The sequence below is a fragment of the Neoasaia chiangmaiensis genome (assembly GCF_002005465.1).
Lineage (GTDB): Bacteria > Pseudomonadota > Alphaproteobacteria > Acetobacterales > Acetobacteraceae > Neoasaia > Neoasaia chiangmaiensis.
Map to the genome: position 1 here is coordinate 57,672 of NZ_CP014691.1, position 113,684 is coordinate 171,355.

Annotated in this window: 102 protein-coding genes and 11 pseudogenes (2 of these 113 cut by a window edge); 59 read left to right on the forward strand and 54 right to left on the reverse strand. The window is 59.0% G+C overall.

Annotated features, from left to right (window positions below; translation table 11 throughout):
- Together A0U93_RS00275 and A0U93_RS00280 are read right to left on the reverse strand one after the other, a co-directional pair.
- Positions 1-281, reverse strand: partial view of a hypothetical protein gene (locus A0U93_RS00275; RefSeq protein ID WP_077805602.1) — the 5' portion only. Its footprint begins 196 nt before the window's first position; the window shows 281 of its 477 coding nt (coding positions 1-281); it begins with the start codon at positions 279-281; its stop codon lies off the left edge, out of view.
- Positions 282-505: 224 nt separating this feature from the next.
- Positions 506-1,408, reverse strand: a complete 903-nt coding sequence (locus A0U93_RS00280; protein WP_077805603.1) for an SDR family oxidoreductase — start codon at positions 1,406-1,408, stop codon at positions 506-508.
- Between the two features lie 76 nt (positions 1,409-1,484).
- On the opposite strand from A0U93_RS00280, the gene A0U93_RS00285 reads away from it, so the two are divergent.
- Positions 1,485-1,910 (forward strand): winged helix-turn-helix transcriptional regulator, encoded by a 426-nt coding sequence (locus tag A0U93_RS00285; protein ID WP_245824977.1) that lies wholly within the window; start codon positions 1,485-1,487, stop codon positions 1,908-1,910.
- Between the two features lie 80 nt (positions 1,911-1,990).
- On the opposite strand, the gene A0U93_RS00290 is transcribed toward A0U93_RS00285, so the two are convergent.
- A complete protein-coding gene (locus tag A0U93_RS00290; protein ID WP_077805605.1) occupies positions 1,991-2,911 on the reverse strand; it encodes a LysR family transcriptional regulator in 921 nt (306 codons plus the stop codon).
- Between the two features lie 96 nt (positions 2,912-3,007).
- Here A0U93_RS00290 and A0U93_RS00295 point away from each other — a divergent pair, with 96 nt between their 5' ends.
- Positions 3,008-3,865 carry an NmrA family NAD(P)-binding protein gene (locus tag A0U93_RS00295; RefSeq protein ID WP_077805606.1) on the forward strand — a complete coding sequence of 286 codons (858 nt, stop codon included), beginning with the start codon at positions 3,008-3,010 and terminating at the stop codon, positions 3,863-3,865.
- A 107-nt stretch (positions 3,866-3,972) separates the two neighbouring features.
- Positions 3,973-4,737, forward strand: a complete 765-nt coding sequence (locus A0U93_RS00300; protein ID WP_211274030.1) for an SDR family NAD(P)-dependent oxidoreductase — start codon at positions 3,973-3,975, stop codon at positions 4,735-4,737.
- Positions 4,738-4,836: 99 nt separating this feature from the next.
- On the opposite strand, the gene A0U93_RS00305 is transcribed toward A0U93_RS00300, so the two are convergent.
- Together A0U93_RS00305 and A0U93_RS00310 are read right to left on the reverse strand one after the other, a co-directional pair.
- Positions 4,837-5,787 (reverse strand): alpha/beta hydrolase, encoded by a 951-nt coding sequence (locus A0U93_RS00305; protein ID WP_077805607.1) that lies wholly within the window; start codon positions 5,785-5,787, stop codon positions 4,837-4,839.
- The gene (locus A0U93_RS00310) at positions 5,784-6,728 is read right to left on the reverse strand and encodes an MBL fold metallo-hydrolase (RefSeq protein ID WP_147151255.1); all 945 of its coding nucleotides are present in this window, start codon (positions 6,726-6,728) and stop codon (positions 5,784-5,786) included. The genes A0U93_RS00305 and A0U93_RS00310 overlap by 4 nt, the downstream gene beginning before the upstream one ends.
- Before the next feature lie 78 nt (positions 6,729-6,806).
- Here A0U93_RS00310 and A0U93_RS00315 point away from each other — a divergent pair, with 78 nt between their 5' ends.
- A complete protein-coding gene (locus A0U93_RS00315) occupies positions 6,807-7,757 on the forward strand; it encodes a LysR substrate-binding domain-containing protein (protein ID WP_077805608.1) in 951 nt (316 codons plus the stop codon).
- Between the two features lie 77 nt (positions 7,758-7,834).
- On the opposite strand, the gene A0U93_RS00320 is transcribed toward A0U93_RS00315, so the two are convergent.
- Together A0U93_RS00320 and A0U93_RS00325 are read right to left on the reverse strand one after the other, a co-directional pair.
- Positions 7,835-8,374 (reverse strand): cupin domain-containing protein, encoded by a 540-nt coding sequence (locus A0U93_RS00320; RefSeq protein WP_169852654.1) that lies wholly within the window; start codon positions 8,372-8,374, stop codon positions 7,835-7,837.
- A gap of 200 nt (positions 8,375-8,574) precedes the next feature.
- Positions 8,575-9,498 (reverse strand): LysR family transcriptional regulator, encoded by a 924-nt coding sequence (locus A0U93_RS00325; RefSeq protein ID WP_077805610.1) that lies wholly within the window; start codon positions 9,496-9,498, stop codon positions 8,575-8,577.
- 163 nt (positions 9,499-9,661) lie between these two features.
- Between A0U93_RS00325 and A0U93_RS00330 the strand changes: the two genes are divergently transcribed.
- Entirely contained in the window at positions 9,662-10,651 is a 990-nt protein-coding gene (locus A0U93_RS00330) for an amidohydrolase family protein (protein WP_077805611.1), read from the forward strand.
- Positions 10,652-10,686: 35 nt separating this feature from the next.
- Here A0U93_RS00330 and A0U93_RS00335 read toward each other — a convergent pair whose 3' ends face one another.
- Complete coding sequence (locus A0U93_RS00335) at positions 10,687-11,436, reverse strand: SDR family oxidoreductase (protein ID WP_147151259.1); 750 nt, start codon at positions 11,434-11,436, stop codon at positions 10,687-10,689.
- An 80-nt stretch (positions 11,437-11,516) separates the two neighbouring features.
- Here A0U93_RS00335 and A0U93_RS00340 point away from each other — a divergent pair, with 80 nt between their 5' ends.
- Complete coding sequence (locus A0U93_RS00340) at positions 11,517-12,119, forward strand: TetR/AcrR family transcriptional regulator (protein ID WP_245824979.1); 603 nt, start codon at positions 11,517-11,519, stop codon at positions 12,117-12,119.
- Positions 12,120-12,139: 20 nt separating this feature from the next.
- Here A0U93_RS00340 and A0U93_RS00345 read toward each other — a convergent pair whose 3' ends face one another.
- Complete coding sequence (locus tag A0U93_RS00345) at positions 12,140-12,895, reverse strand: SDR family oxidoreductase (RefSeq protein ID WP_077805614.1); 756 nt, start codon at positions 12,893-12,895, stop codon at positions 12,140-12,142.
- A gap of 99 nt (positions 12,896-12,994) precedes the next feature.
- Between A0U93_RS00345 and A0U93_RS00350 the strand changes: the two genes are divergently transcribed.
- On the forward strand, positions 12,995-13,900 hold the full coding sequence (locus tag A0U93_RS00350) for an AraC family transcriptional regulator (protein ID WP_077805615.1): 906 nt from the start codon (positions 12,995-12,997) through the stop codon (positions 13,898-13,900).
- Positions 13,901-14,067: 167 nt separating this feature from the next.
- Here the strand turns inward: A0U93_RS00350 and A0U93_RS00355 are convergent, their stop codons facing one another.
- Complete coding sequence (locus A0U93_RS00355) at positions 14,068-15,183, reverse strand: FAD-dependent oxidoreductase (protein WP_077805616.1); 1,116 nt, start codon at positions 15,181-15,183, stop codon at positions 14,068-14,070.
- A 56-nt stretch (positions 15,184-15,239) separates the two neighbouring features.
- On the opposite strand from A0U93_RS00355, the gene A0U93_RS00360 reads away from it, so the two are divergent.
- On the forward strand, positions 15,240-15,686 hold the full coding sequence (locus A0U93_RS00360) for a MarR family winged helix-turn-helix transcriptional regulator (protein ID WP_077805617.1): 447 nt from the start codon (positions 15,240-15,242) through the stop codon (positions 15,684-15,686).
- 66 nt (positions 15,687-15,752) lie between these two features.
- On the opposite strand, the gene A0U93_RS00365 is transcribed toward A0U93_RS00360, so the two are convergent.
- Both A0U93_RS00365 and A0U93_RS00370 read right to left on the reverse strand, forming a co-directional pair.
- A complete protein-coding gene (locus A0U93_RS00365; protein ID WP_077805618.1) occupies positions 15,753-16,331 on the reverse strand; it encodes a hypothetical protein in 579 nt (192 codons plus the stop codon).
- A gap of 2 nt (positions 16,332-16,333) precedes the next feature.
- Complete coding sequence (locus tag A0U93_RS00370) at positions 16,334-16,984, reverse strand: DUF1826 domain-containing protein (RefSeq protein WP_147151269.1); 651 nt, start codon at positions 16,982-16,984, stop codon at positions 16,334-16,336.
- 61 nt (positions 16,985-17,045) lie between these two features.
- On the opposite strand from A0U93_RS00370, the pseudogene A0U93_RS00375 reads away from it, so the two are divergent.
- Positions 17,046-17,701: pseudogene (locus A0U93_RS00375) on the forward strand (GTP-binding protein); the annotation flags it as partial.
- Here the strand turns inward: A0U93_RS00375 and A0U93_RS17005 are convergent.
- Positions 17,624-18,451, reverse strand: a complete 828-nt coding sequence (locus A0U93_RS17005) for an alkaline phosphatase family protein (protein ID WP_342743076.1) — start codon at positions 18,449-18,451, stop codon at positions 17,624-17,626. The pseudogene A0U93_RS00375 and the gene A0U93_RS17005 overlap by 78 nt on opposite strands.
- Here A0U93_RS17005 and A0U93_RS00385 point away from each other — a divergent pair.
- A pseudogene (locus A0U93_RS00385) lies at positions 18,338-19,027 on the forward strand (type II restriction endonuclease); the annotation flags it as partial. The gene A0U93_RS17005 and the pseudogene A0U93_RS00385 sit on opposite strands and share 114 nt — an antisense overlap.
- A gap of 116 nt (positions 19,028-19,143) precedes the next feature.
- On the opposite strand, the gene A0U93_RS00390 reads toward A0U93_RS00385, so the two are convergent.
- Complete coding sequence (locus tag A0U93_RS00390; RefSeq protein WP_077805620.1) at positions 19,144-20,160, reverse strand: LacI family DNA-binding transcriptional regulator; 1,017 nt, start codon at positions 20,158-20,160, stop codon at positions 19,144-19,146.
- 204 nt (positions 20,161-20,364) lie between these two features.
- Here A0U93_RS00390 and A0U93_RS00395 point away from each other — a divergent pair, with 204 nt between their 5' ends.
- Genes A0U93_RS00395 through A0U93_RS00410 form a run of 4 tightly spaced genes read left to right on the forward strand, consistent with a single transcriptional unit; the run spans position 20,365 to position 24,815 of the window.
- Positions 20,365-21,915, forward strand: coding sequence for an MFS transporter (locus A0U93_RS00395; protein WP_169852656.1), 1,551 nt, complete (start codon positions 20,365-20,367; stop codon positions 21,913-21,915).
- Between the two features lie 4 nt (positions 21,916-21,919).
- Positions 21,920-22,990, forward strand: coding sequence for an HlyD family secretion protein (locus A0U93_RS00400; protein WP_077805622.1), 1,071 nt, complete (start codon positions 21,920-21,922; stop codon positions 22,988-22,990).
- On the forward strand, positions 22,987-24,456 hold the full coding sequence (locus A0U93_RS00405; protein ID WP_077805623.1) for an efflux transporter outer membrane subunit: 1,470 nt from the start codon (positions 22,987-22,989) through the stop codon (positions 24,454-24,456). Before A0U93_RS00400 ends, A0U93_RS00405 begins: the two co-directional genes overlap by 4 nt.
- Entirely contained in the window at positions 24,456-24,815 is a 360-nt protein-coding gene (locus A0U93_RS00410; protein ID WP_077805624.1) for a DoxX family protein, read from the forward strand. Before A0U93_RS00405 ends, A0U93_RS00410 begins: the two co-directional genes overlap by 1 nt.
- A 209-nt stretch (positions 24,816-25,024) precedes the next feature.
- On the opposite strand, the gene A0U93_RS00415 is transcribed toward A0U93_RS00410, so the two are convergent.
- Both A0U93_RS00415 and A0U93_RS00420 read right to left on the reverse strand, forming a co-directional pair.
- Complete coding sequence (locus A0U93_RS00415; protein WP_077805625.1) at positions 25,025-26,773, reverse strand: recombinase family protein; 1,749 nt, start codon at positions 26,771-26,773, stop codon at positions 25,025-25,027.
- A 94-nt stretch (positions 26,774-26,867) separates the two neighbouring features.
- Positions 26,868-27,059 (reverse strand): hypothetical protein, encoded by a 192-nt coding sequence (locus A0U93_RS00420; protein WP_077805626.1) that lies wholly within the window; start codon positions 27,057-27,059, stop codon positions 26,868-26,870.
- Positions 27,060-27,723: 664 nt separating this feature from the next.
- Here A0U93_RS00420 and A0U93_RS00425 point away from each other — a divergent pair.
- The 6 genes from A0U93_RS00425 to A0U93_RS00450 all read left to right on the forward strand — a co-directional run bounded on the left by A0U93_RS00425 (position 27,724) and on the right by A0U93_RS00450 (position 31,308).
- The gene (locus A0U93_RS00425) at positions 27,724-28,389 is read left to right on the forward strand and encodes a DNA methyltransferase (protein WP_077808216.1); all 666 of its coding nucleotides are present in this window, start codon (positions 27,724-27,726) and stop codon (positions 28,387-28,389) included.
- A 138-nt stretch (positions 28,390-28,527) separates the two neighbouring features.
- Positions 28,528-28,824, forward strand: coding sequence for a hypothetical protein (locus A0U93_RS00430; protein WP_245824982.1), 297 nt, complete (start codon positions 28,528-28,530; stop codon positions 28,822-28,824).
- 340 nt (positions 28,825-29,164) lie between these two features.
- A complete protein-coding gene (locus A0U93_RS00435) occupies positions 29,165-29,497 on the forward strand; it encodes an SDR family NAD(P)-dependent oxidoreductase (protein ID WP_170233462.1) in 333 nt (110 codons plus the stop codon).
- 14 nt (positions 29,498-29,511) lie between these two features.
- On the forward strand, positions 29,512-29,838 hold the full coding sequence (locus tag A0U93_RS00440; RefSeq protein WP_077805628.1) for a carboxymuconolactone decarboxylase family protein: 327 nt from the start codon (positions 29,512-29,514) through the stop codon (positions 29,836-29,838).
- 4 nt (positions 29,839-29,842) lie between these two features.
- On the forward strand, positions 29,843-30,583 hold the full coding sequence (locus A0U93_RS00445) for an SDR family oxidoreductase (RefSeq protein ID WP_077805629.1): 741 nt from the start codon (positions 29,843-29,845) through the stop codon (positions 30,581-30,583).
- Positions 30,584-30,585: 2 nt separating this feature from the next.
- Entirely contained in the window at positions 30,586-31,308 is a 723-nt protein-coding gene (locus tag A0U93_RS00450) for a dihydrofolate reductase family protein (RefSeq protein WP_147151241.1), read from the forward strand.
- A 6-nt stretch (positions 31,309-31,314) separates the two neighbouring features.
- Here the strand turns inward: A0U93_RS00450 and A0U93_RS00455 are convergent, their stop codons facing one another.
- Entirely contained in the window at positions 31,315-32,208 is an 894-nt protein-coding gene (locus A0U93_RS00455; protein WP_077805631.1) for a LysR family transcriptional regulator, read from the reverse strand.
- A gap of 129 nt (positions 32,209-32,337) precedes the next feature.
- Here A0U93_RS00455 and A0U93_RS00460 point away from each other — a divergent pair, with 129 nt between their 5' ends.
- The 6 genes from A0U93_RS00460 to A0U93_RS17160 all read left to right on the forward strand — a co-directional run bounded on the left by A0U93_RS00460 (position 32,338) and on the right by A0U93_RS17160 (position 38,058).
- Positions 32,338-32,727: a (R)-mandelonitrile lyase gene (locus A0U93_RS00460; protein ID WP_077805632.1), complete on the forward strand. Its 390-nt coding sequence runs from the start codon at positions 32,338-32,340 to the stop codon at positions 32,725-32,727.
- A 109-nt stretch (positions 32,728-32,836) separates the two neighbouring features.
- Complete coding sequence (locus A0U93_RS00465) at positions 32,837-34,069, forward strand: multidrug effflux MFS transporter (protein ID WP_077805633.1); 1,233 nt, start codon at positions 32,837-32,839, stop codon at positions 34,067-34,069.
- A 306-nt stretch (positions 34,070-34,375) separates the two neighbouring features.
- The gene (locus tag A0U93_RS00470) at positions 34,376-35,242 is read left to right on the forward strand and encodes an adenine nucleotide alpha hydrolase family protein (RefSeq protein WP_077805634.1); all 867 of its coding nucleotides are present in this window, start codon (positions 34,376-34,378) and stop codon (positions 35,240-35,242) included.
- Positions 35,243-35,336: 94 nt separating this feature from the next.
- Positions 35,337-37,370 carry a ParB/RepB/Spo0J family partition protein gene (locus tag A0U93_RS00475; RefSeq protein ID WP_077808217.1) on the forward strand — a complete coding sequence of 678 codons (2,034 nt, stop codon included), beginning with the start codon at positions 35,337-35,339 and terminating at the stop codon, positions 37,368-37,370.
- Positions 37,371-37,459: 89 nt separating this feature from the next.
- Positions 37,460-37,903 (forward strand): hypothetical protein, encoded by a 444-nt coding sequence (locus A0U93_RS00480; protein ID WP_077805635.1) that lies wholly within the window; start codon positions 37,460-37,462, stop codon positions 37,901-37,903.
- The gene (locus A0U93_RS17160; protein WP_211274031.1) at positions 37,861-38,058 is read left to right on the forward strand and encodes an SDR family oxidoreductase; all 198 of its coding nucleotides are present in this window, start codon (positions 37,861-37,863) and stop codon (positions 38,056-38,058) included. Before A0U93_RS00480 ends, A0U93_RS17160 begins: the two co-directional genes overlap by 43 nt.
- 99 nt (positions 38,059-38,157) lie before the next feature.
- Here the strand turns inward: A0U93_RS17160 and A0U93_RS16320 are convergent, their stop codons facing one another.
- The 6 genes and pseudogenes from A0U93_RS16320 to A0U93_RS00515 all read right to left on the reverse strand — a co-directional run bounded on the left by A0U93_RS16320 (position 38,158) and on the right by A0U93_RS00515 (position 43,384).
- Complete coding sequence (locus A0U93_RS16320) at positions 38,158-38,652, reverse strand: alpha/beta fold hydrolase (protein ID WP_169852645.1); 495 nt, start codon at positions 38,650-38,652, stop codon at positions 38,158-38,160.
- Positions 38,591-38,719, reverse strand: a pseudogene (locus A0U93_RS16070) (IS3 family transposase); the annotation flags it as partial. The pseudogene A0U93_RS16070 and the gene A0U93_RS16320, both read right to left, overlap by 62 nt.
- Before the next feature lie 49 nt (positions 38,720-38,768).
- Positions 38,769-39,158, reverse strand: a pseudogene (locus A0U93_RS00500) (IS6 family transposase); the annotation flags it as partial.
- A 77-nt stretch (positions 39,159-39,235) separates the two neighbouring features.
- Positions 39,236-39,651, reverse strand: a pseudogene (locus A0U93_RS00505) (transposase); the annotation flags it as partial.
- A 123-nt stretch (positions 39,652-39,774) separates the two neighbouring features.
- Positions 39,775-42,072, reverse strand: a complete 2,298-nt coding sequence (locus A0U93_RS00510; RefSeq protein WP_077805638.1) for a molybdopterin-dependent oxidoreductase — start codon at positions 42,070-42,072, stop codon at positions 39,775-39,777.
- Entirely contained in the window at positions 42,053-43,384 is a 1,332-nt protein-coding gene (locus A0U93_RS00515; protein WP_169852657.1) for an MFS transporter, read from the reverse strand. Before A0U93_RS00515 ends, A0U93_RS00510 begins: the two co-directional genes overlap by 20 nt.
- A gap of 141 nt (positions 43,385-43,525) precedes the next feature.
- Between A0U93_RS00515 and A0U93_RS00520 the strand changes: the two genes are divergently transcribed.
- Together A0U93_RS00520 and A0U93_RS00525 are read left to right on the forward strand one after the other, a co-directional pair.
- Positions 43,526-44,530: a 1-aminocyclopropane-1-carboxylate deaminase/D-cysteine desulfhydrase gene (locus tag A0U93_RS00520; protein ID WP_211274032.1), complete on the forward strand. Its 1,005-nt coding sequence runs from the start codon at positions 43,526-43,528 to the stop codon at positions 44,528-44,530.
- 4 nt (positions 44,531-44,534) lie between these two features.
- On the forward strand, positions 44,535-45,380 hold the full coding sequence (locus tag A0U93_RS00525; RefSeq protein WP_077805641.1) for a sulfurtransferase: 846 nt from the start codon (positions 44,535-44,537) through the stop codon (positions 45,378-45,380).
- Between the two features lie 40 nt (positions 45,381-45,420).
- Here A0U93_RS00525 and A0U93_RS00530 read toward each other — a convergent pair whose 3' ends face one another.
- Together A0U93_RS00530 and A0U93_RS00535 are read right to left on the reverse strand one after the other, a co-directional pair.
- On the reverse strand, positions 45,421-46,380 hold the full coding sequence (locus A0U93_RS00530; protein ID WP_077805642.1) for a hypothetical protein: 960 nt from the start codon (positions 46,378-46,380) through the stop codon (positions 45,421-45,423).
- Positions 46,377-47,735: a M20/M25/M40 family metallo-hydrolase gene (locus A0U93_RS00535; RefSeq protein ID WP_077805643.1), complete on the reverse strand. Its 1,359-nt coding sequence runs from the start codon at positions 47,733-47,735 to the stop codon at positions 46,377-46,379. Before A0U93_RS00535 ends, A0U93_RS00530 begins: the two co-directional genes overlap by 4 nt.
- A 128-nt stretch (positions 47,736-47,863) precedes the next feature.
- On the opposite strand from A0U93_RS00535, the gene A0U93_RS00540 reads away from it, so the two are divergent.
- From A0U93_RS00540 to A0U93_RS00565, 6 genes are all read left to right on the forward strand, one after another.
- On the forward strand, positions 47,864-49,921 hold the full coding sequence (locus A0U93_RS00540) for a hydantoinase/oxoprolinase family protein (protein ID WP_077805644.1): 2,058 nt from the start codon (positions 47,864-47,866) through the stop codon (positions 49,919-49,921).
- Entirely contained in the window at positions 49,918-51,561 is a 1,644-nt protein-coding gene (locus tag A0U93_RS00545; protein ID WP_077805645.1) for a hydantoinase B/oxoprolinase family protein, read from the forward strand. The genes A0U93_RS00540 and A0U93_RS00545 overlap by 4 nt, the downstream gene beginning before the upstream one ends.
- On the forward strand, positions 51,558-52,880 hold the full coding sequence (locus A0U93_RS00550; RefSeq protein WP_169852658.1) for an NAD(P)/FAD-dependent oxidoreductase: 1,323 nt from the start codon (positions 51,558-51,560) through the stop codon (positions 52,878-52,880). The genes A0U93_RS00545 and A0U93_RS00550 overlap by 4 nt, the downstream gene beginning before the upstream one ends.
- Positions 52,881-52,924: 44 nt before the next feature.
- The gene (locus tag A0U93_RS00555) at positions 52,925-53,629 is read left to right on the forward strand and encodes an FCD domain-containing protein (RefSeq protein WP_077805647.1); all 705 of its coding nucleotides are present in this window, start codon (positions 52,925-52,927) and stop codon (positions 53,627-53,629) included.
- Between the two features lie 54 nt (positions 53,630-53,683).
- Entirely contained in the window at positions 53,684-54,364 is a 681-nt protein-coding gene (locus A0U93_RS00560; RefSeq protein ID WP_245825221.1) for an SDR family NAD(P)-dependent oxidoreductase, read from the forward strand.
- 483 nt (positions 54,365-54,847) lie between these two features.
- Complete coding sequence (locus A0U93_RS00565) at positions 54,848-56,911, forward strand: TonB-dependent receptor (RefSeq protein WP_211274033.1); 2,064 nt, start codon at positions 54,848-54,850, stop codon at positions 56,909-56,911.
- Between the two features lie 590 nt (positions 56,912-57,501).
- Here A0U93_RS00565 and A0U93_RS00575 read toward each other — a convergent pair.
- The 8 genes and pseudogenes from A0U93_RS00575 to A0U93_RS17055 form a co-directional block, all read right to left on the reverse strand.
- Positions 57,502-58,259 (reverse strand): annotated as a pseudogene (locus A0U93_RS00575) (IS5 family transposase).
- Between the two features lie 214 nt (positions 58,260-58,473).
- A pseudogene (locus A0U93_RS17045) lies at positions 58,474-58,798 on the reverse strand (IS3-like element ISMtsp5 family transposase); the annotation flags it as partial.
- 159 nt (positions 58,799-58,957) lie between these two features.
- Positions 58,958-59,431, reverse strand: a complete 474-nt coding sequence (locus tag A0U93_RS00585; protein ID WP_077805652.1) for a MarR family winged helix-turn-helix transcriptional regulator — start codon at positions 59,429-59,431, stop codon at positions 58,958-58,960.
- Positions 59,428-60,993 (reverse strand): TolC family protein, encoded by a 1,566-nt coding sequence (locus tag A0U93_RS00590; RefSeq protein WP_077805653.1) that lies wholly within the window; start codon positions 60,991-60,993, stop codon positions 59,428-59,430. The genes A0U93_RS00585 and A0U93_RS00590 overlap by 4 nt, the downstream gene beginning before the upstream one ends.
- Before the next feature lie 5 nt (positions 60,994-60,998).
- Positions 60,999-63,209: an FUSC family protein gene (locus A0U93_RS00595; RefSeq protein ID WP_077805654.1), complete on the reverse strand. Its 2,211-nt coding sequence runs from the start codon at positions 63,207-63,209 to the stop codon at positions 60,999-61,001.
- Positions 63,206-64,237, reverse strand: coding sequence for an HlyD family efflux transporter periplasmic adaptor subunit (locus tag A0U93_RS00600; protein WP_077805655.1), 1,032 nt, complete (start codon positions 64,235-64,237; stop codon positions 63,206-63,208). The genes A0U93_RS00595 and A0U93_RS00600 overlap by 4 nt, the downstream gene beginning before the upstream one ends.
- A 3-nt stretch (positions 64,238-64,240) precedes the next feature.
- Positions 64,241-64,534: a YtcA family lipoprotein gene (locus tag A0U93_RS17050; protein ID WP_077805656.1), complete on the reverse strand. Its 294-nt coding sequence runs from the start codon at positions 64,532-64,534 to the stop codon at positions 64,241-64,243.
- A 116-nt stretch (positions 64,535-64,650) separates the two neighbouring features.
- Positions 64,651-64,902 carry a transposase gene (locus A0U93_RS17055; protein WP_077805657.1) on the reverse strand — a complete coding sequence of 84 codons (252 nt, stop codon included), beginning with the start codon at positions 64,900-64,902 and terminating at the stop codon, positions 64,651-64,653.
- A gap of 177 nt (positions 64,903-65,079) precedes the next feature.
- Between A0U93_RS17055 and A0U93_RS00615 the strand changes: the two are divergent.
- Positions 65,080-65,280: pseudogene (locus tag A0U93_RS00615) on the forward strand (IS701 family transposase); the annotation flags it as partial.
- Between the two features lie 419 nt (positions 65,281-65,699).
- Here the strand turns inward: A0U93_RS00615 and A0U93_RS17010 are convergent.
- Positions 65,700-65,903 carry a hypothetical protein gene (locus A0U93_RS17010; RefSeq protein WP_211274034.1) on the reverse strand — a complete coding sequence of 68 codons (204 nt, stop codon included), beginning with the start codon at positions 65,901-65,903 and terminating at the stop codon, positions 65,700-65,702.
- A 127-nt stretch (positions 65,904-66,030) separates the two neighbouring features.
- Between A0U93_RS17010 and A0U93_RS00625 the strand changes: the two genes are divergently transcribed.
- Positions 66,031-66,615: a DNA-3-methyladenine glycosylase I gene (locus tag A0U93_RS00625; RefSeq protein WP_077805659.1), complete on the forward strand. Its 585-nt coding sequence runs from the start codon at positions 66,031-66,033 to the stop codon at positions 66,613-66,615.
- A complete protein-coding gene (gene recD2 / locus A0U93_RS00630) occupies positions 66,612-68,798 on the forward strand; it encodes an SF1B family DNA helicase RecD2 (protein WP_077805660.1) in 2,187 nt (728 codons plus the stop codon). Before A0U93_RS00625 ends, recD2 begins: the two co-directional genes overlap by 4 nt.
- Positions 68,799-69,046: 248 nt before the next feature.
- On the opposite strand, the gene A0U93_RS00635 is transcribed toward recD2, so the two are convergent.
- The 4 genes from A0U93_RS00635 to A0U93_RS00650 all read right to left on the reverse strand — a co-directional run bounded on the left by A0U93_RS00635 (position 69,047) and on the right by A0U93_RS00650 (position 73,832).
- Positions 69,047-71,539: a glycoside hydrolase family 31 protein gene (locus A0U93_RS00635; RefSeq protein ID WP_211274035.1), complete on the reverse strand. Its 2,493-nt coding sequence runs from the start codon at positions 71,537-71,539 to the stop codon at positions 69,047-69,049.
- A gap of 417 nt (positions 71,540-71,956) precedes the next feature.
- The gene (locus tag A0U93_RS00640; protein WP_077805662.1) at positions 71,957-72,259 is read right to left on the reverse strand and encodes a DUF3861 family protein; all 303 of its coding nucleotides are present in this window, start codon (positions 72,257-72,259) and stop codon (positions 71,957-71,959) included.
- A gap of 27 nt (positions 72,260-72,286) precedes the next feature.
- Entirely contained in the window at positions 72,287-73,261 is a 975-nt protein-coding gene (locus A0U93_RS00645; protein ID WP_077808218.1) for a ferritin family protein, read from the reverse strand.
- 211 nt (positions 73,262-73,472) lie between these two features.
- Positions 73,473-73,832 (reverse strand): MarR family winged helix-turn-helix transcriptional regulator, encoded by a 360-nt coding sequence (locus A0U93_RS00650; protein ID WP_169852660.1) that lies wholly within the window; start codon positions 73,830-73,832, stop codon positions 73,473-73,475.
- A gap of 268 nt (positions 73,833-74,100) precedes the next feature.
- On the opposite strand from A0U93_RS00650, the gene A0U93_RS16330 reads away from it, so the two are divergent.
- The 3 genes from A0U93_RS16330 to A0U93_RS00660 are packed head-to-tail and all read left to right on the forward strand — an operon-like array spanning position 74,101 to position 76,238.
- A complete protein-coding gene (locus A0U93_RS16330; RefSeq protein WP_169852661.1) occupies positions 74,101-74,238 on the forward strand; it encodes a hypothetical protein in 138 nt (45 codons plus the stop codon).
- A 36-nt stretch (positions 74,239-74,274) separates the two neighbouring features.
- Entirely contained in the window at positions 74,275-74,715 is a 441-nt protein-coding gene (locus A0U93_RS17060) for an HlyD family secretion protein (protein ID WP_077805663.1), read from the forward strand.
- On the forward strand, positions 74,712-76,238 hold the full coding sequence (locus A0U93_RS00660; RefSeq protein ID WP_077805664.1) for an efflux transporter outer membrane subunit: 1,527 nt from the start codon (positions 74,712-74,714) through the stop codon (positions 76,236-76,238). The genes A0U93_RS17060 and A0U93_RS00660 overlap by 4 nt, the downstream gene beginning before the upstream one ends.
- Before the next feature lie 448 nt (positions 76,239-76,686).
- On the opposite strand, the gene A0U93_RS00665 is transcribed toward A0U93_RS00660, so the two are convergent.
- Positions 76,687-77,763 (reverse strand): DUF4396 domain-containing protein, encoded by a 1,077-nt coding sequence (locus A0U93_RS00665; protein ID WP_147151201.1) that lies wholly within the window; start codon positions 77,761-77,763, stop codon positions 76,687-76,689.
- A gap of 101 nt (positions 77,764-77,864) precedes the next feature.
- On the opposite strand from A0U93_RS00665, the gene A0U93_RS00670 reads away from it, so the two are divergent.
- A complete protein-coding gene (locus tag A0U93_RS00670; RefSeq protein WP_211274065.1) occupies positions 77,865-78,974 on the forward strand; it encodes a Fic family protein in 1,110 nt (369 codons plus the stop codon).
- 608 nt (positions 78,975-79,582) lie between these two features.
- Here A0U93_RS00670 and A0U93_RS00675 read toward each other — a convergent pair.
- From A0U93_RS00675 to A0U93_RS00685, 3 genes are read right to left on the reverse strand one after another with little or no spacing between them, the layout of a single operon-like run.
- The gene (locus tag A0U93_RS00675) at positions 79,583-80,521 is read right to left on the reverse strand and encodes a plasmid partitioning protein RepB C-terminal domain-containing protein (protein ID WP_077805667.1); all 939 of its coding nucleotides are present in this window, start codon (positions 80,519-80,521) and stop codon (positions 79,583-79,585) included.
- Positions 80,514-81,413 carry a plasmid partitioning protein RepB C-terminal domain-containing protein gene (locus tag A0U93_RS00680; RefSeq protein WP_077805668.1) on the reverse strand — a complete coding sequence of 300 codons (900 nt, stop codon included), beginning with the start codon at positions 81,411-81,413 and terminating at the stop codon, positions 80,514-80,516. Before A0U93_RS00680 ends, A0U93_RS00675 begins: the two co-directional genes overlap by 8 nt.
- On the reverse strand, positions 81,413-82,984 hold the full coding sequence (locus tag A0U93_RS00685) for a recombinase family protein (RefSeq protein ID WP_077805669.1): 1,572 nt from the start codon (positions 82,982-82,984) through the stop codon (positions 81,413-81,415). Before A0U93_RS00685 ends, A0U93_RS00680 begins: the two co-directional genes overlap by 1 nt.
- Before the next feature lie 114 nt (positions 82,985-83,098).
- Here A0U93_RS00685 and A0U93_RS00690 point away from each other — a divergent pair, with 114 nt between their 5' ends.
- The 3 genes from A0U93_RS00690 to A0U93_RS00700 all read left to right on the forward strand — a co-directional run bounded on the left by A0U93_RS00690 (position 83,099) and on the right by A0U93_RS00700 (position 84,462).
- Positions 83,099-83,734 carry a hypothetical protein gene (locus A0U93_RS00690; protein WP_169852662.1) on the forward strand — a complete coding sequence of 212 codons (636 nt, stop codon included), beginning with the start codon at positions 83,099-83,101 and terminating at the stop codon, positions 83,732-83,734.
- A gap of 111 nt (positions 83,735-83,845) precedes the next feature.
- Positions 83,846-84,079 (forward strand): type II toxin-antitoxin system Phd/YefM family antitoxin, encoded by a 234-nt coding sequence (locus tag A0U93_RS00695; RefSeq protein WP_077805670.1) that lies wholly within the window; start codon positions 83,846-83,848, stop codon positions 84,077-84,079.
- Positions 84,076-84,462, forward strand: coding sequence for a type II toxin-antitoxin system VapC family toxin (locus A0U93_RS00700; RefSeq protein ID WP_035729077.1), 387 nt, complete (start codon positions 84,076-84,078; stop codon positions 84,460-84,462). Before A0U93_RS00695 ends, A0U93_RS00700 begins: the two co-directional genes overlap by 4 nt.
- A 143-nt stretch (positions 84,463-84,605) precedes the next feature.
- Here the strand turns inward: A0U93_RS00700 and A0U93_RS00705 are convergent, their stop codons facing one another.
- Positions 84,606-86,354 (reverse strand): recombinase family protein, encoded by a 1,749-nt coding sequence (locus A0U93_RS00705; RefSeq protein WP_077805671.1) that lies wholly within the window; start codon positions 86,352-86,354, stop codon positions 84,606-84,608.
- Between the two features lie 485 nt (positions 86,355-86,839).
- Here A0U93_RS00705 and A0U93_RS00715 point away from each other — a divergent pair.
- Positions 86,840-87,454, forward strand: a pseudogene (locus A0U93_RS00715) (IS3 family transposase); the annotation flags it as partial.
- Positions 87,455-88,142: 688 nt separating this feature from the next.
- Here the strand turns inward: A0U93_RS00715 and A0U93_RS00720 are convergent.
- Together A0U93_RS00720 and A0U93_RS16335 are read right to left on the reverse strand one after the other, a co-directional pair.
- On the reverse strand, positions 88,143-89,270 hold the full coding sequence (locus A0U93_RS00720) for an acyltransferase family protein (protein WP_169852663.1): 1,128 nt from the start codon (positions 89,268-89,270) through the stop codon (positions 88,143-88,145).
- 118 nt (positions 89,271-89,388) lie between these two features.
- On the reverse strand, positions 89,389-90,540 hold the full coding sequence (locus tag A0U93_RS16335; protein WP_169852664.1) for a hypothetical protein: 1,152 nt from the start codon (positions 90,538-90,540) through the stop codon (positions 89,389-89,391).
- A gap of 651 nt (positions 90,541-91,191) precedes the next feature.
- Between A0U93_RS16335 and A0U93_RS00725 the strand changes: the two genes are divergently transcribed.
- Positions 91,192-92,295, forward strand: coding sequence for a glycosyltransferase WbsX family protein (locus A0U93_RS00725; RefSeq protein WP_077805674.1), 1,104 nt, complete (start codon positions 91,192-91,194; stop codon positions 92,293-92,295).
- 9 nt (positions 92,296-92,304) lie between these two features.
- A complete protein-coding gene (locus tag A0U93_RS00730; RefSeq protein WP_077805675.1) occupies positions 92,305-93,840 on the forward strand; it encodes a lipopolysaccharide biosynthesis protein in 1,536 nt (511 codons plus the stop codon).
- Between the two features lie 92 nt (positions 93,841-93,932).
- Here the strand turns inward: A0U93_RS00730 and A0U93_RS00735 are convergent, their stop codons facing one another.
- Genes A0U93_RS00735 through A0U93_RS00750 form a run of 4 tightly spaced genes read right to left on the reverse strand, consistent with a single transcriptional unit; the run spans position 93,933 to position 98,228 of the window.
- Positions 93,933-95,024 (reverse strand): SEL1-like repeat protein, encoded by a 1,092-nt coding sequence (locus A0U93_RS00735; protein WP_169852665.1) that lies wholly within the window; start codon positions 95,022-95,024, stop codon positions 93,933-93,935.
- Between the two features lies 1 nt (position 95,025).
- On the reverse strand, positions 95,026-95,682 hold the full coding sequence (locus A0U93_RS00740; protein ID WP_077805677.1) for a phosphatase PAP2 family protein: 657 nt from the start codon (positions 95,680-95,682) through the stop codon (positions 95,026-95,028).
- Positions 95,675-97,078: an O-antigen ligase family protein gene (locus A0U93_RS00745; protein ID WP_077805678.1), complete on the reverse strand. Its 1,404-nt coding sequence runs from the start codon at positions 97,076-97,078 to the stop codon at positions 95,675-95,677. Before A0U93_RS00745 ends, A0U93_RS00740 begins: the two co-directional genes overlap by 8 nt.
- 1 nt (position 97,079) lies before the next feature.
- Positions 97,080-98,228: a glycosyltransferase gene (locus A0U93_RS00750; protein ID WP_077805679.1), complete on the reverse strand. Its 1,149-nt coding sequence runs from the start codon at positions 98,226-98,228 to the stop codon at positions 97,080-97,082.
- Here A0U93_RS00750 and A0U93_RS16095 point away from each other — a divergent pair.
- Positions 98,227-98,406 (forward strand): hypothetical protein, encoded by a 180-nt coding sequence (locus A0U93_RS16095; protein WP_147151196.1) that lies wholly within the window; start codon positions 98,227-98,229, stop codon positions 98,404-98,406. The genes A0U93_RS00750 and A0U93_RS16095 overlap by 2 nt on opposite strands.
- 51 nt (positions 98,407-98,457) lie before the next feature.
- Here the strand turns inward: A0U93_RS16095 and A0U93_RS00755 are convergent, their stop codons facing one another.
- Both A0U93_RS00755 and A0U93_RS00760 read right to left on the reverse strand, forming a co-directional pair.
- Positions 98,458-99,048 carry a polysaccharide biosynthesis/export family protein gene (locus A0U93_RS00755; protein ID WP_342743053.1) on the reverse strand — a complete coding sequence of 197 codons (591 nt, stop codon included), beginning with the start codon at positions 99,046-99,048 and terminating at the stop codon, positions 98,458-98,460.
- A gap of 13 nt (positions 99,049-99,061) precedes the next feature.
- Entirely contained in the window at positions 99,062-100,402 is a 1,341-nt protein-coding gene (locus A0U93_RS00760) for an outer membrane beta-barrel protein (protein ID WP_077805680.1), read from the reverse strand.
- A gap of 243 nt (positions 100,403-100,645) precedes the next feature.
- Here A0U93_RS00760 and A0U93_RS00765 point away from each other — a divergent pair, with 243 nt between their 5' ends.
- From A0U93_RS00765 to A0U93_RS17065, 9 genes and pseudogenes are all read left to right on the forward strand, one after another.
- Positions 100,646-102,130 (forward strand): exopolysaccharide biosynthesis polyprenyl glycosylphosphotransferase, encoded by a 1,485-nt coding sequence (locus tag A0U93_RS00765; RefSeq protein ID WP_077805681.1) that lies wholly within the window; start codon positions 100,646-100,648, stop codon positions 102,128-102,130.
- Positions 102,131-102,146: 16 nt separating this feature from the next.
- Positions 102,147-104,324 carry a GumC family protein gene (locus A0U93_RS00770; protein ID WP_077805682.1) on the forward strand — a complete coding sequence of 726 codons (2,178 nt, stop codon included), beginning with the start codon at positions 102,147-102,149 and terminating at the stop codon, positions 104,322-104,324.
- Positions 104,324-105,424, forward strand: coding sequence for a glycosyltransferase family 4 protein (locus A0U93_RS00775; RefSeq protein WP_245824984.1), 1,101 nt, complete (start codon positions 104,324-104,326; stop codon positions 105,422-105,424). Before A0U93_RS00770 ends, A0U93_RS00775 begins: the two co-directional genes overlap by 1 nt.
- Positions 105,418-105,816: a hypothetical protein gene (locus A0U93_RS00780; RefSeq protein WP_077805683.1), complete on the forward strand. Its 399-nt coding sequence runs from the start codon at positions 105,418-105,420 to the stop codon at positions 105,814-105,816. The genes A0U93_RS00775 and A0U93_RS00780 overlap by 7 nt, the downstream gene beginning before the upstream one ends.
- Before the next feature lie 3 nt (positions 105,817-105,819).
- Positions 105,820-106,836, forward strand: a complete 1,017-nt coding sequence (locus A0U93_RS00785; RefSeq protein ID WP_245824986.1) for a glycosyltransferase family 2 protein — start codon at positions 105,820-105,822, stop codon at positions 106,834-106,836.
- Between the two features lies 1 nt (position 106,837).
- Positions 106,838-107,713, forward strand: a complete 876-nt coding sequence (locus A0U93_RS00790; RefSeq protein ID WP_077805684.1) for a glycosyltransferase family 2 protein — start codon at positions 106,838-106,840, stop codon at positions 107,711-107,713.
- A 39-nt stretch (positions 107,714-107,752) separates the two neighbouring features.
- Complete coding sequence (locus A0U93_RS00795; RefSeq protein ID WP_077805685.1) at positions 107,753-108,718, forward strand: hypothetical protein; 966 nt, start codon at positions 107,753-107,755, stop codon at positions 108,716-108,718.
- A gap of 187 nt (positions 108,719-108,905) precedes the next feature.
- A complete protein-coding gene (locus A0U93_RS16340; protein ID WP_169852666.1) occupies positions 108,906-109,430 on the forward strand; it encodes a hypothetical protein in 525 nt (174 codons plus the stop codon).
- Positions 109,423-109,543: pseudogene (locus tag A0U93_RS17065) on the forward strand (IS3 family transposase); the annotation flags it as partial. The gene A0U93_RS16340 and the pseudogene A0U93_RS17065, both read left to right, overlap by 8 nt.
- 227 nt (positions 109,544-109,770) lie before the next feature.
- On the opposite strand, the gene A0U93_RS00805 reads toward A0U93_RS17065, so the two are convergent.
- Entirely contained in the window at positions 109,771-110,670 is a 900-nt protein-coding gene (locus tag A0U93_RS00805; RefSeq protein ID WP_077805686.1) for a LysR family transcriptional regulator, read from the reverse strand.
- A 112-nt stretch (positions 110,671-110,782) separates the two neighbouring features.
- Here A0U93_RS00805 and A0U93_RS16700 point away from each other — a divergent pair.
- Positions 110,783-110,956 (forward strand): annotated as a pseudogene (locus tag A0U93_RS16700) (hypothetical protein); the annotation flags it as partial.
- 22 nt (positions 110,957-110,978) lie between these two features.
- A complete protein-coding gene (locus A0U93_RS00810) occupies positions 110,979-111,359 on the forward strand; it encodes a hypothetical protein (RefSeq protein ID WP_245824988.1) in 381 nt (126 codons plus the stop codon).
- A gap of 87 nt (positions 111,360-111,446) precedes the next feature.
- On the opposite strand, the gene tssG is transcribed toward A0U93_RS00810, so the two are convergent.
- Together tssG and tssF are read right to left on the reverse strand one after the other, a co-directional pair.
- A complete protein-coding gene (gene tssG, locus A0U93_RS00815) occupies positions 111,447-112,469 on the reverse strand; it encodes a type VI secretion system baseplate subunit TssG (protein WP_077805687.1) in 1,023 nt (340 codons plus the stop codon).
- A 5-nt stretch (positions 112,470-112,474) separates the two neighbouring features.
- A protein-coding gene (gene tssF / locus A0U93_RS00820; RefSeq protein WP_077805688.1) for a type VI secretion system baseplate subunit TssF crosses the window boundary here: on the reverse strand, positions 112,475-113,684 show its 3' portion. Its footprint extends 605 nt past the window's final position; 1,210 of the gene's 1,815 nt are visible here — the last part of the coding sequence; the start codon falls outside the window, past its right edge; it ends in the stop codon at positions 112,475-112,477.

Sequence of the window (113,684 nt, forward strand, 5' to 3'; positions counted from 1 at the left end):
ACTGTGAAGGCATGAGCATCGAGCCCCAGCGTGGCTGCGATGTCGACGAGCGATTCGGGCTCGCTCACGCGCCTCCCGTCAACATAGTGCGCCTTTTGGATAGCCGCGAGCATGGAAGGACCGGCTTCGGTCTCGATCCGTTCGGTCGCCAACACAGTCGCAATGGGCGGCAGCGACCAGTATGACGTCGTCGGATCGTCGAGCAGTGTGTTGACATAATCAGTCCCGAACTGTTGGCCCGTCAACTCGGCGATCCGCGTGTCGGCCGAGCGCACATACACGGTCTTGTTCGGCCCGATGCATATGGGCTCGGGGACCAGACCCCACCATGCAGCCTGACGGCTACACCGGTGCGAATGCCAGCCTCCACCAATGGCGAGGTGCCGTAGCACCATCCGCACAGCGGGTCATAGATGTAATGGAGCGTAGGCACGATCATATGCATCCTCTCGAGGAAGAGGAAGCGACCGCTTCGCAGTATGGTGGCTGGGCGGCCGAGATCCGATCAATCGTGGTGCGGTGGTGCTTCGGGTGTCCTGTTCTGAAGAAACGTCGTGATCGTGGTGTCGAACGGCATCGTGGGGCGGCCGATCAGACGGGATAAGGTGTGGCTGTCGTCATACAATGCGCCTTTGGCCACGCCCGCATCCGTGTCGGACACGACCTTTGCAACCATTTCCGGCAGGCCTGCCGCCAGCATTGCCGACCGGAACGATTCCGGGATCATATCCCGATAGGGCATCTCTTTGCCGATGTTTTGCGTAACCACCGCGGCCAGATCGCTCAGCGTAAAGGAGGCGTCGCCGCCCAGTTCATAGACCTCGCCGGCGTGGTCACCGCCCGCCAGCACGACAGCCGCGGCCGCGGCATAGTCGGCCCGCGCGGCGGAAGAGATACGTCCGTTTCCTGCCGCGCCAAGCAGCGCGCCGGCCTTCAGCGCGCCAGGAAGCCGCCACGTGTAGACTTCGGAATACCAGCCGTTGCGCAGCAGCACATAGGGGACGCCCGATTCTGCCAGGGCGGCCTCCGTGTCGCGGTGCTCCTCCGCGAGGAACAGCGGCGAGGTATCGGCATGGAGGATGCTGGTATAGGCGATCAGACTGACGCCGGCGCTCTTGGCGGCATCGATGACGTTGCGGTGCTGGAGCTTTCGCTTACCATTCTCGCTGCTGGAGATCAGCAGCAGGCGGTCGACCCCGGCGAAGGCTGCCGCAAGCATCTCGAGCCGGGTGTAATCGGCGGCCCGGACCTCGATGCCTCTCTCCCGTAACGCCGTGGCGGCCTCGGCAGTTGTGTCCCGGACACCCGCGACAATCTCATTGGCCGGCACGTTCTCGAGCAACCTGTCGATGACTAGCCTGCCAAGCTGGCCCGTAGCCCCGGTGACGAAGAGTTTTCGGGATCCCATTGTCGTTCTCCTTGAGGTTCGTATTGAACGCAAGGTAAATAAAAGAGACCACTGGAGCCGGGAAGGAGGCAGGATTTTGGGACAGGGTGAGCCGAATGTAACCGCCTCGATCGTCACTAATGCCCCCAGCCGACGAGCCCCCGGGCTTCAGGACTGGTCCTTTGACCCGCACTGTCCCGTCCGGGATGTTCTCGACCGGATCGGCGACAAGTGGTCGACGCTGATTCTGATGACGCTCGCGGACGGCCCACAGCGGTTCAGTGCGGTAAGACGCGCGGTGCCGGACATTTCCAAGCGGATGCTGACGCAGACGTTTCGTGACCTTGAGCGCGACGGTCTGATCACGCGAACGGTGTTCCCGACCAAGCCGCCCAGTGTCGAATACGGTCTGACCTCCGTTGGGCAGACGATCCTGGAGCCGCTGGACGCGCTTGTCCGGTGGGCGGACCGTTACGGGAGTGCGATCAGGGGCGCGCGTGCGGCCTTTGATGAAGCGACCTGACGATGTCTGGTATCGGAGATGCCATCATTTCGATGATGTGACAGACGCCCGCAAGGTCAAGGCAATCCCCGTCCAGTTCGTCAAAGAGTTACTGTTCCGGATTTTACGATTTCGCGAGCTTGTTTAAATTCTCCGACGATATGATTCACGAAATGCCGTAGCTTTGGCGGCGGTGCCGCGTCCGCGGCCATGACGAGCTGCATCGGGCGCTTCCGGGGCTTTGCCTCGGGCAGCACTGCCACCAGGCGTCCTGCAGCGAGATCGTCACGCACGAGAAATTCCGGCTGCATGATGATACCGCGGCCCTCCAGTGCGGCCAGACGCAGCGCATGTCCGCTGTTCGAACGCAGGCGGCCGGTGACCCTGACGTCCGTCGTCTTCTTCGCATCACCGAACTGCCAGCGCCCGGGCGTCGATGACGCGGCAAAGTCCAGGCACGCATGCGCCTGCAGATCCTCCAGACGAGCCGGGATCCCGTGTCGCCTGAGATAGTCAGGCGCGGCGCAGATCACCAGCGTCAACGGCACCAGGCGACGCATGCGCAGCCGGGAATCCGGCAGCGCTCCGCCACGGATGGCGACGTCGAACCCTTCCGCGATCAGATCCACGCGGTGATCGTTGAGCCGCAGATCGACCGTCATGTCAGGAAAACGATCGAGATAACGACCGATCATGGCAGGCAGCATGGTCGTGCCAATCGAATGCGGTGCGCTGATCCGCAACAGCCCCCGCGGCACGATTCCGTTGTCGCCGGACAGCGCCTCAGCCTCCTCCAGATCAGCGAGAATGGCGCGACAGCGGGCATAATAGGAACGTCCAAGATCCGTCAGCGATTGCGTCCGTGTCGTGCGGACCAGCAGACTGCCGCCAAGACGGGCCTCCAGAAAGCGGACGTGATTGCCGACCATCGGCGCGGACAGCCCCAGACTGCGCGCGGCCGTCACGAAGCTCCCGCTTTCAACCGCACGCACGAAGCTGGTCATGGCGTCCAGGCGGTCCATTCGTAAACCCGACTTATGTTTGACGTTACGAAATGAGCTCTAATCGGAATTGCTTCCCGATGCCACGTTTTTCGGCAGACATGCAGGAGAACAAACATGCCTGAGAAACGCAAAGTGTTGGCCATAGGGGCCGCAGGCCATTTCGCAGGGCTCGTGCTGCCAGAGCTCGCCAAGCGTGGCGCCTATGTGCGCGGTTTTATCCAGAAGGACGCGGACCGAGAGGCGGTGCTGCAGCACGGTGCGCGGGAGACAGCGGTGGGCGACCTGCGCGATCCGGCTTCGGTCGAAGCCGCATTGCAGGGCATGGACGCTCTCTTCTATATCGCGCCGGCCTTCATCGCGGATGAAGGCGCCGTCGGCAGACAGGTGGTGGACGCGGCCGTCAGAGCGGGCGTCCGGCGCATCGTCTTTTCATCGGTCATTCATCCGACGCTGGGCACCCTCGTCAATCACCGCGAAAAGGGGCCAGTCGAGGAAGCGATTTTCAAGTCCAATGTGGAATATACCATTCTGCAACCGGCGATGTTCTTTCAGAACTTCGCCCAGGGATGGGCCGAGGTGGTCAAGTCCGGGACCTACGGCGAGCCGTGGTCGGCGGAGACGCGGTTTTCGCGGGTAGACTATCGCGATGTTGCCGAAGTCGCAGCGATGGCACTGACCGAAGACCGGCTTCTGTATGGCACGTTCGAGCTGTGCTCGGAGGGCAATTTGAATCGCCATGATGTCGCAGCCCTCATGGGCAAGGTTCTGGGACGCAACATTCGGGCTGGCACCGTCGATCTCGACAAGACGGGCGGTGGGAAGGACGCGCCGCCGCCGCCCATTCGGACCATGATGGATTGGTATAACCATCACGGCCTGCTTGGCAGCGCGCTCACACTGCGCGCGATCCTCGGACGCGAGCCGCGAACGCTGGAGGCGTATTTCGAAGAACTCAAGGCCACAGACGCCTGATCGCTTTTGGCCGTTCGCCTGTCATGGAGGCTGGCAACGGCCTCCGCCGCCAAAGCGCACAGAATTTCTGAAACCGTATTCTGCCAACAGATGACCGAGAGGGCCCCATGAGGCTGAAAGACAAAGTTGCCATCGTTACTGGCGCAAGTCGCGGTATCGGTAAAGCCGTAGCACTTCGGCTTGCATCCGAAGGGGCCACGGTTGCCGTCAACTATCGTGCGGACGATGCACCCGCAAATGCGCTGGTTACGGAAATCCAGGGGCGTGGAGGCAAGGCACAGGCGTTTCGTGCCGATGTGAGCAACCCTGATGAATGCCACGCTCTGGTCAGGAACGCGGTTGCGGCTTTTGGAAAAGTCGACATGCTCGTCAGCAACGCCGGTGTGGAGTTTTTTGGTCAGCTGGAAGACCTCACCCCGCAGGACTTCGAGCGCGTCTTTGCGATCAACGTCGGCGGCCAGCTTTTCATGACACAGGCCGCGGCGGCCGTCTTGCCGACCGGCGGACGGATTGTGCTCACCTCGTCGGTGAGCGCGCGGCTATCAGTGTTTCATCATACGCTCTACGCAGCGAGCAAGGCCGCCGTCTCGGCCATGGCGGCAAATCTCGCACCCGAACTGGGAGAGCGTGGCATCACGATCAATGCGATCGCCCCAGGGGGCACCGCGACAGCCATGGCCCGCGAGAACGGTCGCCTCTATACCCATCCGGCTCTGAGGGATGTGCCGGGAGACGCGACGCTGAAAAGCAAGACCGCCCTGCAGCGCCTGGCCCAGCCGGAGGAGATCGCCGCCGCTGTTGCATTCCTTGTGTCCGAGGATGCCTCGTACATCACAGGCAGCACGCTCGCCGTGGATGGAGGCAGGCTGTAGGAAACGGAAACGCACGACGCGAAGTAAGAACGCAGTGAAATTTCCACGATCCCTCTGCCGGGTTGGGCGATATCGATGAACAGGAGATGCAAGCTAATATCAGAGTGCAGACAGGAAAGCCTTGATGCTTTCGAGGATCTGCCAGCGGTTCTGCTCCATGACCACCATGTGCGTTCCTTCCCCGATCTCGGTCCAGCGCCGATAGGGGGCGTTCTGAAAGCGCGGAAACAGGTTCGCCATCTGGGTGATGGTCACATCGCGGTCCCATTCCGCATGCAGCAGAAGGACCGGGACGGTTATGCCTTCGGGGTCATAGAAGGCTTTTCCGGCGGACCAGTATTCGCGGACATCCTGGATCACGCCTGCGGGCGCACGGATGATGCCATCGTGTTCCGCAGGGTCACTGGCGAGAATGATCGTAGCCCATTGCTCGAACCATCCCGCGGGAAGTAACCAGTCGCGTTTGTGTTCGGGCACGCCCTCAAGCCAGCGTTGGCGGAATGCCTGGACATTGAAGCGCCGATATGCGTGGACAGGGCCGCCGGGATCGAGCCGGGAAACTCCGTCATTGATCCATTGCGGTGCGATCAGCGTCAGCTTTTCGACCTTGTCGTTATGGGCCGCCGTATAGGCTCCCGTCACCGTGCCACCCCAGGACATGCCGATCAGGCACAGGCGGGGGAGGGTGTGTTTCGTCAGGATGTAATCGACAGCGGTTCCCAGATCGCGCACGGCCGTCTCGGTTCTGACCTGCGGCGGGGCATCTTCCGGTGCGCCCTCCATTCCGGCTGGGCGCGTCGACCCACCGAAACCACGAACGTTGAGCGCGTAGACGTCGAAACCGTTTTGGGCGAGGATGTCCATGAATGACCCGTCGCCAACGGGAACGTCGAAAAGACTTTCTGACGGCAATGTCGCGCCATGCATCAGCAGGATGGTGCGTTGCGGACCGAATGTCTGGATATCTGTGCGGCGCTTATGACGCAGATGGAGCGCAATGTCCGCGGTATCGCTCGGGATATGCAGGTTTTCCGTCAGCAGGTTCGTCACTTGATATCTCCGTCGTCTGATTGTGCAAATTCCCAGGAAAATCCGGCTTCACGACGTCTGACGTAGCCAGCACCCGTTTCCGCGAAATGGCTGGTGAAACACAGGCTTCCGCTTTCGGCAGCCTGTTCGAGAAACCATCGGCGCGAGCGTTCGGCAGGTTGAATGAACTCGCAGTAAACGGAGCGCAGATCGGGGCGGTAGACCTGAAGAGGATGATGCATGACATCTCCCGTGAACCAGGCTTCCGCACCCTGTGAGCGCAGACGGATCGAGGCATGGTCGATGCTGTGTCCCGGGGTGGGATGAAAAGAGAAGCCTGCGAGGACCTCCCGACCGTCGATCCGGATGGCCTGGCCAAGCCCAGCATTGATGACGGGAAGCATGCTGTCCGTGTAGACACGGGGCAGGGGGCGATGATCGGGCGGCCCCAGCACATCAGGTGGCAAATCAGGCGCGGGATCGATACCGTCATTGGCCGCGCCGTAGCGGGCTTCGATCGCCGAATAGATATGACGCGCCTTCGGAAAGGTGGGCACCCATTTTCCATCGCGCAGGCGGGTGTTCCATCCGACATGATCGGCGTGGATATGCGTGTGCAGCACAGCATCGATTTGTCCGGGCCGAACGCCTGCTGCGGCAAGGTGTTCGAGGAATGGCGTATGCAGATGATCCAGGGCCGGCGCGTCCGGCAGGGGTTTGTCGTTACCGGTGGCGGTATCGATCAGAAGAGTGATGTCCGGGAATTGGATGAGCCATGCATGGGTTCCCTGAGCAAGCCTGCCGGTCGCGGCATCAAAGGATCCCGGTGTCAAAGACGGACCGAACGTCGTCAGTGCCTCAGTATCGATATCCGGATACAGTCTTCTGGGATCGGCATTGTCCCACTGAAGCTCGGGAATGCGCGTGATGCGGGCGTCGCCCGCCTGAAAAACCGCTGTCATGATTGGCCTTGATGCGATTGTTTTATGTCACATCAGAAGCTAGGGTGCGGCAGGTCATCATACAAATCGATCTGAATCATGAAGCCTATCGATCATTTCAATCTTCGTTCCTTCGACCTTAATCTCCTGATTGCTTTCGATGCGCTCGTATCGGAACGCAGCGTCACCAAGGCGGCGCATCGTTTGCGCATCCAGCAACCGGCGATGAGCCATACGCTGGCAACACTCAGGGTGTTATTGGCGGACGAAGTGCTGGTAAGGACGGGTGCGGTGATGCAGCCGACCGCCAAAGCGGCTGCCATGGCGCCGCATGTGGGTAGTCTGCTGAGGCAGGCTCAGGGCATCCTGACAGCCGAGGATCGGTTTGATCCCAGGACGGAACAGCGGATTTTCCGTTTCGGCTTTTCATCCGAACTCGAAGTCTTCTTGATGCCGACACTGGCAGCTTATCTGCAGCGTCATGCGCCGGGGATACGGCTGCTGTCACGAGGTTCGCCGCGAGGCGAGGTGCATACGTTGCTGGACACCGGCGCGCTGGACATCGCGGTCGGGTGTTTCGATTTTGGCCTGGAGCGCCATTGTGGAATGCCGTTGTATGAACAGTCGCTCGCGTGCTGCTTCAACCCCGATCTGATCGACGCCGGCGCGCCGCTTACGGTCGAGCGCTATCTTGCGCTGCCCCATGTTCTCATGACTCTGAAAGACGATATTCAGGGATGTCTGTCAGAGGCGTTGATGCAGATTGGCGAGGAACTCAACGTTGTCCTTGCCGCATCGGATTTCCTGACCGCCCTTGCCGCGGCGGCCGCGGCGCCGGTTCTGGCGACGCTCCCCAGCCAGATCGCACACCAGCATGCGGCCCATTTCGGTCTGACGCTACGGCCGGTGCCGCTGAATTTGCGCATTCCGGCAGTGTCGATGGTCTGGTCGGCTCGCAGCAACCGCGATCCGGCTGCCGTATGGCTGCGTGATGTCGTTGCTACGATATTAAAGACTGACGTCGGGGCGAGGCCGTGGGACGGGGCTTGACGCTTTTCAGTCGGAACTGGATTTGGCACCGTCACTTTTCATGATCATCTTGAGCGAATAAACCACGCCATCCGGGTTCAGATTTTACCCGCATGGCACGATAGAAGCGGCGTGGGTTCTGGTTGACCCTCGTAATAGGGGGCCTCGCGCAGAAAGCCTCGGCGGTTGAGGCCATCGATCACGAGCGAGCCGCTATCGGGATAGGTGCAGACCTCCGCAGGTGGCTCGGCGCCGATTGCGAGATAGACCAGATCTCCCATGCCATCCTGGGTCACGGGGTTCGCGATCTGATGAGCGACCCCCGTATCGGCTGGACAGGAAATGCAGTCTCCCGGGCCGATGTCATACACGCGGTCGCCGTAGCGGAAGAGACCCTGCCCTTCGAGCACGACGAAGATCTCGTCGGCCTGGAGGTGCGTATGTGCCGGACACGCACTGTGGCCCGGAGGCACCCGCACGGCCCCCATGCCGAGACGGCCCATACCGAAACGCCCCGGTCCGGCGTTTCTCATCATAGGCGTCAGGTCGCGCCGGAAATGCGCCCAGGCGGCAGGCACGTCGGCCGCGACTTCCGGCGTCGCGTGCATGTTGACGATCATAGATGCCTTCTCGGTCATGTCGTTCTCCCGTATCCGCGCTGGCCAAACAGGGGCCGTTTTTTCCGGCATGCTCGTCGCGAGCATCACTCTTGACGTCGGCAGTCCGAAATGTAAGGCGCCGCATGCGCGATGTCGAGAATGAGGCGTGAGCTGCAGGTCACTTCTCACTGCATCCTGGATGTTCGAAACTGTGGCGTTTTTTTCAAAAGCGGGCGTCGTCAGCAGACGAGAACTTCCCGGCAAACCGCCTGCACTGTGTCGCGAAGCCAGCGGTGGGCAGGATCGGCGTCTAGCCTGGGATGCCACATGGCGGAAATGGCGATTTCAGGCGTCTTCACGGGAAGGGGGAACGATTTCAGACGCGATATCCCTGCGCGATCATCGGGCGGGTGGCTGAGACACGATCGCGGGACATGCGTCACCAGATCCGATTGCCGCACGATCTCGAGCGCATCCGGAAAGCCAGGCACGACGACCGACACGGTGCGCTGGTATCCCAGCTGCTCCAGCGCATCATCAACCGGCCCTCTGAACGTCCCGCGTCGCGAGGTCGTGACATGGCGGCATGCGGCATAGCGCGCCACGCTGATCTCTCCGTCCAGGAAAAGGGAATGGCCGATGCGCGCCACCCCGACGAACGCGTCCCGGAACAGGAGCCGACTTCGGATCTCGGGCGCCGACACGCCCCGCACGCCGATCTCCAGATCAATCCGTCCCTCTCGCAGCGGCAGCACATCCTTGTCCGGCTTGGGCGCAAACCGCAGACGAACACAAGGTGCTTCTTTCAGGGCGGCAGTTACCAGAGGCGCCGCGGCAACATTGAGAAATCCCTCATTGGCGCGAAGGACAAATGTCCGATCCAGCGTTTCCAGAGCCAATTCCCGATGCTGCGGACGCAGGACAGCCTGCGCGTCACGGGTCAGGGCATGAACGTGCTCACGAATGTTCATCGCATACGGCGTCGGTACAAGATGCCGACCCGCCCGCACCAGCAACGGATCGCCGGTGGCCGTGCGAAGCCGCGTCAGCGTGCGGCTCATGGCGGATGGGCTAAGCCCAAGCCGACGGGCCGCGCCGGTCACGCTGACCTCATCAAGCAGCACATCCAGCGCGATCAGAAGATTAAGATCCACATTCTCCATGCGCTGAACTTATCAACGGTGACCGGCAACAGATAGCGTCGTATGCAATAATACATTGATCCCGCTGCGTCTGGCGCCTACTTCGGGTCCGCCCCTATCTTCGGTTGAAGCGAAAACAGGCATGTTCCGTCGTGACGGAGAGCCTGCGGAAAGGAGCCATCCCATGAAGCTGATCGGCATCGAAGAGCATTTTCTGACGCCCGAAGTGAAAGACGCCTGGTCCACCATCGGTCTTGACGCCGCTGACCCGAGCGTCGCGTTCCACGGCGGCCCGCTTGCGAAGAGGCTGGCCGATCTCGCCGAAGAGCGGCTGGCGCTCATGGACGAAACCGGGCTGGACGTGCAGGTGCTGTCGCTCACCACACCGTCATTGCACGACCTTGGACCCGAGAGTGTTGAGCTGACGCGCCGCGCGAACGATGCCGTGGCGGAAGCAATCGCCCGCCATCCGGACCGCTTTCAGGCGCTGGCGACCCTGCCTGTGGCAATGCCTGACGAAGCGGCCCTGGAACTCGAGCGCTGCGTCAGGACGCTCGGCTTCAAAGGAACGATGCTGTGCGGGCGCGTGGGCCATCGTAACCTAGACCACGCTGATCTGTTGCCGATCTTCAAGAGTGCTGCGGCACTAAAGGCGCCAATCCTGCTTCACCCCAGAGCGCCGGAAAAGGCCGTCCGGGATGCCTATTATTCCGGGTTCAGCCCGCAGGTGGATGCCGCGTTTTCCTGTTTCGGTCTCGGCTGGCATTATGACGCCGGCATCCAGTTTTTGCGTCTCGTGCTGGCGGGCCATTTCGATCGTTTCCCGGATTTACAGGTTATTCTGGGCCACTGGGGCGAGTTGGTCCTGTTCTACGCCGAGCGTATCGCCAACATGGATCGCGTTTCCGGACTCGCCCATCCCATGGCGACGTATTTCCGGCGCAACCTGTCTGTCACGGCGAGCGGCATCTACCTGCCGCATTATCTGGAACAGGCGGCACGCATTGTCGGCCATGACCGGCTGCTGTTCTCCACCGACTATCCGTATCAATACCGCCCCGGCCGCGACGCACGACGCTTCCTCGAAAACTGCGGTCTGGACAAGGCCGCGACGCAGGGTTTCGCACACGGAAACTGGGAGCGGCTGATCGCAGGATTGCCTCAGCCAGCGTAGGCGGCCGAGACGCCGAACGTCGTGGGACGGCGCCCCTATGACGCCATCAGCGCCCGGAGCTGCGCATGCACCCAAGGGTATAATTCCTCGCCCTTCGTGTTGAGCTTCGACTTCAGGTCGCGCGTCGTGTCGTCAGCCAGAATTTCGAGAGCTCCAGCGGCGATGCCGTCATAGGCCTGTGTCACGATGCTCGCCGCGCTGCTCTTCGGAATATTCCAGTTCTTCGTCATCGGCGTGTCGATCATGCCGACCAGCAGCCCGATGACCTGCGTGTTCTGTCCCTCCAACGCCATACGCAAGCCATTGGTCGCCGACCACAGCGCCGCCTTCGAGGCCGCATAGGCCGTCGGTATGCTGATCCATGCTGCAACGGACAAAATATTGAGCATCGTCCCGCCGCCATTGGCGCCAAGAACCGGCGCAAAGGCGTTGGCGACGTTCAACGTGCCAAAGAAATTCGTGTCAAAGATGCGCCGTGTCTCCTCTTCGGGCTGGAGCAGGACATCCGCTTCCGGTGCGATGGCCGCGTTGTTGATAAGCAGGTCACAGTCAGGCGCGCTGGCGACAGCGCGTGCGATGTCATCGGCTTTCGTGATGTCGAGCGTCAGCGGCACGATGCGAGCATCATCCCAGGCCCTAAGCTGCCGGGCTGCGGCATAGACGCGGCGTGCGCCCCGCTGCACGGCCTGCCGGACGAATTCTTCCCCGAGACCGCCATTGGCGCCGGTTACGAGCACGACCCGATCCTCCAGCGTGCGGCAAGTCTTGTCGGTTGGCTGCGTCATCCTGTAGTTCTCCATCAAGTGGGGATTGTCCCCGAAACACTATCCGGGGACAATCCCCACTTGGTCAAGAGAGGACATTCGTGACCGCCGACCAGGACATAAGCTCAGCCGTGCCGCGTCCCATGCGCGCCGATGCGCGGCGCAACCGGGACGCGATCCTTGCAGCTGCCCACGCGACATTCGAGGAAGAGGGTGTTCTTGCCTCCTTTGACGGCATCGCCCTGCGTGCAGGCGTGGGAAATGCGACGCTTTATCGGAACTTTCCGACACGGGACGATCTGCTCGCCGCCGTGGCGTCGGTCAGCATCGAAGCTGCGCTGTCCGAAGCTGATGCGCTGTCCGGATCGCTCGCCCCGAAGGAAGCACTGGTGGAATGGCTGATCCGGCTCGCTTGGAGACTGCGCATCTGGCACGACCTGCCGACCTGTGTCGCCTCCGCTCAGGGAGACCCGCAGTCGGCCATGGCGACGGCGTGCGCCGCGCTGATCGACAGAACAGGGGTCTTTCTGCGCCAGACAACTCTCTCTGGAGATGCCGTGGGTACCGTGATGGCGACGGACGTGTTCGAACTCGTTGTGGCGTTGTCCTGGGCGGTCGACCGGTTCGGGGACGATGAACCGGCCGCACGCCGGCGTGTCTCGATGGGAATTGCCGGTATCTTTCAGGGCACTCACCACCAATGACACGCGGATGTGGCCGTTGATTATGGCTGACCGGCTTCGGCCATCCATTGCATCGCGTCTTCACCGGCAGCGATCTTGAGCGGCGTGCCCGGATCGTTGGCCGCCCGCCAGATCGCGTCCGCCACATCCGCAGCATGAGTAACTGGACCGTTGGCTTCGCGGAAGCTGGCGATCATGCCCTCGATCATCGGCTTGTAGTCAGCGTTGTCCAGACCCCGTAGATGCGGCATGGCATTGGTACCGAAGCTTGTCTCAGGCGAACGCCCGGGAAGGATCGTGTGCACACGGATGCCGAATGGCTTTGTTTCAATTGCGAGACTCTCTGTGAGCGCATTCACGGCCGCCTTGCTAGCCCGGTAGACGCCAACCAGCGGCAACGGCTTGAGCGTCACTGACGACGTGACGTTAATAATAATGCCGCTGCGGCGCTCGCGCATTTTAGGAAGAACCGCCTGTATCATCGCCAGTGTGCCAAGCGTGTTGGTTTCGAACAACTGTCGTGCCGTCTCCGGTGCGATCAGTTCGATCGGCACGGCTGCACCAAATCCCGCATTGTTGACCAGCACGTCGATATCGCCGACCTGCTTGACCACTTTCCGGATGCTGTCCGGATCGGTGACGTCGAGTCGCAAGACGGTGAGATTATCTGAAGTGGGCAGAATATCAGTCTTGGGCTGTCGCATTGTCGCGACGACGTTCCAGCCTTTTTCGAGGAACAGTTTCGCGGTCTCGAGGCCGAAGCCCGAGGAACATCCGGTGATAAGAACGGTCGGCATGAGCGTGCTCCAAGAGTGTTTGTGATCCTCCGAATATGGCTCTGGAGCCAGAGACCATCTATACTTCTAGGTCTTGAATCCATTGGCGATAGTCCTGTTATGACCATTGATCCGCTTGCCGAGATCGTGACCCTGCTCCAGCCCTCGGCCAGTTACTCCAAGCTCGTCGAATATGCCGGACGATGGCGCATCCACCGCAACATCGAAGGCAAGCCGGTTTTTTTCGCGGTCCTGGAGGGGGAATGCCGGGTCGTATCGTCCGGCCGCCCGCCGATCATCGTGAGAAAAGGCGATTTCGTGCTGTCCCCTTCGACCAACGATCATGTCGTCGAAAGCATCGACGCACCGCCTTACGGGATCGCCATGATGCCGACGGAGATTGGCGAGGGGCGTTTTCGGGTTGGACAGCCCGACGAACCGGTTAATCTCAGGATGCAGGTCGGACTTTGCAGCTTCGCCTCCCCCGACGCTGCGTTGCTCGTCTCGCTGTTGCCGGCGATGATCGTCGCCAGCGGTGAGCCGCGGCTGGCCCTTCTGCTGCAGCTGGTAGCCGACGAGACGCGCCATTCCCGGCCGGGCCGGGAGGTGGTCCTGGAGCGCCTGCTCGAGGTGCTGCTCATCGAGGCGCTTCGGTGCGGGGCCGACGTGACCTCGATACCGAGCCTTTCTCGAGGGCTGACAGACGATCGACTGGTCTCAGCCTTGCGGGCGATGCATGGGCTTCCAGCGCACTCTTGGACTGTTGCTGCTCTTGCCCGCGAGGCCGGAATGTCGCGCTCGGCATTCTTCGCGCGGTTCAGCCGCGTCGTCGGGCATCCGCCGATGGAATATCTGCTGGCATGGCGCATGGCGCTTGCGAAACGCCTGCTGCGCACGCGCGAGCTGGGGATCGAGCATATCGCCGCGCAAGTCGGCTATGGCTCGGGGAGCACATTCAGCACCGCCTTCGCCCGTCACGTTGGAATGTCACCAGTACGATATGTTCGGTTGGAAGGGCATACCTAGCAAGGGGCCTTGGTTTCCCCGTTTCAATTGTCTGTGAACTTGGCGTCATGAGGCGGGCGGGCAGAAGGCGCCCGCATGTCGGTCGTGCTGTGCGACAGCTAAAAAGCCGGGTAGTGGACATTGCCGTCGATGCTCTGCCCTGCATGATGCGAAATTCGCTTGGTGTCTCATGCACCGCTGACGCGCGCGCGATAGTGTTCCAGAACCGGCGCAACGCCCTCTGGCGAGAAGACGCTGTTCAGCCCTCGGGCCGCTCCTTCGGCTGACGCGGCAGCACGCATGGACATTGCCTCTTCATACCGGGTGACGGACATCCAGCCGCCATCTGAGGTCAGCGCTTCAGCCAGATCGACCGCGTCGGCGAGTGCCAGGTTCACGCCTTCGCCCGAAAAGGGGGACATCAGATGCGCGGCATCGCCCAGCAGCGTAACACCTGTCCGGCTTTGCCATCGATGCGCGACCGGCATCGCATAAAGCGGCCGGACACCAATCACGTCCCCAGTCTCGATCACTTCTCTCAACATGGGGGCCCATCCCGCAAAGTCCTCTCGCAGGGCCTGTCGCAACTGGTCGGGGGATGATGCCTGCCATTCTCGTGCCGTGGCTTCAGCCAAACGAAGGCCAGCATAGCCTCGAATATGTCCAAATCCGTTTCTTTGCGTGATCAGGGCACGGTTATCGCCCACCGCGAACATCTTCCCGGTGCCAGTCAACATGCTGATCGTGGGATGTCGGGCGACATCGAAGCCCAGCTCGACCAGCGTGACGCCCTCATAGGCCGGCTCGGCGTTGCTGAGCAGCGGCCGGACGCGCGACCAGGCACCATCGGCCCCGACCACGACGTCGAACCGTTCGGTCCAGCCGTCTCCAGCCAGCACGAAGCCATCAGCACCGGGAGCGATCCCTGCGACACGACATCCCCAGCGGACCGTGTCGGGCAGGAGTGAGTCCAGGAGGATCCCGCGTAACGCCGTTCGATCGATTTCAGGCCGGTCATCCGTGGGATCGTCACGATCGAACAACAGGGCACCATCGGAATCATAGAGCCGGTCACCCTGATCCTCTGGACGTGCGGCCGCGATAAACGCGCTTTCCAGACCCGCCTGCCGCATCGCGTACTGGCCGGTTCGACTGTGCAAATCGAGAGAGCCGCCCTGCGGGCGCTCCTCAGCATGGGTGTCCCGTTCGAACACCACGGGCGATCGGCCGCGACGTTGCAACAGCCGGGCAAGTAGCAAGCCACCCGGCCCACCTCCGACGATCGCGATCCGATTCATTGCCATGTCAGCACCTCTCATCTACATAGTGACCTATATATAGTAACATAGGCACCTATGCAATGAGCGACGACGAATGGGACCCCTTGCGCCATCCCGGCCACTATTTCAGCCGGATTGCCCGAGGTCTGAGCCGCGTCGGTGATGCGCGGCTACGCGGCCTTGGGTTGGCCACGGCGCAACTGCCGATCCTGACCGCGCTCAAGGACGGCGCGCAACTCTCGCAAAAACAGCTGGCGCATTGGGCGAAGGTCGAGCAGCCGACCATGGCGCAGATGCTGTCGCGCATGGAACGCGACGGCTTGATCCGGCGCACGCCAGATCCGAATGACAGGCGCTCGAGCCTGATCTCGCTGACGAAGACGGCGCTCGAGCGACTGCCTGCCGGCCGCGCGGTGTTGCGTCAAGGTAATGCCGATATGACGCAGGGTTTGACCTCGGAGGAGGTCAATACGCTTGTGGAGCTGCTCAGGCGGGTGCTGGCCAATATCGAGGTCATGGAACCATGAGGCTTATCTGCTGTCGCCTCTTTTCGGACATTCGACAGACTGACACATTATCCCGAAAGCGGTTATTCAGACGTCCCGGTGAGCAAAGACTGTCAGACCGAAGGCATTTTCGACCACGGAGGCGAAACGCAGTGTTGCTTCGCCGTCCGAAAAGGATGGTATAAAAACCAGAGCACAAACAGATGTCGTGGTGCTCTCTGCGTCTTTCGGCAAACCGGAATCCCAGCTTACAGCGCCGCCATAACAGCAATAGACTTCTAGCGCTGCCGTATTCCTCAAGACGGGCGCGCCCGGCGGCGCCAATGGCTCAAGGGAGACAACAAGTCTGTTCGAAAATGCCAGCGCGGCGGCAAGCGCGACCGTGTGCTCGACATCGTCCATGAGAAACACCGGGAACTGGCGCCGGCGCTTTGCGTCCCGCAATGCCGCTGTGATCTGATCGAGCGTGCCTTCCAGCGTAAACCCTTCATATGGCGCTGTGTTGACGGAAAGTTCCTCCTGCCAGGCAGGCGGGACATTCCGTCCCCAGACCACCACGTCGATCGCGGTCATGGTCAGATCAAGCAGAATGGTCGGGTCACTCGCGGCGCGCACGCGCGGCGCCAAAGCCACAGCCGGATCCGGCCAGCTTTCAATAACAAGCATGCTCAGGCCGCGATGACGAGAGGCTCGTCCGCGGAGGCTCCACAGGCATCCGCGGCGTCGACCGTCAGCAGAAGCCGCATCCTGTCACCTTCGGGCAGAACCGAGAGCGGCGGCGAACGGTGGCGGAGGGTGTCGTCCTCCCGCCAGTTCGGTGCGCAACGCCCCTTGAGAAACACGACCGCCCCCGGCTCGGCCTCGGCAATTGTGCGCCCTTCGTCGCGCGTCCATTGAACACCCGGGCCGCAGTACGTGCAAAGCAGGCGCAGATCCACGCAATCGACATGGAATTTCCGGCAACTGTCGCTAACGACGCGTTCCAGCCGCACCCGAAGCGCATCATGTCCGGAAATCGACTGAAAAGTCTGCGCCAGTATCCGCATATCCTCGAGAAGCATCTGCGTCTCGGCCGTGAATGCCTGACGGACCGCCGTGTCGATGGACGCAAACGTTCCTCTCGCCACAATCAGCCGCGGACCGGTTGCGAGGTGGCGATGTGCCGCCTGACGCAGTCGGTCCGGCAGCACGCGACGGCTCATGGCCATCGCATGTCCGGGCGCGCGTACGGGCTTGCAATCGACAAGGAGCTGAATCTCCCTTCGCGTTAAGCATGCATCGGATGGCGTGACGTTAGGCATGGTCGAAGCATCTACCATCTTGATAGTACGTTATAACATAACGTATTAGGTAGGCAGAGACAACATTCAGGTGGGCCTCATGAACGACCTTGCGACCAACAAGCTGCCCGTCACGGTGCTTTCCGGCTTCCTCGGGCGGGCAAGACCACGCTGCTCAACCACATCCTCAACAACCGCGAGGGGCGAAAGGTCGCGGTCATCGTCAATGACATGAGTGAAGTGAACATCGACGCCGATCTCGTGCGCCACGGCGGCAGCAATCTTTCACGGGCCGACGAAAAACTGGTGGAAATGAGCAACGGGTGCATCTGCTGCACCTTGCGTGATGACCTGCTGCAGGAAGTCGGGCGCCTGGCCCGTGAAGGTCGGTTCGACTATCTGCTGATTGAATCAACGGGCATCTCCGAACCGCTCCCTGTCGCGGCGACTTTTGAATTCCGGGACGAGGACGGCCACAGCCTGAGCGATCTTGCCCGTCTCGACACGATGGTGACAGTGGTCGATGCGGTCAATCTCCTCAAGGACTATGCCTCGTCCGATTTTCTGCGCGACCGCGGCGAGACGGCCGGAGAAGGTGACGAGCGTGCGCTGGTAGACCTGCTCGTCGAACAGATCGAGTTGGCCGATGTCGTCATCCTCAACAAGATCGACACCGCATCATCCGAGCAGGTCAGCGCGGCACGGCAGATCATCCTGTCGCTCAATCCGGATGCCGACGTCATCGAAAGCAGCCAGATGTGTCTGGGTCGGCGTGGAGCAGAACCAGTGGTCGCAGACCGTGAACGCATCGGCCAGTGCGTAATGAAAGAGAATGTCATTGCGCGTATAGTAGCCCATCGTCATATCCGTCTTGTGACGGGGCCATTGATTGTTCCAGCCCTTATTGATCGCGGCATGTGTCGGCGACCAGCTGTGATCAAGGTCGATCACACATTGCGCGCTGGTGGTCTGTGTCGGGAGATGGAAGGGCGTGATCCAGCCGTCCGTCGCGTTATGTCGCTGTTGCCACCAGACGGGCAGGCCTTCCGGGCCGCGCACGACATGTCGGTCCCCATAGCCGCGCACGCCGGAGAGATGACCGAGATAGTGGTCGAACGACCGGTTCTCCTGCATCAAAACAACGATATGCTGAACATCCTCGATCGTTCCGCTTTCGCGTCGCGCAGGAATGGCGCGGGCACGTTGGATCGACGGAAGCAGACTGGCCAGCGAGAGGCCGGCGCCCGCGGTCAGAAGTCTTCGGCGTTTGATGTCTGATGGCAATGATACAGCCCCCTCCGCGCGTATAGGAACGTTATGTTGTATCGCATCCAGCGTGGAGTCGACTGCTTCTGCGTCGGTTTTATTTCTGTTCCACAACAAGCATGACTGAACGCCATCGGTCTGCTTGGAGGACTGCTGTTTGACCTCGGAAGCGGACGCTATACAGCGCCGCCTCTTGAGGATGACGAAACAGCGCGAAAACTCTGGGAGACCGATCTTCATCAGGTGAGGGAGCAGAGCGCAAAAGAGGCCCGGGTCCTCGCTGCGGAGCGGGAGACGGATCATACCCATACCGAGATTCAGGGATGGCTTCGCGATCTGGGGTTTTCCTTGGAGTATGATGTCTGGATTGCCGCCAACGATCGCAGTCGTCCATGGCAGGACGGCCAGCTGGGGGATGGTTGCCTGTCGGTATTGCCGGGGTTCACAACGGAAACGCAAGGGGCACAATCCGTGCGGCTGATCGATGTTCTGTGGCTGGACCGGGAAAGCCACCGGATTGTTGCAGCATTCGAGGTCGAGCATTCAACGACCATCTATTCCGGCATTGTGCGGATGCTGGATCTTGCTCTCGGGTCAGAGGCGCAGGCTCTGGAGGGACTATTCCTTGTCGCACCGGATAAGAGAGAAGCCGATGTGCAGGAACAGTTGAAGCGACCGGCCTTCAGTAGGATCGCCGATCTGAAAGTCCGATATCTACCTTATGGAGCGCTTGAGACGGATCGTAAGGCAATTGAGCGCTTTGGACAGGGTATGAAACCTATTCAGGCCATATCCCATCTTCTTACCCCAGCATGATAGTGATGGCCGAAATGGAGGGGGAAAAGCTGAATGTCAGCTTCCAGAGAGAAGCATCTGATAGCAGACACTCGGATCAACACTTTTAGGCACTCAACGCGGTGAGAAACAGGCGGTCAACTCCTTACCTGCGCTGTGGAGGACCGGATAAGAAGCTCGGTGGGCAGAACAACGGTGCGGACGCCTTTATCGCCCTCGATCGCGCCAAGAAGCATCTGACCGGCTTCGCGGCCGAGTTCGTCATGCCGGACACTGACCGTCGTCAAGCCTGGCGCAACGAGTTCGCCGAATGGGATATTGTTGTATCCCGTAACGGAGATGTCCCTGGGGCAGACGAGGTTGCGCTCTCGCAACGCCTGTAGGGCACCGAATGCGAGAAGGTCGCTTCCGGCTACTATGGCCGTCGTATCAGGACTGCGGTCCAGTATCTGAAGCGTCGCCATACGTCCGTGCTGCTGGTCGAGGCTGCGAGCGGCGACAATGTTGTCAGATAGGAGATCCTGTCGTTGCATGGCGGCAAGGAATCCGGCGCGGCGCGCGGCTCCGGTCGATAGGGTTTGTGGGCCCGCAATATAGGCGATCGCCCGATGGCCTAGTGCAACGAGATGATCCACGGCCATCCCCACTCCGGCAGCATCGTCGCTGGTGACGGAGGAAATGGTATCCTCGTCGGTTCGACGATTGAGCAAAACCAGAGGTAGCTCGCGGGACCGGACCCACGAGACGATCTCGTCGCGTCGCGAAGCGGTCGCAAGGATCAGGCCATCGACCTGCCGGGCATCCAGTCGCCGGATCAACTCCTTCTGGCCGGCGAGATCGGGCGGAGCCTGAACCAGAAGGGTCGCGTAGCCAAGTTTGGACACTACCGCATCGATCCCGGCAAAAAGCGTCGGGAACAATGGGCTTTTCAAATCTGGCACCAGAAAGGCGATCATGTTGCTTCGGCCGGATCGCAAGGCAGCGGCAGCGGCGCCCGGCTGATAGCCCAAGGCCTCTGCCGCGACCAGGACGCGGGCGACGACATCCTTCGAGATGCGATGCCGCATTTTGGGATTCAGCGCGCGCGAGACCGTCGAGGGATGCACCCCGGCCCGGGCCGCGACATCGGTAACCTTTATGCGCGCGTGCGCCATTGTTTGTCCTCGCTTGCAGCGGTTCAGCGTGCACTCGTTTTCTTGCCGACCAAAACCTTACACACCTTAAGAAACTTCATACACCCTAGATTTTCCGAGATTTACGAAGCGCAGGGACGGTCGGGAAACGTTTGACAATGGATAGGTATTGGTTTTACGTGCAATCGTTTTCCGAACACGTGAGAAAAAATGCAACCGACGCCCATGACACTCCCTCCGCAACAGGAAAAAGGCCTCCTCCTGGCCCTGGGGCTTGCAACGGGTGTGGAATTCTACGTCGCGGACGGACTCAACCTGATTCTCGTCGATATTGCTGGAGCCATGGGCATTTCCCTCGATCAGGCAAGCTGGATCCTGACGGTTTATACGGGCGCGATGTTCATCGGCATCCCGCTTAGCGGCTGGATGGCGGCGCATTTCGGGCCACGCCGCTATCTGATCGGAAGCGTCTGTCTGTTCGGTCTTTCGACAATCGGTTGCATGATTTCGATGGATTTTCCTGTCTTCCTTTTCTGGCGCTTCATCCAGGGGCTTGCCGGGAGCGCCCTGTTCACCTGGTGGCGCGGCACGATCTATACGGTCCTGCCCAAGGCCAAGCGCGGCGCCAGCATGCAGAAGACGTCGATACGCCTGTCGCTTTCAAGCGCCTGTGGGCTGCTGGTCAGCGGCTGGGTGACGGAATTCCTCGGCTGGCGGCTGATGTTTCTGCCCGCCCTAGTGCTCGCGGGCACGGCAGTAGCGCTCCTTCTTCGCCATTATCCCGATCTGCCGCCATCGCGCGAAGAGCGTCATCAGAGGCCGGACTGGTTCGGAGCGGCGATCGCCGTCGTTTCGATCGGTGCGCTTCAGGTCGTGCTGAGCCGTGGCGATGTCGACGACTGGTTCGCGAGCAGCCTGATCCGGGGTCTCTCGGCCATAACGGCGATCGGGTGTGTGCTGTTCGTGGCATGGCAGTTCAGTCCGCGCAACGATGCGCCTCTCCTGCATCTCGGCGTGTTGCGCGATCGCATGTCCTTCTCGGCCGGACTGCTCGGCGTGCCCACGGGCATGATCCTCGCGGGGTGCCTGTTCGAGTTGCCGGAATTCCTGCGTGGCGTCATGCAGCCGGATTTCAGCGCATCCCAGGCGGGCGTCTTCATGGCCATCTATTCGCTCATGACGGCTTTCGCCCGGTCGCAGAGTGGAAAGGTTCACGCGCGCATCGGCCAGCGCAAGGGACTTCTGGTCGCGATGCTGCTGCTGATCCCGTCAATGCTCCTGATCAATCGCCTCATGACGTCGGGCACGCCGCCATTCTACTATATCCCGGCCCTGGCCCTGTTCGCCGCCTGCCAGACGCTGCTTCTGCCGGGGATCGGCAGCGGCGCGATGTCGCGCGTATCCGACGAGCGGTTCCTTGATGCCGTCACGATCTACATGACGGCACGCCAGTTCGGCGCGTCTCTCGGCATCGCGCTGTTGACCGTCCTGATCGATCACCGCCTTACCCTGCATTCCTCGCGACTGTATGAGGCCTTGCAGACGGGCCGTGACAGCACGGCATCGTGGCTGCGTCAGGGAGCCGGTCTTTTACTCAGCCATTCCGGTCTTTCGCCTGAGCGTACCGTCGAAGGCGCAATCGATCTGCTGTCAGAGACAGGGCGGCGGCAGGTCGAGACGCTGGCCTATGCGGACGGCTTTCTTTTCATGGCGACAATAGGCGTCCTGATGGTCCTCCTGATCCCGCTCATGCCGCCGACCCCGGTCAAGAAGTAAATCCATGCGCATCATGCCGTTCTACTTACCCCGCCCGTCCACGCGCGTCGTCGTTCCGCTTGCCCTCGTGGTCGTGATCCTGTTTGGCCTCCTGGCTGTCACGGTGCCGGAATACTTCGAGGCCAGCACCGCCGACGCCTATATCGATGCGCATATCGAGCAGATCAGTCCTCATGTGCCCGCCTATGTCCGGGCGCTGCATGTGAACGACAACACTTATGTGCATCGTGGCGACCTCCTCGTTGAACTTGATCCGCGTGATTACGAGGCGCAACTTGCCATTGCGCGAGCAAACATCGCAGCGGCGTCGTCCCGCCTAGAAGATGCACGAAATCGCGTCGCGGTCGTCGCGGCCGCCGTGCGGGAAGCGCAGTCGCGGGTCGAGGTCAATGAGGCGCACGTCCGTCTTGCACTGGTCTCGCTTCGGCGCCTGCTCGCCGTGACCGATGCGCGGGCCGTCTCGACTCAAAGTGTCGATGATGCCACGGCCGCACTTGCGGCGGCGCAGGCCGATCTTTCGGCCTCCCGGTCGGTGGTGCAGGAGCAGACGGCGCAGGAGGCACTGGCGCGCTCCGAGGTCGAGACGACTGCCGTCGGTGTCGATCAGGCGCGCGCAAGCGAGGCACGTGAGGCGCTGTTGCTCTCCTACACCCGGATCACGTCGGACTGCGACTGCCGGGTGACGAACAAGACGGCCCAACGCGGCGACTACGTCCAGCCGGGGCAGGTTCTGTTCTCGCTCGTGCCCGATGCACCCTACGTTCTGGCGAACTACCGTGAGACGGAGCTGGCGCCGCTTCGGGTCGGGCAATCGGCGCTGGTCCGGGTTGATGCGCTTGGAGGTCGCATTTTGCATGCTCACGTCGACAGCTTTCAGGACGGCACGGGTTCGCGCTTCGCCCTCCTCCCCCCGCAGAATGCGACCGGTAATTTCATCAAGGTGGTGCAGCGCGTGCCGGTGAAGATCGTGTTTGACGAGTTGCCCCGATCGGGCGCGCTCCTCGCACCGGGCATGTCGGTGGAAACGGAGGTCTTCTTTGCCGGGCGGCCGCACTGGCTGGGGCTGTTCGAATGAGCGCCCGCCGGCTCCGGCTGCGCGACGCGCGTGCCCTCCTGCTCTTGTTACCAAGCCTCGTGAGCGCCTGTACCGTCGGGCCGGATTATCACGCGGCCCATCCTGTATTGCCGGACCGCTTCGCAGGCGCCAAGCCGGGTGCATTGCCCGACGAGGGGATGCGGTGGTGGACGGCTTTCGGAGACCAGACGCTCGACGACCTTGTCAGGACGGCGCTGGCCGACGCACCCACTATCGCCCAGGCCAATGCGCGCGTGGCGCAGGCGCGGGCGCTGGCAGGCGCCACTGGCGCGGAGCTCCTGCCGCAGGTCGACGCGGATGGTGCCTACACGCGCAATCTGGGCAGTCAGAACGTGCCGACGGGCGTGCGTCCGGGTGGCCTCGGGCGCGGCGTACACAGCAATATCTTCCAGGCTGGGTTCGACGCTTCGTGGGAGATCGACGTCTTCGGCGGTGTTCGGCGTCAGATCGAGGGGGCGCAAGGCCACTACCAGGCGGCGATCGAGGACCGGCGGGATGCTACCCTGACGCTGATCGCCGAGATCGCCCGTGCCTACTGGGACTTGCGCGGCGCGCAGGAAACGCTTGCGATCGCAAGGGCCAACGCCAACGCGCAGGCCGATACCGCTCATCTTGCCGCCGTGCGCCTATCAGCGGGGCTTTCGCCGGTCCTCGACCCACTGCGCGCGGACGCGCAGACCGCCGATGTCCGGGCCGACATTCCTGTTGCCTTGGCCGCGATCAGGGGGGATGTCGCCCGTATCGCCGCCCTGACCGGCCATCCGCCCGAGACGTTGATCGATCGCCTGGAGGTTGCAGGCCCACTGCCGCAGGCCATGCGGGATCCACCGCCGGGCCTGCCGTCAGATCTGCTCCGGCGGCGTCCCGACATCCGGGCGGCGGAACGAAGGATGCAGGAAGCCAATGCGCGGATCGGCGTCGCCACGTCCGACTATTACCCGCATTTCTACCTGACGGGCGTCGCCGGGATCCAGAGCCTGAACGCCGATCGCTTCTTCACCGGCGGCAGTCTGTATTATCAGGCTGGCCCGACCGTGCGCTGGCTAATCTTCGATGCCGGACGGACGCGTTTCCGCATCGAGGGCGAACGGGCGCGTACGGACGAAGCCTATGCCGCCTACCGGCAAGTAGTTCTGAACGCCTTGCGAGATGTCGAGACTGCCATGTCGGCCTACGCCCGCGCCCAGGATCGTAGCAACATGCTGGAGACCGAAACGCGCTCGGAACAGCATGCTCTTGACGTGGCGCAGCGTCTCTATCGGGTCGGCGCCACTGACTATCTCACAGTCCTGGACGCGCAGCGGACGTTGTATCGCGCCCAGACCCTCAAGGCGCAGAGCGATCGCGACTGTGCGGTCGATCTTGTCGCCTTTTACAAGGCGCTCGGCGGCGGGTGGCAGGATGTCCCTGCGATAGGCGAGCCCAATTTCGCGAGGAGCCGCTGATGTCCGCCCTTACCCTGTTTGGCCGCCTGGCCCTGACCGCCTTCTTCTGGGGCACGGCGGTACAGAGTCTCCTCGATCTTGATGCGGCCACGCAGGAGATGCGCAGCTTTGGTTTGCCGTTGCCCTCGATCACGATCTGGGCCGTCATCGCACTAAAGCTGACCGGGACGGTCGCCATCTTGATCGATCCATCCGGCTGGGGACGCATCGGCGCGGCAGCGCTCGGGCTGTTCACCATCGCTACCATTCCGATCGCCTACCCTTTTTGGTCGCTTGGCGGCCCCGCTCATGGAAAGGCAGTTCAGGCGGCTCTCGAACATCTCAGCGTCATCGGAGGCCTCGTAATCGCAAGCCTCTAACGAACAACGATTGCGAACGAAAAGCCTCGCGCGAGGATCCGGTTTTAAAAATTGAGCCGCCCCCGGACTGACGGAGACTTTTGCATGTCCGCTATGCGAAAGCGTGCAGCTGCGCTCTGGCGTCCGAGAAGACGGCGGAAGCGGACATAGCTCTGGATGCATAAGCTTTACGCTTTATGAGGGTAGGGGGCATTTATTTCAGTAAGAGGTCATGCGTGTGCCGAAAAAAGTTCATTAAAACAGCCTATTAATCCCGCTTTGCTCTCAACTTGCGGTTGCCTCAAGCTGAGAAGCAATCCTGCCCCCGCAACCACCGATACCGACTTTGACGTTTTCGCAAGTCCTTTCAAAGGCTTGCCTGATTTCGTGTCCTTCTGGTTCACGAATCTCAGCAGCGTGCCAAGCTCGCCATAGAGTGTTGCGAAGATCTCGCCGCGCTTATCACCCGGTGACAGGACGATCTTCTCGACCAGCGCGCGGATGGCCTCGGAGGCCTCGGCCCGGTCTTCTGGCTGGTTCAGGCTCTCGGTCAGGCGCTCCACCTTCTTTTTGAAGACGGCTGCGACATTTGGATGAATGTCGAGCGTGTCCTCCAGTTCGGAGGAGAGCAGGGCGTTCAGCTCGACTTCGCGGTCGCGAAGCTCCTGCATGCGCGCTTTCACGTGAAGGTCGAACATCCCGTTCTCAATCGCGGTCATGATGCCGGCGATACCCTTCTCGACCTTCGCCAATTCGGCCTTGTAGCCAGCGCTATTGGCGCGACGTTCGTGGTTCAGCCGGTTGGTCTCTTCCGCATAGGCTTTCATGGCCGCAGCGGCGGCTTCGGGGGTCATCAGCTTGTGTTTGAGGCCGGCGAGCACGCGTTCTTCAAGATCGGGGCGCAGGATCGTCGCCTTGTTATGGCAGGAACAGTTAGCGATCCGGTTTGAGCAGGCATAGCGGTCCTTCTCGCGAAGCGAATAGGTGCCGCCGCAGACGCCGCAGAAAATCATCCCCGAGAACAGGGATTTGGGACGGCGCATGCCGTTCATGCGGTTCACGGCCGACGTCCTGACGGCCGCGATGACGTTGACATATTGCGCCGCGATCTTCGTCTGGCGCTCGCGGACGGCCTGCCAGAGCGCGTCATCGACGATGCGCAGTTCCGGCACGTCGGTCGTGATCCAGGCGGATTCCGGGTTCAGACGCGAGACCCGCTTCCCGGTGGACGGATCCTTGATATAGCGAAGCCGGTTCCAGACGAGGCGGCCCACGTAAAGTTCGTTGTTGACGATGCCCGTGCCGCGCTGGACGTGGCCCCGGATCGTGGTGTCGATCCATGGCTTGCCGTTGGGGCCGGGGATGCCGTCGTCGTTGAGGGTGCGGGCGATCGCGCGCGGGCCGACGCCAGATGCGAAGTCCCGGAAGATGCGGCGCACCACATTGGCTTCGTTCGGGTCGATCTCGCGGTCCCCCCGGATCGGATCGCCTCGTGTATCCAGCTTCTTGATGACCTTGTAGCCGTAGCACAGGCCGCCACCGGATTTGCCCTCCTCGACGCGCCCTCGAATGCCCCGATGGGTCTTCTGCGCCAGGTCTTTCAGGAACAGCGCGTTCATCGTGCCCTTGAGGCCGACATGCAGTTCGGAGATTTCGCCCTCGGCGAGAGTGACGATCCTCACGCCTGCGAATTTCAGGTGCTTGAACAGGGTGGCGACATCCGCCTGGTCGCGGCTGATGCGGTCCAGCGCCTCGGCCAGCACGATGGTGAAGTCGCCGCGCTGCGCATCCTGCAACAGGGTCTGGATGCCGGGGCGCAGGATCATCGACGCCCCGGAGATGCCCGCATCCTTGTAGGCGCCGGCGACCTTCCATTTCTCGCGCTTTGCGTGTTCACGGCAGATGCGGAACTGGTCCTCGATCGAGGCCGCCCGCTGGTTGTCGGAGGAATAGCGGGCATAGAGCGCGACGCGGATCATGGCGGGACTCCAGGCTGGTCTTTCGGCAGGGGAAGGCGAAAGAGGTTACCCTGGGTCCGCCCTCTGGCCGGTAGTCAATTCGGCGGGACGTCGATCACGATTTCTGTCTGGACGCGGATTGACGGCGGCGTCGGCTGCGCTTCTGGCGCTCGTGGTCTTCGCGCGCCATCTGTCGACCGATCATGCGGGCCAGGCGCAGCACTGTGGCGTCCGTCAGATGTGGCGAGGCGTCGTTCTGCTCCGGCAGGATGACGTCGATCCGTGTGATCTTGCCGGGTGTGCCCATGGCTCTTCTCCGGGTGGTTTCGGAAACCATTGGTCAGGGTCATGATCTGTCGGGAAAGTTCTAAATCGCGCCATGCGGCAGTCGGCGGTGTTTGCGTACGTAATCGGATGGATTGGCGGCCGGCGAAAATACTTCCATGGCGACCGGATGGCGCGATGGGGAGTCGCCTGGATCGGTGGCGGGCGAGGCCGGAAAGGGAGAGGGAAGCCGGCAAGGGGGTGAGTCGATGTCGTCATTAGAGAGCGCGGCGGCCGGCTCGATCCATCCCAGCGTCTCCCAGGATTCTTTTCATGAGCAAGTTTTCTCCTATGGTGGCCATGCCGGCCGGGTCGTTTCCGCGTGCCGTGGTGTTCGGCGCCAGCCATCGCTCTTTCTCGCGCACGACAGGTCTCACGCTGCGCCGATACGGCAATGCGTCTTTCGGTGTGGGCGACATATCGGAAATCCCGTTTAAAAAGGCGAAGTGTCGCGCTTCGATGGGAGCGGTCCGTCGGTCACGGATCGACGGCAGCCGTTCCGTACGACGACATTTCTGTCAGGAAGGCAAGAGAGCGAAACCGCCTTGCCTTTGTCAGAAGGCGACGACCCTCCCGGCCCGGACAAGTCAGGTGCTTCGTCCGGTGCAACGCATCGACACGTCTCGCCTGAAACACCGGTAGGCGATATACTTGCCGAGAAGCGCCGCAACGTGATCCTCAATGGCGACAGCATCGAACTGATGCGGCGTATGGACCGGGATTCGGTCGATTTCATTCTCACCGATCCGCCCTATCTGGTCAGCTACAAGGGCCGGGACGGCCGGCATCTGCGGAATGACGACAATGCGCGCTGGCTCCGGCCGTCGGTCAACCAGATGCACCGCATCCTGAAACCGGGTGGCTTCGCGATCTCGTTTTATGGCTGGAACAGGATCGATCTGTTTGCCGAAGCTTGGAAGGCGGCTGGGTTCCGCATGGTCGGACACATCGTCTTCCGCAAGTCCTATGCGTCTTCGTCCCGTTTCCTTCGGTATGAGCATAAATGCGCCTACCTGCTGGCAAAGGGCGACGTCACACCACCGGCCCGGACGGTCCCCGACGTGATCGACATGCCCTATTCAGGCAACCGGCTGCATCCTACGCAGAAGCCGGTGGAGGCGTTGCTGCCTCTGGTGGAAGTCTTCTGCCCGCCCGGCGGTTTGGTCCTGGATCCGTTCTGCGGGTCCGGCTCCTCCCTCGTGGCGGCCCGTGATCTCGGGCGGGACTGGATCGGTATGGATCTCGATCCGGATCATGCCGCAACCGCGGCCCGTCGGCTTGCAAGCCATGACGGAGAGAGAGTGGCGGGGTAGCCGGTCCGGCGATTGGCGGTGGTGAATGTTCGGTGCCGTGTCCTGAAATCTCTCGATAACCGCTCATTTTTATGGATGTTTCGGAGGCGGCGCCACATGAATGTCGTGTTCGGGCTGCGTTCGAGATGATGCCAGGAGGTGCTCCATGATGCTCGGTTTCGGCATAGTGCTCGGTTTGTCGGTATAGGCTTCCTATGCTGGCTGCTGTTCATCGCCCAGGTCGTGCTGGCCACGTCGCGCGATCCAGTGATCAGGGGTGCTGTTTCCGTCGTGTTGGCGCTGCCGGCCGCGCTGGTCGGGTTCAGCATGACGCTCGGCTTCTCGGGCCTTGGCGGGATGGGCGTCGTTCCCGAATACATTCTCGCAACCTTTGGCGCACTTTGTGTCGGTGGGGTGGCTTGGTCCCAACTTTGCGCCGAGCCCGAGGCGACATGAGTGCGCCCGTACGCCATGATCATGGCATGTTGACGGCCGCGCGTGCATATAACCGGTAACCGTAATTGTGGCCGCCACGAAGGCGAAAGCCTCACTTCTGCTATTCAGGGCGCAGATGGTCGGCATTGGGGGGCAGTCGAATGTCCGCAATGGGCATTTTCGACAAAGCATCTGAGATTTCGGTATTTCGAGAAGCTTCTAGGTTTCCCTTTTTTGGTGATAGCCATCAAAACTCATTCATGAATTGTGAATATGACCTCATGCGCAATAAATCGTCTAATCATTGAAGTCTGCCAGCCTTACACTTTGCCCGTGGAATTTCGCCGTAAGGGGCCTTGCGTTGGTCGAGACATTTTCAGGGCGAGTCGCATTCGTAACAGGCGCAGCAGCCGGGACTATCAGCCCGCAAAACAGTACGGCCGATCTGTCCGAAGCGGAATGGGACCGGATCATGTCGGTTAACCTGCGCGGCACATGGTATTGCATGACGCATGAACTGCGTCGGATGCTGGCGCAGGAATGCGGTGCCATCGTCAATGCCTCGTCTACCGGTCGCCTGAACGGAATTGCCGGACTTCCAGCTTATGTCGCAAGCGCTGTACTTTGGTTATGCAGCCCCGGTTCAAGCTTCGTGCCGGAGCATGCTCCGGCGGTCATTCCGTTACAAAAATAGAAAGGAATCGACTGATGGCTAATACTCCTTCAGCCGCCCGGAAAGCCTTTGGTGATATTGCGCCGGGTCTTGCCGATTATACGGATCAGGTGCTGTTCGGTGATGTCTGGGAACGCCCTGGCCTCGCGCCGCGAGAGCGCTGCATCGTAACAGTCAGCAGCCTGATCTCGCTCTACCGCACCAATGAACTGGGCTTTCATATCCGCAAGGCACTCGCGACCGGCGTCACTCAGGCGGAAATCATCGAGATCATCACACATCTGGCGTTCTACGCGGGATGGCCCACAGCCTCCACGGCCCTGACCATCGCACGGGGCATTTTTGACGAAAAGAAGGACTGACACTATGGCACAGAACATTGAAGGCAAGGTCGTCGTTGTCACCGGTGCCAGCAGTGGTCTCGGCGAAGCCGCGGTTCGCCGTCTTGCGGCGGACGGTGCGAAAATCGTCATCGGTGCCCGGCGCATGGACAAGCTGGAGGCTCTGGCCAACGCACTCTCGCTGGGGGCTGAGGCAGCCGTGAAAACGGATGTCACACAACTGGAGCAGGTTCAGGCGCTGGTCGACCGCGCGGTAAAGCTGCATGGCCGTATTGACGTCATCATCAACAATGCCGGCCTGATGCCCCATTCATCCCTGGAAAAACTGCGGGTCGATGACTGGGACCGCATGATCGACGTCAACCTCAAGGGCACACTTTACGGAATTGCCGCCGCCCTGCCGCATATGAAGGCACAGAAGAGCGGACAGGTTATCAATGTCTCCTCAGTCGCAGGGCACAAGGTTGGTCCCGGCGGGGCCGTCTATTCCGCCACCAAGACGGCAGTAAGGGTCATCTCCGAAGGTCTGCGTCAGGAGGTCAAACCCTTCAATATCCGTACGACCGTCATCTCTCCCGGTGCCGTCCGTTCAGAACTTCCCGAAAGCGTGACAGACCCCGATACGGCGAAGACTATTCAGGAGTTCTACGAACAATACGCCATCCCGGCAGATTCGTTCGCCCGTGCGGTCGCCTTTGCCATGAGCCAGCCGGAAGAGGTCGATATCAATGAGATCCTGTTCCGCCCTACGGCACAGGTATACTGACCGTGACCCGACCTGTCATTATCTGCCACATGATCAGTTCCGTCGATGGCCGTATCGTGACCGGTCGTTGGACGCCGCCCGTCGATGGCACGGGCCGGGACGCCCTCGTAAACCAGTATTTCGATATTGAAAAAAATTACGACGCTGATGGCTGGATCATCGGGCGGACGACGGCCTCAGAGCATTTCGTCAAGACCGCGGAGCCGAGGAAAGGCTCGACAGGTGGACTTCCACGGGAACCGTACGTCGCACACCCTTCAGCGGAACGACTGGCCATCATCATGGACCATCACGGCAGGTTGCAATACGAGCGGTCCGATATTGAAGGCGATCATATTGTCGCCGTGCTGGGTGAAACTGTTGCTGACGAGTATCTGCAAAGTCTTCAGGACCGTGGTATTTCCTATTGCTTCGCAGGCTCCGATGGACACGACATCCGCAAAGCGGTGGACGTTCTGGGGCGTGTCTTCGGTTGCCGCAAAGTTCTTCTTGAAGGAGGCGGACGGATCAATGGTGCGTTCCTCAAGGCTGGTATCATCGACGAGATCAGCCTGCTGATCTATCCCGGCATTGATGGACTATCGGGGGTTGCCAGCAGTTTTGACTGGCCGGGGGCCAGGAATGAACAGCCTGCATCCGGGCAGGCTCTACGCCTGAAGCATGTCGAAAAGCGCCAGGATGACGTTATCTGGCTGCAATGTCGTGTAGAACGATCCGGTTCGTAACACCTCCTATCCGCGGTAACGCAAGGCTTCGACAACCAGGCGAAAGGCGGCGGAAGACTGACGCCGACTGGGATAATACAAGTGATACCCCGGAAAAGGTGGGCACCAGTCGTCCAGCACACGGATCAGGCGTCGGTCCTCGAGATAGGGTGTGATCTGATCCTCCATCAGGCATGCCAGCCCGAAACCATCGAGGGCCGCCTGCCGGATCATGAGTGTCGTGTTGAACGTCAGTTGCCCATCCACGCGGACACGAAGGGTGCGACGACCTTTTTCCAGTTCCCATGCATAGACGCCTCCCGCAGTCGGAAGCCGGAGATTGATACAGATGTGCTGTGACAGGTCCTGCGGTGTACGCGGGATTGAGTGCGCTTCGAAATAGGACGGTGCGCCCACGACCGCCATGCGCAGCGGGGCACCGATGGGGACGGCGATCATATCACGCGCAATGGTTTCTTCCAGCCTCACGCCAGCGTCGAAACGTTCGGCGACGATGTCTGTCAGGCTTGAATCTATCGTCAGTTCGACATGCAGGTCGGGGTATTCCGGAAGAAGCTTTCGCAGTGCCGGCCAGAGCACCGTGGTCGCGGCATGTTCTGACGTCGTGATCCGCACAGTTCCAGTGGGCCTGTCCGAAAGTTCGCTGATGGAGGCAATCTCACCGGCAATCGTGTCCAGCGCCGGCACAAGCGTGCTCAACAGGCGCTCACCCGCTTCCGTAGGAGACACACGTCGGGTCGTGCGCGTCAGAAGCCTGACGTTCAACCGGGATTCCAGTCGTCGGATCGTATGACTCAGCGTTGACTGGGACGTCCCGAGTTTTGCCGCCGCACGCGTGAAACTCTGCTCCTCGGCGACCGCCATGAAAGCATTGAGATCGACCAGTTCCTCGCGCCTCATTCATGAACTCCTGATATAAGATCAAGCGCATCATACCATCTAATCATCGGAATGGCGTCATGCTTGAATGAGTTTTTGAATCTGACAGGATCCGCTCTCTCGTGACCTGTCTCGAAAGGAAAAGAACTCATGGATATTCGACGCCCCGGTTTTAAACCGTCAGTCCAAGGTCCGGCGGAATGGTTCACTGGCAACGTGCGCGTGGATGCACCATTCGCGGGAAGCGGGGCACTCGCCTGCGCGACCGTAACCTTCGAGCCCGGCGCCCGTACGGCCTGGCATACGCACCCGCTCGGCCAGACAATTCTGATTACGGCGGGCCTTGGCTGGGTCCAGCGCGATGGCGGTCCGATCGAGGACGTGCGTCCCGGCGATATCGTGTGGTTCGAGCCTGGTGAAAAGCACTGGCATGGTGCTTCGCCGGAATGCGCGATGACCCATATCGCCATTACGGAATCCAAGGATGGCAAGTCTTCGGATTGGATGGAGCATGTCAGCGACGCACAGTACCAGCGCTGAGATTTTTTGGGAGCAGCTGGGGGCAAAAGCCCCGGAAGTTTCGGCTATCCGGTCTGGCTGAAGGATCGGGCCGGATGATAGTCACGATAATAAGGGACAAAAACTGCTGATGCCGGAGGCCAGAATCCCCGATGCGACCGTACTGTCTCGTCGCAAGGGTATGCAGCAATGGCACATACTGGTGGTCCTCAGCGTTCTGATGGGGTTCGCGTCCATCTCGACGGATTTCTATCTCCCCGCGATGCCCGAAATGGCACGGTCGCTTTCGGCCAGTGCCGGACAGGTAGCGCTGACGGTCTCCGGCTATCTGGCAGGCTTCAGCCTGGGGCAGCTCTTCTGGGGGCCTGTAGGCGATCGCTACGGTCGTCGTCTGCCGATCGCTGTCGGGCTCGCTATGTTCACGTGCGGATCGGCGGGCTGCGCACTGTCATCAACCATCACGACCATGATCATCTGGCGGGTGGTGCAGGCAGTCGGGGCATGTGCCAGCGTGGTTCTCGCCCGGGCAATGGTGCGGGACCTGTATCATGGTGCCCGCGCCACACAGATGCTCTCGACCCTGATGACCATCATGGCAATCGCGCCCCTGATCGCACCGTTGCTGGGAGGACAAATCCTGCAACTTAGTGGGTGGCGCGCCATTTTCTGGATATTGGTTGTTGTCGGTATCCTGACGTCGCTTGCGCTTTTTTCCGTGCCGGAAACATTGTCTCCCGAGAAACGGCATACCGACCGGATTTCAAACGCTTTCCTGCGCTATGGCGCTCTTCTCCGACAGCCCCGTCTGCTGGGTTACGCCGGTTCCGGCGGGTGTTTTTATGCTGGAATGTTCGCGTATATCTCCGGGTCACCTTTTGCGTACATCACCTATCACCATGTCCCGGAAACGCGATATGGACTGCTGTTTGGTGCCAGCATCATTGGCATCATGCTGACGAACCAGATCAATGCCCGGCTGGCTCATCGTCTTGGCAGTGACTGCCTCCTCAAACTGGGTTGCGTCGGGGCCATGCTGGCAGCCATCATGTTGATGGTCACGTCGTGGCTGGACCTGGGCGGTCTGTGGGGCCTGGCAATTCCTCTCTTTTTCTACGTTTCGATGGCCGGCTTCATCATCGCCAATTCTCTCGTTGGAGCATTGCACGATCATTCCGGGCAGGCTGGCACCGTTTCCGCTCTCGTCGGAGCCGTACATTACGGCAGCGGCATTGCGGGTTCGGCTCTTGTCGGCTTTTTCGCTGATGGCACGCCGGTTCCCATGAGTTGTATCATCGCCATCACCAGCATCGCCGGCTTTCTTTTCCTGATCCTTATCAGAAAGGTGAAGTCCACATTGCAGTAATACTTCTACAACGGATATCGACAGACTGCCTGTCAGATCAATTTCGCTAAAGAGTTTCCAAAAAATTGACCTCTATGTCTGAATTGAGGGGGGAGGGAGACGACGAAATCAGGCATTTCCCTTGTCTTATTCCCGCTCTGCGTCATGCCCACCGCAGCTTGATCGGTTCGGTGTCTTCATTCAACGCCCGGTGAGTTTTCCAGCCGGCACCGGGATCGGCGGCAGAGGGAGAGGGCTGTCCCGCTTCCGCGACGGGAGGGTCTGACGCGAGAGAGGCTCGCGCCACCCGTCGCGGAGTTTTCCGCCATGCTGGTTCTATCCAATCCGCTCGCGCGCCAGTGGGCGGCGCCCGAGACGATCCGCCTGCGCATCCTCAGCCTGGGCGCCGGCGTGCAGTCCACCACCCTGGCCCTGATGGCCGCCCAGGGCGAAATCGGGCAGATGCCGGATTGCGCCATCTTCGCCGATACCGGTTGGGAGCCACGAGCCGTCTATGAGCATCTGGCCTGGCTGCGTTCGCCCAACGTCCTGCCCTTTCCGGTCCATATCGTGTCGGCGGGCAATATTCGCGCGGGCATCCTGGCGGCCGCGCGCGGTCGGCGCTGGGCGTCGATCCCCGCCTATACGCGCACGCGCGTCGACGGTCGCGACGAGATCGGCATGATCGGCCGTCAATGCACGACGGAGCATAAGCTCGTGCCCATCCGTCGTAAGGTCCGGGCGCTGGCGGGGCTCACGCGGAAACGCTCGCCGCGTCACCCTGTGGTCGAGCAGTGGATCGGCATTTCCTTCGACGAACTGGTTCGGGCGAAATATTCGATCGAAGCGTGGCAGATCAACCGCTGGCCCTTGATCGAAAAGGCCATGACGCGCCGGGACTGCCTGCGCTGGCTGGAGCGGCATGGCTATCCGCGCCCGCCCAAGAGCAGCTGCCTCGGCTGCCCGTTCCATTCCGATGCGGCCTGGCGGGAAATTCGGGACCATGACCCGGAGGGATGGGCGGACGTCGTGTCCGTTGATCAGGCGATGCGGCGCGGCCTGCGCGGTATCCGTGGCGAGGTCTTTCTGCATCGCTCCGCTACGCCGCTGAAGGACGCGCCGCTGACGGATGAGGAAAAGACCGGCCAGCCGGATCTGTTCCTCGACGAGTGTGACGGGATGTGCGGCGTGTGAGGCCGGCAGAGAGGCAGAGGGAAGGAAGGGATGTCGTGACGGGTTTGAAAGGGGGAAGAGAGGCTTCCATCCGCCCGCCGTGGAGTTTCCCAACATGGCAAGCGCCATCCAGAAAATCACCTTGAATCCTTCCCGCGACATCCCGTTCGGTAAGCTGGTCCTGTCGCAGGCGAACGTCCGGCGCGTGAAGTCCGGCCTGTCGATCGACGATCTGGCCGCCGATATCGAGCGCCGGGGTCTGCTCCAGAGCCTCAATGTCCGTCCGGTCCTCAATGCCGAGGGCGCCGAGACCGGCACGTTCGAGGTTCCCGCCGGCGGACGCCGGTTTCGCGCGCTGGAACTGCTGGTCAAGCAGAAGAAGCTCGCGAAGACGGCGCCGATCCCTTGTGTTGTGCGGGACGCCAACTCGCCGATTCCGGCCGAGGAAGATTCGCTCGCCGAGAATGTCCGGCGCGTGGATCTGCACCCGCTGGACCAGTTCCGGGCTTTCCGCTCGCTGCTGGAAAAGGGCCAGTCGGAAGAGGAAATCGCCGCCCGGTTCTTCGTCACGCCCGCCGTGGTCCGGCAGCGCCTGCGGCTGATCACGGTTTCGGAGACGCTGCTGGCCGTCTACGAGGAGGACGGCATGCGGCTCGACCAGCTCATGGCGTTCGCGATCAGCGATGATCCAGTCCGTCAGGAGCAGGTCTGGGACATGCTGGCAAACAGCCATAACCGCGAGCCGCATCTGATCCGCCGGATGCTGACCGAGAAGACGGTCCGTGCCTCGGACTACCGCGTGCGCTTCGCCGGGCTGGATGCCTATGTCGCCGCCGGCGGCCGGATCATGCGTGATCTGTTCGCACCCGACGGCGGCGGCTGGCTGGAGGATGTCGCGATCCTCGACCGGCTGGTGCAGGAGAAGCTTGCGGCAGCCGTCGAGACGATCCGGGCTGAGGGCTGGAAATGGGTCGAGGCGGCATTGTCGTTTCCCTGGAACCACAAGCGCGGCTTCCAGGAAATCGACGCGACGCCGGTCCCGCTGTCCGAAGAGGATGCAGTCCGTCTCGCGGCACTCAATCATGAGCGTGAGGCGATCGAGGCCGAATACGCCCAGGCCGACGAGCTGCCCGACGCGGTCGATGCCTGGCTCGGGGAGATCGAGACGGAAATCGAGTCCTTGGAAACGAGGCCGATGATCTATGATCCGGCGGATATTGCGCGTGCCGGCGTGTTCGTCAGCCCCGACACTGATGGCACGCTGCTGGTCGAACGCGGTTTCGTCCGGCCGGAGGACAGTCAGCGGGAGGCCGACGAACACGGTATCGGGTCTGACGATACCGAGAGTGGATCCGACCATGAGCCGGGTGAGGATCACCAAGCCACGGACGGGGTACTACCGGCCGCCGAAGAACCGGAGGAAGACGGGCTGAAGCCGCTGCCGGACCGCCTGCTGACCGAATTGTCGGCCTGGCGGACGCTGGCCCTGCGCGACGCTTTCGCGCAGAATCCACATGTCGCGGTGACGGAGCTGCTGCATACGCTGGTGCGCAGCTTCTATTGGACGGTGCCGGGCGCGGACAGCCTCGAGGCCGACGTCCGGGATATCGCACTCCCGGTTCATTCCGTCGATCTGCCGGGCAGCATTCCCGCCCAGGCGCTGAAGCGGCGCAAGGCGGAATGGCAGCGTGATCTGCCGGAGGACGACGATGGGCTGTGGCGCTGGCTCGACCGGTTGGACGAAACCAGCCGGCAGGCGCTGCTGGCACATTGCCTCTCCTTCGGCATCAACGCGCTGTATGACCGGGCCATGCCGCATGGACGGTTCTCCCAGCGTACGATCGACGACCGGCTGGCGCGCGCCGACCGGCTGGCGACGGTCCTGCGGCTCGATCTGGTCGAGACGGGCTGGCAGCCGACGGTCGATAATTATCTTGGCCGCGTGACCAAGGCGCGGATTCTCGAGGCCCTGCGCGAGGCGCGGGGTGACGAGGCGGCGGAGCGCATCGCCCATCTCAAGAAGGGCGACATGGCGCGCGAGGCCGAGCGGCTGCTGGAGGGCTCCGGCTGGTTGCCCGAAGCGCTGCGGACCGCACTTCCCGCCGACATGGCCACCGAAGTGCCGGCCGCCGACATCGCTGCCGAATAACATTTCACATCCCTGATCGCTGCACGACCGCGACCCGCGTGCCTTGCGCGGGTCGCGGTCCCGCGCGTCTCCAACGATGGAGAAATCCGATGTCGCATTTCAACGTATTCATGACGGGCGAGGACGTCGAGGACCAGCTCGCGCCGTTCCAGGAAAACAACATGGGCGATTGCCCGCCCGAATATCTCTCGTTTTGTGATTGCCATGACGAATGTGTCGAGCGCTGGAAAGACGCCGACCAGAACGGTGTCCCGTTCAGGGAGCGATTCAGGACGTTCGATCTCTTCGTCAGGGAGTTCTTCGGCTACGTGCGCAATCATGATACCGGCCGCTACGGCTATTTCCACAATCCCGATGCCAAATGGGACTGGTATGAGATCGGTGGCCGGTGGTCCGGTCGGCTGATGATCCGACAGGAGGCTGCCGATGGTTATCAGCCTGTCCGCCCCTCTCGGGACGGAAGGCTCCTGGTCGATGCACCGCGACAGCCATGGCCCGCGAGAACGGTCGCCTCTATACCCATCCGGCTCTGAGGGATGTGCCGGGAGACGCGACGCTGAAAAGCAAGACCGCCCTGCAGCGCCTGGCCCAGCCGGAGGAGATCGCCGCCGCTGTTGCATTCCTTGTGTCCGAGGATGCCTCGTACATCACAGGCAGCACGCTCGCCGTGGATGGAGGCAGGCTGTAGGAAACGGAAACGCACGACGCGAAGTAAGAACGCAGTGAAATTTCCACGATCCCTCTGCCGGGTTGGGCGATATCGATGAACAGGAGATGCAAGCTAATATCAGAGTGCAGACAGGAAAGCCTTGATGCTTTCGAGGATCTGCCAGCGGTTCTGCTCCATGACCACCATGTGCGTTCCTTCCCCGATCTCGGTCCAGCGCCGATAGGGGGCGTTCTGAAAGCGCGGAAACAGGTTCGCCATCTGGGTGATGGTCACATCGCGGTCCCATTCCGCATGCAGCAGAAGGACCGGGACGGTTATGCCTTCGGGGTCATAGAAGGCTTTTCCGGCGGACCAGTATTCGCGGACATCCTGGATCACGCCTGCGGGCGCACGGATGATGCCATCGTGTTCCGCAGGGTCACTGGCGAGAATGATCGTAGCCCATTGCTCGAACCATCCCGCGGGAAGTAACCAGTCGCGTTTGTGTTCGGGCACGCCCTCCAGCCAGCGTTGGTGGAACGCCTGGACATCGAAGCGCCGATACGCGTGGACAGCCGATCTTGCCGGCAATCGACACCATCGCCATCCAGCGCGACGGATGCTCGCCCTCATGCTCCAGAACCAGCCGTACCGCACGGGCACGAACCTCAGGCGAAAACTTCTTCACAGAATTGCTCATCAGACCTTCTTCTCAGGTGGAAAGGTCTCCGCTAATCCCGGGGCGGTTCAGACTTCAGTTTGTCGGTAATCATGCGTTTTGGTCTGGCGCCCTGCTTCTTGAGAAGCCGCGTCAGCACCCGCCTCGCCGCTTTCGTGTTGCGTCGTCTTTGCAGGATTTCATCGAGAACGTAGCCGTCCTGATCGACCGCTCGCCACAGCCAGTGAACCTGACCACGGATCACGATCCGGACTTCATCAAGATGCCAGATATCCCCGGGTCTGGCTGCCTTACGGCGCAGCCTGCGCGCAAATGTCGCCTCGAATTTCACGCTCCAGCGGCGGATCGTCTCATACGACACGACAATCCCTCGTTCAAAAAGCATTTCCTCGATCAGGCGGAAGCTCAACGGGAACCGGAAATACAGCCACACAACATGCGCAATCAGATCACGGGGAAATCGATGGCGTTTGTAGATGGCAGCAGGGACACTCATGCAAGGTAATCTAAAACCACAACGTTAATGTGACAGCACCGGTTGAACGCGTTTGCGGGTGCAGGCTGATAATATACCCCCGATCGGTTGAGCCTCAGCATGGTGCATTGCCTGACGATCGGCAGAAGGGGACGTTGCGGGTCGATCATTTGCCACGTCTGGTCACGCCCAAGCGAACAGAGGCATCCCGCAAAAAATCCCGTTCCACCAAAAGCTGGCCGATCTTCGCGTGAAGCTTCGCGACCTCGGCCGCGCTCGTCACTGGCTCCGCAACTGCCTTCGCCGAAAAGGTCGCCGCCATGCCCTCGATCGCCTGACGCTTCCACTGGGCAATCATCGTCTGATGCACACCGTGCTTCGACGCCAGTTCCGACAATGTCTGCTCGCCGCGGATCGCCTCAAGAGCAACACGCGACTTGAACTCACCCGAATAGCGTTTCCTCGTAACCTTGCCCATCAGTCCCTGTTCCTATCCAGGCCGGGGATAGCTTATCACTCTGTCCAATTTTCCGGGACCAGCTCTTAGGCTTCCTTCCACTCTCGTGAAAATATCACACCATCAAACCCCGGGACTAAACACCTAGGATGCGCTTTCTAACGTTGGCATCCTGAACGCCATAACCGGCGGAATTGGGTCGGTGAAAAGGCGGACTTCGACAAGGCACGTATGGGCAGCACAACCCTGTGATAGGCCCGATGCCGCTTGGTCGCAGGTCAGGACATTTGGGTTTCCGTGATTGTCGCGCAGACCGTCGGCATCGGACCATGCACCTGTTGAAAGACGGACAACGCCGGGCATGATGGCGGGGTCCGGGATAGCGGCGGCAAGGCAGGCGCCACGTCCATTGAACAGTTCAACAATATCGCCTGCGTTGATGTTACGGGCTACGGCGTCGCACGGGCTGATGTAAACTGGCTCTCGGCCATGGATCTTTGCGCGGCGGCTGAGGGATGCGTGGTCGAGCTGGCTATGCAGGCGTGTGGCGGGTTGATCGGAAATCAGATGCAGCGGGTATTGTGTGGTAAGGGGCGATCCCAGCCATTCCGTAGGTGCGAGCCAGGCAGGATGGCCAAGGCAATCCGGCAGGTCGAGTTCGGCCAGAGCTTCGCAATAGAGCTCAAGACGTCCGCTGCGCGTGGGCAGGGGGTTGGCCAGCGGATTGGCCCGGAACGCCTCGAAAAGCACTTTGGGCCGAGCATGAGCGCCCAGATCTAGCAAGCCCTGATCCCAGAACGTATCGAAATCTGGAGTGGTGACATTGCACTTCGCCGCCCCGGTGCGAAAACCATCATACAGTGCGCGCAGCCATTCCATCTCCGTGCGCCCCTCCGTAAAGGCGGAGAGAAAGCCGAGCTTTTGTGCGATCCGGGCCAAAATTGCGTGATCGTCCAGAGCGTGGGCATGCGGGTCCGCCGCGCGTTGCATGGCGATCACCATGCCTTCCAGCGTTGCATAGCCGAGGTCGTTGCGTTCGAGCGTGGTTGTGGTGGGCAATACGATGTCGGCTGCACGCGCCATCGGCGTCCAGTATGGATCCTGAACGATGATCGTGTCCGGCCTGCGGAGCGCCTGACGGAGGCGATTCGTGTCCTGATGGTGGTGGAACGGATTGCCGCCAGCCCACCAGACGAGCCGGATGTCTGGATAGTGATGGGTTTTGCCTTCGTAGGTGAAGGCTGAACCTGGCGCCAGAAGCATGTCGGCGATGCGGGCGACCGGAATGAAGCGTACAACGGGGTTTTTGCCTTGATCGAGTGTCGGGCCCTTGAGGCGCATGTGTGGACTGCCGACGCTGTTCATCGCGCCGTATCCCAATGCAAAGCCGCCGCCCGGCAAGCCGATCTGCCCAAGACAAGCCGCGAGCGCCATGATCGTCCAGAATGGTTGCTCACCATGGGATGCGCGCTGGAGCGACCATGCGCAATTCAGCATCGTGCGCGTGGCCGCCATGTCGACGGCCAGAGCGCGGATGGTGGCGGACGGCACGCCCGTGATGCGTTCCGCCCAGGACGCGTCGCAGGGCGGCGTGCCTGTTGTGCCCCGAATGTATGCGAGGAATTGCTCGGCGCCGGTGCAATGAGATTCGAGAAAAGCGCGGTCGAGTGTCGCGGTTCGGTCCATCTCATGGATCAGCGCAAGCATGAGGGCAGTGTCGGTGTTGGGGCGGATCGGGATCCACGTGACGCCCGCCCCGGTATCGATATTGTCGGCGACGGGCGAAATGTTGATGAAGCGCACGCCGGCAGCCGCGGCCCGATGCAGGCCCTGCGGCACGCGATGCGTGCTGGCCCCGCCGGATGACACCTGCGCGCTTTTGGGAGATACGCCGCCGAACGTGACGAACAGACGTGTGTGGGCTGCGATCACATCCCACGACGTCGCCTCGTTCAGGATCGTATCAAGCGGGGCAGCCACATACGGCATGATGACGCGCCCGGCGCCGAGGCTATAGCTGTCGACGCTGCGGACATAGCCGCCGGACAGGTTGAGGAAACGATGAAGCTGGCTCTGCGCATGGTGAAACCGCCCGGCACTGGCCCATCCGTATGACCCGCCGAATACCGCTTCGTTGCCGTGGGTCGAGGTGATGCGGCGGTATTCATCCGCGACGATTTCGACTGCCTCGTCCCAGGGTACGGTCACGAAAGCGTCGGGCCCGGAATCCCCTCGACGGCCTCGGGTTTTTCTGTCCAGCCATGTCCGACGGATGGCTGGTCCCACGATGCGCAGCCGCATCACATCAGGACTGCGCTGATCCAGGCCAATCCGGTTCGGCGACGGATCAGCGGCGAATGGCGCAAGCGTTATGCCGTCTTTGCCACCTTGCTGAACTTCGTAAACTCCCCAATGGGCAGCGTTATATCTCCTGGACGTCATGATCTGTGACTTTCGTGCTGCCGGAGTCGTTGGAAGATGATGTGCCGAGTATGAGGAGCCCGGTTCCGCCACAGATCAGCAGGAGCGCCGTGCCGCAGAAAGGGAGCACGAAGCTTCCCGTCGCATCAAGGAGTCGCCCGGCTACGATGGGACAAATTATCCCCGCGATCATGCCGCATGTGTTGATCGCGGCATATGTGGTGGCCGATCCGGGCGCGCCCAAAAGCCGATCCGGGAGCGTCCAGAAAATCACATAGGCCGCATAGAGGCTGGCCAGCCCGCTAGTTGTGCATCCCAGAACCACGGCGATATTCGCAGTGTCGATCGCAAGCAACAGCAGGCAGGCGGCGCCGAGCGCGCAGGCTGCCAGACACAGCGTCACGCGATGCTCCGAAAAGCGATCAGCGAGGCGGCCGGCCACGATCATGGCGACCGCGGCGGCAGCGAACGGCAAGGACGAGAGCACGCCGACCATGCGGAGTGAGCCCACATGCGCCTCGGCGATGAGACGCGGCAGCCAGAAGCTGAAGATATCGTTGCCGCAGACAATTCCCAGAAAAGCGAACAGAATTACGGCCCAGCGTCTCACCTGCGGACGGGCAGCGCCTGCGACCGGTGTCCCAGGCTTTGGTGGCAGAGCGATGTTTCCGAATGCGCTCTTCTGCGCGGATGAAAGCCACGACGCATCGGCCGGAGAGTTGGGAAGGAGGAACAGAATCCACGTGCCGATAAGCAGGGCCGGGAATGCCTCGATCATGAACATCCACCGCCAGCCTGCGATTCCGAACAGCCCTTCGGCACGCGTCATGATGTCGCCCGATATCAGGCCGACTAGCACGCCCGACAGCGGGCCTGCGATCTGCTGGATCGAGATTGCCCGGCCAAGGCGCCTGTCCTGATACCACCGGCGAAGGAAATAAATGCATAGCGGGGAAAACCCGGCCTCGAATGCGCCGAGCAAAAAGCGCAGGCCAAACAAATGGGACTTCTGGGTGCACAGCGCCATCGCCATGCCCGCAAGCCCCCACAGGATCATGATGCGAGAGAAAGTCCTGGCGGCGCCGATACGTTCGAACAGCCACGCGCACGGGATCTGGAACAGGACATACCCGGTATAGAACAGGCCAATGGCCAGCCCGTAGTCCGTTTCCGTCAGGTGCAGCGTCTTGTCCATCCGCAGATGCGCAAACGAGATATTCGCCCGGTCGACACAGTTGACTACATACGCCAACGAGATGACGGCGAGGACGTTCCGATCGACGGCCCGATAGGCGGACTTCGTTACGGTATCGGTTTTCTCGTGGATCGACATGACTGTGGCAGGTTTCCGGCGGTGGATAGGTGCAGGCGAATGTTGCGGAGCGCCTGCGATAGATATATCATATATCAACTCGTCGATGCAGCTATGCCAAATATCGCGCATCGGGCGTGCCGCCAATCAGAAAAATGGACGATGTTCGCTATGAAGCTTGCTGATTTTGACCGGGTTCCCCTCGGGTTTCTGCCGACGCCTGTCGAGGCGATGGAGCGGCTTGGCGCCGAGCTCGGGATCGGTCTCCGGATCAAGCGCGATGACTATACGGGCTTCGGTGTCGGCGGAAACAAGATTCGCAAAATGGAATATCTGATGGCCGATGCGCGGTCGCAGGGTGCCAATGTGCTTATCACAACGGGCGGCCATCAATCCAACCATGCTCGGACGGTCGCGGCGGCGGCAGCAAAATTCGGGATGCGCTCGGTCCTGGTGCTGCGCGGCGATCGGCCCGACACGTATCAGGGCAATCTGTTGCTAGACCGTATTTTCGGCGCGGAACTCGAATTTCTGGATCCCGATGCCTATTTCGACCTGATCGAGGAACGGATGGAGGCACATGCCGAAGCCGCGCGCCAGAACGGAGAAGTGCCGTTCATCATTCCGCTAGGCGGCGCGAACGCCACCGGCGCGCTCGGCTATGTGCGTGCGGTTGAGGAAATGCGGGCGCAGTATGAGGCAAGCGGCGCGCGCGCGCCGGACGTTGTCCTTCTGCCATGCGGTTCAGGCGGCACGTTTGCGGGCCTTCTGGTCGGCTGCAAGATGTTCTGGCCGCAGACGCGTGTGATCGGCATCAGCGTTTCGCGCGATGCTGCCTGGTTCCAGGGTGTCGTCTCGAAGATCGCCAACGAGTGCGCGAACGTTCTGGGCGAGACGTTCAGGTGGCAGCCGGAAGACGTATCGGTTGCCGATCGTTTCGTCGGTACGCGTTATGGCGTGCCGAGCGATGATGGCAACAGCGCCATCCTGCGTGTGGGCCGCACCGAAGGTCTGCTGCTCGACCCGGTCTATACCGGCAAGGCGATGGCCGGCCTGTTCGGCTTGGTGGAGGACGGCACGATCGCGCAAGGGGCTGAGGTGACGTTCATTCATTGCGGTGGCTCTCCGGCGCTGTATCCGTTCGCCGAAACGCTGGTTGACGCCTGAGCCCATGACGATGCCCGACCTTTTGTCACCCCAAGCGGCCATGAGGTTGGGAGCTGTGCAATTCCTCGACGCAACATGGGCGCCGCCCTCGACCGGACGCGATGTGAGCGCCGAGTTTGCGGCTCGCAGGCTTCCGGGAGCCGTGCGGTTTGATATCGATCGGATCGCGGCTCCGGCGGTTCCAGGCGGCCCGGGGCGGATGCGGCCGGCGCTCGATGCGTTCGTGCCGCTTGTGGAGAAGGCGGGGATAGATCCGGCCCTGCCACTCGTCGTTTATGACCGCAACGGGCTCTATAGCGCGGCGCGAGTCTGGTGGTTGTTGCGGTCCTTCAGGGTTGCGCGGGTGGCTGTGCTCGATGGCGGCATGCCGACATGGGAGCGCGCCGAGGGCGCCATGGAAACCGGATTGCCTCCGCCTGTCCAGCCGACGGACTGGCGGGCGGTCGTCCTGAGCGACGATGCGGCTGCGACCTGCACGTGGCAGGACGTGTTGCAGGTGGTGGAGCATGGCGGCGCGCAGATCGTGGATGTGCGGCCGCCCGGGTTTTTCCGTGGCGATGTGACGGGCGTCTATACCGGCGTGCGTGCGGGACATATTCCGGGTGCTACAAACATTCCCTATGCGGAACTGATGGATGCGGACGGGTGCCTTCGAGCGCCGGATGTTCTTGCGGCCATCGTGGCCGGGAAGGGGATCGATCCGCATGCGCCGGTTATCGTTAGCTGCGGGTCGGGCGTGACGGCGTGCATTCTGGCGCTGGTGTTTGCGATCTGTGGCTGGCCGCGTCCAAGGATCTATGATGGATCATGGGAGGAATGGGGTGCGCGGCCGGACCTGCCGCTCGCCTGACATCGCGTCTCTCAGGATGCGTTGCCCGAGATTGCGTCTTTCAGAACGCACCGCCAGCGATCGCGTCCTTCAGGACGCGCGCGGCCAGGGCTATGTCGAAAATGTTTAGCCCGAAGCTCGAGAAATATAGGCTGTCCTGCGGCGGTGCCTGCCACGCATTGCTCACGGCATCGGTCAGATCGGCATCGAGGCACGCGCGCGGAAATCCGCCTGCGCGATAAAGCCGGAATAGGCTCTTGCCGCTGCGCTCGGCAAAGGATCCCCATCGATCGCCGGTGATGTGATCGAACTGCGTGATGGCATCGAATTCGACTTCATGGTGCCCGGCCTGAACGAAGGTGAGGCCGGGGCGCACGTGCCGCTGCATGATGAACGGCTCGACAGAACTCGTGCAGCAGAACACCGTGTCGGCAGCGCCGATCGCATCGTCCAGCGAGGTCGCGACATGCAGACGCGGATCATCGGCATGAGTGGCGCGCAGGGTCTGCGCCTGAGCCGGGTCGCGCGACCAGACCGCGAGGGTCTGCAACCCGGGGAGGGCCACGCTGGCCATGTCGACATGCGCGTGCGCATTGGCGCCGCCCCCGATCACGAGCGCATGGCGCACGCCTGCGGGTCGAAATGCACCGACGGCGACACCCGACACGGCCGCCGTCCGCGCATGTGTCAGCCCGTCGCTCTCGACTGCGCCCAGCAGCGCGCCGCTGCGACGGTCGTTCACAAGCGTCATGGAAACAGATGCGCCCTCTTCCGTCGGGCGAATCTGCCGATGCGCCGTCCATTTGACGCCCGCTGCCTGATAGTCGCCGCCAACCCAGGCGGGCAGCGCATAGGCGCGGGCATGGGGGCCAGCCTCTGGTGCGAGAGGCACGGAATTTTCAGCGTCCATGCCGGCATCACCTGCGGCAAACAGGGCGGTCGTGCGCCGAACATCGTCGATGGCGCGGAGAATGTCGTGGCCGCCAAGGGCGCTGACGGTGTTTGCGGACAGGACAATCATGATGCGCGGACAGCAAGCAAAGCGCGCGCGGTCCGGTCGATCCAGACGGACAGCGAGGTCATGAAGCGCGCAAGCCCTTCCAGCGTCACGAACTCATTGGCGGCATGGGCATGGCCGCCATGCCCTAGGCCGCCGAGCAGAAAGATGTCCGTCACGTCCTGGAACAGGCCACAAGGCATCGCGCCGACCGTCCAGGGCCAGATCTGGGGCGCAATCCCGAAATCCTCATATGTCTGCGTCAGGGCGATCACGGCAGGATGGTCGCTTCGGAAGGTCGCCCCGGCATAGCCGCTATCATGCGTCAGCGTGATGTCCGGGCCGAAATCCGCGATTTTCTGCCGGATGTCGGCCACCATCGCCTCAGGATCGCGGTTCGGCGGGCATCGCAGATCCCATGCCACCTGCGCGGACGGCGGAATGACGCCGCTGTCGGCGGTCCTGTCGGTGACAATCGACGAGATGTTGAGGTTGGCGGACATCAGCAATGCGGTGACGCGATCCTCGGTCGTGCCGTCGATCGCGTAGCGTTCCGATTTTCGGATTTGCAGTTCGCGTTGCGGGTCGAACTGATCGGCCAGTGTGCTGATCAGGTCGCACGTCTGTTGTGTGGGCGCGGTGCGCCCGAGCGCACCGGTGCTGTCGGGTGCGAGTGTCGCAAGCAGATGCACCAGACGCCATGCTGGGTTGGCGATCCATGGGCTGTTGGACGAGTGAATCGGGGCGGTGGGCCCGCCAGACGGCCCGCCGCGTGCCACGATCGTTCCGCGCGCGATCCCCTTGGAGCCGAGGAAGATCCGGGGTGGCGCGCCGCCATATTCGCAAAACGATGGAAAGAACGCGGCACCGGCGCGTGCAACGGTGCCGTTGCGCAGATACGTGCGCAGATCGGCGCTGCCGGTTTCTTCCTGCCCGTCGAGGATGATCTCGATGTTGGCCGGAAGGGCGTCGCGTTGCACGAGGTCGCGCAGCATCGCCAGCATCCCGGCGAGCGGGCCCTTGTTGTTCTCGGCACCCCGTCCGACGAAACTGGTGCCGATCCCCGGCAGGTCCACGATGCCGCCCACGAACGGATCGAGCACCCAGCCTTCGGCGCTGGCCGGCATGACGTCATACATGTTGTAGAGCAGCAGCGTGACCGGAAGGCCGCGATCGATCCGCGCGTGGATCAGATCTCGGGTCTCGCCCGGCTCGATAATCGCAGCGCCAAGTTCGTCGCGCAGGAAGGCCGTCAGCGCGCGGGCCATCTGGCGGCGCCCTGCCGTATTGTCGGCGGTGGAGCGCAGCGTCGTCCAGTCATGAAGCAGCGACAGCGTCTGATCCACGAGTGGCCGTGTGGCCTGCGCGATGGCGCTCATCGTCGGTCTCCCTGTGTCCGGGACTGCATATCGCACCGGGTCGATATGATCCAAAAATAAACTTGTTGATCGATGATATATGATATATCGAATTTGAAACCAGATTTAAAGTCGAGGGTGGAAAGTCGATGTCCTACCTGATTGGATGCGATGTCGGGGGGACATTCACGGATGTCTGTCTGGCGGATAGCCGCATGGGCCGCGTGGTCTATGTCAAGATTCCAACGACCGTGGGCGCGCAGGCGGAAGCGGTTCTGGCGGCCAGCGCGCAGGCCAGGGCCGAGGCGGGGGTGCCTGCTGACGCGCTGCAACGCTTCGCCCACGGCACGACGGTTGCGACTAATGCGATCCTCGAGCGCAAGGGCGGCGTCACGGCGCTGCTGGTGACGAAGGGGTTCCGCGATATCCTTGCGATCGCGCGCCAGACGCGGCCGTCGCTCTATGACGCACATCTGCGGCGCCCGGACCCGCTGGTATCGCGGCATCTCGTGTTCGAGGTGGCAGAGCGGATGGATGCGGGCGGCCAGGTGGTTCAGGCGCCCGATCCGGCAGAGATGGCGGCAATTGCCGAAAGTCTGCTCCAGGGGGCGGTCGATGCGGTCGCGATCTGCCTGCTGCACAGCTATGCCAATGCCGCGCATGAACATGCGGTTGCCGAAGCACTGGGGGCATTGCTGCCCGGGCTTTCCATCTCGTGCTCGGCCGACATCTCGCCCGAGCCGGGTGAATTCGAGCGCGCATCGACCGCCGTCATGAACGCCTATCTCACGCCGCCGCTGGAGCGCTATCTGGCGGCGCTCAGCGCTGGTCTGGACGAGGCGTTCGTGCAGGCACCGGTCGTGATCATGCAGTCGGGCGGCGGTGTCATGCCGATTGCAGCCGCCTACCGGGAAAAGGCAGTCCATACCTGCCTGTCCGGACCGGCAAGCGGCATGATGGGCGCGGCCTGGACGGCACGGCAGGCCGGATATCTCAACGTCGTGACGATGGACATGGGCGGCACGAGCTTCGATGTCGGCCTGATCGAAGGCGGCGACGTGATCCGCCGCCACGACAGCGCATTGCAGGGCTTTCCCATCAACGTGCCGATGTTCGACATCGTGACGCTGGGTGCCGGAGGCGGCAGTATCGCTACAATCGATGCAGGCGGCCTTCTGGTCGTCGGGCCTGAGAGTGCAGGCGCGCGTCCCGGTCCGTGTGCCTATGGCAAGGGCGGCACGCGTCCGACGGTGACCGATGCTAATGTCGTGCTGGGGCGTCTGCGCGCCAACCGCCAGATTTCGGGCGGCATCACGCTCGACCGCGACAAGGCGGTGGCGGCGATCAACGCGCATATCGCGCAGCCTCTGGGCATTTCGGTGGAAGAGGCGGCGTCGGGTATTCTTGCGGTCGTGAACGCAAGCATGAGTCGCGGCATGCGCCGGATGACGATCGAGCGCGGATTCGATCCCGAAACATTCGTCGGCATGGCGTTCGGCGGTGCGGGTCCGGCGCATGCGGCCGATCTGTGTCGCGATCTGGGAATGCGCACCGTCATCGTGCCGCCGGCGCCGGGCATGCTTTGTGCGCTGGGGGTTTTGCTGTCTCCGTGGACGCATAGTCAGGCGAGTGTCGTGTCGGTTGTCGTGCGTTCGGGCCATCATGCCGATAGCGCGGCGCTGGATGTGGCGGTCGGGCAGGCGCGCGAGGCCATTGCGGCCCGCGCTGCGATCGATGGTATCGATCCGGCGCAGGTCACGACGACCATGGAGCTCGAGATGCGCTATCGCGGGCAGGGGCATGATCTCGGCGTGACATATGTCGCAGGCAGCAGCGATGCGGTCGGCGATGCGGTGGCGGCGTTCCACGCGCTGCATGCCCAACGCTTCGGCTACCAGCGACCCGAGGAAGCAGTCGAAATCCGCATGCTGCGCGCCATCGGCCACGCACCTTCGCCCGATTTCGTCTCGCCCATGCTGGGTAGAGCGGCGGAAGGCGAGGGCGATGCCGTCATGACGACGACGCCGCTTTGGGTTGCGGGCGCATTCCGTGAGGCGCCGGTGCTTGATCGGACGAAAATGGCGCCGGGTCGACGCTGGCACGGTCCGTTGCTGATCGAGCAGGCGGATTCGACCGTCTATGTCGGGGATGATGCCGTCATGGTGGACGCACAGGGCAATCTAGTTATCGAGTTGTCGCAGCAATGATCGCAATCCAGCAGAACAAGGCCATCCTTGCGGAAATTCTGCGCCATGGCCTTCAGGCCGTAGCCGAGCAGATGGGTGCCGCCCTCGTGCGGACGGCCTATTCCGTCAACATCCGCTCACGTCGGGATTTTTCCTGCGCCGTCTTCGATGCGCGGGGACGCCTGATCGCACAGGCCGAGCATATCCCCGTCCATCTCGGGCTGTTCGGCGGGTTGATCGAGCGGTGCCGGGCGCGATCGGGCGATCTGCCGGTGGGTGCCATGTGGATTGTCAACGATCCGTGGATTTCCGGCTCACATCTGCCGGACGTCACGATCGTGGCGCCCGTGGATGTGGACGGCGCGCGCATCGGCTATGTCGCGAACATGGCGCATCACGTCGATGTAGGCGGGGCCGCACCCGGGTCGCTGTCGCTCGGCACGCACGAGATCGCGCAGGAGGGGCTGCGGATGCCGCCGCTCCTGCTGCTGCGTGACGGTGCGATCGACCCCACGATCGTGGCGCTGGTTGCAGGTGCAAGCCGCCTTCCTGACATGGTTTCGGGCGATCTTCTGGCGCAGGTCGCGGCGAACTGGACCGGCGTGCAGCGCCTTACCAGCCTGTATGGCCGCATCGGGACAGGCGCGTTCGAGGGCGCGGTCGAGACGCTGCTGGCAGCGACGGCCGAGCGGCTGAGGCGGCGTCTCGCCTCGCTCGAGGAGCGGTCTGCGACCTGTTCGGAAATTTTGGAATGGGACACGGACGGGCAGGAGCGTGATCTGGTGATCAGAGTGACGCTGGCGATCCGCGACGGCGTCATTCATGCGGATTTCTCGGGCACGTCGCCGCAGATCGCGGGGCCTGTGAATGCGACATGGCTGATCACGACCAGCTGCCTACTGTATGTCGCCAAGACGTATCTGGACCCGGATCTGCCGTCGAACCAGGGGCTCGCGGATGTCATTGCGCTCGACAGCGACGAGGCGAGTCTGGTCAATGCGCGGGAGCCTGCGGCGGTGGCGTTGTGCACGTCGATCACAAGCCAGCGCACATGCGACGTGCTGATCGCGGCGTTCAATCAGCTGATGCCGGAGCAGGCGATGGCCGCGTCCTCGGGCAGTATGAACGCGCTGGTGGTTGGGGGATATGACCCCGTCCGCAACTGCAATTTCTCGTATGTCGAGACGCATGGCGGAGGCCAGGGCGCGCTGTCCGATGCGGATGGTGCCGACGCCACCCACACGCACATGACCAACACCGCCAATTCGCCGATCGAGCAGATGGAGCGCGAATATCCGTTCCTTGTGCGTCGCTATGGGCTTGTGGAGCGCAGCGGCGGCGCGGGCCGTCATCGCGGCGGCCATGGTCTGGTGCGCGAAATCGAGCTTCTGGCCGACTGCGTCGTTACGGTTCACATGGATCGGACGCGGCACCGGCCGTGGGGGATCGCGGGCGGACAGGCTGCGGGCCGGTCTTCCCTGACGGTCACGCTTGACGGAACCAGCCGCAAACTTCCCGGCAAGACGACATGTTTCGTGCAGCGCGGCAGTGTGCTGACATTCAGCACGGCAGGCGGCGGCGGTTATGGCGCGCTGTCGGACCGTCCGGCAGAGATGCAGCAACACGACGAACGGTGCGGACTGGTGGCGCGCAGCGCATGAGCGGCACCGACGGCGCCGCGTATGATGCGGCGTTTCAGGGCGGCTTGCCGGAGCGCGTTGATTGCGTCGTCGTGGGTGGCGGCATTGTCGGCGTGTTTGCGGCCCTGGATCTGGCACGTGCGGGGCGCTCTGTCCTGCTGTGCGAGAAGGGCGGGATCGGGCTTGAACAATCCGGGCGAAACTGGGGCTGGTGCCGCACGATGGGCCGTGCGGCGGCGGAAATCCCCTTGAGCCGCGAGGCCCTCGACCGGTGGCGGACGCTTGAACCCGATGCCGGCGTGGACGTGGGCTTCCGGCAGTGTGGCACGCTGTATCTTGCCAAGAGTGCGGCTGATCTGCGGCGTTACGGTCGGTGGATCGAAACCGCTGCGACACGCGGCCATCACGACACCACGCTGCTCGACGCGCGTGAGGTCGAGACGTTTCTGCCGCCGGGTTCGGCACCCTGGGCCGGGGGCATGCATACGTCATCGGACGGCCGGGCCGAGCCGGGACGCGCAGCACCCGTCGTGGCAGGGCTTGCGGTCCGCGCGGGCGCCATGATCCGCACGGGATGCGCCGTGCGCGGGGTCGAAACGCATGGCGGCCGGGTGCAGGCTGTCGTCACCGAGCATGGCCGCGTTGCCTGCGGCCAGGTTCTGGTGGCCGGGGGTGTGTGGTCGCGCCTGCTGCTGCAGGGGATCGGGCTGTCGCTGCCGCAGCTTGGCGTCATTTCGACGGCGGCGCGCACGGCACCGACAGCCGCTGGGGCCGACATTCCCGATTGCGCGGTGGGTGGCCCGGATTTCGCATATCGCAGGCGCGATGATGGTGGATACACGATCGCCCGGCGCGGCGTTGCCCGCCACGACCTGTCGCGCGGCAGCCTCGCGCTCGGGCCGCGCTTCATGAAGTCCTGGCTGGGTGGAAGCGACAAGATCCGCTTTCGCCCGGACTGGAGCGGGCAGACATCGACCCTGATCGGATCGAAGAGCGTGCTCGGCGAGCGTTCCGTATTCGAGCAGTGCTGCACGCTCGATCCCGCACCGGAGCACGATGTGATGCGCCAGGGCTTGCGGCGTCTGGTCAGAAATATATCGTCGTTCGAGGGTGTGCGGATCGCGCAGACGTGGGCCGGGATGATCGACGTGCTGCCCGATGCGGTTCCGGTCATCGATCGCAGCCGAATGATCGAGGGTTTGTATATCGCAACCGGGTTTTCCGGGCACGGTTTCGGTATCGCGCCTGCTGCGGGAAACTTGATATGTCATATAATGTGCGGACAGGCGCCTACGGTCGATCCCGCGCCGTTCGCCGCCGCAAGGCACGGAACGCATTAGATGAATGATAGTGCAATGGTGGTTTGTTTGAGGAACCCGTGGCGATGAGCAGGTTGGCGGCGATGAAAATTCCGCGTGCCCAGAAAATCGGGCTTGCTCAATATACGGAAGATTGTCTGAAGCGGGAGCTTCTGGAGGGAAGGCTGCGTCCATCGGACCGTCTGGTCACGCGGGAACTGGCGGAGTTGCTGGGAACCAGCATCACGCCGGTTCGAGAAGCCCTGCTGCGGCTTGCGGCCATCGGTGTGCTGGAAGCGCTGCCGGCGCAGTCCTTTATGGTCCCATTCTTGAGCAGCGCCCGTTATCGGGAGCTTTCGGACATTCGCAAGGCCGTCGAGCCGCTGGCGGCATCCCGTGCGATGCACAACATGACCGCCAAGCGCCTGAATGAATTGCGTGCGATCCAGGAATCGTTTCAGGAGGCCAAGCGGCGCGGGCAGGTGGCGCAGGCGCTGGCGTTCAACCACAGCTTCCGCTTCGCGCTTTATGCGACGGCAGAAATGCCGGACTTGCTCGAGGTCATAGAGAATCTCTGGCTGAAAATTGGGCCGACCCTCAATTTCCTGTTTCCGCAAGGCGATCTGAGCAGCACAGACAGCCATAATTACGACCGTCTGATTGCAGTCTTCGAGACCGGTGACGAGGCAGCCGTACGAGAGATCGTCAGCAACTCCATCGAGGAGGGGACGCGGATTATCGTCACCAATCTCGAGAAGGCGGCGGCATTGGCCGAGCCGGCGACGGCGTGATCCCGCGTGCGAATGTGATGGTGATCTATGCTGCCCGTTGAAAATCGTGTGGTTATGCTTAGTGGTGCGTCCGGCGGCGTCGGGCGCGGCATCCTGTGCTGCCTGCTGGCGAACGGCTGGCGCGTCTCGGCGGGACTGCGCGACATCGGTGGATTGGACGATCTGGAAGCGCGCCCTGACCAGTTGCTGTGTGTACCCTATGATGCAGCATTGCCGGATGCGGGACAGCAGTGGGTTGCAGCGACGATCGCGCGGTTTGGTGCGATCGATGCCGTCATCAATGTCGCAGGGGTGTTGCTGCCGTCGCGGCTCGAGGACGAGGATGAAACCGCGCTGGACCAGAGCTGGGCGATCAACTTCAAGGCGCCGCTGCGGGTTGTGCGCGCGGCCTTTCCTGCGTTGCGCAGGGCAGGGCACGGGCGGGTAATCAATGTCTCGTCGTTATCGGGCAAGCGGGTTGCGAACACGAATATCGCCTATGCTGCCAGCAAGTTCGCGGTGACGGCGATGACGCATGTTATTCGTCGCGAAGGATGGGACGACGGCATTCGGGCAACAGCGATCTGCCCCGGTTTTGTCAACACGCCGATGGTCGCAGGCCATGTGGCCGTGGCGCCTGAGGACATGACGCAGCCGGAAGATCTGGCCGCGTTGACCGAGCTGACCTTGCGGCTGCCGAACACCGCGATCGTTGCGGAAATCCTCGTTAATTGCCGGCTCGAGGCCTCGCTGTAGGGCAGCATCGGGCGCTGCGATCGAGACAAACGACGTAAAATATGGCGTACTCGTTGTTATACCGGAACATTCCGGTTGGCGACCACAAAATGGCTTGACGCCTCCAAAACACTCAAGATATATCATATATTATCTTATGCGGTTTATCTCTCACGTCTCGGCTTGAGTGGTTCGCGACGGCGCAACGATCGCTTGATGGCTGGCCGCCGTGGACAGCAAGTTACCGCGATCAGACGCGATATATGATATTTCATTGTGTGGCCTATATCTCGTCGAAGACCTTAATTCTGTGGCCCGGAACTAATACTTCCGTTTTGTTGTGGGACTTGCGTGATGCGTCAGATTTTCAAAGGAGACCGATCCTCGATGCGCATAAATGCTGCGTCGCGAGCATGGTTTTTCATGAGTGTTGCGATGTTGGCAGTACCTGTCTGCGCGCAAGCCGCGCCAAGGAGCACCGACAAGACGCCCGCAAGGCAAGCAGTGCCCGCGCTCCAGACCCGTCCTCAGGCGCAGCCCACGTCGGCCCCTGAAATGGTGGAAGTCCGTTCGACCGGCATCGTGAGCACCGGCGCGCGCTCGGCCGCGAAGCCCATGCAGATGTCCAATTCGCCCTTGAGCGACATCGCGATGGTCAGCCATTTCAACAACGAGGAAATCCGCCGCACGCCTGTCCACGTAACAGCCGATCTGCTGCGTTCAGTTCCGGGCTTTCAGGTTGACGACTATCAGGACGGCGGCATCGCGCAGGGCATCGGCGCGCGTGGCTGGTCGAGCGAGTCTGACGGCAACTATATCGCGACATTTATCGACGGCTCGATCCGCAACGTCTATTCCGGCATCCTCAACGGCTATAACGACCTCAACCCGCTGATCCCCGAATTGCTGGGGGGCATGACCGTTATTTCCGGGCCGTTCGATGCGCGTTATGGCGGCAATTATGCGAGTGCTGGCAGCATCATCATCACGACCCGCGATTATGTGGGGCCGGGCATCTCGGTGACGGGCGGCTCGTTCGGTCGGGCGCGGGCGCTCGTGACGCTGGGACGCCGCCTGAATTCCCATGCCTCGATCTATACGGCGGTGGAGGGGCTTTTCGACTCCGGCTATCGCCGCAACAGCGTGACGCGTCGGATCAACAGCTTCACGAAGTTCGTCGATCGGTTCAACGAGCGTGACACGCTGCGCGTGACGGCGCAGGCGTATATCACCGGCTATGGCCAGCCCTATTCGATCCCGCTGTCCTATATCCAGTCCGGGCGGATGTCGGAGCGCGACCCGCGATCCTATATCGATCGCGGCGCCAATGACCAATACACGCTGAATGGCCAATTCGAGCATGTTTCCGGAAACTTCACGCTCGATGCAAACGTGTTCGTCAACAAGACCTGGCTGACGCGCTCCACGACGACGGGCCTGCCCGGCACGACGAACGTGCAGCATCTGTATCTCGACGATCGCTATACCGTCGGCGCGACGGTCGATCCCTATTGGAAGTTCCGACTGCCCAACGGTGGTTCATGGGATTTCAAGGTCGGGGCCGGAACGCATGTCGATTTCGCGCGCAATTTCCATCAGTTGGGCGAGAACAACGTTGCCTATACTGCGGCAGTGCCGGGATATTACGGCAGTTTCCTGAACATGAACCGCTTCACGGAAATCGCGAACGGCGCCTATGCCTCGACCTCGATCAGCCCGCTGCGCTGGATCAAGATGACGGGAGGCATGCGCTATGACGACTTCATGTATTCGGTCAACGATACACGCTACGGCACGGGCGGCATCTCCCGTCCCCGGGTTGCGGCCCACACGGGCGCACCGTCGATCAAGGCAGCGCTTGCCATCAATCCAGTACCTTTCTGGACGGGGTTCCTGAATTACGGACAAAGCATCACCTCGCCTGACGCCAATACCGACATTCCGGTCAATTCGACCTTGCAGCCGTCGAAGCTAGGCAGCGAGGAAGCCGGCATGCGCTTCGACTACAAGCCGTTGAATGCCCATATCCAGGGCAGCGCCTATGTCACGATCGATTCCAACGAAATCGGCTTCAATCAAGCGACCCTGACGCAGGCCAATCTTGGAAAGTCGCATCGCAGCGGCTACGATGCGGACGGCGCCATCACGCTGATCAAGAGCAAACATGCGATCATCGATCTTCAGGCGAACTACAATTGGGTGCGCGCACGCCTCGTCAGCACACAGACCAGCTTCATTCCAAACGTCGCGGACTGGATGGCCGGATATGGGGTGCACGCCACGTTCCCTATCACCGACCAGAAGGCAATCGACCTCAACGTCACGCATCAGTTCATCGGTCCACAACCGCTCAATTCGGCACGGACCTACACCGCGCCGCAATATCAGCGCATCGCGACCCGCGTTTCCTACACCGATGCGCGCCTGTCGAACATGCGCATCTGGCTGTCGGGCATCGTGTTCCCCGGCAATCGGTTTGCGGAAGACGAGTGGATTTCAGGCTCGACGATCTACACCGCACCGCAGCCGCGCCTGACACTCGAGGGCGGGTTCTCGTTCGGGCTGTAACGCTCGGCGAAACTTCTGGAATCGCTGTCAGAATTCCCCTTTTGGCGTTTCTGTGATGCGCTGCCTTTCTGTTCTGATAGAGGACGCGATGGCGGCGGCGATCGACATAATGCGGACGGAGTTTGATGCGGCGTGTCGCCACATGCTGGCACTGGCGCTGGTCTATGGAGAGCGTCGCGGGGCGATGCGGCCCGTTGGGTTGGGATGGATCGCCAGGCGCTACGGGACCGGGTCTGTCACTACAACAAGGGGGGGTGGCCGGGCAGTGCAATCGCACTTGGAGCCCTATAGCCGAGTTGTCCGTCCGCAAAAATGCCTCGGCCATCTCAAGCGCGCTTGTAGCAATCAAAATGCGCTCCTTTTGAGGCGCATCGTGTCGGTCAAGAGTATCAAAACTTCAAGTGCGATTGCCTTGGCCGACCGGGCTCTCGGATAATCATGCCCATGCGAGCGGTCATGCTGCAGATGATAGGGTCGCAGTTTGACGCGCTCAGCAAGTTGCCTACCGCAGTCCAGAACCGGCGATGATCGGAGTCCTCTGCCCAGAGCGCTTGCAGCAGAAAACCCATCGCCGATGCTACGGCGTGTCGTCAGTTAAGCAGAATGATGATTGAGACGAACTGGACCGCTGTGCGAAAGGTTGATTTCAACTTGTCGTAGCGTGTTGCGATAGCCCTGAACTGCTTCAGCTTATTGAAGAATCGTTCGATAAGATTACGCTCCCTGTAGAGAGCGAAGCCTGTTTCCCGTTAGGTCGTTCTGTTGCTTTTGGGCGGAATGACCGGAGTAATCCCGCGCTCTGTGAGCCGATCAATCAGTCAGTCTGTCGGCATCATACGCCTTGTCAGCCAGGAAGGCATCCGGTTCAATATTGTCCAGCATTGGTTCCGCCAGGCTGATATCCGCATCCTGACCCGGTGTAATGTCGATCTCCATGGGATTGCCCAACGCGTCACAGATGGGTGGATCTTTGTGGTCAGACCGCCCCGGGATCGCCCGATGGCCTGATCCGAGCCCCTTTTTTGAGGGCTCCGGCACTGTGCTGATGCGCCCGGACAATGGTGCTGTCGATCAGCATGTATTCATTGTCGTGATCCGCGGCCAGATAGCGAAAAATCCTCTCGATCACACAGCTTTCACCCCAGCGGCGCAGACGCCGGTGGACGTTTTTTCAGTCTCCGAAACGGACAGGAAGATCACGCCACGGGATGCCCGCGCGATAGCGATACAGCACGGCTTCCACGAAAAGACGGTTATCCGCGGCCGTGCCGCCAACATGACCCTCCCGACCGGGAAGAAGGCCTTTCATTCGCTCCCACTGGTCATCGCGCAGACCGTATCGCCGCATCTGTTGCTCTCCCTCAAAGCCGGGAAAACTGTCAGCACAGGCAACCAGAAAGTACAACCCTTACGTCATACTCCCAGAAATTAACTGATGACACGCCGTAGGAGCGTCGAATGAGATCTCGCGCAAACGGCAATCCATTCCGATCATGTAGAACGGCTGATGACACTCCCTGGTATCGACATGGTCCTGGGCGAGGGATTGATGGCGGCTAGGGGCGACCGGAAGAGGGGGAGACCGCAACGCTCATGGTCGCAGCCTCTTGCGGCCCAAAGGGCGGCCAGCCTCCATGTCTGCGATCTTTTCATGCAGCAGTTCACGCTCGATCATGACCTCGCCGAGCTTTGCCCTGAGGCGATTGCTCTCCAGAGTTTCGCCGTCGGTCTGACGGGGCGCATGACTGGCCTCGCCCCCGGAAAGGAAGGCGTCCTGCCATCCGCTCAGGGTTGCGGACATCACAGGCCGAGCTCGCGCGAGACCATCTCCAGTTCCTCACCACGCAGCAGACCTAGCACAGCCTCCTTCTTACGACGGCGTGACATCCGTTCACTATCCTCTGGTCATTTCGCGTCGTTCTTCAGGTCGTTCGTCATCGTGACAACCTCCGCACGTATCTCACGTGCTTATCGGCTGTGTCAAAAAAACCGGGAGGCGGGAGAACCCAGATCAGGTCACTACGTCGAACCCATATCCGTTAACCATCATGTATAATCCAGGCCAGTGAGATATTGTCCGGCCCTTTCCACGGACCGAAATATTTTCTGCGCGATCTCGTAGGTGAGAGCAGTGCTTTCCGGACCGAGAAATTCGAGTATTTCCTGCTCCAACTCTGCAGCAATTCTCAAAATGTCCCGCGTGCAGTTATGCCCGGCTTCCGTCATGGCAATATAGTGAGAGCGTTTATCGTGCTCGTCAGGATAGCGGATGATGAGCCCTTTTTTCTCAAGCATGCGAAGAGTACGGACGACGGAGGATTTGTCGAGCTGTAGCGCATCGGCGATCTCTTTCTGACGCATCGGGCTGTTATGCCTTTTGAGTTCCAGAAGGGGCTGCCAGGTTGCATCCGTCACGCCGAACGGACGCAGTCGAGCGTCGAGGATTTGCCGCCATCGTCGAGCGATGAGGCTGAGCTGACGACCAAGCGAAATCGCTTCAACTTCACGACTTCCTATCATTCTTCGTCATCCATTCCGCCGAAGGGTTTCCCCGGCGAGACGAGTTGTCCGGTCGCATGCGCAAGAGCGGCTGCCTTGGTGAAGAGATCGGCGCGGCTGACGGCCAGTGCAGCCTGGGCACCATAAAGGGCCGAGATCGCGTTGGACGCGTCTGTAAAAGTGCCAACGCCGTGAGCATAGGACTGCGAGGCGCTATCGAATGCCGTCAGGGCAGCGTTTTGCAGGGCTTCCGCCGAACGAACCTGCGCAAGGGCGGTTTCCAGTTCGTCCTGTCCATCGGCAACTTCACGCTCCATGGCAATCTGATCCTTTTCCAAGGTTGCAGTTGCTTGGGCTTCGCGGGATTCGGCCATGTGGATGGCGTTTGCGCGCAGGCCTCCCTGAAAAATCGGCCACGTCATTTGCAGAAAGGCTTGCGTCTGCGGTTGTGCGATCGCGGAAGCGGGAGCAGACTGGGCGGTTCCGTATGTCTTGAGTTCGCCCAGATATGCCGACACGTTCGCTGCGAGTGAAATGCGTGGCCTCAGGCTGGCTCGGGCACTTTTAACTGCAGCTTCTTCGGCCCGGAGCTTAGCGACATCGGCCAGAATGTCGGGACGCGCTCTGAGAGCCTCTTCGATCAGTTTGTGAACTGCTTGCGCGGGTATCTGCGGAAGGCGCTGTTCGTTAGTGGGTTGAATGTTCAACTGTGCGGTGGCGGGCAACCCAATCGTTGCAAGAAGTGCGTGTTTCGTGGCGTGTTCTGTATCTTCCGCCTTGTCACAGTCATAGTTCGCCTGCGCAAGATTGCGTTCAGCGATGGCGACGTCAACGACGGTTGCTTCTCCGTTGTTACGGCGCGCATCGGCAGATCGCAATAGCACGGACGCGTTTTTGGCGGCAGCTTTCGAGGCGCCCACGATGGCCTGTGCGGCCTGATGGGCATAGTAAGCGCGGATCACATCGAGGATGAGTTCCTGATGCATCGCCGTAAATCCGAAATTGGCGGCAAGCGCGGTCTGCTGGGCTTGCTGGACGAGTGCACGCGTGTGGCCAAAGTCGAGAAGAAGGTAGTCGAGTTCGAGTTTCGGAAAGACCGCCGCTCCGTTCGACGTCAGATATCCACGGCTCGAAAGATAATTGGGCAGCGGAAACGCCAGACGCTGAAAACCGCCCATCGCGGAAAGGGTCAACTGCGGAAGAAGTGCCGCTCTCGACATCCCGACGCCGATTGCCGCCTGCCGGGCCGCCTCCCAGGCGATGCGGGTCTGGGGATTATGACGTTCGGCAATGTCGATCATCTCCGCGAGGCCGACTGGGTTGCCGCTGACTTCGCTCGCGGACGACAGGGCATCATCTTGTGCTGCTACGGCCTCCGCTCCTGTTCCCGGCTCGCGCGGTGTCACAAATCCCTGAGCCGAGGGGGGAATCCTTAGCCCGGTCGAAGCGGCCGGACGCCAGGGATCGGCCGGACTGTCAGGGGCCAGATCACGCGTATCGTTGCACGCCGTCAGAGCGAGGCACAGGGCGGAGCAGCCGCATAGAGCGAATGCTTTTATCGTGAATGTCTTGACTGGCGGCATCGAAATTAGGCTCGGGCTTTGTGAATGTTCAAGGTTGGCATGGATGTCTGCGATGCGAGACCGGGTACGAGATCCCCAAGTATAAGCCTCAGGTGCTGGTCCAGCACTCTGAACCAGATTTCTCTTTGTGGGTCCGAGGGCAAGTCGGGAGGCTGGGGGAGGTCCCGCAGAAGGTCGCGGCCGTTTTCTCCGTCGCTGACCCACAATGCGAACTCGTCGAACCAGTTTTTCAATTTTTCCTCATGCGTCCGCACGATGTCGTCTGCGGGGGGATTGATGTCGGCGAGAAGGGCGATCGGCACCGCAAGCATCTGAATGGCTGTGATCATGCGTTCGTCGATCTCGCGCACTTCATGGGGATCCCCGAAGCGAAAGACTTCCAGGGGAGCGTTCGCGATGGAGCTCCGGACTGCGGCGATGGCCTTGCCAAAATTTTCACGCTCGATCTCTTGTCCGGTCTCCAGGAGAGATTCAGGATCTTTACGTCGATATATCAGCAGGCTGCCCAGAAGGCGTGTCGCGTTGACCAGATGTCGTCGGGCTGTTGCCGTGACACTGACGGGCCAGAGCGAGACCGAGACAAGATAGACCACGATATTGCCAATCAGGATGCCGACGACGCGGTCGCGTCCCGTTTCCATGTCGAGCGTCGGCCCATAGCCTTGCAAAACGGTCATGAAATACGCGAGCGCTATCTGGACGCCGGCATAAGCGATGCGATCACTGCCGCTCTTGATCCACCCGGCCAGCAGCGTGACAGGCACGACAGCGAGTAGAAGTTCGGTGCAGTCCGTCATATAGGGCATCAGCAGGAGGATCGTGCCGATGCCGAATGATGCGCCGACCAGTGCGCCAATTATGCGCAGAAGCATCTTGTGTACGGTATCGCCGACAGTTTCCAGAGAGACGAGGAAACATGTGACGACGCAGGTCTGGATGCCCGGCCAGGAGGTGGCGCGCGTGATGACGTAACAGATCGCCACGCACAAGGCGATCCGTACGGCGGCCTGTGCGTAGGCAGGGTTTTTGAAGGCGTCCGGCTTGAGATAGGTCCGGGCCGGAGCTGGGGCTTCCGGCACGAAACCAAGCTTTTCGGTGTCCGGGACCAGAATGAGTGATCGAATGATCGTCAGGGCCCGCGCCAGTTCCGTGCCAAGGGGAAAACGTAACGGGTCCGTATGCATCGTCTCCCTGGCGATCGCAGAGAGATCTATATCGTCAGCTTCCAGACCCTGCAGGTCCCGTCTCCGGTTCTCAAGGGCCGCCGCGCACAGGCGGGCCTTGCGGCCCACGGCTCTCATGAAGGCGTCGTCGCGCTCTTCAAGCAGCGGCTGGAGATACACCGTGATCAGGACGAGGCGCGTTATGGTGCGGATCATTGCGATTCCCGCGCGGCGCTCCAACAGGTCCGGATGAAGCCTCGATGCGAGATCGTGAGCGCGTCTGAGCCCCACACCCCCCTGCTGCGCAAAACGATGCAGGGGGCGAACGGCGTTCGGAATATTCTGTGCCTCGCAGAAATCAGCGAGTGCATTGAGGCGCGCAACTAGGCCGTTTCGCAGTGCCACGAGCGGATCGTGCCCGGCAAGCTTGTTCGTCACGACAAGCAGCGTGATGCCGATCAGGAAAACGAAGCAGATCCACAGCAGGAGATGCAGCATTGATTCCTCGGGCGGAAGAAAGGCCGCGTCTGGGACGATGCTGTCTGTGGTGTTGCCGACAAACCCGTCCAGCGAATACCCGACAGCGTCGAGAATATCCGCGTTCATCGCCATATAGACGATCCAGAAGAACAGGATATTGAACAGCGGCCCAAGAGTTGCCGCCTGTGACATAAATCCCGCGCAGAGCGTCAGCATGAGCATGCACGGAAGTCTCAGTCCGGGCTCCGACAGGCTGAGCATCAGAAAGACGATCGTCAGGAGCGTTCCTGCAATAATCGTCGTACCCGCCATGAGGACCGTGCTGGTGTTCGAGACGGCGTCGTTCCCGGAGAGAAAGAAACTGATGATGATCAGGATCGACAGCATCGGAATACGAAAGGTTTCTCCGATCGTGATCGCGATGATGACCTGTGTCAGAAGAACAAGCGTATTGCGCAATCGCCCGGGTGTCGGGAGCATTTCCGCCCGGAACGCTCCAAAGGAGCCCTGTCGGCCGCCTCCGTCCATCTGCGGCAGCGGTGGCAGTTCCCTCGGCGAGGGGCCTGCGCTCATGGCATCACGACCACGACCACGGTCGCACCGATACGCATCAGACGCGATGGAGGATCGCGCAGAAGAATACGCACTGGAAAACGCTGGGCGATGCGCACCCAGTTAAGTGTGCGCGGAACTTTCGGCAGGCCACCTGCGCTGGCGCCTTCGTCCGGGACGACGCCGGCGTTCAGGCTGTCCACGACACCGTAGATTGGCTCATTCGGCTTTGCCATGGCGTACACCTTGACTTTCTGCCCCGGGGCAAGCGTGGAAAGCTGGGTTTCGCGAAAATTGGCGATTGCCCACCAGCGTTCATCGTCAACCAGAGTGAACACAGGATGTCCGGTGGTTGCGAATTCACCTGCGGCAACCGTGAGGTCAGTGACGATTCCATCGCACGGAGCGCGAACGGTCGTCAGGCGCAGGTCGCGCTGAGCTTCCCGCAGGACGGCCTGCGCGGCCGCAAAGTCCGCTCTCAGGGGCGCAACGCTCCGGATAGCTTGCTTGGCCGAAAGAGCCCCTTGAAGCGCCGACTGAAGGTTGGCTTCCGCGCTGCGGGTTTCAGCGCGCGCCCGATCCAGCGCCTCGTGAGTCACGAATCCCTGCCGCGTCAAGGGTTCGAGGCGGCCTTGCGTGGCTTGAGCGAGGGAAAGGCGGGCACGCGCCGCGCTGACACTGCTGGCCTCGGCCTCGGCGCGCGAGACCTGGGAACTGACCTGATTGGTCTGAACCTCGATCTGGGCGTTGAGGTTGTCGACCTGCGCTTGCGCCTGCTGCACCCGATATTCGAACGGTTCGCGGTCAATAACGAACAGCACCTGTCCACGCTGGACATGCTGGTTATCCCGGACGGACATGGAAACGATCCGTCCGCTGACTTCCGGCGCGAGGTGAACGATATCTGCCGCGAGATAGGCGTCCTCCGTCCTGGGCCGCTGGTGCAGTCGGTCGAGAACGAGGATGCCGAGAACGGTACACCCGAACAGGGAAAGGATAAGAAGCGCAGTTCCGCCGACGCGGGCTGGGGAAGGATGAAAACGTCCCATGGCTCAGTTTCCGAAAACTAGAAGCCATATGAGGAACGTCACACAGAGTGCAATCAGCAGGTATGTCAGCATGGGAACTGGCACGGCGTCCTGCATGCCGAACATTCCGATCACGGCCCGAAGCAGGGCGGAAGCTACGGTTCCGAGTATGATGCAGACCATCCAGGACGGGAAGAAAGATCCCAGAACATTCTGTAGGGGCGCTGAAGTGCAGCCTGACAGAAGAAGAGGAACAAGCGCTGTCAAACCACGCGAGCGCCAGACTGCTTCGTTACGAACCATAAAATTGCCTCGCATGGATGTGCTTGCCGGAGGGAGAGAAGTCGTTGACGTCCGCTAATGCAAAACTCGTTGGCATGTCAACCAGAATGATTCTAAGTTATTTCCATCGTCGGCTAGAGTATCCGTGGTGATCACGCCTCTTTTGGTGTCCTGAGGCGGTCGTTGCGTTGGAGGGCGTCAGCGAGGACGACGAGCTTTCGCATGACTGTGGCGATGGCGATCTTGGCGTGTTTGCGGGTGCCGATGAGGCGATCGCAGACACGTTTGAGGTCCGGGTTGAATCGCATGGCGACGAGGGCAGGCCTGTGGAGGGCCTGACGCAGCACGGAACGGCCGGCGCGAATGGTGCTTCTGCCGGACCATTTGCAGGATTGCGGCGTCATGGGCGCGAAACCTTCGAGGACCGCGGTCTAGCCTTCCTCCATGGCACCGAGTTCGGGCATGTCGGCCATCAGGGCATGATCGTGACGGCCCCCAGGCTTGGGACGCTGGGCCAGCACCTGTTGCCGCCGGGCCAGCACGGTATCACTGGCGATCAGTGCTTCGATAGCGGTATCGACCGAGATGAGTTGGGCCTCGACCACAACGAGACCCGTTCTTGGCATGGCTGGCACCGCCACGTCTCGCTGGTCATGCTGGCCTACGCCATGATGGCCGCCGTGCGCTCCCAGGCCAACGCCGCGGCGCTCAAAAAAAGCCCGTTGCCAACACGCAGAAGCTCATCCGATGGTCGATCCAGGAAATCCGCCGCCTCGCCATGAAGGTCACCCAGGCTCAGGTCCCTATCTCGCATACCCTCTGATGGTCCGTCTTTCGACGGTCTCATCAAGCCGCCGCATACCTCGCCCACCTCAGAATGAAAGCGCAAATTTAGTGCTAGGCTTGGGCTCAGGGAATACGCAAATTCGTCATGCGTTTTCACGATGTCGGCTCGCCAGATCTAGGATCTGGAACGTTTCCGGTCGCGGACGATCGGCTTGCCGGGCCACTATATACGGGAAACCAATGATCTGATTTTACTGAATTATATTGCTGCCTGAAGTGAATGTCGGTATCGGTGCTTGCGTGCCCCCGCAACCATGAATTAAGCGACTGATATTGCACAATAAAACCCGCCCTCACAGGCGGGTTTTTTGTTGCCCAAAATCCACCGCAGGAAACACATAGGCAACAAACGGAATCAAAGACCAGCGTAGTTTCCGCCGGAATCACGGACGCGTGATGGTCTCGGGAGCGTATTCTCCTGGCCGTCAGGGTTATCGTCGAAGCAGGGCGATCGGTCCTCGTCCGCTGTCGGCACGTCGATCCGCTGCAGGTCTTCGGTGAAATCAGTTTCCGAAAATTGCTTGATGGAATCGAGCTGCGGTTTCAGGCCGCCTTGCATGCCCATCAGCCAGAACGACCGCCGGATGCCTTCCGATACCGTCGCGCCATCGCGGTTGTAGCCATAGAACGGGAACTGCGCATAAAGCCAACAGGCGTGGATATGCTATGGTGCTGTCATGCCTCAGATGACGTGCAACTCATCTAACGCCAATCGCCCCTGCTGTTCCTGGGCTCGAACCGATCCGCTGCTGCGCGCCTATCACGACGAGGAATGGGGCAAGCCCATTCGGGACAGCCGGATGCTGTGGGAAATGCTCTGTCTGGAAGGCTTCCAGGCGGGGTTGTCGTGGCTGATCGTACTGCGACGCCGTGACGGCTTTCGTCGGGCGTTCGCGAATTTCGATCCCGACATCGTCGCGCGCTTTGACGAGCACGATGTCGAACGCCTGATGGCCGATCCCGGGATCATCCGTGCCCGGGCCAAGATCGAGGCGACGATCGGTAACGCGCTTGCCTATCTCGCCATGCAGGAGCGGGGCGAGGACTTTTCAGGGTTCGCGTGGGGCATGGTGCCGGACGCGCCGATCCGGAACACGACCGGTGCCGTGCTGCCGCAGTCGCCGCTCTCGCAGGCGATGTCGAGGGCCCTGAAAGCGCGGGGATTCAAGTTTGTCGGGCCGGTGATCGTTTACGCCTGGATGCAGGCGGTCGGGATGATCGATGATCATGACCCTGTCTGCTTCCGGCATCACCAGCATAGGGCAGGGTGAACGGGCAGACTTCTTCCGCGCCGACCGAGGCGCTGGCGGGACTGGTGGAACGGGTGACGTTTCACAACGCCGAGAACGGCTTCTGCGTCCTGCGGGTGAAGGTGCGCGGACAGCGCGATCTGGCCACTGTTGTCGGCCATGCCGCCATGATCTCGGCAGGCGAGTTCGTGCAGATGTCGGGGCGCTGGTTCAACGACCACACCCACGGCCTCCAGTTCAAGGCGGAGTTTCTGAAGGCCAGCCCGCCGACCACGGTCGAGGGCATTGAGCGCTATCTGGGCTCCGGCATGATCCGGGGCATCGGCCCGGTTTATGCGAAGAAGCTGGTGAAAGCATTCGGCGAGGCCGTGTTCGACCTGATCGAGCAGGAGCCCGGCCGTCTACGGGAGGTGATGGGGATTGGCCCGAAGCGGGCCGGACGGATCGTCGCCGGCTGGGCGGATCAGAAGGTGATCCGCGAGATCATGCTGTTCCTGCATAGCAACGGCGTCGGCACCTCGCGGGCGGTGCGGATCTTCAAGACCTATGGCCAGGACGCGGTTAAACTGATCAGCGAGAACCCGTACCGGCTGGCGAAGGATATTCGCGGGATCGGGTTCAAGACCGCGGATCAGATCGCCAGGAAGATGGGCATCGCGCCCGACGCCATGATCCGGGTACGGGCAGGGATTTCCTATGCGCTCGGCGAGGCGATGGATGAAGGGCATTGCGGCCTGCCGGTCGGGGAATTGCTGACCAGCACCGCTGAACTGCTGGAGGTTGCCACCCCTCTGATCGAGACGGCCCTCGCGCTGGAACTGGAAGCGGGAGATGTGGTCGCTGACAGTGTTGGCGAAACAGACTGCATCTTTCTGGCTGGTCTCTATCGCGCCGAGCAGAGTATTGCCGAACGGCTGCGCGCCTGCGCCGTCGGTCGTCCGCCCTGGCCGGAGATCGATGCTGACAAGGCCATGACCTGGGTGGAAAGGAAGACCGGGCTGGCTCTGGCCCCCAGCCAGCAGGAGGCGGTGCGCCTGGCCCTGCGCAGCAAGGTCCTGGTGATCACCGGTGGTCCCGGTGTCGGCAAGACCACGCTGGTCAACGCCATCCTGAAGATCGTGACGGCCAAGGGCACGGACGTGCAGCTCTGCGCGCCGACGGGCCGCGCGGCGAAACGCCTGTCGGAAAGCACGGGGCTGGAGGGGAAGACCATCCACCGCCTGCTGGAGACGGACCCAGCAACCGGCAGTTTCAAGCGGGACGATACCAACCCGCTGATCTGCGATCTGCTGGTCGTGGACGAGGCCAGCATGGTGGACGTGCTGCTGATGCGCTCCCTGCTGCGTGCATTGCCCGATAGCGCAGCCCTGCTGATCGTGGGCGACGTGGACCAGTTGCCGTCGGTCGGACCGGGGCAGGTGCTGGCCGACATCATCGGCTCCAACGCCGTGCCGGTGGTGCGGCTGACGGAGGTGTTTCGCCAGGCAGCGCAGAGCCGGATCATCACCAATGCGCACCGGATCAATGAGGGCAGGATGCCCGAACTGAGTGCGGAAGAGGGATCGGATTTCTACTTCGTCGAAGCGGCCGACCCGGAGATCGGGCTGCGCAAGCTGCTGGCGCTGGTGAAGGACCGCATCCCGGCGCGGTTCGGGTTGGACCCGGTTCGCGACGTACAGGTGCTTTGCCCGATGAATCGGGGCGGCCTTGGGGCGCGGTCCCTGAATATCGAACTGCAGCAGGCGCTGAATCCGCCGGGCGAGGTGAAGGTCGAACGGTTCGGCTGGACCTATGGGCCGGGCGACAAGGTGATGCAGATCGCCAACGATTATGACCGGGATGTCTTCAACGGGGACCTCGGCGTTATCGACAGGATTGATGTGGAAGAGGGCGAACTGACGGTCTTATTCGATGGTCGGGAGGTCGTTTATGGTTTTGGGGAACTGGACGAGCTGGTGCTCGCCTACGCCACGACCATCCACAAGAGCCAGGGATCGGAATACCCGGCCGTCGTCATCCCGCTGGTGACCCAGCATTACGCCATGCTGGCGCGGAACCTGCTCTATACGGGTGTGACACGGGGGCGGAAGCTCGTTGTGCTGGTCGGGCAGAAGAAGGCGCTGGCCATCGCCGTGCGGAATAAGGGCGGGAGGCGGCGGTGGTCGAAGCTAAGGGAGTGGTTGGAGAACGTGCTTTTCTCATGAGCCGCAAGCTTCGATTTCCGCTTTTGTCCTCAAATGTGACATTCAGAACAAAAAAACTTCCGGATAGCGGATATGGTTTTGACTGAAGCATTCCATCGAGGCGCATAGGAACTGCCGTGAATACAGGACTAAAAGGCGGTTCTTTATCGCTTATTATGAATCAGAAACGCCTTAATAAGGAATGTAGCTCTAACGGAAGACACGCCATGTCTCGTTGTCGGTCATTCAGTGGCCGCCCCGCGTAAATCTCATTGAAGCGCGACCTTTATGGCATCGGCTGAAGTCGGGAACTCCAGTGCGACGGACTGTTGATCGGCGTCATAGACGACTGCCAGAGTATGGCCTCGTTCGATCACACTCTGAGACAGTCGTCTCGTCACGCCATGCACAACAATATGGTAGCTGTGCCACCACGGTGTGTAACTTCCCTCCGGCTTGCCGATGCTGACGTCGATCGAACCGTCAGAATGTTGCATGCACGTCAGATCTGTGCGGCTATAGGCGCCATTGCGATAATCGAAACTGTGCCCGTCGTCCGCATAGACACTACCATGACAGTTTGCACCCGGATACACGTCGATTTCCAGCGGCCCCTTTGGTGTTTCGTCTGTGCTTTGCACGAGGGCCTGACGCGGAATGATGCTGCCCGCGCGAACGAACACCGGCAGCTGGTCAAGGCGCGGCGTGACCGGCAGCGCGTGTGGCGAGGCGGCGCCCTCGTCCTTCAGGGTGAGAAACATCCCGCTCGCCCCCCAGAGCTTGAGCGGCTTCACGCCGGAGACAGGCTTTCCGGTCCAGTAGTCATACCAGCCGCCCGCCGGCAGAGTGACCGAGTAAGGCGCGGGAGATTCCGGCGTGGGTGGCGGTGCCACCATCAGGGATGGGCCCCACATGAACTGTCCCCAGGCGGCCAGATCGAGCGGAATACCGTTCAGGAGACCTTCCGGAAACTCCATGAACAGTGGGCGAATCATCGGAATGCCTGTGCGGGCCGCTTCCTCTGCGAGCGTGTAATTATAGGGAAGCAGGCGATAGCGTTCTTCGATGAAACGGCGACGGATGTCCTCCTGCGCCTTGCCGCCAACCCACGGCTCCTGTGGCTGGCTATCCTCGTCGCTATGATCTCGTGCCAGAGGCTGGAACATGCCGATCTCGATCCAGCGGGTCAGAAGATCGGCCGACGGCGATCCAGCGAAACCACCGATGTCGGCACCGGCAAACGCAAAGCCGCCTAACCCCAGGCTTTCCAGCATCGGCACGGTCAGACGCAGGTGATTCCAGTTGGAACTGTTGTCTCCGGTCCAGGTCGTTCCGTAGCGTTGGCCGCCGGCATAGGACGCGCGGGTCATCACATAGGGACGTTCGTTGGGCTTGAGCGCCAGCAATCCCTCATAGGTCGCGCGGTGATTCTGCATGCCGTAGATATTGTGGATCTCGGCATGCAACGCTTTGCGCGATGCGAACCCCGGCTCGTCGATGCGATGAATATTGTCCAGCGGCATCGTCTTGGTGGGCGTATCGAACACGGCTGGTTCGTCCATGTCATTCCAGAACCCCGCGATACCATCGGTCAGGTAGAATTGCCGATAAAGCGCTCCCCACCAGTCGCGCGTGGCTTTCTGCGTAAAGTCCGGGAAGAGTGCCGGTCCCGGCCAGACCGGGGCGATATAGTTGGTGCCGTCGGCCTTCTTGACGAACCGGTCCTGCGCGATCCCCGTGTCATAGGGCGCATAGCCCGCATTTGGGTGATCAGCGATGTGAAGGTCTGTGATGGCAATGGTGTGGACGCCTTCCCTGGAGAAGGTCTGTACCATGTCGTGAAACCGTGGGAAGGTCTTCGGATCGACGGTGAAGGGCCGATAATTCTGCTGGTAGTCGACATCGAGCCACATCGCATCCGTCGGGATCCGGTCCCTTTTGAGGTGGGCCACGATATCGCGAACGGACGCCTCCGTCGGATATCCCCAGCGCGACTGCTGGAATCCCAACGTCCAGCGCGGCGGCATTGCGGGGGTTCCCGTCAGCCAGGCATATTGCCGCTCGACGTCTTTGGGTGTCGGTCCTGCCATCACGTAGTAGTCGATCGGGCCGTTGTCGGCGGCGATTGTCACCTGTCCCGGCTTCTCGTGGCCAAAATCGAACGTGGTGCGCCAGGTATTGTCGAGGAAGAAGCCGTAATAACCCTGTCGGGTATACCCGACGAAGAAGGGGATATCCTTGTAGAGCGGGTCATGCCCCTCCTGGAAGCCATAGCTGTCCGTGTTCCACATGGCGAAGCTGCGACCCAGCAGATCGAGCGGGCCAAACTTGTCGCCGAGCCCGAAATAATGGGCGTCATCGGGAAGCGATTTCCCCATGGAGAAGCCCGCGCCATCCGGGTCCGCGCGGAAAGCCTGCCTCCGGTCCGCCATCAGGACGCGGCCAGTCTTGCGATCAGAAATGACGATTGCGCCGCTTTCCTGGTCGACCGTGACCTTGATTACACTCGTTGTGAAGCCTGCGATTTGGCCGCGCGTAAAACGTTCGATTGGGGCACGTGACTCGCGCGACGTTCCGAGTGCGGCCCAGGATTCGTCGGGCGGGGGTCGGTTGCCATTTCGCCCGATACGAACACGAACGATGTCGCCGCGCAACGCCGCGATCTCGATGACTGCCCCCCTTACCTTGTAGACGGAAGCATTTGGTTGCGTGCCCAGCGTAGGAAGACCTTCAGCGCTGAGCGCCGGGGACGCCAACGCCACAACAACCGATATTAAGAACCGGAGCGTTCCGAGACGCCGTCTCAATTTTGATTTCCGGTCATGCGTTCTCTGGCACCTCGCTCAGTCTCTCATGGGCCTCATAGCCGCGAGCCTAACTTATCAAGCGACATATGAACGGTGAGTTGATGCGCTTGTCGAGAGGATGCTCATTGGAGACGCGCTCGGCGACGTGCAATCGAACATTCATTTCCGCTCTCTTTCGTTAGTTTATCGTTAACCCTATGGAAATATAACGGTTATGACGGACTAACATCGGGTCAGCGCGGGTCACACTGTGAGGGAGGGCTATAACGTTATGGCTGACACTTCTGACGACCAATTCGTGAGGTCCGATTATCGACCCAGAGGCAACCTTGGGAAACCTCTTCTTCGACTATAACCGATCAATAATCATCGTTAATGATCGCTGCCTGGAAGACTCTTAAGTTTCTTCATAAACGTGGCGAAGTGAGGAAACAGGCCCGAAAACATTTCATCGTCCCGATACCTGAGAAGAACGTCTCCGAGCAGCTTTATGCCGACGGTCAGCTGCGCCGCGTCGTCCCCCGATACGATCGCGAGGGAGTCGACACGTCTAATCAATTCCTGAAGATCATCACGGCTTGATAATTCGAAGCTGATAGACTGACCAGAGATACTCCAGCCCGCCTTTTTTTCCTGGTCGTGACGCTCGATATCAATATGGTAGTTGAAGGGCATCTTCAATTCCTTGTTCCCAAAAACAGACTACGGTGACGGTGGAATATTTGCGGATCGATTGGCTGGCGACCCGGGTCGTCTGCGTGGCAGTACCGTGCGCAGCAGTGCTGCAATTGTGGGCATCATTCGCGGGCGCTTGAGACGCGGGTCATATCCGGAAAAACGCCGGGCATTTTCTGACAGACATACACCCAGGATATCACGCAGGCCGATATCGGTGTCAGAGACGTCTTTAGTGCCAGAAATAGTAAAGTTGTTGTCCTGGTCATGAACTTCACCGTTGCCATCCAGGGTCCGGACCATTCCGATGCGCTCATATGCGAGAAAAAGCCACACGGCTAGCACCCGGAACTCGAACCGAACTCGCCGGTACAGCGTCAACGTGGTGCGATGCCAGGCCAGCCAGTTGGCGAACAGCAGGATATGGCGGCATTCTTCCTGCATGACCGGTTCGAAAGTCTCGATCAGTTCTTCAGGAAACAGGCCGGATCGCCCGGCCAGCTCGAAGAGGCCGAACGCAAAGAAGCTATCCACGCATTCCGAGAATCCGGTCACGAGATAAGCCCATTCGGCGTCACGTGGAACGACATACGGAGGCTCTGGCGCCATGCCGATCTGATAGGCTTCCACGAGCTTCGTCAGCACTTCCTTATGACGGTTTTCTTCCCAGGCATTCCGCGCGATTGCGTCTCGCATTTCGGGGTCGGTCATCGTCGCGGCATAGGCTGCCATCCGGAGGCGCGCTTTCCCCTCGGTTTCCACCGCAATATCCCAGATGGGCAGGGATGTTATTCTTTTGAGCGTTTCCGGGTCCAGCTTCGGCCAGGCGATGACCGAGGGGCGGTAAGGATTGAACGTCTCGCGAAACATATCGGCGACAGCACGCTTATGGTCCGCCGTGCCGGGTCTCAAGGTTCCGGATGTGGTCGCTCGCCAGTGCCTCGCCCGGTAATCGGCTTCGGCGATTGTGAAGGGGTTCTCAGGCTGAGCGCGCGTTTCCATGGGCAAATGCCCATAAATTTTTACAAGCTCTGCCTCATCCGGCGTGCGCCCCGAGGGCAGCCCGCGTTTTTCGGATAGAAAGCGCTTGGCCAGACGACCTGCTATGGTGCGCAACATCGCACAAATCCTCGGTTCTGTCGGAAGATCTTCCCAACCGGAGTCTTACATATCGGTCGCACCAGTCTGGTACGGCGCCTGAGGGACGGTCGCTTCATAACGCGTCCGCTTTTCTGACCTCGAGGATGATCCCCTCAAGCATCGCCTTGAGCTGCTTCTGTCTGGTCGTCGACAATCGCGACGACGCGAGGTCGTTCACGCTCGCGGCGGCCTCGAGCGCCTGATCCTTCAGTTGCATCGCGCGCTCCGAGGGCACGATAATCTGCGCGCGCCCATCGGTCGGATGGGGACGACGCGTGATCAGACCATCGCGTTCCATCCGCCCAAGCGTGTTGCCCATTGTGGCCTGCTCGATATCCAGCCGCTCCACCAGGTCGCGCTGGGTAAGATCTTCGGCAACCCAAAGCTGCTGCAGGACCATGAATTGCGCGACGGCGAGGTCAAGGGGCGCCAATGCGCGTGCCAGAGTCTGTGTCAGAACCCTTGCGCACCGATTGACCAGATAGCCCATGGATTCGACGGGCTGCTCGTCGCAGGCAGAAATGGAATCCTTTTTCCGTTGCACAGCGTGCTGTCCTTATATACATAGCGTGCTGTTGTTATTTGTAGCGAAAGGCGTCTGACGATGCAAGCCCTACCCGATCGAGGGGAAATCCCTGCAAAAGGCACGGCTCCCACAGGCGCAGCATTTATAATGAACGCTACGCCGGTCCACTGAGACAATGGACAAGACACCCCTTATCGGCCTCGCGGGCGCTATCACGCTCGCGATGATGACCGAACTGAATGACCAGATTTCGTCTCAGGCACTGGTCGATATCAGTGGGGCGATCGGTATGAGCCATGATCCTGCCACCTAGTATGAAAGCCTGTACACCTCCGCCGAAATCATCGGCATGGCGTTGTCTCCATGGTGTGCCGTAACGTTTTCACTGCGTCGTTTCGCGCTGTTTGTTGTCGCGCTGTGCTGCCTCTCGACTCTCGGCCTGATTACGACCGGCTATCCGATCGTGCTTTTTGGCTTGCGCGTTTTACAGGGTCTGTCCGGTGGTTTTGCCATCCCCCTATTGATGACGACGGCGCTGCGCGTGGACGGGATCGTCGATTCCGTGCCGCCGGGATCGGGGGCCGCGTTCGAGCCGATCGCGCCCGAGAACGCGACCGGCAACTTCACCAAGATCGTCCAGCGCCTGCCGGTCAAGATCGTGCTGGCGCCGAACCAGCCGCTCGCAAGGCTGCTGCGCCTGGGCATGTCGGTCGAGACCACGGTCGATACGGGTCTGGCCGACGTCGCGGCGCACCAGAATACGGCGCCGGGCACGGTGACCGCGAAATGATCCGCCATCATCGCCTCCGCACAGTCCTTTGCGCCACGGTGTTTGCCCTGACGGGCTGCGCCGTGGGGCCTGATTTTCATGCGCCGCAGATCACCAGCCCGCACCAGTGGGGCTTTGAGCCGCAGGCGCGCAGCCGTCTGGTCTCGGGCCCGATCGACACGCAGTGGTGGCACAGCTTCCGCGATCCCGTGCTCGACAGCCTCGTCGATCGGCTGGCGGCGCAGAACCTCGACCTGCAGACGGCGGGGCAGCGGATCGATCAGGCCCGTGCACAGATGCACGTCGCGGCCTCGGCCGGGCTGCCGCAGGTCTCGTGGGCCGGAAACTATGATTATCGCCGCCTCAGCACGCACGGCATTTTTTCGCTCGCCCAGCCACAGCCCAATGCGAACTTTCAGTTCGACTTCTTTTCCGAGGCCGTCAGCGCGGGCTGGGATCTCGACCTGTTCGGCATGATCCGCCGCGCGGTCGAAGCACAACGCGCGGGCGAGCTGGAATCGCTCCAGGCCCGGCGCGCCGTGGCGCTGGCCGCCGTCTCGGATCTCGCCACCAGCTACATGCAGCTGCGCGGCGTGCAGGAACAGGCCCGGATCACGCGCGCCAACCTGGCCCTTGCCCAGCGTAATCTCGCGCTCGTGCAGAGCCGGTTCGGCAACGGCGTCGCGACCACGCTCGATCTCGCGCAATCCCGCGCACAGGTCGCGCAGATCGCATCCGCCCTGCCCGATCTGGACGATCGGGAGGCAACCCTCATCAATGCGATCGGCTTCCTGCTCGCCCAGCCGCCCCGCGCGCTGGAGACCGAACTGAAAACGCCGGATATCCAGCCTCCGGTGCCACCCACCGTGCCGGTCGGCCTGCCGAGCGATCTTGCACGCCGTCGTCCCGACGTGCTGGTGGCCGAAGCGCGTCTGCATCAGGCGACGGCGGAAGTTGGCATGGCGCAGGCCTCGTTCTATCCGGATATCACGCTGACCGGGAACATGGGCACCGAATCCCTCTCGGCCGCCGACTTCTTTGCGCTGCCCGCGCGGCAGTTCGCGGCGGGACCTACGCTGAACCTGCCGGTCTTCCAGGGCGGACGCCTGCTGGCGACCCTGCATCTGCGAAAAGCCCAAGCGAAGGAAGCAGCGCTCGCCTTCCGTAAAACCGTGCTTGGTGCCTGGAACGACGTGGACAACGCGATGACGGCCTACACGCAGGCTCAGCGCACCCGTGAACAGACCCGCGAGGCGATGACGCAGAACGAAGCGGTCTTGTTCGCGGCACGTCAACGCTACGTCGAGGGTGCGGCCGACTATCTCAACGTCGTCGCAGCCCAGGGTGCCGTGCTGGCGAGTCAGTCGGCGCTGGCCGCCAACCAGACGAAGATCGAAACCACCCTCGTCGGCCTCTACCGCGCGCTCGGCGGCGGCTGGCAATACGCAGAGCCCGCACCAGGCACACAAGCCGCGCGTGCACAGGCGCATATCTCGACCAACCCGCAACCGGTGTTCTCAGGCGCCGCAGCGCTCATGCCATGACGACTACAGGACGTGACACCTGAACCGATTTCCAATTGTCAAAGACGTCCGCTTTGGCAACTTCGTGTCTGAGACCGGACAGACGGCTTTCCCCCCAAGCCGCCTGTCCGCTCAATGGAAGCGAAGCAGACACGCGGCGGCCGCCCGCATATTGGTCGTACCTCCTTCCGATTTACTTTTCTCAGAGCGGACAGTCCGCAGTCACTATTGAACCGACCCAATTGGCCATCACACGGGCGCGTTGTCTGGTTTGTAACACTTCCGAAGAACGTGTCGCGGGCAAGGCGGACGATTTGTATCACTCTGCCTAAAAACCCCGCCCTTGTGGAGCGCCGGCGAAATAGTCGGCTTTACAGAGACTTGAAAGAGTGGATCGGGCGCGGCCACGCCACACATCCGAGCACTCGGACGGGGCCGCGCAAAAATACTATCTTAGCGGAGGAAGTGGCTACATCGCGTGTTTCAGACCGGCGCGAACCAGCCATCTGTTCGCTGGAAAACTGGTAGCAAAGCCGGCCAGCATGGCCACCTGCATCCATATCCAGAAGCCGGCGTCCCAGATTGTGAGGTTCGGTGCTATCGCCAGCCGGAGACCCATGACGGCGAACATGCCAATCTCGAAAGCAGTGATGGACAACGTGTCAGCCTTTAGAGCCGCAAGAAAAGCATCCTTGGACGTCATGTCAGGCTGCATCGGGCGAATGGACCAGTATTGAAAAGCAATGCCGAGCAGGAAGGCCAGAACGAAATCCAGAATCCAACCGGCCGCGAGCTTCGAACCGAATAGCGTAAGCGAAAACGCGCCAGCCAGCGTCTCACCGATGAGATCGCCTAACACGCAGCCGCCGCCGCAATGCGTGGTACTGACTAAGGTGGCGCGTATTGAAACGTCGTGGCTGCCGGAAGAGCCGAGCATGTGCTGGTGGTGGTGAGCGCCCGCATGATCGCCTGTACGTTGCGAGCGACCAAGGGTCCGGTACAGCCAGCCGGCGATCGGGCCGAAGTAGAGGCCGGTCAGCGGCCATGTCATGTTCATGACCCCCATACGCTGGGGATGACTTCGGCAGTCGGCGGCGATCAGTATGACGGTGAGAACGCAGAGCGACAGCCACAAATCCGCAAGGATAATCATCGGGACACACCTGACATTCTTCGACATAGTGAACGTCAAGAGCGATGTGGGAAGAAAGTTGCCGCCGCCTCTTTCATGGGCGACCGAATCATGACGCGATTTCGCAACGATTTCGACGTTGGTTCCTTGGAGACAGCCTGATGGAGGAGGCGAACTGCGCCGGGATCGGCGGAGGAAAGCTGCTTCCGAGCGCTTGCAATCGGAAGCAGGCTGGCAGATTTCCTGAAGAGTTTCAGGCGCCGCGAGGCCTACGAAAGTCGAGGAGGACCGAACCCGCAACACCGAGATCTGGTTATGGGCGATTTGTAACCGGCGCTGCCCTGAGGCGCCACTGAGCGAAGTCACGTGACGACCTTCCGGGATCGCGCCTTGCTTGATCCAGAGCGCGTCCACTGAAGTATGAACCGGGATGGTCCGCGTGGGTCAGCGAGATTCGTCGATCAAGCTTGCCGATGCGGCGAAAAGGCAGCATAATATCCGCAACTTATGCGGTGATTGACATGTATATCCACGAGCATCGGGACTGGCCCCGTTTCATATGGTCCGAGCAAGCGATCACGGTACCTCTTGCGGCAGTGCGCCATCGTCAAGGACGCCTGATTGGTCGCATGGAAGCGCTCGGCCTCAATCTCCAGGCTGAGGCCAATCTCGCCACATTGACCGAAGACGTCATCAAGTCGAGCGAGATCGAGGGAGAGACGCTCGACAAGGAGCAGGTGCGGTCGTCGATCGCTCGTCGCCTTGGCCTGGATATTGGCGCATTGTCGCCTGTTGACCGGGATGTCGAGGGGGTCGTCGAGATGATGCTCGATGCTACCCAGAACTACGTTCAACCCCTGACGGCGGAGCGTCTGTTCGGCTGGCACGCCGCGCTGTTTCCGACCGGGCGAAGCGGCATGAGCCGGATTGTCGTCGGCGCGTGGCGTGACGGACGCTCGGGACCGATGCAAGTCGTCTCTGGACCGTTCGGGCGCGAGCGGGTTCATTTCGAGGCGCCCGTGGCATCAAGGCTACCTGACGAGATGGCGGCGTTCCTTGCCTGGTTCGAACAGGAACACAGTATCGATCCCGTGCTCAAGGGCGCTATCGCCCATCTATGGTTTGTGACCGTTCATCCGTTCGAGGACGGCAACGGGCGCATCGCCCGTGCCATTGCAGATATGGCGCTGGCTCGCTCCGAGGACGGACCGCAGCGTTTCTACAGCATGTCCGCCGGGATCCGCGTAGCGCGCAAAGGCTATTACGCGATACTCGAACGTACGCAGAGGGGGGACCTGGACATCACCAAGTGGATCCTCTGGTTCCTGGCCTGTCTCAGCCAGGCGATCGACGGTGCCGAGCGGGTTTTGGTCAACGTTCTACGAAAAGCCGCGTTCTGGAGGGTGGCCGAGCCACATATATCGAACGACAGACAGCGACTCATGCTCAATCGCCTGCTTGAAGGCTTTGAAGGCAAGCTGACCTCGTCGAAGTGGGCCAAGCTCACTAAAGTATCGCCTGACACCGCCCTGCGCGACATTGTCGATCTCATAGCCAAAGGGCTGTTGACCCGAGACCATGGGGGAGGGCGTAGCACCAGTTACTCGCTATCCACCATGGAATGAACAGGCCGCAGAGCGACGAGGATTTAGGCGACGGCGCAGAAGAGCCCTTCCAGATGCGTTATGTCCACCAGGTCTTTTAGAAAAGCAGGGAGGGCAGGGCCTTGCAAGTTGAGGGTTAATCCTGCTCCCGCAACCACTTACAGTTTCTGAAACCCCGCTAAGTCGCTGACTTGGCGGGGGCTTTCTATGTGTGAACTGAGGTCATCTTGTGGAAAGTTATTTAATTTTAGAGGCTTACGGGAAGTGGGTTCAAATCGAGTGTGGAACACCACGCAACCAATTGCGATTAGCTGCATCCCTTTGCCACGCGACAGTCAGCGATGGCCTCTAAATACAGGAGGTCGGACGCCAAATATCCATAGGGGAGAGCCGTAACTTAATCCTATTACCCATACATTCATCAGTCGAAGGGCGTGCCAGATGGAGGTCTGGCACGCCCGTTCATATTCGTGCAGTCAAACGGGACAGCACGCGGCTGACCCATATGACGGCCAGCCTAGTGGGCATCATGCGGGGTCGCCGCCATTCCCACCGCCATGCTTGATCCACCCCACAGTGTGGCTTCTCCCATGGTCCCGCGCTTATCGGGTCCGGGTCCCCATTTTAATTCAGGTGCTCGCTTCTTTACCAATCGAACCAAGTGGGTCGATTTCAGCGATCTTCTGGAATTCACAAAGGTAATCCTGTTGATGAGTTGCCATCCAACGGACTATCCGACTGTTTGCAAGGAGTTTGGCGATATAGCCGCGTGCCACGGTCAAATGCAGATTATCAATGCCGTAGGTTTCCTCGACAGACTTTACTTGTGTCTGAAGTGCTGCGAGTTCTCGTTCCATACGAGCAATCTGCTGACCTGATGGTGTCGCTCTACTCTCTTTTTTTCCTCTTTTGTTCGGTACGAGCTGGTTTTCTGACGTCGCGGCCCGCAAGGCTCGGGCGAACATGACTGTGAAGTTGTTCTGGCCGATCATGAGGTCAGCGGATTCGATCTGTCGTACAGCCGTCATCTGGCGCAAAATATCGAATACCTTCATGGAGCAGGGGGTATCTTTAAGCATTTCAGCCGCTTCGGGACTGATGCCGTCCAGTAGCCGGAAACGTCTCAATACCGCTTCTACCTGAATATTGAGTGCGGTAGCGATATCAGCTGACGAGACTCCGCGCTCCATGGCGCGTGCGATCATCCGATGTTCCTGGATTGGTGGTATACGATTGACCCGCTTATTGTAGGTATAGGTATCATCGTCAGGAGCCAGCAGACATTCGACTTCTGTGAAGCCGAGTTCCTTCATGGCTTCGATTCTTAAATGACCGTCAAGTAGAAACCATTGTTCGGCGTTCGTCGTATCTGCCGTCACAGCCGGGGACTCTATCGGGTGTCCGATCGCTTTTATGGAGGTCAATATCTGTGAATATGTGCGGCTCGATCTAATATCGGGCGGCAATGTCTTGAGTGGAATGATTGATGCTACAGGAATCGTGAGGAAATCCATGCCGAAAGCCATATGAATACGGCTATGCCCTCGATTGTTCACTTCATCAGTCATGCTCGTTTCCCGATACTCTGACTGTTAGAGCGCGAGGCATGGTCGCCAGCCCTTCGGCTCTAAGCAGGTTAATAAAGCCGTCGTTCGCGAGAAGATCCTTCAAGGCTTCAACGATGAACAGAAGTCGTGTCTGAGTAAAATCCGATTTCTTGACCAACAGACGCTGCTTTTCAGCCTCACGTTGATAGACCTGCATTAGATCAGCGGCCGTCATTCTACGACTGCTCGTTTTGCGCCCTAAACGCCCCGTTGGTAGACCTTTACGTTGGCTTTGCAAGCGCATCTCGAGCATTCGCCGGACCGCTGCCAGCTTCTTGCCCCTCAGCTTGCCCGTTTCATAGGCATCAAGGAGTAGGTTCTGGGCTTCTTCTGTTTCGGCCCGGGAAATCTCCATTGCCAGAGTAATAGGAATAAGGCCGGTTTCAACTGCGGCTAGAAGCCGCTCCTCACCACGATCGAGGAGGGAAGCGACCATGTTGACCCAGGAGGCTCCGACACCGATTTTTGTACCGATTGCCGTATCACTATAACCGCGTGATCGTAATGCGCCGACCTCGCGCATGAGATCAATGGGGCGCGGTGTACGTCGGGCGATGTTTTCGACCAAGCTCATGACGAGACACTCGCTCTCGCTCGCCTTGATGACCACTGCCGGGATATCTGGCTGGCCGAGCATCTGGAAGGCTTCCAACCGACCTTCGCCGCAAACGAGGTCATATCTGGGGCCATTGGCCGTATCTCGGCGACTTACGGTGATGGGCCGTTTCAAACCGATAGCTTCGATGTTGTTAACAATTTCCCGATGCTGGCGCTTGTTGCGGGCGCGTGGATTTACGACTGTAATCTGGCTGATCGGGATCATTTCGATCCTGCTCGGACGAATGACAGACATCAGGCGACCTCCGCAATGGAAATAGGAGTGGCGATGTCGTATAGGAGTTCAAGATTGTCGAAACGATAGGCGTCAAGAGCAAGACCGTTTTCTTCCGACAGGCGAAGTTTGCCGGAAATTATGTCGATGCGTGGAAATAGATAGTAGTCCAGAGGCATACGATTGGCGCTGTCCATACGCACGACGATCGTAATGTCGGGTATGAGTGAGGTATCGAAATGCATCTTCCAGCGCAGCAGTCCGGTGGATGTTTCTATACAGCGCGCTATCGTCACGGAAAGACTGAATTCGTCATTGACGACGATACGGTCGTCCTGAGGAGTCTGCCATACATCACTACCTTTGGTGCGCAATTCAGCGATTATTTGTCGAATAATTTCCGGATGAAGTCTGCGTAGTTCACGGTTTATCGCGATGTATCGATAGTCACGATCCGGTTTGAACCCGACAAGATGATAGGCGCGGAGCAAGCTGCCGAAACGGGCGCTATAGGCGCCGCTGGAAGGCAAGTCATCACATTCATCAATGATTATACCCGATAATAGGCCTTTCTGGTGATAGAGTTCCTTCAAGGAATGCAGCATTTCTTCATCAGTCAGACGGAAAGAGCGCGTATTGATGATGCTCCTTGCAGATTCGAATAGCTCACGCTCGACGATGGCTTCGAATGCATTTTGCGCTTTGATCCACATTTCTGGATCATTGCGAACTCGTTTCTTCTTTAACTTGAAGGAGCGACGATTCCATACGTTGTCGCCGACGTATTTCTCATTGATCAGTAATTGATGTACTGTTCCTCTGGTCCAGAGACGTCCAAGATCTGTCAAAATGCCACGTCTGTTGAGGTCGTCGGCGATCTCGCTCTCGCTGCGTTCCTGATGAACGAAAGACTGATAGATGGTGCGGACCAGATTGATTTCCTCGGCCGGGCCGGGCGTCAGGATAACGCGGTCAGTCTGGATACTCTTATGTTCGCCCTGTCCAAGAATGCCCTTGATGGCGCCGTTCTCATCAATCAGGGTTCGACGTAAGCCAAATCCAGCCGGCCCTCCCTGACGATAACCCTTCTCGATCAATCTTCCCTGACCTGCAAATACTTTGGTAGAAAGTTCACGGCTATATTCACCAGCCATGGCACGCTTAACGCCCTTGACGATGGTTGAGATTGGACTCCCATCGTTCTCGAACTGTTCGGCGCAATACTCGACTGCAATACCCGCGCGACGGCAGATATATTCGTAGTAAGCGCTCTCATCCGCATCCTGGAACCGGCCCCAACGGCTGACGTCGTAGACAAGAACTAATGTGAAATCAGTATTTCCTGCCTGAACGTCTTCAATGAGTTGTCTGAGTGCATTGCGCCCCTCAATTTTGAGGCCACTTTTCCCGGCATCGGCATACGTGCGGACAATCTTAATCCCACGAGCCTTGGCATACTGCTTGATCGCTTCCGACTGATTTTCGGTCGAATACTTCTGAAGATCCGTTGACATCCGGACGTATTCGGCGGCCCGAACGAAGCGTTCCAGCGGCTCCGTGCGATCATCATCGTAGAATCTCCGGCTCGTCACGTTTTGCCCTTTCCGAGGCCGATAACGGAGGTCCGGACATCTTCCCTCGCAGTGAGAATGAGTCTGTTCCGTCATTCTGAAGCGGGATTATTTTAGCATCGGAAGGATCGGAAGATGTTGCCGAAAAAGGGCAGGAAATTACCTCTATGGAAGGGTGTTCTCGGACGTCGTGAAAACTATGCCAAGACGGTTGCCGAACTGTTGCGCAAAGAGCATGAAGATAGCCACGGTGTAATCAAAAGGCTTATGCGACAGACAGGCGCAAGTGAGAAGAGTGTAAAACACTGGCTTTCAGCGCAGCATGGCCCAGATACGATATATTTCTTGCGTCTTGTTGTTTCGTCGCCGGTTATCCGGGCATTCGTTTCTGGGCTCGTCGAAGGACGTAATGCTGATCTCTCGACATACTCGACAGAGTGTTCTTCACTTGCTGCAGCCAGAGAAGCTTATCGGCTTGGAGTGGTGGCAAGTGGCAGACAGGCAGTGGCTGCAAGAGGGAATGACCCTGAACATGTCCTTGAACACGACCCTGTAAATGTCCCTGATCATTGGGAACTGAATGAACGGCAACGGTGGTTCCTGCTAAGCCTCGAGCGAGGAAGCAAATGCAGAGCCATAGACATTATATCTGTATGGAATGTGAGCCTGAAAACCGCACGCAGGGACATTGGAGGTCTTCAGCAAGCTCAACTCGTAGAATATGTCGGCTCACGCAGGAAAGGGAGATATTGCCGCAAAGCCGAGACCTGAGTGGACGATCTCTTCCAGGTGGCAAGCCTGGCCAATCACAAGGCCGGAATGGAAGGCGCCCCTTGCCAAAGGGAGGTCTCTTAGCTATATCCTTAGCTAAGGAGGTGCCTCATGGCCCAGTTTTCGGTTCACGATGCCAAAACCAACCTGTCTCGCCTGATTGCCGACGCGCTTGCGGGTGGCGATGTGGTGATCGCACGTGGTTCTGTACCAGTAGTGCGCCTTGTGCCGGTGGAGCCGCAGGGTCGTCGCGTGTTTGGGGCGCTCAAAGGCCAGATCACCCTGGATAAGACCTTCAATGAGGCGCTGCCCGACGATGAACTGGACGGGTGGAATCTCGCTTGAGGCTATTGCTTGATACACATGCGTTGATCTGGTGGTTGGCGGGCGACGAGCATTTGAGCCGTCGCGCCCAAGAGGCCATAGCGGATGAGGTCAACGTCATAGCCGTGAGCGCGGCTTCGGCCATGGAGGTCGCAACCAAGTTCCGCATCGGTAAACTGCCGGGGGCGGCCCTGCTGGCACAGGATTTTGAGGCTATTGTTGCTGGGCAGGGATTCGTTGAGCTGCCAATCAGCGTTACTCATGCTCGCATCGCGGGCGAGATGAACATTGCTCATAAGGACCCGTTTGATCGTTTCCTGATTGCCCAAGCGCAGGCCGAGGGTATGACGTTGATCTCCAACGAGGCCTTGTTTGACAACTTCGCCGTCAATCGTCTTTGGTGATCGCCTAAAGCGGACGTACGAACGAGGGAATGGTGGATACGAACCGACCTGAACCGGTGGGATCAGTTCGCGACAAAGGTCATGGCTTTGAATGGGAGCTGCCCTACTCCTAGGAGATAGGAGGCGCTATGATTGGGGAAAGATCAAGCGAGCGCAGAAAAAATCTTTTCAAAACAATTATCTAAACCCGCTTTATTCTCACCTTGCGATTGTCGCAACTTGAGAAGCAATCCTGCCCCCGCAACCACCGATTCCCACATTGATGTTTTCGCAATTCCTTTCAAGGGCTTGCCCGATTTCGTGTCCTTCTGGTTCACGAATCTCAGCAGCGTGCCGAGCTCGCCATAGAGTGTTGCGAAGATCTCGCCGCGCTTATCACCCGGCGACAGGACGATCTTCTCCACCAGTGTGCGAACAGCTTCGGACGCCTCGGCCCGGTCCTCCGGCTGGTTCAGACTCTCGGTCAGGCGCTCCACCTTCTTTTTGAAGACGGCCGATATGTTCGGGTGAATGTCCAGCGTATCCTCCAGCTCGGACGAGAGCAGGGCGTTCAGTTCGACCTTGCGAGCTTCGAGCGCGTCCATCTCGGCTTTCATGCTGGGATGAAACATGCCTTCCTTGATGGCCTCGACGATGCCCCGGATGCCCTTCTCGACCTTTGCCAGCTCGGCCTTGTAGCCGGCGCTGTTGGCGCGGCGCTCGTGGTTCAGGCGGTTGGTCTCTTCCGCATAGGCTTTCATGGCCGCAGCGGCGGCTTCGGGTGTCATCAGCTTGTGTTTGAGGCCGACGAGTACGCGTTCTTCAAGATCGGGGCGCAGGATCGTCGCCTTGTTATGGCAGGAACGGTTCGCGATCCGGTTTGAGCAGGCATAGCGGTCCTTCTCGCGGAGCGAGTAGCTGCCGCCGCAGACGCCGCAGAAAATCATCCCCGAGAACAGGGATTTGGGGCGGCGCATGCCGTGCATCCGGTTTGTGGCCGAGGCTCTGACTGCCGAGATGACGTTGACATATTGAGCGGCGATCTTCGCCTGACGGTCGCTGACGGCCTGCCAGAGCGCATCATCGACGATGCGTAGTTCCGGCACCTCGGTCGTGATCCAGGCGGATTCCGGGTTCAGCCGCGACACCCGCTTACCGGTTGAGGGATCCTTGATGTAGCGGAGCCGGTTCCAGACGAGGCAGCCGATATACAGTTCGTTGTTCACGATGCCCGTGCCGCGCTGGACGTGGCCCCGGATTGTGGTGTCGATCCATGGCTTGCCGTTCGGACCGGGGATGCCCTCGTCGTTGAGGGTGCGGGCGATCGCGCGCGGGCCGATGCCGGCTGCGAAATCTCGGAAGATGCGGCGCACCACATTGGCTTCTGCGAGATCGATCTCCCGGTCGCCGCGGATCGGATCGCCGCGCGCGTCCAGCTTCTTGATGACCTTGTAGCCGTAGCACAGGCCGCCACCAGACTTGCCGTCCTCGACCCGACCGCGCAGGCCGCGATGCGTTTTGGCGGCGAGGTCTTTGAGGAAAAGGGCGTTCATTGTGCCCTTGAGGCCAACATGCAGTTCGCTGATCTCGCCTTCGGCCAGGGTAACGATTTTGACCCCTGCAAACTTCAGATGTTTGAACAGGGTGGCGACATCGGCCTGATCGCGGCTGATGCGGTCCAGCGCTTCGGCCAGCACGACAGTGAATTCGCCACGCTGCGCGTCCTGCAAAAGGGTCTGGATGCCGGGACGCAGGATCATGCTGGATCCGGAGATGCCTGCGTCCTTGTAAGCGCTGGCGACCTTCCATTTCTCGCGTTTCGCGTGCTCGCGGCAGATGCGGAACTGGTCCTCGATCGAGGCCGCCCGCTGATTGTCGGAGGAATAGCGGGCATAGAGCGCGACACGCACCATGGCAGGACTCCGGGCATCATCTTCCAAAAAGAGAGGGTATCAGAGCTTACCTTGTTTCCATCCGTCGGGTGGTAGTCAATTCATTGGCGTCGCCATCACGTTTTTCGGGTAGGCCCTGCTGGATGGCGGGTGCGGCGTCGGCGGTGCTTCTGACGCTCATACCCTGCAGCCCCGCCGCCATAGAACGTCGCCCGGTCATAGTGATTGAGGGGAGCACCGAGACGAAGCCGCTCCGGCAGGTCCGGATTATCACGCCGCCCATTCTGTATTGCCGGACCGCTTCGCGGACGCCAGGCCGGGCGCATTGCCCGACGAGGGGATGCGGTGGTGGACGGCTTTCGGAGACCAGACGCTCGACGACCTTGTCAGGACGGCGCTGGCCGACGCACCGACCATCGCCCAGGCCAATCCGCGCCCGAGACCTGCCAGTAGAGATCACGCACCAGCGTGTGGAGCAGTTCGGTCAACGCGATATGGGGATTGCCGGCAACCCGAAGCGGATCTATCGTCTTTACAAGGGAATGGGCATGCAGTTGCGCAACAAGGTGCCCAGACGGCGGGTCAAGGCGAAGGTGCGTGAGGACCGCCGCCTGGCAACCCATAACAACGATACCTGGGCGATGGATTTCGTGCACGACCAGCTGGCGACGGGCCGCAAGATCAGGATCCTGACGGTGATCGACACCTTTTCCCGCTTGTCACCGGCCACGGATCCGCGGTTCAGTTATCGTGGCGAGGATGTCGTCCAGACCCTGGAGCGGATATGCGGGCAGATGGGCTATCCCAGAAGCATCCGGGTCGACCAGGGCACGGAGTTCGTCAGCCGTGATCTGGATCTCTGGGCGTATCAGAAAGGCGTGGTGCTCGACTTCTCCCGCCCTGGCAAGCCGACGGACAACAGCTTCATTGAGTCGTTCAACGGGAAATTCCGGACGGAGTGCTTGAACACGCACTGGTTCATGAGCCTTGACGACGCCCGCACGAAAATGGAGGCTTGGCGTCAGGACTACAATGAGGTCCGCCCGCACAGTGCTATTGGCAACAAACCGCCGATATCGCTACTGAACAGCTCTCCGGCACGCATGCCGGTCGAGCCTTAACCCCGGGAAACTCCAGCTCCCGGTGGCCTAAAATCGGAGAGCACTTCAAGGCGGCGCAGACCCTAACTTAAATCTGAGGGCATGTTCGGGGCAAGGTCAACTATCGCCGTCAGAGGCGCAGACCCGGGATTGGGCATGGTCTTTCTCGATGGCACAACGATCTGTGCCCATCACAAGGTGGCTGGAGCGGCCAAAAAGGGGGATATCATGAACACCGCAGAAATCGTGAGGCGATGGTCGCTCGCGTGGAGGCTTTGGCACCAAGGTCTGCGTAGCTGCAGATGGACATGGCAGGGCACTGTCCTTCACGCTGTCGCCCGGTCAGGCCCATGAACTGCTATCCGCTTACTCCCCGCTCGACGATCTGCCGCACCCACCGACCTATTGTCGTCTGTGATCGCGGATATGCCTCGCACAAATTCCGTGAAGATCTCTGGAACCGGGGATCTTGCCCTGTCATGCCGCCAAGGAAGAATGATCCAGAAGTCGCCTGTTTAAATTGGGCTTACAGACACCGGCATCTGGTCGAAAACCTGTGGGCAAGGCTCAAGGAATGAGGGGCTGTCGCGACTCGATATGAGAAAACCGCCGCTTCCTTTCTCTCCGTCATCCTCATCGCTGCTAAAGCAGACTATATCAAGGCCTAACAAGCCCTAACAGGCCGCAAATCCAAACAGATTGTTGCGGCTCATCGGATGTACTTTTGAAGTGTTCGGCCGAGCCTGTTGGCTGGCATTTCAATGAAATGGAAGCAAAAATATGCCGATATGAACGAGATCATCAGGACAGGAATCAGCATGACTGACATCTGTACAGGTGGCGGTTCTGAAAGCAGGAGAGGGGCTATCAGACGTGCAACAACGACAATAACCAGAAAGTGGAAAAGATATACTCCAAACGATATATCACCAATCTGAGACAGCCAACGGTGTGACAAAATTTTGGACATATGATTTCTCGTTGCCAGGCCGTAAATGATAACCGCAGAAAAAAAGGCTTCAATCAGACTGCATAACGGGTCGTGGAATGGAGTCTCCCCTTGGTGGGTTAGTAGATTCAGTGTTCCTCGAACGCCAAGAAGGCCAACCACAGCAAGATAGAAGAATACATCAGGATAGCTTTCTTTATGCGATTCCAGAACTCTAAATGTTAGAATTCCAACAATAAAGTCTACAGCATAAAAAATCGGCAGAGTCTTGCCACTTCCGCCAGCCATAAAGAAGGACAGCCCTATGAAGGTAACAGTAGTAAATATAGCTCTCCACACGCGCCCAGTGCAAGCCTTGATGAAAAAAGGAAATACAAGCGCGACGAGAATTTCACAGGCAATCGTCCAGTTCTGAGGGACGAGAGCACTGTTTAGTCCAATAAAGCATTTAATTATAGTAAAGCCGGGTAAAGGCATATCGTGAGGTAACAATCCCTGAAACCAGGCATTAACGAACGGAACGTTCCTTTCCGAGAAATTCGACTTTACGTAAAGCAGGGAAAGGGCAGTCACAACCATCAAAAGAGGCAGTATTCGGAATATGCGGCGTGTATAGAAACCCGCAATCTCTCTCATTCCGAGAGGTCTGCTGAAAAAAGATGGTGACAGAACGAAACCGCTCAGAACAAAAAACACAACGACTGCAGCATGGGAGTTGAGGAGAACATCCTCAAGTGCAAGCCAGAAAGAGTTGCTCACAGGGAAGCAAAGAACATAGTGCCGCAGTAATACGACCAGGGACGCAATCCCCCGCAGTGACTGGAGGGACGGAATGTGATTATCAAAAGATTTCGTCACTCTGAATGATCTGCCAATCGTATGAGACACCGTTGCTTCTTTCCTAGGCAAACCGTAGTTCACTATAAAACAGCTGGAATAAAAAAAGGAAGTACCCGAATACGGGTGCTTCCTTTCCTGTCCAGAAATGCTCTGGGTAATGAAACGATCAGCAACCCCAGTGCGATGTGTTGTGATAGACGGGAGGCTGCGAGTGAGAGGTGGACGGCGTGGTCGACGAGAAGCAGTCATGTGAACCAGCGTGGCTCGACACCGTAGAAGAACCCCATGCGCTGCCCGACTTTCCGAAGCTGCTGCTGCCACCAAACCAGCTGCTGCTACTGCCGCCACCGCAGTTGCTCGGTTGCCATCCATTACAGGACGAGAAAGCGCCGTTCATTGCAGAAATGATCTTCTGAATGGAGGAGGCGAGATCGCTTCCGCCGCAGCCGCCGAAACCCCAGCCCCAGTTTCCGCTCTGGCCACCGCAGGCAGTGCCGCCACCATGGTTATTGTGCGTCGAGCTTCCGTCGTGAGCATTCCAGCCGGAATGTCCGCCCCGGCCTGAATGTCCGTTATGGTCCCAGTGGCCACAATGATTATCAGAGTTGCCTTTGTTGGCCGAGGCATCAGAGATCAGATAGTTTCCACTCTTGTCCTGCGTGATCTGAAGTGTGCCGGGGGTGTAACCTGAAGCCATCGATACATTGCTCAAGGTCAGCGTATGGTTGTCGCTTTCCTGAACGACGAGGCTATAGCTGTTGTCGGAGTTCTTGACGTAGGAAGCCGAAAGCGGCGTTTCACCTGTATTGGCGGTAATACCAAATTCCGTCTTGCCTGAGACGTTGCTGAAGCTGGTGTCAACGGTTGTGTCCTGACCGTTGAGGAAGAACTGCTCGCTCGACTTGGCGTCGAAGGAGACAGAAACGCCTGTCGCTAGGAACCCCGTGTAGACGGAACTGTCACCGGTCAGGGTAATATGCATCGAATTGGCGATGTTGACGCCGTCCGTCTGGCTGCCGAATGTCGAATTGACAAGGTTTAGCGTACCGTTACCGTTCAGTCGCTCGCCATCGCCCATAAAAACGTTGCTGCGGTTGTTCTCAATGGTCAGAGTGCCGTTCATGACGTTGATATCGCCAAGCTGAACAGCCGAATCCGTATTGACTACAATCGATCCGTGCTGCGACACCTGAAAAGAACTCGTCGAGAAAACAGGCGAGCTTTCGCTGGATTTGCAAGACGACGCCGTGATGTCGAGTGTGCCGTAATCACCGATCGTCAGGCTGGGAACCGCCGTCGAACTTGCCGTCCCGACCACAGCTTCAGCCGTGGCGGTTGAGCTCGTTCCGGTAATATCGACATCATGATAGGTCGTCGGAGAAGCGCCGGTGGACCAGTTCTTGACATTATAGAAATTGCCGTTTGAGCCGCCAGTCCAGTAAGTAGAAGCCATTAAACAAGTATCCTATATTCCAGGGGAGCCCGGATATTTTTTGTTCAAAACCCGAGTGCAAGCATTATTCAAATCGAGCACTCTCATCCGGGGTCAACGCTGGATTAATTTGCATATCTTGAAAATATTTTCCCATTAATAAGACGTTAAACCGCTTTTTTTATAAATGACGAATGGCCGAAAACTTCCGGAAATCTCGAGTATCGCCCCGGTTCTTTCTGATTTCCGGATGCATGCCGGAGGTCTGTTTCCATGGGCCCTAGGAAAGATCGGCTTTTTCGATCACAATTCATCCAGTCTGAAGAATTGCACAGACGGGCGAATGGCGATTATGACAGCCACAACATATTGGAAAGACAGGAGCGGGGCGATCAGGGTGTCCGAGTTCTGACGTTCTCCTGTCCCAAGACAGTCGGATCATTGATCAGGCATAGCCTCTGGAGAGCTATAAGCTGCGTAGACCAATCTGGCTGATTTCTCTACGTTCCCGCAAAACAGTATCACAGTGAGACCCCAGTGAGCGTCGAAGTAAGAAACATTGCATTTTATTTGCCGCAATTTCATCGTATCCCCGAAAACGACAATTGGTGGGGTGAGGGCTTCACGGAGTGGACTAACGTCCGCAAGGCGAAGCCGCTCTTTAAGGGGCATGTTCAGCCGATCGTCCCAGAAGAGCTGGGATATTACGACCTGCTAGACGAACGGGTCTACGCCGCGCAGGCAAGGATGGCGCAGAATCATGGAATTGAGGGATTTTGCTACTGGCATTACTGGTTTGGAAACGGAAAGCGCATCCTCGAGAAACCCTTTAACAAGGTTCTGGAGACGGGGAAGCCTGATTTTCCTTTCTGCCTGTGCTGGGCCAACCAGTCCTGGACGGGTGTATGGCATGGGGCTCCGGGCCGGGTACTCATGGAACAGACCTATAATGGTAGTGAGGATATGCGAGCTCATTTTGCATTTCTCGCGGAGGCCTTCGGTGATCCTCGCTACATAACCTTCAACGGGCGGCCTGTCTTTCCGATCTATGGCGTTCGCGATCTTCCTGACCCACCGGCTTACATCATGGCGCTGCGAAATCTGGCTGTTGAACACGGATTTCCGGGTCTGCATGTCATCGGGATGGCCAATAGAGATACTGACAAACTTCTGACCTATTGCGATCAGGTGATGCCTTTTGGGCCCGGAGATTATTTGGAGTCCCGGCCATTAGGGTTGGTAAGGCGCGTCTTGCGTCGTCTTGCCTGCACACCGCAGGCAGACTGGTTGCCTGATTTCTTGCGAAAAGCAATGAATGCTCCAATTCATTATCCATTTCGGGATGTGGTCGATCAGGCGTTCAAAGACCTTCCTGCCTCTCCGGATTACATTCCCTGCATCACGACTGGCTGGGACAATACCCCACGTTCGAAACGTAGAGGGGTTGTCTTCGAAGGATACTCTCCTGAATTGCTAGGCGAATATGTGCGCAAGGCATTACTGCGAAACAGGCGGGGCGGCGGTGATAATTTCATTTTCTTCAAAGCGTGGAATGAATGGGCGGAAGGCAATATTCTGGAACCCGACACGCGTTTTGGGTTGAAACCGCTTGAAGCCGTTGCAGCCGCGCTGAAGGACTGATCTGGACTCGTGACTGACAGATCTCAGCCAGAAAGTCTTCTGAATCCGGGGCATGAAGCCATAGCGGACACAGGTGCAAAAACAGCGCGGGGCGCGGCATTTCTGCTTGGCACCAAGCTTGCAGGCCGCGCTCTGGACTTTATTTCTCTTGTCGTCCTGACACATCTTTTGCGACCGGCCGATTTCGGCGTGGTCTCTCTGGCCATGTCCGTAATCTACCTGGCAGAAGCAGTTTTTGAACTCCCCCTGTATCAGGCGCTTGTTGTTCTGGATCTGATAGACAAAGATCATCTTGATACTGCGTTTACATTGAGTTTCCTGCGTGGTTTTACGATATGTATCGTTATTCTACTTGTTTCTATCCCGTTCTCGATTTTCTATCACGATTTCAGACTGTTTCCGCTTCTCATGGCGCTGAGTCTGGCGCCTGCATTTCGCGGAATGCAGAGTCCGGGTTTTGCACTTTACGCCAAGCGTCTCGATTTTTCCCGCGAATGTGCCATTGAGCTGCTGGGGAAAAGCTGCGCGATGGTCATTGCCGTTCTGGTCGCTTTTACAACACGCTCATACTGGGCCATAGCAGCCGCAACGATTACCAGCTCTGTTGCTTCCATGTCCGTTTCCTACGTCATATCTGCGTATAGGCCACGTTTCACACTGTCTCGATGGAATGATTTCAGGAGTTTTCTCGGCTGGAGTAGCGGTGCTCAGATTCTTAGCGCCATTAACTGGCAATACGATCGCCTCATTCTCGGTCGCCTTGTCTCTGCACAGACCCTTGGCGCTTTTTCGATAGCAAGTGATCTCGTTGCCATTCCCTCTCAGGCTATCGCCGTTCCTCTGAGTCGCCCTCTTCTTTCTGCTCTCGTCGCGAGCCGGGATAATCTGGATCGTCTCAGAAATCTTTACCGCCTGTCGAACACGACCATTTTTATGGTCATTCTTCCTATTTTTATTGAAATGTCGTCTCTTTCCTATGAGATCGTTCACACGATCCTGGGGCCAAAATGGGAGAAATCCGTCACTTACATTACCCTCCTTGCGATTCCTCCAATAATTGCAGGTCTAGCTGAAGGTATTGGGGCTCTGGTGATGGCTTTTAAGAAAAACCATCTTTATATGCGCCTTAATTCTTTGGAGTTCTGTATCAAGATACCCATTATTACGGGCGTATCATTTTTCTTCGGGGCGATCGGGGCGTGCTGGGCACGTATAGGCGTAGCATTCATTATGATGGTCGTTTGCCTGGCGACAACTAGATCTCTGATTAAGACATCCTACACCGAAATCTTTTTTCAGAACTGGCGTACCGGTCTGGCTGGAATCATTTCCTGTCTCGCCATAGAAAGCATGAAATACGATATTCTGCCGTCGACATGGCCGGGACTTGCAAGGCTGTTCATTCTGGGAGGGACCGGAATAGGCACCTATATCCTTGCTCTACTTATACTCTGGTATCTGAACGGGAAAAAGGCTGACGATATTGAAGCCAAAATAGTCGGAAAGTGCCTGTCGAAATTCAGGAAAATCCAACCTCAATCTTGAAATGCCGTCTTTTGGTGAGTTCAAACATCTATAGCCATCTTCGCTGCTTCTATTTGTAATATACGGGACTAGTTCTTGTCGAGGTCGCTGTCTTACGAACTGGATTGGGTGGGGCGGGATTCAAGGATTTGGCGCAGTTTGACTGCCTGCTCACTTCCATGATCTGCGGCAAAGTCCAGAAGCCGCTTCGCTTCCGCATGATCGGTCTCGCATCCCATTCCATTGTAGAATAGCTGGGCAAGCGTTACTGCCGCCCCGACGTGCCCGGATTTGACGGCTCGGCGATACCATGAATGAGCTTCAGGGAAATTGGGGGCGACGCCATCTCCCTGAAGATTGATATCGCCAACCAGTGCGATTGCTTCAACCTCGCCACCCTGGGCGGCTTTTCGCAGCCACGTTTCGGCTTTCGACACATCCCGTTCGATACCACGGCCCTGATAGTAGGCAACTCCGACTTTCATCTGCGCCACTGAATGGCTCTGTGTTGCGGCCTTCATGAAATGACTGAACGCCTGAGCATCCTTGCCACCTTCATATTCCAGAATTGTGCCAAGCATCAGCTCGGCGTCCGGCAGACCACCTGTAGCCGCCTGCTGAATGAATGCCACCGCCCTGCTGCGTTCTCCGGAAGTTCGCGCCGCACCAAGCAGAGTGACTCCATGACCGTACAGTCCTTGGACATTTCCCCCTTCAGCCGCACGCTGGTAGAGTTCGTGGCCTCTTGCGATGTCGCGAAGAGTTTCCGGCCCCTGCGTCAGAAGATGTGCTGCCAGCACCATGCCGTCAAAATCGCCGCCTTCCACTGCCCGCTCGGCCCAGGACAGTGCCTCTGCATGATCAGGTTTTCCCTGTTTCAGCGCCATGTCGAACACTTTGACCTGCTCTCCAGCGGGCACACTGAAGCCCATATGACTCAGCACGCCCAGTCTGTGACAGGCTTTGACATGATGTTGCTCTGCGGCTTGCCGGAACCAGCGGAGTGCCTCGTTTCCGTTCATCGGAACATCTTTGTCGGCCAGATACAGTTCTCCGAGCATGAACTGCGCCTCCGCGTTTCCTGCGATAGCCAGCCCGTAAAGCTGTTTTATTCCTCGTCTGCTTTTCCCGTTCTTCAAAAGATTCTGCGCATGTTTTAGTTTTTCTTCAGGGGATCCAAATAAGGGTAAGATGAATTTTTTCATGTTATTTTCCCAAAACATTATGGTGTGGTTTCTGGAATGCAGGAGGGGTCACAGGACAGCGCATGAACGGTGCAACAAACCGGTGCGAAAAATACTCAAGCCACGTTTCCACCGGAGAGCGCAGACCGTGCAGGAGCATCGTCAGAACCAGACCGCCGGTTATCAGGAACACGATGGGCCGGCTCAGCCATGTCGGTCCTAAAGGCGTATGCAATTCGTTTTTTCTCGCCAGCGTCAGAAACAGGACGCCCAGCAAGCCGATGCTTGCACCGACAAAAACTTCTGCAAGAGAATGGACATGAAGGGCGATCCGCGCGAATCCCGCAGACAGCGCAACCCCAGATGCCACAGCAAGACATGCGCGCGGAGACCTGCTGAAAAGCACTGCCGCCCCGCCATAGACAAAAGTCGTACCTGCCGTATGTCCGCTGGGACTGTATAGGCTGTGCCCCGGAAGACGTCCGCAGGCCTCGAAACAGAGCTTGAGGATCAGCGTTCCCCCGAAGACCAGAAGCACTAGGGCAGAGTAGTGCAGGAATATCCTGTATCGTCCTTGCAGGATGAGGATCAGGCTGATCAATGCCATCAGGGGCCACAGGATATTCTCGTCCCCGAAATCACTCAGAAAGCCGATGAGAGCAAGGGTGCTGTCAGGCACGCCCTGTTTTTCCCTTTCTGGCCTGCGCCCTCATCAGCGATGAGACCAGCACAGCCAACAGCACATAGAAATCCATCGTTCCCAAAACCGGACCGGAAATAAGCGTCGCCATTGTCCGGCCCAGCAACGCTGTCATTGTTGCCTCGATCATCCATGCATCGAGCGACTGTTCATTCGCCGCTACTTTCAGGGTACGGAATATTGTCGCAAAGAGTCGTCCGTTCCAGACGACAAGTCCCAGGACGCCTATAACACCAATGGTAGACAGGAAGCCTGGCAGAAGACTGGAGGAACGGTTGCTTCCCCATCCGGTTCCGAGCCCATAGGTTTCCAAGGCAAGCTGGTATGAATCAGAGTCCTTCTGGCTGCGCTCTTCGTAAGAAACGGACTGCTTCTTATCCTGTGTTTCCAGAATGACTGCTGCTGCCCCCTTGATGACGTCCGGCGCGAAAGCCGCGAGGGTAAATGTCGTTAAGCCCATGCACAGGACGCCGGCTCCGATGAACAGCATCAACCGCCGGAACAACTGCCGTTTCCGACTTACAACGGCATAAATGACCAGCAGCATCAGCCCGACCGACATGGCAATATATCCCGTGGTCGAGGTCGTCATCAGCAGGCAAAGCACGCCCATGATCAGCGTGAGCCGCGTCAGCCATCCGCCATAACCTCTCAATGTCGACCATACTGTCGAATAGAGTGTGCCGATAAGAAATGTTGCGCAGGCCGCAGGTTCCGTAAACGTGGAGTTGATGCGTGGTACTGGTCCGCTCATTTGCGTATCCAGTACAGCCCAGCCGGGATTAGAATAGAAAAGGGTTTTTGGAAATGGAATACTTCCTATAAGCCTATGTGCCATTTCCCAGAACCCGACCAGACACGCAAGCATCGCCCCTATGAGATACGCTTGGTATAGTCGGCGCGGGTCGGCTTCGCGTCTCGTCAGAAATAAAACCGTCATGATGAACATGACGAGATCGAGCACGAGATAGGCGTCCTGCGTCATATTGCCGCGTTGAGGGGAGAGCGGCACGCGGGTTGCGATCTCATCCAGCTTCTGAGGCCAGACAAAAACTTTTCCTTCAAACAGGCGTGGAAGTAGAATGGAACTGAGAATTGTCCAGAAAAAAGCGATGAACAGCGGCGCACAAAATTTCATCTGGCGCATTGCTTTAGGAAAGGTGATGCCCAGCGCAAGCTGAAGCCCCATGAATGCAATAAACATCATTCCCGGCGCCATAGAGGGTTGTAGGCCCAGCCCTCCCAATACCAGAACAGCGGATGCCTGTAAGACTCCGCCAATAAGAGTCAACTCCAGAAGACGCTGCGGATCTTTTCTGAAAAAGAAGATGAGGCTGAGGGGCCAGAAGATCAGCCCCATCGCAGTCAGACCCATGTCAGACCTTGTCGACCGGGCGGGAGGGCATAAACGCCTGCCATTGCTGTTCAACAAATGTCGTGAAACGCGATCGAAAAAGTTCCTCCGAAAACCGGAGCGCATTCTGATGACAGAGTTCGGACGTCATGTCCTTGTCATGTTCTTCAAATGTCTGCACTGCATCGATAATGCTGTCAACGCTCTGACTGTCGAACAGAAGACCTGTTGTCCCAGGCTGAACAATATCGCATGCGCCTCCACGTCCGTAGGCGATTACGGGAGTTCCTGCTGCCTGAGCCTCGACAAGGGAGATACCAAAATCTTCTTCCCCGGCGTACACGAAGGCCCGGGCCTTACTCAGCGTCATCTGCAATTCTGCGTCGGAGACATGCCCTTTGAGGCTGATATTCGAAGCCCCCGCAGCTTTCTGACGGACAAGCTCCGCATCGGCTCCACCGCCGATGACGATCAGCTTCCTGTCTGGCATGTGGCGGAATGCTTCAACCACGAGATCAATCCGCTTGTAGGGCACCAGTCGTGAAACAACGACATAGTAGTCTTCCTTTGTGCCATTCACGGAAAAGCGATCCAGATTGACGGGTGGCGGAATGACATGGGCTTCTCGTCGCCATGTCTTGCGGATCCGGCGGGCGATATAACCTGAATTTGCGACGAAAGCGTCCACACCGGCCGCGGCCCTCACGTCCCAGTTGCGTAGACGATGGAAGAGCCAGCGGATATAGAGGCTGCGCAGTCCTTTGTTCAGCCCGCTCTGACGAAGGTAGGTATTCTGGAAATCCCAAGCATACCGCATTGGGGAATGGACATAGGACACATGGAGTTGATCCGGTCCTGTGATAATACCCTTTGCCACGGCATGGTGGCTAGAAATGACAACATCGAACCCGCTGAGATCCCACTGCTCCACTGCCAGGGGCATCAGGCCAAGGTAGTGTCTGAAAAACCTGCTTGCAAATGGCAGTTTTTGGATGAAGGATGTCTGAATTTCACGGTTTCCTAAGCGCGCTCGGTCTTGCGGGGAAAGAAAGTTCACGACGGAGAAAATTTTTGCGTCCGGGTAACATTTAATTAATTGCTCGATGACAAGCTCAGAACCGGCCCAGTTTTCCAGCCACTCGTGTACAATCGCAACCTGGATAGATTTCATGTCTATTTTTTCTCATTCTGCGGTTTTCAAAGTTCCGCTGCCATTGGGTATTCGCGCTCCTGTTGCAAGGCCATCGTCAAAACAGGCTTCCAAGCCAGTTGCCGGAAGCGGTATCGGTCTGGCAGCATTTCTCGGCGCATGCATGTGGATTGCCGCAGGCTACTGGCTTTTCTCCTGATCAACCTCAATGATTGGCGGCTTGCTCATCTTCGAAGAAGGGGACGCAACATCAGAAGTGCCGCTCATATACTTTGATGACATCTCCAGGCTTCACAAAATTCTGAGGATAGAGAAGGCCGGTGACCGTGTTGCCTCCCTCCTGCCGGATCGCATACGCATAACGTTCCCATGACCGATATGTGAATCCTCCTGCCGCCGCGATAGCTGAAAGCAGCGTCATGCCCGGCTGGTATGCATATTGACCCGGGTGCTCGACCTCCCCAATGACGGAAACGAGACGGTAGGCTGTAACCTGCACCGCAATTTTCGCGTCCCGAAGAATAGCTTTCTGCCGAAGTGAAGCCGTAATGCTCTGTCCAAGTTCTCGGGTCGTCAGTCCTGACGCATGCACGTCTCCCAGTAATGGGACATCAATATTACCTGCACTGTCAATGCGGAAGTCAGAAGTTAACTGATCCTGACCATACGTCATCAGGCGCACTTCATCATCCGTCCCAAGTCTATATTGTATCGGATCGTAAGCCGGTACTGGTGTCAGTCCTCGGCCTGGACTACAAGCCGCGAGACAACAGCCTGTCACACACAGGAGAGTGTATTTTCGCAAGTTCTGCAAAAGGCGCATTCTAAGAAATTCCGTCATTATGAGAACTTTATCATAATTGATATTTTATGCTTATCACAGCCGTATCGATACTGTATCGCCCCGTTCCGACCGCATTGGCATTTCTATAGATATTCGATGCCTCCAGAGAGAAGTTTCGGTCTAGCGCCCAGTCAAAGCCGACACTGAAGTCACAATTCAGTTGAGATGTCATGACCTGATATAGTGGAGTATGTTCGAAAATGGCTGGTGTCTTTCCCGCTCCGCCCTGCTGAACCTCAGCTCCGGCATGCAATACGAGATTGCGGGAGTAGGTATGGCGGATATCGAGTGCGGCGTTCGTATAAACAAAGCCGGCCACACTTTCGAAAGCGCTGTCAGCAATCCCGCGTGATACGGTCAGGGAAACTCGCGTAAGATGCGTGGGAGTCCATGTTCCTCGCAGTTCAACATAGAATGTATTGAGGGCTTTATAGGCCGAAGCAGCGTAGGAACGGCTCTGATACCCCCCCAGAACCCGAACGCTGAACGGGCCGGGCATTTCATAATCGTATCCTGCCAGAGCTGAAAAACCATTGGAATTTCGGGAAGGGAGACTAAAGCGGTTGCTCGAATACCGGATCTCGACACCTTGGGCGATCAATAGAAGATCGCTACCTTCGGCCATGGAATAGCGCAGCCCGATCCCTTCGGAGAACAGTACCCGGTTGCGGTAGGACTGCTGCAGGAAGATATCGCTTCCCGCCAGATCTGCGAACTGAAAGCGTTTCAGGTCAAAGTTTGGAATTATCGAGAGCTTTCCGTGTGTCTCGATTCGATCGTCCAGAGCCAGATCCTGCACAAAATAGGGAACGGGCCGATTTGCGGCCAGTGCACCCAAATCAAATGGCATCTGGGTCATTTTCTCATGGCTCAGATGATACTCGAGCCGATCATGGCCTAGCCTTTCATCTCCCGACAGAAATGCAGACCAGTTGGTCTGATCCTGTAATCCGCGCTCGGGGTAGTAAAGCTGGTTGACGGATGCCCCAACTCTGACGCGCCTCCGGCTTTGAGTGAGCAATCCTTCCAGATTTGCCTTGGTCTGGCTGACTGCACTGGGAACGCCACCCATGATCTGGTCGGCATTATTGGTGTAACCCCATCCTTCAGAAGCTTCGCCATTGACAGCCCAGGGGCCGAAGCTGAGGCCCTGAGCTCCGTAGCGATAATTTGTGTCCGACTGGAAAGCATCCACGGTTTCACTGCTCTCAGGGCCACCCAGAGCCGAAAGATTCTGTGTAATCACCTGTGCATATGCCGCTTTGCCTGGAAACAGAGGTGCCTGAAAAACCACCCCCATTCCCAAAGCGAACAGTACGCTCTGACCAGATTTTTCCCGATACAAGAACATGGGGTGGTTTCTTATCAGAAAGCCAGTTTTCTAGAAATCCTTCCTGTGAAGTTAGTCGAGAATTATACTACGAATAACGCTATAACGCTTTATTAACTCATATTGATGTAGACGAGCGCAAATTTTCATGTGATATAAATCGTCATCAACGAGAAAAGTTCTTATTGCAGTATATCGTTTGGAAAATAGCCGTGAATAACACTGCTATATCCTTCGATAACTAGTGTCATTCACGGAGAGCAGATGAGATTGTCCTCCTCCTTTAACCAGGATGCTTTCGAAGCGTCTGCTGATGAGACGATGGTTTCTGCGGCTGACAGTATTCGCGCCCGGTTTATTATGGAGTTTTCCCATCGGGTGCCTCTCGTATTCTTCTTCAGCGATGTTACGGCTGTAGTTCTGTCGGGCCTGTCTGGAAGCTGGATTGCTTCAGCCGTCCACAACTTGTCAGTTGGTGCTCCACTGTTTCTTGATGCAAACCTGAACGCATCTCGCGCAGCAGGCCATCTTACGCCGATTTGTATCGGTGTTCTACTCTACATGTTTGTCAGCGGTGAATACCGTAATAGATTCCCGTTCTGGAGCGAGTTCGGGCGTTTGATCGCAGCATCGTTCTGTGCGTTGCTCGCATCGGGCTTCTGGGCGTTCGCGTTTCAGATTTCCGATCTACGGATGGCGCTCCTGCTGCCATGGATCATTTTTCCGTTTTGCGGTGAACTGCTGCGGCAGCTCTGCCGTCACGGACTGCATGCAATTCACTTATGGCAAATCCCTACGGTGCTGGTTGGAAGTGAGGTAGAAACGGATCAGGCAAGGCGTATCCTGAATAGTGAATCTCTTCCTAGCCATGAAATCACAAGATGTCTGAGTCCGGCGGAGGCGATAAACCTCCTTGTAGTATCCGGGGAAACGAGTTTTTCCCGTCGGTTTCAGTTCCTGTTATGCCTTGATCCAACCGACATACGCTCTCGGGATCTCATTGAGCGACTGACCCGGAAGCGTATTCCCTTCGCCCTGATCCCGCAGGTCTCCGGGATGCCCACTCACGGTCTGACGCAATCATCCTATTTCAGTCATGACACCATTATTCTGTCCTATCGGAGCAATCTAGAAGAACCTGTTCAGCGTTTTTTCAAATTTACGTTTGATTTTGTGATTGCCTTGCTGCTGTTCGCGCTTGTTTTCCCTGTCTATGTGATCCTCTATATTCTCATTGCTTTGGAGGGTGGCCAGCCAATCTATGGTCATCGCCGGATCGGTCAGAACGGGCGTGAATTCAATTGTCTGAAATTTCGTACAATGGCGAAGAACTCCGATGAGGTCCTGAATCATCTTCTTGAAACTAATGCTGAGGCAGCCGCAGAATGGGAGGAAACACAGAAGCTGCATAATGATCCCCGGATCACGCGTATTGGCCATATGCTTCGGAAAACGAGTCTGGATGAACTGCCGCAGCTTCTCAACGTCATTCGAGGTGAGATGAGCCTGGTGGGGCCGCGTCCTATTGTGCAGGCTGAAGTCCATCATTACGGTGATAATTTCGAGTATTATCAGGCGATCCGTCCGGGAATTACCGGGTTGTGGCAAGTCAGCGGCAGAAGCGATACGGGTTATGCTGAACGTGTGCAGCTTGATCGATGGTATGTTCGTAACTGGACTCTCTGGCACGACGTTGCCATTCTGGCGAAAACCCTTCCGGCTGTTTTCTTGAGACGTGGTGCTCGGTAAGCGGAAATTAATATCTATGAGCCAGATTTCTGCTACAATGAACCTGAATTCTTCACATCCGACCCAGGTAACTCCTACTCATGAGCAGGAGTTTGCTGGTTTTAGCCAGTTGTTTTCAAGCCTCAAAAAGCACAGGCTTCTGATGTGTTCTGTTGCAGGCGGCACATTCCTTCTGGGCGCCGTCGCCATTGCGAGCCTCAAACCTTACTATCAGTCCGTTGCCGAAGTCGCGGTGGGGGCTCGTGGCATGATATCACCCTCACAACTCAGCCCCTATGCCGATCACGCTCTGGATCTGGTCGCACTCAATACTCAACTCCGCATCATTGAAAGTCCAGCAATTGCCCTGATGGTGACGCAAAGACTGCATCTTGCGGACACCCCGGAATACGAGCAGGCGCTCCGTCCGTCGCGTCTGTCCAAACTCAAGAGGAGACTCGGTCTTCAGAAAGCCGAAGCTCCTCTGACGCATGAACAGCATGAAGAACTGGTTTCCGACCTGCTTATGCAGAAGGTGGTCATCAGCAACGATGGTCGTTCGGCGATTCTCGGGATAGCCGCTCGGTCCGCCACGCCCGGTCTTGCGCCGGCTATCGCCAATGCCTACGCCCGCGCGTACCTCGACTTCGAACAGCAGGCCAAGATTCAAGCGGCCCGCAATGCAAGTGTTCTTCTTGAGGAGCAGATTGCTCCATTGCGCGAGAGGGCGATCCAGGCGGAGCAAGCCGTTTCCCGCTACAGGCAGGAACACAATTTGCATCTGCTTGGAGACGATACGGGCAATGATCCGGATCGTAAGGGGCGTATTGCGCTTCCCGCGACAACGAACGATCTGCGCCTTACGCAGATGAATCGTGAACTTGGCGACGCGGAAGCAGATCTGGCGCGAAAGCAGGCAATATATAGTCAGGCTGAATCCGGCGGCAACATCGAAACCATTACGGCAATCACGGCCTCACCGCTTATCCAAAGTCTTCGTCTTCAGCAGGCGCGGGTCAATGCACGCATCTCGACGCTGGCCGCTACAGCCCTCGATCAGAACCCTGAACTGATCGCAGTTCGTGCCGAGGCGGCGCGAATCGATGCCCAGATTGCCACCGAAAGCCGAAAACTTCTGCAAAACCTCCGTTACGAGGCTGAAACTGCCCAGCAGCGGGTCAATGCTCTGAAAGAGCGTACGAACACCCTGCAAGCAAATGCGACGGAAGAAGAGCACGCTGACATTCACCTGCGACAACTTGTCGGCGAAGCGACCGCCGCGCAGACCCTGTATCGGGATTACCTCTCCCGCGTCGGTCAGATTTCGGCCGAGACGGCCATACAGCAGGCGGAAGCACGTCTCATCACGCCGGCCGATCAGCCCCTCGGACCTGCGGGACCGCCTAAAAAGCAGTATGGCATACTGCTACTGTTGACTTCCCTGGGACTTGGAATGGGTGCTGCCCTACTGAGAGACCGTTCTCGCAATACTCTTCGAACCCTGAACGAGCTTGAGCAGCAGACCCATCTGTTTGGACTCGGCGCTCTTCCGCGCTTCGAAGGTCCCCTGCGGCAGCAACTGAGCTTCCGTGACTCCCTTTATGTCCGGATGCTCAATTCCATGCGGGCCATCCTGACCTTTGGCAATCCTTCTATCCGCACAAAAACCACGGTCATTACCTCGGCTGTGAGCAGTGAAGGCAAAACCACACTTGCCATTTCGCTTGCCAGTAGTGTGGGTGCGCTTGGCAAACGGGCTCTTCTGATCGACTGCGATGCCCATCGTCCAGGTGTCCTCATGTCACTCGGGCTGAAGGAAACCGTTGATGGTTTCATCCGCGAGGCATTGCCAGGAATGGATATTTTCGTGGCTAGTCAGAGCAGCGAACGCGGTGTGACGAATTTTGAAGCCCTTGGACAGTTTCTGGAGAACCATCGCGATGATTACGATCAGATCATCATCGATACGCCGCCAATTCTGAGCTTTCCTGAAGCAGGTGTTTTGGCCTCTTTTGCTGAAGGTGTGATCCTTGCCGTCAAGTGGCATCATACGTCTGCAAGTGCCGTTCTTGAAGCACAGAGGATTTTGCGTACCCATCATGCAAAATGTCTGGGTGCGGTTCTGACATTTGTCGATATCGAAAATCTGCGCCCTGAAGAGAGTGTCCGCATTGGCGAATATGCCTACTATCGTAAGCTTGTCTCCGCACAATAATGGCTGCTTCTTCCATGACCCGGATATATCTGAACGGACGTTTCTCCGTTCAGCCCCTAAGTGGAGTCCAGCGTTTCGCAACGGAGATTACACGTGCACTTTCGCGAATCTGGCCCATTGAACTGACTCGCCCCGAACTCCTGACACCACGGGTCTCTTCTGCGTCCACACCTGTCGATATGGGTTTTCCGATACGACCTTGTGGCCATTTTCAAGGCCAGATCTGGGAACAGATTGATCTCCCAAGAGCAGCAGGCCGTGGATTGCTCGTCAATCTAGGGAATACCGGCCCCCTTTTCCTGCCGGCGCGAAACAGTCGTCAGATCGTCGTCATCCATGATGCCGGCGTCTTTTCTACCCCACGATCCTATTCGCGGCAGTTCCGTATCTACTATAAAACTTTACACCGGTTACTGACGTCAGGCCGGACCCGGATTGTCACGGTATCGAACTTTGCCCGCAGTGACATTGCCAGTCATCTGCGGATTGATCCCGCCAAGATAAATGTCATTACCGAAGGTGCGGACCACGCTACGCGTCTTCCAGCAGACAGAACCGTTCTTGAACGAAATGGACTGGAAGCGGGGAAATATGTACTGGCCGTTGGCAATATGGCTCCCCACAAGGATTTTGCGGCACTTGATCATCTGGCAGCTACCCTACCGCAACGCGGGGTAAAACTGGTCATCAGCGGCGGAATGAATAAGCGTGTTTTCGATACTGATATACCCAATCTGCAACACGCCACCTATGTCGGGCGTGTGACGGACGAGGAACTTCACGCTCTTTACAGGGACGCAGCCTGCTTTGTTTTTCCTTCCATTTACGAAGGCTTTGGTCTTCCGCCGGTGGAGGCGATGGAGGCGGGATGTCCCGTCGTCGCGCGCGACATCCCTGTGTTGCATGAAGTTTGTGGTCAGGCTGCCTTGTACGGTTGCATGCCAGCCGATCTGACGTCCCGGGTTTTGGCAATTCTTGATAACCCCAGTGTTGCCAAAACACTACGCAATGCGGGCCGGGAGCAGGTAAGCCGATATCGCTGGTCGATCGCGGCTGGGAAACTTCTGGATATCATGCGAGAGGAATTCTCCGTATGCTGAAGGTTGTCCGCGTTTTTTACGCGTTGGCTATGCTGGTCGCAGCCAGCACCGTTACGCCAGTCAGTGCGCAGGAATTCACCGTAGATGAGGACACGTCTGCGGATCTTTCGCCTGCAAAGATGCAGTTATGGTGTACGATCACGGATTCAGCATCGAACCGCGTGTTCGTCTCTGATCCCACTCCCACAGGGACACTCAGTCACATGGCGTTGTGGACCGCGAGCAGCCGTTTCGTGACGGTCGTGAACAGTCGCTACAATCTGACGATTCGCAACAGCGATCATGCCTGTGCAGTTTATCGGGATAAGACTCACGCCGCGAAGGCCAGAGATATCACGGTATCCTTGGCTCAACACCATGGCGAACAAATCGTTACTATCGGTCTGGATTAGGCCATGACATCTGAAACTGTTTTATTACATCCGAAGAAATCCGTCGGTCCGCTAATGCAAGGCAGCCCTCAACGACAGGAATGCACGCATGCCAGCGAAACGGCCTTGTTGTCAGCAGATCCCAAGGTCGTCATTGGCATCGCGACTACGGGCCGTCCTGCAATTCTGGCAGAACTCGTGGACCAGCTGGCCAAACAGTCGATCCGGCCTCATAGACTTATCATCAGCTATGCCAGACCGGATGATATTGCCGCTATACCCCAGACGCTTCGAGACAGCATGTCCGTTGAATTCGTTACCGGCCATATGGGAGCTGCCGTCCAGCGTAATGTTATCCTCGATCATGTGAAGAATGAGGACATCATCCTCTTTCTTGATGACGATTTCTTTCCGCACCCCACATATATTTCCAGAATCATCGAGGCTTTTCTTGATCATCCGGATGTTCTTGGCGCCACCGGAAGTCTTCTGGCGGATGGCGCAAAAGGGCCCGGTCTTGAAATCGAAGAAGCCAACCGACTGAACGGAAATGCCAAAACGACGTCTTTTCTTCAGGTCGAAGATGTCTTCAATACTTATGGCTGCAACATGGCCTTTCGCTGCACGGCCATAAAACGTCTTGAAACCCGCTTCGATGAAAATCTGCCCCTTTACTCCTGGTATGAAGACATGGACTTTTCCCGTTCCCTCCTGCCGCATGGCAGGATTGTCAGAGTCAATGGCGCCCGAGGCGTACACCTCGGAAACAAGACTGGTAAGGGGTCAGGTGTCCGCCTTGGTTATTCTCAGATCATCAATAGTATCTATCTTGCCCGGAAGGGGACTTACCCTTGGTCACATGCGTTGAAAAGCGCGGGAAGACATTTCCTCATCAACGCTCTCAAATCCTTCAGACCCGAACCGTACATCGATCGCAGGGGACGTCTGCGGGGAAATCTGGTCGGTATTGGCGATTTAATCCGAAACCGTATCACTCCTGAACGCGCCGCCACACTCACCATTTCAAAAGTAGCCTCCTGACATGCGTTTTTCACTTGTTGTTCCTACTCTCAATCGGCAGTTCGAAGTCGAAGCCTTCATGCAGGGTCTCGACCGCCAAACTTTCCGTGACTTCGAGGTTATCCTCGTTGATCAGAGCAGAACCGATCTATTTGACGAAATTGTTGCACGATACAGCCATAAATGGCCCGTGAAGCATGTCCGCTCTGACATTCGTAAACCACGGCACGGATGTAATCTGGGCGCCCGTCAGGCTGTGGGAGAAATTATTGCTTTCCCCGATGACGATTGCATTTACGAGCCAGATACGCTCGAACGTGTGGATGCCTATTTCCGCAACACAGGTAATCAGGGCTTTATAACCGGTGCCGTGCTGAACCTGGATGGCGCACCAACGGCTATGGGGCGATGGCTGAAACAAAGCCAGCCCCTCAACCGTTCCAACATCTGGACGGGTCTTATCGAATTCAATTTCTTCATGCCTCGCGATTTGTTCGAGCAGGTTGGCGGTTTTGACGAAAATCTCGGCCCGGGCACGTCATTCGGTTCCTGCGAAGGGCCAGATCTTGCGCTGCGCCTGATGTTGCTCGGGGTAAATGGATATCACGACCGCAGCCTGTTGGTCCGTCACATGGACAAGTCTTCCACGGTCAATGGTTCCCGCGCCTATGATTACGGGACAGGAATGGGATATGTCCTACGCAAAAGCCATGCATCCATGCGAACGGTTCTGACATTCTTCATTCGCCCGCTGGGAGGAGCGCTTCTTAGCCTTCTGCGACGGCAATCTGATCAGGCGGCATATTATTTCAGAACGCTTCTAGGCAGACTGACGGGGTATTTCTCCAGAGAGGCCCGGCAGATTGCACGGCACACCCCACAGAAAAATATTTCCTGAATCCGGGAGTCTTCCTGGAGCGACTGGAAAGGCAGGTTCATGACAGGAAATTTTCTTAAGGTTTTCGCCGTCTCGAGTGCAATTTTGGCTGTATTTCTCATTCTTTCCGCACCTGCTTATGCCGCAGATCCTGCCCGAATGATCGCAGCCTGTCCGGCATGGCCTGCCCATTGTGAAATTAACCTCAAGGGAGAGGTCTACAAGATTCAGCACACGCTGCATCTCAATCCGCTCACCATGAGGCTGACCAATGGCGTGCTGGATGCCTCGGGTCTTCCGGATGGTGAGCCTGCAATTCTTGTTTCGTCAGACGGCTCGGGCCAGCCTGAAAGTTACGATACCGCTGCAAACAGCATCGATCATATCGTTCTGACGGGCCAGCCGAAAGCGGATGGGATTGTTCTCGACAACAGAAACGATGATAATATTCGCACTTCCGCCATTACGTTGGAAAATGTTTCGATTTCTGGATTTCGCCGCGGATTGACGTTTGGCAGTCATGTCTACGTTTTCGGTCTTTCCCATGTCCAGATCCATAACAGTGCGACAGGCTTGTATACGATCCCCAATGCGGTGGATGCAGGAGAGCGCATTACCCTGGAAGATGTCAACGTTTTCAATAATGCTCTGGGTGTGGATGACGAAGGCGGCATGGAACTGGACTGGCTCGGGTCGCGTCTGGATTACAACACAATGACTGCGGTGATATCAGGCCTGTGGAGCTTCGACGGGCATATTGAGATTTCTCCGCCGCACACTCCTCCGATCCGGCTTCATGCCCTTGTCGGTCAGCCGGCGGGCTCACTTTTCATGACAGCCGGGTCCTTCGTGATCGTCAGTCAGTCCGACGGAAAGGCAAGCAGCGACTATTGGGTTCAGAGCGACAGTCCATACAGTGCGATCCAGTTTCCCGCTCACACTTATGGCGTACGCGGAAAGATCGCTGTCATGAACGGTCCCGCTCCCGTTTACGGGCCGGCCTTGCCAGCGTTCACCCCGAACTGACCCTGTCGAGCGCGAGTGTTTAGTCCCGGGATTTGATGGTGCATTCTTTTCGCCAGAATGGAAGAGGCACTATGAGCCACGGGAGCGCCACGACGACAGCGACAGCCCGTCGAGCAATACAGGATAGTCAAGCGATCCTGAGAACGTTGGCCGAGCGTTACGGCATCAGTCCCAAGAGGGTCGCGAAATGGGAAAAGCGTTCCGACGTATTGGATCCCGCTCATCCGGTAGCGTCGCCTTCGAGGCGGTTGACGTTCTCAAGTTCCTGCTGGGCACTCTGACAAGGCTTAAGGCGATCATTGATACGCACAAGGAAATGGCCACGTCTCAAGTGTTACGTGCCTTGTTTGATACGTTGCCTCGTGAACTGGACGATGCCTTTTTCGAGAAACGCATGGTTATCTACACGAACTCAGCCGACCCCCGATGCTCTTCATCGCGAAACTGGGCGGCAGAAACAAGGCAGTGGATTATGTTTTGCGCAAGTCACTGCCACCGCAAGATAGCTGGCTTACTTACGCATTTGCCTCTCGCTCCGAAGGATATAGCTACCGACCCAGTGCGTGATGAGGCGGGAGCAGGGGTGTTGAGCGACATCCGGAATCGCGCACCCAATTGCGCTGCGGATGCGCTGGCGCTGCATTGGTACAAATCTACCCCGGTAAATGGATCGTTACTGTCCGACAGAGCCGATATCCAAGCGTCAGCGTGATCTGGCCCGCAAAAATGAACGTCTTCCTTTGGAGGGCCGGATTCTGCGGGAGAGGAGGGAAATTCGGGAAAAGCTATCCGGTTCTTCGTGAGCCAAAAGCCATAAGCAGGCGATAACGAAGATACTGCGGCAATAAGCTTGTGCGCACTCAGATTCGACTTCGAATATAAATAAAAACTGTTTATCTTTAAGTATAAGAATATAGATCGGAAAAGTAGATCGTGCCTCCGGCAATTTATGTTTTTTCGCCTTGGCTAAAGCCAGGAATAATCATGCTGTCAATCATGCCATGCCGATAAATGCCAAATCATCGATTTAGGAGTTTCAGAAGCAATGTTTCTCAGACGTTCAACTGAGGAGAAGCTGCGAATTCAATAAAGCCGCGCAGGTATTGAATCTCTTCATCAGATTCGCGTCGACCAAGAAAAATCTGTTTCGCGATGCCGTTTCTGCCAAGTTTCAAAGGATAAAGCTCAAACCGCGAGGCATATTCCTCCACCAGCCAGCGTGGTAGCGCAGCGATGCCCCTGCCGTGCGTGACCATTACCAGCATGATATCGGTCGTTTCTATCTGCTTTTGCTGTCGGGGGGCAATGCCTGCTGGTTGCAGAAATTGCGTGTAGATATCAAGGCGTTCGGATGAAACAGGATAGGTAATAAGTGTTTCGCCGGTAAGCTGCTCCGGCAAGACGAACCCCGCATCGCGCAGGGGATGTTGAGGCCCGACAACCAGCACGAGTTCATAATCGAACACCGGCGTGAATTTCAGTCCGGGCTTATACAGCGGATCGGGTGTTACCAGAATGTCGATTTCATTGCTGAACAGTGCTCCAATTCCGCCGAATTGAAACTTCTGCCGCACATCCACATCGACCTTGGGCCAATGTTCCAGATAAGGTGAGACCACTTTCAGAAGCCACTGATAGCAGGGGTGGCATTCCATACCGATGCGAAGTGTGCCGCGTTCCCCATTGCCGAACTGTTCAAGCCGGTTTTCCGCAAGTTCGAACTGGGGAAGCAAACGGTTCGCGAGCGACAGCAGCCATTCGCCTGCCTGAGTGAGAGCGAGGGATCGTCCCTCCCGACGCCATATTTCTACCCCAAACTGATTTTCGATCTTGCGAATGGCGTGGCTGAGGGCTGGCTGGGTCAGGTTCAGACGCACCCCGGCAGCCGTCAAGGAGCCTTCCCGTGCGACTTCCTGAATGATCGTCAGATGACTGCGCTCCAGAATGCCCATTTCTTACTCACCAATGCACCGAATTTATACAGATATGAAAACTTATCATTTCTGCTCATTTCGATGAAGCCATCCCTTGGTGGCTCGTCATGATTCTCCCGGATGTCTGTCTATGAAGCTTCTACTCACGACGTATTTCGGCCAATTTCGTGAAAACATCTCGCTGGTTGCCAATCTTCCGGTGGCCGGCGTGCATTTCGACGCCGTCAATGCTCATGACGAAGTGGCCGAAGTCATCCGCACCAGTCCGGCGGACCGTGTGGTCTCCCTTGGTGTGATCGATGGGCGAAACATCTGGAAGACCGATCTTGAAAAGACGCTCGACTGGCTCGAGCCGGTCGCAAAGTGCCTCGGAGACCGTCTGTGGATCGCGCCATCCTTACTCTTTGTTGCATGTTTCCGTCGATCTGACGGGCGAAGAGAAGATGGACGCGGAAATACGCTCTTGGCTGGCCTTCGCCGTCCAGAAACTCTCGGAAATCAAGGTTCTGGCCATCGCCCTGCGTCAAGGGCGCAGCGCAGTTGCGGATGAGCTCGCTGACAACCGTATCGCGCTCGACTCTCGTCGCAACTCGCCTCGTGTGAACAATCCGGACTGTGGCCTCAAGACACGACAGTGGAGTGAAGTCATTCCGGCACTTACCAACATAGTCAGCGCGGCGCGCGAATTGCGCAAGCAGTCTGGCTGATGCGCCGTCATGATTTGAACGACACAGGGCGCGGTATGCAGCCCGCTCTGAAGCCTGTTAAAAGAAACCATTGGCCAGACCAGACAATCAGACACGTTGCGCAACAGGAATGATGGCATCGAACGCGTCGGTGAAGCGGTTCGAAGGTTGGGGCAACCAACTGTCTGCACCCAATCTGATGGCGTCATGTTGCAGGGGCGGAATTTCAGCCTGCTTCAATCCCAGGCGCACGACACATTCCACATCGTCATCGATGAATGTTCGAACCAGACATGTCAGAAGTTCATGGCAGGATCCTTGCGGCAGAAAAGAACGATAGCTTGCCAGTGAGAGTGGTCCGATCCGGATTTCAATGCGGGCGTTCATGTCCCACATCTTTGCGCCAATCACCGTATCGATACCAAGTTGGCAAAACTGGCCCGCGCCTGCGCCCGGAAGACGCGATTGCTGATCCGCGGGCACACCGGTCCAGTGACCCGAGAATTGATTGATCGTGACCGGCGCGCCTGTCCACTCTTCCAATAATGTGCGGAGACGTTCCGCCGAGCGCGGACGTGTGGCGATAAGGCCGGAAAAGTAAAGGAGATAACTTGGATTGATGCCGGCCCGAAGCGCTTCGTTACGGCTGGTAAATCCCATCAGCGCAAATAATGCATGTGCGATAGGCCGCTCACTGTTTTCCAATGTATCGGAGCCCGCAATGCTCCGTGCCGTATATTTGGTTCCAGCTTCTGCGAACTGCACCCTCGGCCGTTGGGCAAGCATATCGAGGAAGGCACTCAGCGCATTCGAACGAGCGCGATGCTGTTCATCGACCAGGGCGCCGTAGGGGCGCGGAAGAACACCGTCGTGACCGGTAAGTCCACCGAAACCGGTCACGACCCTGAATGTGCCGTCCGGCAAGGCATCGACACTGACAATGTCGCTTGTCGGTGTCGCCAATCCTGCTGGCGTATGGAAGCGAATCACATCAGAAAGGGGGCGATTGCCCGCAACCTGCTCAAGAACGGCCATGGCTGCGTCGAACGAGAAATGCTGTGGCGTGGCGAGCAGGTGCTCCAGCGCGACGTCAGCGGAAGTCGTGGAGGTGGCTGGCGGCGGGATAGACATTGCGATCAGAGAATTCGGCGATGACCCGCGCGGGGCGGGAACGAAACGATGGGATCGGGCCGCCCCGTGAGCCGGACGGTCGTTCGCACGAAATTATTCGTTGCGACGTGGAGCGCGAGAAAGCGGTCAAGCATGCCGGCCAACAGATATAGCCCATGCTCGAACCATCCGGTTTCGTCGAATGTGAGGATAACCTCCAGCCCTCGACACCAGCCAACTTTCATGCCGTCCGAAAGGCGGGCGACGGTTGGACGGGACGTGACATTGATCAGACTCGCAATCGCTGACCGTGTTTCTTCGGAATGACGAGCGTCGTAGAGTGTCAGAAGGTCACGCAGCGCACCCGCCGCGCTTTCGCCGCCGGTCAGGCTAAGGTGGTTGAGGGTCAGATGCGTGATGAGCGCCCATGCGCTGCGCTCGCGTTGACGGCGTCGCCAACCTTGTGTCGGTGGCGTAAGGCACGTCACGCGCGTGATGCTGCCGAGACCGCGTTCCGGCACGAACTGCGGTGCGCCCCCGCCGAATGGGAGGCGCGCCGGAAGATCGCCGTCACTTATCGTGGCATCGACGGAGAGAAGCCGGTCGCGCGTTTCCTCATCGGTCCAGCCAGGCTCGACCGGGACAAGCCGTGTCTCGATACGGTCGCCGATCGGCGAGACGCGGCGTACGAGCGTGTATTCTCCCGCCGGCTTGCGCTCCTCGTTCGGCAGGTGGCGATAGAGAGGCTGCCATGATCGGCTGTTACCGTCGCTATGGATTTCACGAACCGCGTCGATCTGCCAGATTTCTGTCGACGTGTTTCCGCTGCGTGGCGGATCGATTGGGTAACTCGTCTGCCAGTGTGTCAGGCGGATCGGTTCACAGGCACTTTCGTAAAGATTGACGAGTGGCGCGCAATTCAATCGCAAGGCATCGGCATGCAGGCTCCGCGCCAGCCCGGGCATCAACGTATCGAAATAGACGAATAGCGTCAGTTCGGCGCGCGTTTCCACCACCGTGCGCGCGTCCAGTCCGCTGATGACGACAGCAAGAAATTTTTCCGGAAATGCGAAATATTCGGTGAGCAGGCGGAAGCCGCTGAATGAGCGTCGAGGCCATGGATAAAGGGCGTCGTCCTCCGCGAAGCCACAGGGTGAAATATTCTGTGGGGATATTATTGTCGGACGATCGTCGTTCGGCCCGGCGGAAAGAGCAATGCCAATGGCATGGGCGCAC

What these genes read in the sequence shown, in the direction of transcription:
- A0U93_RS00535 (WP_077805643.1), bottom strand. Translation starts at nt 47,735, where the DNA reads ATGAGCGCCATCGCGCAGGCCACACGGCCACTCGTGGATCAGACGCTG.
- A0U93_RS00705 (WP_077805671.1), bottom strand. Translation starts at nt 86,354, where the DNA reads ATGGTGCGTGTCGCGCTCTATGCCCGCTATTCCTCCGACAATCAGCGG.
- A0U93_RS00300 (WP_211274030.1), top strand. Translation starts at nt 3,973, where the DNA reads ATGAGGCTGAAAGACAAAGTTGCCATCGTTACTGGCGCAAGTCGCGGT.
- A0U93_RS00765 (WP_077805681.1), top strand. Translation starts at nt 100,646, where the DNA reads ATGAGATTGTCCTCCTCCTTTAACCAGGATGCTTTCGAAGCGTCTGCT.
- A0U93_RS00585 (WP_077805652.1), bottom strand. Translation starts at nt 59,431, where the DNA reads ATGATAGGAAGTCGTGAAGTTGAAGCGATTTCGCTTGGTCGTCAGCTC.
- A0U93_RS00320 (WP_169852654.1), bottom strand. Translation starts at nt 8,374, where the DNA reads ATGACCGAGAAGGCATCTATGATCGTCAACATGCACGCGACGCCGGAA.
- A0U93_RS00460 (WP_077805632.1), top strand. Translation starts at nt 32,338, where the DNA reads ATGGATATTCGACGCCCCGGTTTTAAACCGTCAGTCCAAGGTCCGGCG.
- A0U93_RS00290 (WP_077805605.1), bottom strand. Translation starts at nt 2,911, where the DNA reads ATGGACCGCCTGGACGCCATGACCAGCTTCGTGCGTGCGGTTGAAAGC.
- A0U93_RS17010 (WP_211274034.1), bottom strand. Translation starts at nt 65,903, where the DNA reads ATGCAAGGCGGCCTGAAACCGCAGCTCGATTCCATCAAGCAATTTTCG.
- A0U93_RS00690 (WP_169852662.1), top strand. Translation starts at nt 83,099, where the DNA reads ATGTTGCCGAAAAAGGGCAGGAAATTACCTCTATGGAAGGGTGTTCTC.
- A0U93_RS00660 (WP_077805664.1), top strand. Translation starts at nt 74,712, where the DNA reads ATGATCCGCCATCATCGCCTCCGCACAGTCCTTTGCGCCACGGTGTTT.
- A0U93_RS16320 (WP_169852645.1), bottom strand. Translation starts at nt 38,652, where the DNA reads ATGAGGGCGAGCATCCGTCGCGCTGGATGGCGATGGTGTCGATTGCCG.
- A0U93_RS00365 (WP_077805618.1), bottom strand. Translation starts at nt 16,331, where the DNA reads ATGCTTGTTATTGAAAGCTGGCCGGATCCGGCTGTGGCTTTGGCGCCG.
- A0U93_RS00330 (WP_077805611.1), top strand. Translation starts at nt 9,662, where the DNA reads ATGAAGCTGATCGGCATCGAAGAGCATTTTCTGACGCCCGAAGTGAAA.
- A0U93_RS00325 (WP_077805610.1), bottom strand. Translation starts at nt 9,498, where the DNA reads ATGGAGAATGTGGATCTTAATCTTCTGATCGCGCTGGATGTGCTGCTT.
- A0U93_RS17050 (WP_077805656.1), bottom strand. Translation starts at nt 64,534, where the DNA reads ATGCGAGGCAATTTTATGGTTCGTAACGAAGCAGTCTGGCGCTCGCGT.
- A0U93_RS00315 (WP_077805608.1), top strand. Translation starts at nt 6,807, where the DNA reads ATGAAGCCTATCGATCATTTCAATCTTCGTTCCTTCGACCTTAATCTC.
- A0U93_RS00470 (WP_077805634.1), top strand. Translation starts at nt 34,376, where the DNA reads ATGCTGGTTCTATCCAATCCGCTCGCGCGCCAGTGGGCGGCGCCCGAG.
- A0U93_RS00745 (WP_077805678.1), bottom strand. Translation starts at nt 97,078, where the DNA reads ATGGGTCTGACTGCGATGGGGCTGATCTTCTGGCCCCTCAGCCTCATC.
- A0U93_RS00590 (WP_077805653.1), bottom strand. Translation starts at nt 60,993, where the DNA reads ATGCCGCCAGTCAAGACATTCACGATAAAAGCATTCGCTCTATGCGGC.
- A0U93_RS00750 (WP_077805679.1), bottom strand. Translation starts at nt 98,228, where the DNA reads ATGAAATCTATCCAGGTTGCGATTGTACACGAGTGGCTGGAAAACTGG.
- A0U93_RS17005 (WP_342743076.1), bottom strand. Translation starts at nt 18,451, where the DNA reads ATGAAGATCGGTCTCCCAGAGTTTTCGCGCTGTTTCGTCATCCTCAAG.
- A0U93_RS16330 (WP_169852661.1), top strand. Translation starts at nt 74,101, where the DNA reads ATGGACAAGACACCCCTTATCGGCCTCGCGGGCGCTATCACGCTCGCG.
- A0U93_RS00360 (WP_077805617.1), top strand. Translation starts at nt 15,240, where the DNA reads ATGAGCGACGACGAATGGGACCCCTTGCGCCATCCCGGCCACTATTTC.
- A0U93_RS00370 (WP_147151269.1), bottom strand. Translation starts at nt 16,984, where the DNA reads ATGGTAGATGCTTCGACCATGCCTAACGTCACGCCATCCGATGCATGC.
- A0U93_RS00625 (WP_077805659.1), top strand. Translation starts at nt 66,031, where the DNA reads ATGACGTGCAACTCATCTAACGCCAATCGCCCCTGCTGTTCCTGGGCT.
- A0U93_RS17160 (WP_211274031.1), top strand. Translation starts at nt 37,861, where the DNA reads ATGGCCCGCGAGAACGGTCGCCTCTATACCCATCCGGCTCTGAGGGAT.
- A0U93_RS00560 (WP_245825221.1), top strand. Translation starts at nt 53,684, where the DNA reads ATGCTTAGTGGTGCGTCCGGCGGCGTCGGGCGCGGCATCCTGTGCTGC.
- A0U93_RS00645 (WP_077808218.1), bottom strand. Translation starts at nt 73,261, where the DNA reads ATGGAAACGCGCGCTCAGCCTGAGAACCCCTTCACAATCGCCGAAGCC.
- A0U93_RS00780 (WP_077805683.1), top strand. Translation starts at nt 105,418, where the DNA reads ATGCTGAAGGTTGTCCGCGTTTTTTACGCGTTGGCTATGCTGGTCGCA.
- A0U93_RS17055 (WP_077805657.1), bottom strand. Translation starts at nt 64,902, where the DNA reads ATGACGCCGCAATCCTGCAAATGGTCCGGCAGAAGCACCATTCGCGCC.
- A0U93_RS00455 (WP_077805631.1), bottom strand. Translation starts at nt 32,208, where the DNA reads ATGAGGCGCGAGGAACTGGTCGATCTCAATGCTTTCATGGCGGTCGCC.
- A0U93_RS00770 (WP_077805682.1), top strand. Translation starts at nt 102,147, where the DNA reads ATGAGCCAGATTTCTGCTACAATGAACCTGAATTCTTCACATCCGACC.
- A0U93_RS00545 (WP_077805645.1), top strand. Translation starts at nt 49,918, where the DNA reads ATGATCGCAATCCAGCAGAACAAGGCCATCCTTGCGGAAATTCTGCGC.
- A0U93_RS00785 (WP_245824986.1), top strand. Translation starts at nt 105,820, where the DNA reads ATGACATCTGAAACTGTTTTATTACATCCGAAGAAATCCGTCGGTCCG.
- A0U93_RS00595 (WP_077805654.1), bottom strand. Translation starts at nt 63,209, where the DNA reads ATGAGCGCAGGCCCCTCGCCGAGGGAACTGCCACCGCTGCCGCAGATG.
- A0U93_RS00415 (WP_077805625.1), bottom strand. Translation starts at nt 26,773, where the DNA reads ATGATCCGCGTCGCGCTCTATGCCCGCTATTCCTCCGACAACCAGCGG.
- tssG (WP_077805687.1), bottom strand. Translation starts at nt 112,469, where the DNA reads ATGTCTATCCCGCCGCCAGCCACCTCCACGACTTCCGCTGACGTCGCG.
- A0U93_RS00515 (WP_169852657.1), bottom strand. Translation starts at nt 43,384, where the DNA reads ATGTCGATCCACGAGAAAACCGATACCGTAACGAAGTCCGCCTATCGG.
- A0U93_RS00335 (WP_147151259.1), bottom strand. Translation starts at nt 11,436, where the DNA reads ATGACGCAGCCAACCGACAAGACTTGCCGCACGCTGGAGGATCGGGTC.
- A0U93_RS00640 (WP_077805662.1), bottom strand. Translation starts at nt 72,259, where the DNA reads ATGCCCTTCAACTACCATATTGATATCGAGCGTCACGACCAGGAAAAA.
- A0U93_RS00445 (WP_077805629.1), top strand. Translation starts at nt 29,843, where the DNA reads ATGGCACAGAACATTGAAGGCAAGGTCGTCGTTGTCACCGGTGCCAGC.
- A0U93_RS00410 (WP_077805624.1), top strand. Translation starts at nt 24,456, where the DNA reads ATGTCCGCCCTTACCCTGTTTGGCCGCCTGGCCCTGACCGCCTTCTTC.
- A0U93_RS00540 (WP_077805644.1), top strand. Translation starts at nt 47,864, where the DNA reads ATGTCCTACCTGATTGGATGCGATGTCGGGGGGACATTCACGGATGTC.
- A0U93_RS00350 (WP_077805615.1), top strand. Translation starts at nt 12,995, where the DNA reads ATGACCATTGATCCGCTTGCCGAGATCGTGACCCTGCTCCAGCCCTCG.
- A0U93_RS00280 (WP_077805603.1), bottom strand. Translation starts at nt 1,408, where the DNA reads ATGGGATCCCGAAAACTCTTCGTCACCGGGGCTACGGGCCAGCTTGGC.
- A0U93_RS00600 (WP_077805655.1), bottom strand. Translation starts at nt 64,237, where the DNA reads ATGGGACGTTTTCATCCTTCCCCAGCCCGCGTCGGCGGAACTGCGCTT.
- A0U93_RS00465 (WP_077805633.1), top strand. Translation starts at nt 32,837, where the DNA reads ATGCCGGAGGCCAGAATCCCCGATGCGACCGTACTGTCTCGTCGCAAG.
- A0U93_RS00680 (WP_077805668.1), bottom strand. Translation starts at nt 81,413, where the DNA reads ATGTCTGTCATTCGTCCGAGCAGGATCGAAATGATCCCGATCAGCCAG.
- A0U93_RS00475 (WP_077808217.1), top strand. Translation starts at nt 35,337, where the DNA reads ATGGCAAGCGCCATCCAGAAAATCACCTTGAATCCTTCCCGCGACATC.
- A0U93_RS00755 (WP_342743053.1), bottom strand. Translation starts at nt 99,048, where the DNA reads ATGACGGAATTTCTTAGAATGCGCCTTTTGCAGAACTTGCGAAAATAC.
- A0U93_RS16095 (WP_147151196.1), top strand. Translation starts at nt 98,227, where the DNA reads ATGTCTATTTTTTCTCATTCTGCGGTTTTCAAAGTTCCGCTGCCATTG.
- A0U93_RS00790 (WP_077805684.1), top strand. Translation starts at nt 106,838, where the DNA reads ATGCGTTTTTCACTTGTTGTTCCTACTCTCAATCGGCAGTTCGAAGTC.
- A0U93_RS00395 (WP_169852656.1), top strand. Translation starts at nt 20,365, where the DNA reads ATGACACTCCCTCCGCAACAGGAAAAAGGCCTCCTCCTGGCCCTGGGG.
- A0U93_RS00355 (WP_077805616.1), bottom strand. Translation starts at nt 15,183, where the DNA reads ATGGCAATGAATCGGATCGCGATCGTCGGAGGTGGGCCGGGTGGCTTG.
- A0U93_RS00510 (WP_077805638.1), bottom strand. Translation starts at nt 42,072, where the DNA reads ATGACGTCCAGGAGATATAACGCTGCCCATTGGGGAGTTTACGAAGTT.
- A0U93_RS00480 (WP_077805635.1), top strand. Translation starts at nt 37,460, where the DNA reads ATGTCGCATTTCAACGTATTCATGACGGGCGAGGACGTCGAGGACCAG.
- A0U93_RS00530 (WP_077805642.1), bottom strand. Translation starts at nt 46,380, where the DNA reads ATGATTGTCCTGTCCGCAAACACCGTCAGCGCCCTTGGCGGCCACGAC.
- A0U93_RS00400 (WP_077805622.1), top strand. Translation starts at nt 21,920, where the DNA reads ATGCGCATCATGCCGTTCTACTTACCCCGCCCGTCCACGCGCGTCGTC.
- A0U93_RS00310 (WP_147151255.1), bottom strand. Translation starts at nt 6,728, where the DNA reads ATGACAGCGGTTTTTCAGGCGGGCGACGCCCGCATCACGCGCATTCCC.
- A0U93_RS00805 (WP_077805686.1), bottom strand. Translation starts at nt 110,670, where the DNA reads ATGGGCATTCTGGAGCGCAGTCATCTGACGATCATTCAGGAAGTCGCA.
- A0U93_RS00555 (WP_077805647.1), top strand. Translation starts at nt 52,925, where the DNA reads ATGAGCAGGTTGGCGGCGATGAAAATTCCGCGTGCCCAGAAAATCGGG.
- A0U93_RS00405 (WP_077805623.1), top strand. Translation starts at nt 22,987, where the DNA reads ATGAGCGCCCGCCGGCTCCGGCTGCGCGACGCGCGTGCCCTCCTGCTC.
- A0U93_RS00735 (WP_169852665.1), bottom strand. Translation starts at nt 95,024, where the DNA reads ATGAAAAAATTCATCTTACCCTTATTTGGATCCCCTGAAGAAAAACTA.
- A0U93_RS00295 (WP_077805606.1), top strand. Translation starts at nt 3,008, where the DNA reads ATGCCTGAGAAACGCAAAGTGTTGGCCATAGGGGCCGCAGGCCATTTC.
- A0U93_RS00525 (WP_077805641.1), top strand. Translation starts at nt 44,535, where the DNA reads ATGACGATGCCCGACCTTTTGTCACCCCAAGCGGCCATGAGGTTGGGA.
- A0U93_RS00675 (WP_077805667.1), bottom strand. Translation starts at nt 80,521, where the DNA reads ATGACTGATGAAGTGAACAATCGAGGGCATAGCCGTATTCATATGGCT.
- A0U93_RS00345 (WP_077805614.1), bottom strand. Translation starts at nt 12,895, where the DNA reads ATGCCGACCGTTCTTATCACCGGATGTTCCTCGGGCTTCGGCCTCGAG.
- A0U93_RS17060 (WP_077805663.1), top strand. Translation starts at nt 74,275, where the DNA reads ATGGCGTTGTCTCCATGGTGTGCCGTAACGTTTTCACTGCGTCGTTTC.
- A0U93_RS00795 (WP_077805685.1), top strand. Translation starts at nt 107,753, where the DNA reads ATGACAGGAAATTTTCTTAAGGTTTTCGCCGTCTCGAGTGCAATTTTG.
- A0U93_RS00550 (WP_169852658.1), top strand. Translation starts at nt 51,558, where the DNA reads ATGAGCGGCACCGACGGCGCCGCGTATGATGCGGCGTTTCAGGGCGGC.
- A0U93_RS00520 (WP_211274032.1), top strand. Translation starts at nt 43,526, where the DNA reads ATGTTCGCTATGAAGCTTGCTGATTTTGACCGGGTTCCCCTCGGGTTT.
- A0U93_RS16340 (WP_169852666.1), top strand. Translation starts at nt 108,906, where the DNA reads ATGGGAAAAGCGTTCCGACGTATTGGATCCCGCTCATCCGGTAGCGTC.
- A0U93_RS00390 (WP_077805620.1), bottom strand. Translation starts at nt 20,160, where the DNA reads ATGGCGCACGCGCGCATAAAGGTTACCGATGTCGCGGCCCGGGCCGGG.
- A0U93_RS00760 (WP_077805680.1), bottom strand. Translation starts at nt 100,402, where the DNA reads ATGTTCTTGTATCGGGAAAAATCTGGTCAGAGCGTACTGTTCGCTTTG.
- A0U93_RS00695 (WP_077805670.1), top strand. Translation starts at nt 83,846, where the DNA reads ATGGCCCAGTTTTCGGTTCACGATGCCAAAACCAACCTGTCTCGCCTG.
- A0U93_RS00440 (WP_077805628.1), top strand. Translation starts at nt 29,512, where the DNA reads ATGGCTAATACTCCTTCAGCCGCCCGGAAAGCCTTTGGTGATATTGCG.
- A0U93_RS00420 (WP_077805626.1), bottom strand. Translation starts at nt 27,059, where the DNA reads ATGGGCACACCCGGCAAGATCACACGGATCGACGTCATCCTGCCGGAG.
- A0U93_RS00775 (WP_245824984.1), top strand. Translation starts at nt 104,324, where the DNA reads ATGGCTGCTTCTTCCATGACCCGGATATATCTGAACGGACGTTTCTCC.